Origin of the sequence: Streptomyces sp. NPDC090106, from assembly GCF_044747265.1 — a bacterium.
Classification (GTDB): domain Bacteria; phylum Actinomycetota; class Actinomycetes; order Streptomycetales; family Streptomycetaceae; genus Streptomyces.
In genome coordinates, this window is record NZ_JBIVDS010000006.1 from 230,685 (window position 1) to 346,027 (window position 115,343).

The window sequence follows — 115,343 nt, forward strand, 5'->3', positions numbered from 1 at the left end:
CCGGGCGGTACCACTGCGCGTCCAGCAGCCGGGGCAGCGGCAGCTCCTCGGTGCCCTCCCGGAGCGGGAACGCGTGCTCGTGGTAGCGCAGGACGTCCCCGTCGACCCTCAGCCGCTCCAGCTCCCCGCCCAGCGGCCCCCCGAGCACCGGCAGCAGCAGCTGCCCGCCGCCCGCCTCCCAGTCGATGTCGAACCAGCGCGCGTACGGCGACTTCGGGCCCTCCCGCAGCACCTCCCACAGGGCGCGGTTGTGCCGGGGCACCATCGCCATGTGGTTCGGCACGATGTCCACCACGAGCCCCAGCCCGTGCTCCCGCGCGGTCCGCGCCAATGCCCGCAGCCCCTCCTCCCCGCCCAGCTCGCCGCGCACACGCGCGTGGTCCACGACGTCGTAGCCGTGCGCCGAGCCCGGCACGGACTCCAGGACGGGGGACAGATGCAGATGCGAGACGCCGAGCCCGGCCAGGTACGGCACGGCCGCCGCCGCGGCGGCGAAGTCGAACTCGGGCTGGAGCTGCAACCGGTAGGTCGCCGTCGGGACGGCCGGGTCGAGTCGCGCAGGTGTCATGCAGACCTACGTACCCGCCCGGCCGGCTTTCGTGTCATCGCCCCGCCGCGAAGGCCCCGGGGGATGGCTCAGACGGGGCGTTGCAGCACCGTCATGCTCCGGTCCACCAGGGTCAGCCGGTCCCCGGCCCGCACCTTGGGCCCGCCGTCCGCCGCGACCGTGTCCGGGCGGGCGGTGTCCACGACGATCTGCCACTGGCGGCCGTGGTTGACGGGCACGACGAAGTCGAGGGTCCGGGGGGAGGCGTTGAACATCAGCAGGAACGAGTCGTCGCCGATGCGCTCGCCGCGCGAGCCCGGCTCCGAGATCGCGTTGCCGTTGAGGAACACCGACAGCGCCGACGCCTGGGCCCGGTCCCAGTCCCGCTGGGTCATCTCCTCGCCCTCGGGGGTGAACCAGGCGATGTCGGAGAGCTCGTCGTGGGTGCCCTCCACCGGGCGGCCGTGGAAGAAGCGGCGGCGCCGGAAGACCGCGTGGTCCCGGCGCAGCCACACCATCGCGCGCGTGAAGGCCGCCAGATCGCCGAAGACCTCCTCGCCGTCCTCGGGCCAGCGCACCCAGGCCACCTCGCTGTCCTGGCAGTAGGCGTTGTTGTTGCCGCGCTGGGTGCGGGCGAACTCGTCGCCGTGGCTGAGCATCGGCACGCCCTGGGACAGCATCAGCGTGGCGACGAAGTTGCGCATCTGCCGCTGCCGCAGCGACAGGACGTCCGGGTCGTCGGTGTCGCCCTCGACACCGCAGTTCCAGGACCGGTTGTGGCTCTCGCCGTCCCGGTTGTCCTCGCCGTTGGCGTGGTTGTGCTTGTCGTTGTAGGCGACCAGGTCGTGCAGGGTGAAGCCGTCGTGGCAGGTCACGAAGTTGATCGAGGCCAGCGGACGGCGGCCGTCGTCCTGGTACAGGTCGGAGGAGCCGGTCAGCCGGGACGCGAACTCGGCGAGCGCGCGCCGCTCACCGCGCCACAGGTCCCGCACCGTGTCGCGGTACTTGCCGTTCCACTCCGTCCACATCGGCGGGAAGTTGCCCACCTGGTAGCCGCCCTCGCCGACGTCCCACGGCTCCGCGATCAGCTTCACCTGGGAGACCACCGGGTCCTGCTGGACCAGGTCGAAGAACGACGACAGCCGGTCCACCTCGTGGAACTGCCGGGCGAGCGTGGCCGCGAGGTCGAAGCGGAACCCGTCGACATGCATGTCGGTGACCCAGTAGCGCAGCGAGTCCATGATCAGTTGCAGCACGTGCGGGGACCGCATCAGCAGCGAGTTCCCGGTGCCGGTGGTGTCCATGTAGTGCCGCTTGTCGTCCGTCAGCCGGTAGTACGACGGGTTGTCCAGGCCCCGGAACGACAGCGTGGGACCCAGGTGGTTGCCCTCGGCCGTGTGGTTGTAGACCACGTCCAGGATCACCTCGATGCCCGCCTCGTGCAGCGCGCGCACCGCCGACTTGAACTCCAGGACCTGCTGGCCCCGGTCGCCCCAGGACGCGTACGCGTTGTGCGGGGCGAAGAAGCCGATCGTGTTGTAGCCCCAGTAGTTGTTCAGGCCCATGTCGACCAGCCGGTGGTCGTTCACGAACTGGTGCACCGGCATCAGTTCCAGGGCCGTCACCCCCATGTCGACCAGGTGTTCGATGATCGCCGGGTGCGCGAGCGCCGCGTACGTGCCGCGCAGCTCCTCCGGCAGCCCGGGGTGACGCATGGTCAGGCCCTTGACGTGCGCCTCGTACAGGACCGTGTGGTGGTACGGGGTGCGCGGGCGGCGGTCGTCGCCCCAGTCGAAGTAGGGGTTCACCACCACCGAGGACATGGTGTGCGGGGCGGAGTCCAGGTCGTTGCGCCGTTCCGGGGCGTCGAAGTGGTAGCCGTACACCTCCTCGCCCCAGCCCACCGAGCCGCTGATGGCGCGCGCGTAAGGATCGAGGAGCAGCTTCGCCGAGTTGCAGCGCAGCCCGCGCTCGGGGGCGTACGGGCCGTGCACCCGGAAGCCGTAGCGCTGCCCCGGCATCACCCCGGGCAGATACGCGTGCCGCACGAACGCGTCGCTCTCCCGCAGCTCCACCGCTGTCTCCGAGCCGTCGTCCTGCAGCAGACACAGCTCGACTCGGTGCGCGGCCTCGGTGAAGACCGCGAAGTTGGTCCCGGCGCCGTCGTACGTGGCGCCGAGCGGATATGCCTCTCCAGGCCAGACCTGCATGGACTCGACTCTTTCAGCTCGCTGCCGCCGTCGGGGCGCCTTGGCCCCGAGTCTCCCCGAAAGTGATGGAACCTCCTACGACTTACGTCCCTCTTACCGAGCGACCTGTGGGGCAGACACATACTCCCTTTGACCAAGGGGGGTAGGGGGAAACGTGCGCGAGACAGTGCACCGCCATCTGGGCAAGGTGATGGCGGGTGCGGGCATCGCGGTGGCCGCCACCGCCGTGATGGTCGGCATCACCCTGCCGGGGACGGCAGGGGCGGACGAGAACGGGGCGGCCACGGCCGACGGCCGGGCCGTCGCCGGAGCGGGACGACAAGGCCAGGGGGAGGGACAGGGGCAGGCCGGAGCCGCCGCCCCCGGGGTCGTCGAACAGGCCCCCGCCGAGGGCGAGAAGGGCACCGGCCGGGACCCGCTCACCGACGACGAGCGGGAACGGGTCGCCGAACTCGCCCTGAACCGGCAGCTGTTCAACGCCGGTGAGAACGTCGAGGGCGACCGGGGCCCGCAGCGCCTCGACATCCAGCTCGGCGCGCCGGAGGCCGACGAACTCGACGCCGCGGACGCGCCCCGGCGCGCGGACGTGACGTACTACGACTACAAGGACGACACCCTCGTCACCCGGACCGTCAACCTCGACACCGGCAAGGTCGAGGCGACGACCACGAACCACGGGGTGCAGCCGCCGCTCAGCGAGGCCGAGGAGACCGAGGCGGCCCGGCTGCTGCTCGCCTCCCCGCTCGCCGCGGGCCTCAAGGGCGACTACCGGGACGCCACCGACCAGGCGCTCACCTCGCCCGGCCAGCTCCAGCTCAACAGCATGATCTTCAAGGCGGACCCGGGGATCAGGCCCGCCGCCCTCGCCGTCTGCGGCGAGCACCGCTGCGCGACGCTGTCGCCGAAGGTCCGCAACGGGCCGTGGATCGACACCCGGGACCTGGTCATCGACCTGAGCGCCCGCAAGGTCGTCGCGATCGACCGCGGCTGAGCTGCCACCGCCATCCATTCCGCTTCTCTCTCCTGTTAGGGAGTCACCTCTTCATGCGTGAACAGAGTGCGACCGGCGGCTTCCGGCTGCCGAGACTCAGCCCTGCCCGCAAGCGGTCGGCCGTGGTCCTCGCCGTCGCCGCGCTGGCCGCCGGCCTGACCACCGGCGCGGGCCCGGCCACCGCACAGCCGAAGGCCGCCCCTGCCGCCGCGGCACCCGACTGCAGCGCCGCCTACCGGGTCGAGCAGAAGCTCGCCTCCGGCACCACCTGGCGGATGTGCTGGCGCTTCGAGAGCAAGGCCGGGATCGTCCTGGAGGACATCTCCTACCAGCCGCCCGGCGAGACCAAGCCCATCAAGGTCCTCAACAGCGCCAAGCTCGCCCAGATCCACGTGCCCTACGACGACGGCCGCAGCGAGTACAACGACCTGACGCGCTACGACTTCGGCAACGGTCTGATGAACCTCAACGCCGGGGAATGCCCCGGCGGCACCATCAAGACCGTCAAGGTGCCCGAGCCCTCGTACTACGAGAACGGCAGCATCAAGGGCCTGTGCACCACGACCCGCGCGCGGGGCCACGCCTACCGCCTGTACAACGCCTACCAGGACAACAAGGTCTACCAGGCGCAGGGCAAGGACCTGCTCGTCTACAGCGTCAACAAGGTCGACTGGTACGAGTACATCACCGAGTGGCGCTTCCAGGACGACGGCACGATCCACATGAACGTCGGCGCGACCGGCAGCCTCTCGCCCTACGACTACGACGCCGGCGACGGCCGCAGCTGGCCGATAGGCAAGGGTGCCGCGGCCAAGGCGGACAGCCACAGCCACAACGTCTTCTGGAAGCTCGACTTCGCGCTCGACGGCTCCTCCAAGGCGAAGGTCGAGCAGTACGACTCGAAGGTCAGCGCACCGGCCGGCGCGGGCAACGGCCCGACCACCAAGACCACCCGCACCACCGTCACCAAGGAACTCGCGGGCGACAACAAGAACATGCGGTGGTGGCGCGTGGTGAGTTCGGCGGGCAAGAACAAGGACGGACACCCCCGTTCCTACGAACTGGTCCCCGGGCCCAGCAGCAAGTACGCGGGGCGCGCCTTCACCAAGCACGACGTGTACTTCACCCAGTACAGGAAGTGCGAGCAGTACGCGAGCGAGAACCAGCCCGGATGCGGTGCGGGGACGGGCAGTTCGGTCGACAAGTTCGTCAACGGACAGACCCTCACTCAGCCCGTCGTGTGGATGAACATCGGCTTCCACCACATCGCCCGGGACGAGGACCAGCAGCCCATGCCGGTGCACTGGCAGGGCTTCTCCATCGCCCCGCGCGACGTCACCGCTATGAATCCGCTCACTCCCGCCGCACTCGCCGGTCAGAACGGCAACTGGAACAGCGGTAGTTGAGAAACGACCTGTCCATCCGGCTGCACCGCCCACCGCTCCCGGAGTACCCTTCCTTGATCGTTGGGACGGGGAGTGCTCGGGGGAGCGGAAGGCGGTGCTTGGGTGGGCTCGGGAGGGCTGGAGCTGCCCCCTGGTGACGAGGGTCACGAGGGGAACTCCACAGACGTCCCGCCCGGCACGGTGTCCCTGGCCCGGCCCATGGGCGCCGGTTCCATCGGGCCGGAGCTGGACTGGGACGCCGAGGCCTGGCGTGAGGTGCGTACGCGCGCCCAGCGGGCCGGCCGGGCCTACATCTGGCTGAACCTCGTCGAACAGCGGCTGCGCGCGGTCGTGGCCGCTGTTCTGCGTCCCATCTACGAACCCGTCCACGGCGACGACTGGGTGGTCGCGGCGGCGGGACCCGCCGGACAGGAGTGGGTGCAGCGCGCGGTCGCCGTACGCGAAGTCAGCCGCCGCAAGGGCTACTTGCTCGACCCCGCCGACGACAACGTCCTCAGTTTCCTGACGTTGCCGCAGCTGCGCGAGCTGATGGTGCAGCACTGGCCCTGCTTCGAGCCGTACGTCGACGACCGCCGGGACGTCGAACTCGCCCTGGACGAGCTGGAGGTGACCCGCAATGTCGTCTCCCGCAACCGGGCCCTGTCCGAGGCCGTCCTGAACCAGGCGGAGCGGGCCGCCGCACGCCTCCTGGAGGTCCTCGGCTCCGCCGGTGACGTACCCTCCGCGCGACGGCTGCCCGTGGACGCCGTGGAGGACCTCGTCGGCGACCGGTACGCGGACGTGGTCGCCGTCCACCCCGACCGGGTGCGGCTGCTGCGCCAGTTCCCCGCGGAGGACATCTTCGGCGGCGCCCGCCGGCTCGACGCGGTCGGCATCGGCCTCAACCTCCTCGTGCAGAACTTCTCCGGCCGCCGGCTGGTCCGCCTGGCCGAGGCGGGCTGCCGGGTGCGGCTGCTGTTCCTGAACCCGGCCTCCAGCGCGGTCAAGCGGCGCGAGCGGGAACTGGGCATGAAGCGCGGCGAGTTGAGCCGCTCGGTCGAGATGAACATCCTGCACATGCGCCGCGTCCGCTCCCGGCTGCGCGACCCCGGCGCCTTCGAGATCCAGGTCTACGACGACACCCCGCGCTTCACCGCCTACCTCGTCGACGGCGACGGCACCGACGGGGTCGCCGTCGTGCAGTCGTACCTGCGTCGCTCGCGGGGCATGGAGGCGCCGGTGCTGGTGCTGCGCAACGGGACCAAAGTGGTCAAGCCGGGCGAGCTGGACGAGAGCGGGCTGTTCCCGACCTACCGCGAGGAGTTCGAGACGACCTGGGTGGATTCGCGACCGGTGTCCTGAAATCCCCCGACGGCACCGGAACGCTCCCCCGCGCCGGACCGGGCAAGCGGAACGCGGTCATCTGATTGTCAGTGGCCCATGGGAAGGTGGAGACCACTGGGGGAAAGCACCACCAAGAAGGGGGGCCGCCCATGGGCTGGCACCAGGAGCTGCTGATCGGCTTCGACCTGGAGACGACGGGGACCGACCCGCGCGAGGCGCGCATCGTCACGGGCGCCGTGATCGAGGTCAGAGCCGGCGAGGTCATGGGGCACCGCGAGTGGCTCGCCGATCCGGGCGTGGAGATCCCGGCCGACGCGGTCGCGGTCCACGGGATCAGCAACGAACGCGCGAACGCCGAGGGCCGCCCGGCCGACGAGGTCGCGGACGCCATCGCGGACGTCCTCACCGGCTACTGGAGGACGGGCGTCCCGGTCGTCGCCTACAACGCGACCTTCGACCTCACCCTCCTCACCGCCGAGCTGCGCCGCCACGGCCTGCCGTCCCTGCGCGACCGCCTCGGCGGCCAGGACCCGGCCCCGGTCGTCGACCCCTACACCATCGACCGCGCCGTCGACCGCTACCGCCGCGGCAAACGCAACCTCGAAGCCGTCTGCGGCGAGTACGGCGTCCCGCTCGACTCCGCGCACGACGCCTGTGCCGACGCCGTGGCCGCGGCCCGCCTCGCCGGCGCGATAGCCGACCGCCACCCCAAGGTCGCGGCCCTCGGCCCGGCGGCGCTGCACCGTCGCCAGATCGAGTGGTACGCCGAGTGGGCGGCGGACTTCCAGGACTTCCTGCGCCGCAAGGGCGACGCCGACGCCGTGGTGGACCCCGCGTGGCCGCTGCGGGAGCTCACGGCCGACGAAACCGTGTGACCCGGGCCGCCGCCCGGGACACGGCCCGCCTCAGAACGGGTACCAGCGCACGGTCTCGTCGCCGTCCCTGAGCGAGGCCACCCGCCGCCGGAACTCCGCCAGCGCCCCCGGGTTGCCCGGCGCGTGCTGGGCAACCCAGGCGCAGCTCGCGGTCTCCCGGGCGCCCCGCAGCACCGAGCAGCCCTCCCAGGCGCGCACGTCCCAGCCGTAGGTGTCGGTGAAGGAGTCGTACGCCCCGTCCGGCAGCCCGTAGCGGTCGTGCGACAGGGCCATCACCACCAGGTCGTGCTCGCGCAGATCGGCCGAGAAGGTCTCCAGGTCGACCAGGACCGGACCGTCGGGGCCGACATGCACATTGCGGGGCAGCGCGTCCCCGTGGATCGGACCGGGCGGCAGCTGGGGGACGAGGGCCGCCGCCGCTGCCGCGAAACCGTCCCGCCGCTCGCGCAGATACGCCGCGTCCGCCGGGTCGATCGCCTCGCCCGCGAGCCGCAGCCAGCGCTCCACCCCGCCGAGCAGCTCACGCGGCGGCAGCGTGAAGGAGGGGGAGGGCAGCGCGTGGACCACCCGTAGCAGTTCGGCCAGATCGCGGGGCTCGGCGGGCCGCACGGCGTCGGGCAGCCGGTGCCACACCGTCACCGGATGCCCCTCCACGAGCAGCGGCTCCTCCCGCGCGGCCCGTACCGCCGGGACACCCGCCTCGGCGAGCCACGCCGCGATGTCCAGCTCCCGGCGCGCCCGCTCCAGCAGCTCGGCGTCCCGGCCCACCTTCACCACCAGCCCGTCGGCGGCGAACACCGCGTTCTCGCCCAGGGCGAGCAGCCGGGCCCCGTCCACCGGCCCCGGGAGCACCCCCGCCGCGGCCAGTACGTCCCGCGCCCGTGCCTCGTCCATCGTCCGCCTCCCTGTCGCCGACCCGCGGCTCGCCCGCTTGCGTCGAGTTCGCGCCAACCCCGGCCAGTCTCGCATTCGCACAGGTCGGGGGATGTGTGCGGTGCCTTGACGACGTCCGCGCCCGTCACGACCATGACCAAGGTGTGCTGGCCTCGGAGCGTCACGAACCGTGCGGAGGAGCCGATCACGTGACATCGCTGACCGCGACGGAGCGGTCGACACGGCGCGCGGGACGACCCGCCGGAGGACGACGGCCCGGGGACCGCGGCGCCTGGTTCCTGGTGCTGCCCGCCCTGATCCCCGTCCTGGTCCTGAGCGTCGGCCCGCTGCTCTACGGCATCCTGCTGGCGTTCACCGACGCCCAGTCCGGTCGCACCCGCGCCACCCGGTGGATCGGCGGCCTCAACTTCCAGGACCTGCTCCACGACACCCTGTTCTGGGAGTCGTTCCGCATCGGCCTGGTCTGGGCGCTCGGCGTGACTGTCCCGCAGTTCCTCCTCGCGCTCGGCCTCGCCCTGCTGCTCGACGCGGACCTTCGGCTGCGCTGGCTGGCCCGCGCGCTGGCGATCATCCCGTGGGCGATGCCCGAGGTCGTCGTCGGGGTGATGTGGCGGCTCGTCTACAACCCGGACGCGGGCGTCCTCAACGAGACCCTGCGCGGCCTCGGTCTCGGCGACGGCCACGACTGGCTGAGCGGCCTGTCCACCGCCCTGCCCGCGGTGATCCTGGTCGGCGTCTGGGCCGGGATGCCGACCACCACGGTCGCCCTCCTCGCCGGGCTCCAGAACACCCCGCGCGAACTCCACGAGGCGGCGGCGGTCGACGGGGCCGGGGCCTGGCGGCGCTTCCGCACGGTCACCTGGCCCGCGCTGCGCCCGGTCGCCCTCGCCATGGTCGCGCTCAACCTGATCTGGAACGTCAACTCCTTCGCCCTGGTCTACGTCCTGACCGGCGGCGGCCCCGGCGGACGCACCCGCCTGCCGATGCTGTTCGCCTACGAGGAGGCCTTCCGCTACGGCCAGTTCGGCTACGCGGCGGCCATGGGCTGCGTGCTGGTCGCCGTGATCTCGGTCCTGCTCGCCGTGTTCCTCGCGGGCCGGCTGAGGGGAGGAGGTGACCGGGTATGAGAACCGGACCGGCCGGCCGCGCGGGACAGTACGCCGCCCTGCTCGCCTATCTCCTCTTCCTCGCCTTCCCGTTCCTGTGGCTCGTCTCCACCGCCTTCAAGTCGCCCCGGGAACTGGGCAGTCCGCATCCCTCCTGGATCCCCGAGGACCCCACCCTCGGCAACTTCCGGCAGGCCTTCGACGAACAGCCCCTGCTGCGCGCCGCCGGCAACTCCCTGCTCGCCGCGCTCGCCGCCGCCCTGATCGCCGTCCTGGTCGCGACCCCGCTGGCCTACGTCATGGCCCGGCGCCGCACCCTGCTCGCGCGGGCGGCGACCGGCTGGGTGGTGGTCAGCCAGGCATTCCCGCTGGTGCTGGTGATCATCCCGCTGTTCCTGGTGCTGAAGAACCTGCGGCTGGTGAACTCGCTGACCGGCCTGGTGCTGGTGTACGTGGTGTGGGCGCTGCCGTTCGCGCTGTGGATGCTCGTCGGCTATGTGCGGGCCGTGCCCACGGAGTTGGAGGAGGCGGCGGCCGTGGACGGCGCGGGCAGGCTGCGGACGCTGGTGTCGGTGACGGCGCCGCTGCTGGCGCCGGGGATCGTGGCGACGGCCCTGTTCGCGTTCATCACCGCGTGGAACGAGTTCTTCTTCGCGCTGGTCCTGCTGAAGACCCCGGAGAAGCAGACCCTGCCGGTCGTCCTCACCCACTTCATCGGCGCCGAGGGCGTCGCCGACCTGGGGCCGCTGGCCGCCGCCGCGTTCCTCGCGACCCTGCCCTCCCTGGTCGTCTTCGCCCTCATCCAGCGCCGCATCACCAGCGGCATGCTCGCCGGGGCGGTGAAGAGCTGATGCGCCCGACCCGCGCGAGGGCGGTCCTCGTCCTGCTGTTCCTCCTCGCCGCCTGCACCGGCCCGGGTGGCGGGAGCGACGGCGGCACGGTCACCCTCCGCTTCCAGTCCCTGGCCTGGCAGGAGCAGTCCGTCGAGGCGAACAGGGAACTCGTCGAGGAGTGGAACGCCACGCATCCGGACGTCAAGGTCGAGTACGTGCAGGGCAGTTGGGACAGCGTCCACGACCAGCTCCTGACCTCCTTCGAGGGCGGCGAGGCCCCGGACGTCATCCACGACGCCTCCGACGACCTCGCCGACTTCGCGTACGGCGGCTATCTCGCCGACCTGACCGACCTGCTGCCCCAGCGCCTCAAGGCGGACATCCCGCAGCGCAGTTGGGACACGGTGACCTTCGGCGACGGGATCTACGGCGTGCCCTTCCTCCAGGAGCCGCGCGTGCTGGTCGCCAACGCCGCGTGGCTGAAGGAGTCGCGGGTGCGGATCCCGACCCCGGACGCGCCCTGGACCTGGGACGAGTTCCGGCGCGTCACCGCGGAGTTGAGCGGCGACGGGAAGTACGGCGTGGCCTGGCCGCTGAAGGACCCCGTCTCGGCCACCCTCAACCTCTCCCTGTCGGCGGGCGGGCGGCTCTTCCACCGGGGCGCCGACGGCAAGGTCGCGGTCCGCTTCGAGGAGGGCGACGCGGTCGTGCCCCGCACCATCCACGACCAGGCGAACACCGACCGCAGCGCCTCGCCCACCACCCTCGGCAGCGGCGGCTCGGATACCCTGCCCGGGTTCTTCGGCGGCAGGTACGCGATGGTCCCGCTCGGCTTCTCCTACCGCCAGCAGATCGCACAGCAGGCGCCGAAGGGCTTCGACTGGCAGGTGCTGCCCGCCCCGGCCGGAGCCGACGGCCTCAGCCAGGGCGTCAGCCCGCAGACCCTGTCCGTCGCCGAGGACAGCCCCCACAAGAAGGAGGCGGCCCGGTTCGTCGACTTCCTGCTCCGGCCCGCGAACACGGTCCGGCTCGCCCTCGGCGACTGGATGCTCCCCACCGGCACCGAGGCCCTCGCCGACCCCGCCCTGCACACCACCGAGAACGGCTGGGCCACCGGCACCGCCCTCGCCGCCGGGCTGCGTTCGGCACCCGCCCAGTCCGTGCGCGGCTACCCCGAGTGGAAGGACAAGGTCGCCACCCCGGCCTTCCAGGAGTACTACAGCGGCGCGATCGGCCTCGACGAGCTGCGCCGGCGCCTGGAGGAGGACGGCAATCTGGTCCTCGCGCGCTATCAGCGGTGACGGATCAGCGGTGACGGGCGCGGGGGTGCCGGGAGGCCACCCCGCGCGGGAGGGGCCGGTGCCGGGAGGTCTGGTGCCGGGAAGCCCGGTGCGCGGGGGCCCGTCAATTGGTTGGACGAGACGTCTCGTCTCGCCTAGCCTCGGTGACATGACCGCACCCGCCCACATCGCCATGTTCTCCATCGCCGCCCACGGCCATGTGAATCCGAGCCTCGAAGTCATCCGCGAACTCGTCGCGCGCGGCCACCGGGTGACGTACGCGATCCCGCCCGCGTTCGCGGAGAAGGTCGCCGCGACCGGCGCCGAACCCCGGCCGTGGAACTCCACGCTGCCCGGCCCCGACGCCGACCCGGAGGCGTGGGGCAGCACCCTGCTGGACAACGTCGAGCCGTTCCTCGCCGACGCGATCCAGGCGCTGCCCCAGCTGATCGAGGCCTACGACGGCGACACACCCGACCTCGTCCTGCACGACATCACCTCCTACCCGGCGCGCGTCCTCGCCCACCGCTGGGGCGTGCCCGCGATCTCGCTGTCGCCGAACCTCGTCGCCTGGGAGGGGTACGAACAGGAGGTGGCCGAGCCGATGTGGGCGGAGCCGAAGCGGACCGAGCGGGGACAGGCGTACTACGCCCGCTTCCAGGACTGGCTCACCGAGAACGGGATCGACCTGCACCCCGACCCGTTCGCCGGACGCCCCGACCGGTCGATCGTCCTGATCCCCCGGGCGCTCCAGCCGCACGCGGACCGGGTGGACGAGCGCGTGTACCGGTTCGTCGGCGCCTGCCAGGGCGACCGGGCGGGCGAGGGGGAGTGGCGGCGCCCCGCCGGGGCCGACAAGGTCGTGCTCGTCTCGCTGGGATCGGCGTTCACCCGGCAGCCCGCCTTCTACCGGGAGTGCGTGCGGGCCTTCGGCGATCTGACCGGCTGGCATCTGGTGCTCCAGGCCGGCCGCCATGTCACCGCCGCCGACCTGGGGGACCTGCCGGCGAACGTCGAGGTCCACGACTGGGTACCGCAGTTGGCGATCCTGCGGCAGGCCGACCTGTTCGTCACCCACGCGGGCGCGGGCGGCAGCCAGGAGGGGCTCGCCACCGCCACCCCGATGATCGCCGTGCCCCAGGCCGTGGACCAGTTCGGCAACGCCGACATGCTCCAGGCGCTCGGTGTCGCCCACCGCCTCGACACCCCGGACGCCACGGCCGCGGCCCTGCGTGCCACGGCCCTCGCCCTCGTCGACGACCCCGAGGTCGCCCAGCGCCTGAAGACCGTCCAGGCGCAGATGGCCGAGGAGGGCGGCACCCGGCGCGCCGCCGACCTCGTCGAGGCGGAACTCGACCGGCGCTGAACGTCCCCGGACACGCCGAGGGCCCGTCGGTACCCCCGTGACCGACGGGCCCAGCTCGTGAGGCGGCGTGCCCCGGTCAGACGCGGACCGGCTGCTCCTCCACCTCGTGGACGATGGCCTCCGGTGCCTCGTCGTGGGTCAGGTCCGGGAGCCGGTCCAGCCACTTCGGCAGGTACCAGTTGCGCTCGCCCAGCAGGGCCATCACGGCCGGGAGCAGCACACCCCGGATGATGGTCGCGTCGACGAGCACCGCCGTGGCCAGGCCGACGCCCATCTGCTTCATGGACTGCATGGACAGGGTGCCGAAGATCGCGAAGACGGCCACCATGATGATCGCGGCGCTGGTGACGACACCGGCCGTGGTCACCACACCGTGCTGGATCGCGTCCTGCGTCGTCCGGCCCTTGAGCCGGGCCTCGCGGATCCGGGAGACCACGAACACGTGGTAGTCCATGGACAGCCCGAACAGGATCACGAAGAGGAACAGCGGCAGCCAGGAGATGATCGCGCCGACGCCCTCCGCGCCCACCAGGGACGCGCCCCAGCCGTGCTGGAAGACGGCGACGAGGATGCCGTAGGCCGCCCCCACCGACAGCAGGTTGAGCACGATCGAGGTGACCGCGATCGTCAGCGAGCGGAACGACAGCAGCATCAGCAGGAACGCGAAGACCACGACGAACGCGAAGACCGGGACGACCGCGCCGGTCAGCTGGTCGTTGAAGTCCTTGGAACCGGCGACCTGTCCGGTGATGGGCGCCTCGAGTCCCGCCACCTTCCCCAGGGTCGCCGGGCGGACCTCGTCGCGCAGCAGGTCCAGGCTGGCGCCCGCCCTGTCGAGGTCGGAGCCGCCGACGAGCGGGACGTAGACGAAGGCCACGTTCTGCGCCTCGTGCAGCTTGACGTCGACCGGGCCGCGCGAGGCGCCCGAGGAGACCGCCCGCTCCTTGAACTCCGCGAGCGCGTCCTGGACCGCCGGAGCGGTGATGTCGTCGGCGCGGACGATGACCTCGGCCGGCTCGGAGCCGCCGGGGAAGGCGTCGTTGACCCGCTCGTAGGTCGCCACGATGGGCAGCGAGTCGCCGAACTCCTGGTCCAGGGTGAAGTTCTGGGTCTTCATGCCGACCGCGGGCGCCGCGATCGCCAGCAGCACACCCGCGGCCACGACGACCGAGACGACGGGCCGCTTCAGCACCCGGCCGAGGACGGCCGTCCACAGCCGGCTCTCCCCGCCGCCGTCACGGCGGCGCCTGCGCAGGAACGGCAGGCGCCCCTTCTCGACGCGCTCGCCCAGCAGCGACAGCAGCGCGGGCAGCACCGTGACGGAACCGGCCATCGCCACGGCCACCACCATCAGGGAGGCCAGGCCCATCGCCTTGAAGTCCGCGATGCCGGTGAACAGCATGCCCGCCATCGCCACGCACACCGTGACACCGGAGACGATGATCGCCCGGCCGCTGGTCGCGGCGGCGATCCGCAGCGCGGTCTGCGCGTCCCGTCCGGCCTCGCGCTCCTCGCGCTCACGCCGCAGATAGAACAGGCAGTAGTCCACGCCGACGGCCAGACCCACCAGCAGCATCACCGAGTTGGCGACGTCGCCCATCGGCATGACATGGCTGATGATGCCCATCAGACCCATCGTCGCCATGATCGCGGTGAGCGCGAGCGCCACCGGCAGCAGCGCGGCGACGAGCGCCCCGAAGGCGATGAGCAGGATGCCGAAGGCCACGGGCACGGCCGAGTACTCGGCCTTCTCGAAGTCGTCGCCGAACGCGTCGTCGAACGTCTTCTGCATGCTGGCGCCGCCGATCTGCTCGATCCGCAGCGCCGTGTTGTCCTTCTGCACCTTCGCGACGGCGTCCAGCACCGGCCCGACCCGCTCGCCCGCGGTCTCCGCGTCGCCCTTCATGTCGAACTGCACGAGCGCGCTGCGGCCGTCCGCGGAGACGGTGTCGGTGTCGTAGGGCGAGGTGACGTCGGTGACCTCACCGGTCGCCCCGACCGCCCGCACGACCGCGTCGACCGCGGCCCGGAACCCGGCGTCCGTGGCCTTCGTGTCGCCGTCCTTCGCCTGGACGAGGACGGTCTCACCGGCCGGTTCCTCGATGCCGGCGTCCTTGATGATCGTCGCGGCGGTGTGCGTCTCGCCCTTGATGCCCTCGGACTCGTCGACATCGACCCGGCCCGCCGCCGCGCCGAGGCCCATGGCCAGGACCACGAACAGCACCCAGATGCCGACGGCCGCCCAGCGGTGCCGGGCGCTCCAGCCACCGGCCCGGGCCGCCAGGCCCCGTACCCGCGTTTCTCCGTTCCCCATGCCGGGCTTGCCCCCTCGACCGTGGTGCCGGCCCCCTGCCGCCACCGTTCGATTCGAAGGTAGGCGGCGGATAAAGCCATCTCGTCGTACTGCCCGGTGAACCGGAGGACCCCGGGTCCTCCCCTCGTACCCCTGTTCCCTCCCCACTGGGGATGAGCGGGCGAGGATCATGTCCCTTACACCTACCGGGTCGGCGTGGGTGCCGGTCCTATGGTGTGACCATGATGACGACGTATGCGGCGCTGCTGCGCGGGATCAACGTGGGCGGCGCCAAGAAGGTCCCGATGGCGGAACTGCGGACGGTCCTGGAGGACCTCGGTCTCACCGGTGTGGTCACCTACCTCCAGAGCGGCCAGGCCGTCTTCACCGCGGACCACGGCGACGAGGAGTCCCTGGCGGCCGAGCTGGCGGAGGCCGTCGAGAAGCACTTCGGGTTCACGGTCGACGTCGTCGTCCGCGACCACGCCTATCTGGCCGCCGTCGCCGACGCCTGCCCCTACCCGGCCGCCGAACTGGAGGCCAGGCAGCTCCACGTCACCTACTTCTCCGCACCCGTCGACGCGGACCGCTTCGCGGGCATCGACCAACCCGCCTTCCTCCCGGAGGAGTTCAGCCTCGGCGACCGGGCGCTCTACCTCTACGCCCCGAACGGCCTCGGCCGCTCCAAGCTCGCCGAACAGCTCGCCAAGCCGCGCGTGAACAAGGGCCTGGTCGCCACCACCCGCAACTGGAACACCGTCGTCAAGCTGGTGGAGCTGACCGCCGCGCAGTGACGTGAATGGCCCAGTGAAACGGCACCTGATTGGACCGGAGCCGTGCGCCAATCGGCGCCTAGCGTGGAGTCCGTGAACACCAAGGAACCCACGCGCGTCGATTTCTGGTTCGATCCCGCCTGCCCCTTCGCCTGGATCACCTCCCGCTGGATGCTGGAGGTCGAGCGCGAGCGCCCGATCGACCTCCGCTTCCACGCCATGAGCCTCTACCTGCACAACCTCGGCAACGACCTGCCCGACTGGTACCGCGACCTCGTCGACCGCTCGATCGGCCCGGTCCGCGTCGCCGTGGCCGCCGCCGAACGGCACGGCGACAAGGTGCTGCGCGACCTGTACACGGCCTTCGGCACCCGCATCCACGAGCGGCGCGCCGAGGACTTCGACACGGTCGTCGCCGAGTCCCTCGCCGAACTCGGACTCCCGGCCGACCTGGCCGCCGCCGCGCACGACCCGGCGTACGACGACGCCGTCCGCCGCAGCCACGAGGCCGGCGCCGAGCCCGAGTCCGGCGGCTACGTGGGCACACCCACCCTCCACGTCGACGGCACCGTCTGGTTCGGCCCCGTGCTCCGCGCGATCCCCCGCGGCCCCCGAGCCGCCCGCCTCTTCGACAGCTTCCGCGTCCTGGCCACCGACCCGGACCTCTTCGAACTCAAACGCACCCGCACGGGAGGCCTGTCCTTCGACTAGCCGATACGGGGCGGATGGAGGCGCGACGGCGATCAGCCGCTGCCGTGCCGTGTCGTGTGGCAGGGTGGGGGGCTTTCCGGGCTGGGCCGGGAGCCGAGCGGCGGGCGTGTGTGCCGGACCGGATCGCGGAGGCCGGGTGGCGTGCGCTGTGAGGGGCCGGGGCCGCGGGGTTCAGGCGCCCAGGGCCGCCAGTGCCGGGCGGCGGGCCGTCTCGTAGCGGTCGATCAGGAGGCGGGCCACCTCCGGGGCCGGGCCCAGCACCTCGGCCAGGACGTCCGCCTCGGCGGCGCCCCGCGCGATGCGGTCCGGGAGGAAGCCCGGGGCCAGGACGTACGGCGCGACCGCGACCTTCTCGCAGCCCAGGGCGCGCAGTTCCCGCACCGCGTCCTCGGTGCGGGGCAGAGCTGCGGAGGCGAACGCGGGCCGCACGGCACACCAACCGGTGCGCCACCACTCCCGCGCGATGTCCGCGATCACCGCGATCGCCTCCGGGTCCGTGGACCCCGCCGAGGCCAGTACGACCCCGGTCGAGGCCTTGTCGCCGGGCGTCAACCCGGCCTCGTACAGGCGCCGTTCCAGCGCCGACACCAGCAGCGGGGACGGGCCCAGCACCTCCGCCTGCCGCACGCGCAGCCGCGGCGGGGCGTCCCGCAGGACCGCCGGGATGTCCGCCTTGGCGTGGAACGCGCGCGTGAGAAGCAGCGGCAGGGCGACGACCTCTCGTACGCCTTCCGCCGCCAGCGACTCCAGCACGCCCCGCACGGACGGGATGTTGAAGTCGAGGAAGCCCGTCTCCACCCGGACGTCGGGGCGCAGCGCGCGCACCCGGCGGACCAGGGCCTGCACCGTCGTGGCATGCCGCGGATCACGGCTGCCGTGGGCGATGACGAGGAGAACGGGCTTCCTGTGCACGATGGTTGCTATCCCTTCACCAGCAGACCCCGGCTGCGCAGCACACGCCGCTCCAGCGGGCTGAAGATGAGCAGGTCGATCGCGATGCCGACGAACAGGATCAGCAGGATCGCCTCGAACACCATGGCCATGTCGCTGGCCGTACGGGCGTTCTCCAGCAACTGGCCGAGCCCCACCCCGAGATCGGGGAACTGCGCGATGATCTCCGCGGCCATCAGCGAGCGCCAGGAGAACGCCCAGCCCTGCTTCATGCCCGCCACGTAACCGGGCAGCGCCGCGGGCAGGGTGACGTGCCAGGTGCCCCGGATGCCGGTCGCGCCCATCGTGCGGCCCGCCCGCAGGAACAGCGGCGGGATCTGGTCGACGCCGGACACCAGACCGTTGGCGATCGAGGGGACCGCGCCCAGCAGGATCACCGCGTACATCATCGAGTTGTTCAGACCCAGCCAGATCACCGCGGGCGGCACCCACGCCACCGACGGCAGGGACTGAAGACCCGACAGGATCGGGCCGATCGCCGCGCGTACGAACTTCACGCGCGCCACCAGCAGACCCAGCGGCGTACCGATCGCCAGCGCCATCACGAAGCCGAGCAGACCGCGTGAGACGGACGTCCAGATGTAGCCGAGCAGATCGCCCCGGAGCCAGGCGTCCTGGAACGCGCTGCCCACCGCGCCCGGCGAGGGCAGCTTGGACGGGTTGTCGACGATCGGGTACAGCAGGGTCCAGACCGCCAGCAGCACCGCGATCGCGATGATCGGCGGGAGGATCTTGTTGACGAAGGTCTGCCGGAACGTCGGACGGCCGGTGTCGGTCGTCTCCAGCGCGTCGAGTCCGGCCTCCACGCTCCCGGCGTCCTGGGCCGGTGTCGTGTCAGTGCTGGCCATGGCGGCGGATCTCCCCACGCAGTACATCGGTGATCTCGAGGGACAGTTCGGCGACCGGCGCGTCCTCGATCCGGCGCGGCTGCGGGATGCCGACCTCCCACTCCCGGGCGATACGGCCCGGCCGCGACGACAGCAGGATCACCCGCTGGGCGAGCCGCACCGCCTCGCGCACGTTGTGGGTGACGAACAGGACGGACAGCCCCGTCTCCTCCCAGATCCGGGTCAGTTCGTCGTGCAGCACGTCCCGTGTGATGGCGTCGAGCGCGGAGAACGGCTCGTCCATCAGCAGCAGCTTGCTCTCCTGCGCGAGCGCGCGGGCCAGTGCCGCGCGCTGGCGCATCCCGCCCGACAGTTCGTGCACCCGCTTGCCGTGCGCGCCCTTGAGCCGCACCAGTTCGAGCAGCTCCTCGGCCTTGTCGCGCCGGTCCTGCTTGGGAACCCCCCTGAGTTTCAGGGCGAGTTCGATGTTCTTGCCCGCGGTCAGCCACGGGAAGAGGGCGTGCTCCTGGAACATCAGCGACGGACGGCCGTCCGTCGTGATGGAGCCCGCGCTCGGCTGGTCGAGGCCCGCCACCAGGTTCAGCAGCGTGGACTTGCCGCAGCCCGAGGCCCCCAGGAGGGTGACGAACTCACCCGGCGCGACATCGATGCTGATGTCGTCCAGGACGAGCTGCTGCCCCGCGGGCGTCGCGAAGGACTTCGAGACATGCTCCAGCCGTGCCGCGTGCTCGACCGACGCGGTGGCTTTGGCGAGCGTTGTGGTCGTGGCCATGGTCGTCACCTCCTGGGAACTCGTCGGGGTCTACGTCACTCGGTGCCGAGGCCGGCGGCGCTGACCGTGCTCTCGCCCGCCGCCTTGAGCACCTTGTTGAGAACCGTCAGGTCGTAGATGTCCTTCAGGTTCGGCTGCTCCAGCAGACCGGCCTTGACCGCGTGTGCCGCCTCGGTGTCGAGGGTCGCCGCCAGCGGGTCGTTGGTGAACTGGATCGACGTCCACGCCGGGTCCAGGACGTCCGCCGGGAGCTCCTTGCCCGAGTCGATGCCCAGCTGCTTGTTGGCCGCGGCCTTCGCCTCGTCGGGGTTGGCGTTGATCCACTTGTTGGCCTCGACCGAGGCCTTCAGCACCGCCTCGACGGCCTTCGGGTGCTCCTTGAGGAAGTCCTGGCGCACGATGATGTTGGTGATCACGAACTGCTTGTCCGGCCACAGCGTCGACTCGTCGAGGAGCACCTTGCCGCCCTCGGCGACCAGCTTCGACGCGGTCGGCTCCGGCACCCAGGCACCGTCGATGGAACCGGCCTTGTAGGCGTCCGGGGTGATCTTGTTGTCGGTGCGGACGACGGTGACGTCACCCTTGCCGCTCTGCGCGTCGACCTTCCAGCCCTGCTCCGCGATCCAGTTGAGCAGCGCCACGTCCTGCGTGTTGCCGAGCTGCGGGGTCGCGATCTTCTTGCCCTTGACGTCCTTCAGCGACTTGATCTTGTCCGGGTTGACGACGAGCTTCACGCCGCCGGACGCCGAACCGCCGATGATCTTCAGGTTCTTGCCGTCGGACTTGGTGTAGCCGTTGATGGCCGGGGAGGGGCCGATCCAGCCGATGTCGATCGACTTGGAGTTCAGCGCCTCGATCTCGGACGGGCCGGCGTTGAAGGTCGCGTAGGAGGCCTTCGTGGCGCCCAGCTCCTTCTGGAAGAAGCCCTTCTGGTTCGCCACGAGCGCCGTGCCGTGGGTCAGGTTCCCGAAGTAGCCGATCTTGACGGAGTCGAGCCCGTCGATCTTCTGGGCCCCGGCGGCGACCTTCGCGGAGTCGTCGTCCTTGGCGTCGGACCCGTAGCCGCAGGCGGCGAGGGTCAGGAGAGGGAGCGCGGCGATCACCGCGAGGCTGCGGCGGAAGGCGGTTGTTGCAGGCACGGGAGGTGTTCCTCTCGGAGGCCCGGCGGTCACGGTCTCTCAGGTCGTGGCCGGGAGGTCGGCAGGTTTTCGTCGCTTCCGGGACGTCGGGTGGGGGGACAGGGCGCGCAGGCGGTGCGCGTACGTCATCGCGCACATCGCGCGACTCCGCCCTGTCCGCTGCCGAGGTCACCGCTGCCGACGCGGCCGCCCTCCTTGGCGAACGTGGAGTAGACATCCATCGGGTTCATCTGTCAGAAGTCCCAACCGTCGTCTTCGGACTCGTCCTTGACGGGCTCGGGCGACGCGAACGACTCGCCGACCATGCCCGCGGTGAGCGTGGTGCCGTCGTTCGGGTCGATCAGGATGAAGGAACCGGTGCGGCGCGAGTCCGCGTAGGAGTCCACCGGCAGCGGCTCCGCGGTGCGGATCTTCACGCGGCCGATGTCGTTGGCGACGAGCTGCCCCGGGTGCGGATGCAGGGACAGGTCGTCGAGCGTGAGCCGGGACGGGATGTCCTTGACGAGCGCCTTGACCGTCCGGGTGCCGTGCTTGAGCAGCACCCGGTGGCCGACGGTGAGCGCCTGGTCGGCCACGTGGCAGACGGTCGCCTCGATGTCCTGCGTGGTGTCCGGCGCGTCCTTCGTCGGGACGAGCAGGTCACCGCGCGAGATGTCGATGTCGTCCTCCAGCAGGACCGTGACCGACTGCGTCGTCCACGCCACGTCCACCGGCTTGCCCAGCACGTCCAGGCCCGAGATCTTCGACGTACGGCCCGACGGCAGCACCGTCACCGCCTCGCCGACCCGGAACGAACCGGCGGCGATCTGGCCCGCGTAGCCCCGGTAGTCCGGGTGCTCGGCGGTCTGCGGACGGATCACGTACTGCACGGGCAGCCGCGCGTGGCAGTGGCTCAGGTCGTGGGTGACCGGAACCGTCTCCAGGTGCTCCAGGACCGTCGGGCCGCCGTACCAGTCCATGTGCGCGGACGGCTCCACGACGTTGTCGCCGGCGAGCGCCGAGATGGGGATCGCGGTGATCTCCGGGACACCCAGTTCGGTCGCGTACGCCGTGAACTCCTCGGCGATGGCGGCGAACACGGACTCCTGGTAGTCCACCAGGTCCATCTTGTTCACCGCGAGGACCACGTGCGGCACCCGCAGCAGCGCCGCGAGCGCCGCGTGGCGGCGGGTCTGCTCGACGACGCCGTTGCGCGCGTCGATGAGGATCACCGTCAGCTCGGCCGTGGAGGCACCCGTCACCATGTTGCGGGTGTACTGCACGTGACCGGGCGTGTCGGCGAGGATGAACCGCCGCCTGGCCGTGGCGAAGTAGCGGTACGCCACGTCGATGGTGATGCCCTGCTCCCGCTCGGCCCGCAGGCCGTCGGTGAGCAGCGCGAGGTCCGGGCCCTCTTGGCCGCGCGAGGCGGAGGCGCGCTCCACGGCCTCCAGCTGGTCGGTCAGGACCGACTTGGAGTCGTGCAGCAGGCGTCCGACGAGGGTGGACTTGCCGTCGTCGACCGAGCCGGCCGTCGCGAACCGCAGCAGGGTCGTCTCGGTGAGTTCCGTGATCGTGCTCATGCCTAGAAGTACCCCTCGCGCTTGCGGTCTTCCATCGCGGCCTCGGACATTTTGTCGTCGGCGCGGGTGGCGCCCCGCTCGGTCAGCCGGGACGCGGCGATCTCCGCGATGACCGCGTTCAGCGTGGTCGCGTCGGAGTCCACCGCGCCGGTGCAGGACATGTCGCCGACGGTGCGGTAGCGCACCAGGCGCTTCTGGACGGTCTCGTCGGTCTTGGGTCCGCCCCATTCGCCGGCGGTGAGCCACATGCCGGAGCGGGAGAAGACCTCGCGTTCGTGGGCGAAGTAGATGTCGGGGAGTTCGATCTTCTCGCGGGCGATGTACTGCCAGACGTCGAGTTCGGTCCAGTTGGAGAGGGGGAAGACGCGGACGTGTTCGCCGGGGGCGTGGCGGCCGTTGTAGAGGTTCCACAGTTCGGGGCGCTGGCGGCGGGGGTCCCACTGGGAGAACTCGTCGCGCAGGGAGAAGACGCGTTCCTTGGCGCGGGCCTTCTCCTCGTCGCGTCGCCCGCCGCCGAACACGGCGTCGAACTTCTCGGCCTGGATCTTCTCCGTCAGGGGGAGTGTCTGAAGCGGGTTGCGGGTCCCGTCCGGGCGTTCCTTGAGCACTCCGCGGTCGATGTAGTCCTGCACGGAGGCGACATGGAGGCGCAGTCCGTGTTCGGCGACCGTGCGGTCGCGGTACTCCAGCACCTCGGGGAAGTTGTGCCCGGTGTCGACGTGCAGCAGCGAGAAGGGGACGGCCGCCGGGGCGAACGCCTTCAGGGCGAGGTGCAGCATGACGATGGAGTCCTTGCCGCCGGAGAAGAGGATCACCGGCCGCTCGAACTCGCCCGCCACCTCGCGGAAGATGTGGACCGCCTCGGACTCCAGCGCGTCCAGATGGGACAGGGCGTACGGGGTGTCCGTGTCCTCGTGGGTGGTCACGGTCGTCATGCCAGTCCTTTCCCGGTGAGCAGGGCGTGCACCGACGCCGCGGACTCCCGCACCGTCTGGTGCTGCGACTCGATGCGCAGGTCCGGCGACTCGGGCTCCTCGTAGGGGTCGTCGACCCCGGTGAGCCCGGACAGCTCGCCCGCTGCCTGCTGGGCGTACAGGCCCTTCACATCGCGTTCGGAGCACACCTCGACCGGCGTGGCCACATGCACCTCGACGTACGAGGTCCCGTTCTCCTCATGGCGCTTGCGCACCGCGTCGCGGCTGTCCGCGTAGGGCGCGATCACCGGGACGAGCGCCTTGACCCCGTTGCGGGCGAGCAGTTCGGCGACGAAACCGATGCGCTGCACGTTGGTGTGCCGGTCCTCGCGGGAGAAGCCGAGGCCCGCGGAGATGAACTCGCGGATCTCGTCGCCGTCGAGCACCTCCACGAGGTGGCCCTCCGCGCGCAGCAGGCCGGCCAGCTCGTAGGCGATCGTGGTCTTGCCGGCACTCGGCAGACCCGTGAGCCAGACGGTGGCTCCGGTGGTCACAGGGTTCTCCTGGGGGGTCGTCTCGTGTGTCGTCGTCATGCGTGCAGCCCGCACTCGGTCTTGCTCCGCCCGGCCCAGCGTCCGGCGCGGGCGTCCTCGCCCTCCAGGACGCGGCGGGTGCAGGGCGCGCAGCCGACGGACGCGTAGCCGTCCATCAGCAACGGGTTGGTGAGGACGCCGTGTTCGGTGACGTAGGCGTCCACGTCGTCCTGGGTCCAGCGGGCGATCGGGGAGACCTTCACCTTGCGCCGCTTCTCGTCCCAGCCGACGACCGGGGTGTTCGCCCGGGTCGGGGACTCGTCGCGGCGCAGCCCGGTCGCCCAGGCCAGATAGCCGCTCAGGCCCCGCTCCAGCGGTTCGACCTTGCGCAGTCTGCAGCACAGGTCGGGGTCGCGGTCGTGCAGCTTCGGGCCGTACTCGGCGTCCTGCTCGGCGACGCTCTGCCGCGGGGTGAGGGTGATGACGTTGACGTCCATCACCGCCTCCACCGCGTCCCGGGTGCCGATCGTCTCGGGGAAGTGATAGCCGGTGTCGAGGAACACGACGTCGACGCCGGGCATCGCGCGGGAGGCGAGATGGGCGACGACCGCGTCCTCCATGGAGGAGGTCACGCAGAAGCTCTTGCCGAAGGTGTCGACGGCCCACCGGAGGATCTCCGGCGCGGACGCGTCCTCCAGGTCACGGCCCGCCTGCTCGGCGAGCGCCTTGAGATCGTCGGTCGTTCGCTCTTCCTGAAGCGCGGTCATATCTCGTCTCCCCCAGCTTCGGTGGGCTGAAGCCCCCGGGCGAGCAGCCCGAGGAACTTCAACTGGAATGCGCGGTTGCACGCCGCGCATTCCCACGCGCCGTGACCCTGCTCGGACGGACGGAGGTCCTCGTCACCGCAGTAGGGGCAGTAGAAGGGGGCGGCCCGCTCGCTCATGACAGAGCCTCCTCGGAGGCGCGGGAGGCCCAGGCGGCGAACCGCTCGCCCTCCTCGCGCTCGGCCTGGAACCGCTTCAGGACCCGCTCGACGTAGTCGGGCAGCTCCTCCGAAGTGACCTTCAGGCCACGGACCTTGCGGCCGAACCCGGCCTGAAGACCGAGGGCGCCGCCCAGGTGCACCTGGTAGCCCTCGACCTGCTCGCCGGCGTCGTTGAGGACCAACTGCCCCTTGAGGCCGATGTCCGCGACCTGGATACGGGCGCAGGCGTTCGGGCAGCCGTTGAGGTTGATGGTGAGCGGCTCGTCGAACTCCGGCAGACGGCGCTCCAGTTCGTCGATCAGGGAGCTGCCGCGCTGCTTGGTCTCGACGATCGCGAGCTTGCAGTACTCGATGCCGGTGCAGGCCATCGTGCCGCGCCGGAACGTGGAGGGGCGCGCCGTCAGGTCCAGCGCCTCCAGGGCCTCGACCAGCGAGTCGACCTGGTCCTCGGTCACGTCCAGGACGATCATCTTCTGCTCGACGGTGGTGCGCACCCGGCCCGAGCCGTGCGCCTCGGCGAGGTCGGCGATCTTGGCGAGCGTGGCGCCGTCCACCCGGCCGACGCGCGGGGCGAAGCCGACGTAGAAGTTGCCGTCCTGCTGGCGGTGCACCCCGACGTGGTCGCGCCAGCGCTGGAGCGGCTGGGCGGGGGCCGGGCCGTCGACCAGCTCGCGCTTGAGGTACTCGGTCTCCAGGATCTGGCGGAACTTCTCCGGGCCCCAGTCGGCGACGAGGAACTTCAGCCGGGCGCGGGTGCGCAGCCGGCGGTAGCCGTAGTCGCGGAAGATGCCGATCACCCCGGCCCAGACGTCCGGGACCTCCTCCAGCGGCACCCAGGCGCCCAGCCGGACGCCGATCTTGGGGTTGGTGGAGAGGCCGCCGCCGACCCACAGGTCGAAGCCGGGGCCGTGCTCGGGGTGCTCCACGCCGACGAACGCGATGTCGTTGATCTCGTGCACCACGTCGAGCAGCGGCGAGCCGGAGATCGCGGACTTGAACTTGCGCGGCAGGTTGGAGAACTCCTTGCTGCCGATGAACCGCTTGTTGATCTCGTCGATCGCCCAGGTGCCGTCGATGATCTCGTCCTCGGCGATGCCCGCGACCGGGGAGCCGATGACCACACGCGGGCAGTCGCCGCACGCCTCGGTCGTCGACAGGCCGACGGCCTCCAGCCGGTTCCAGATCTCCGGGACGTCCTCGATGCGGATCCAGTGGAGCTGGATGTTCTGCCGGTCGGTGACGTCCGCGCTGCCCCGCGCGAACTCCTGCGAGATCTCGCCGATCACCCGCAGCTGCTGGGTGGTGAGGCGTCCGCCGTCGATCCGCACCCGCAGCATGAAGTACTTGTCGTCCAGCTCCTCCGGCTCCAGGATCGCGGTCTTGCCGCCGTCGATCCCGGGCTTGCGCTGGGTGTAGAGCCCCCACCAGCGCATCCGGCCGCGCAGGTCGTTGGGGTCGATCGAGTCGAAGCCCCGCTTGGAGTAGATCGTCTCAATGCGTGTCCGCACATTGAGACCGTCGTCGTCCTTCTTGAACTGCTCGTTGCCGTTGAGGGGGGTGAAGTGACCCAGAGCCCACTGACCCTCACCGCGGTGACGGCTCACCTTGCGGCGGGGCGCGGAGGCGGCAGGATTCTGCGGGGTGGCGGCCATGGTGGTTACGTCCTTCGGGACAGGCGGGAAACAACTCTGACCTGCGCGTCACGGGCGCATGGAAAGGTGCTGCGCGGCTGTGCGCGAGCGGAGGTCTGGACGGGAAGGCGCGGCGGTGCTGTGCTCTCAGCCCACCGGACAGATGGCGCTGGACATGCGGCCGAGGTCGACGTGCCGCCGACTCACCAAGGCAATTCCAGTTCCAGACATGACGGAAGCGTGTCACGGCGTTCTGGACACAGTCCAGCTTCGTCCGTCATACGGACACTCGTGTCTCGCAGAGCGAGACGCGAGTGTCGTCGATCACATGCGGCGCGCGCGGTCTTGTCGACGCAGGTCAGGCCGGGTATGCGCCGGGCCACGGGCCGGGTGCGGCCACGTCCGGTTCCTCCTCGACCTTGGTGTCGAACAGCTGGAAGCCCCGCCGCTGGTAGTTGGCCATCGCGTGCTCACCGTCCAGGCTGCACGTATGCAACCAGACCCGCTTGGTCTCGGTCCGCTCCGGCCAGCGTTCGGCGAGGTCCCAGGCGCGCGCGGCCCCGTACGACAGCAGCCAGCCGCCGATCCGGCGGCCCCGGAAGGCCGGGACCAGTCCGAAGTAGACGATCTCCACGACCCCGTCGTCCTGCGGGTCCAGCTCCACGTATCCGGCGGGTGTCCCGCGGTCGTACGCCACCCAGCTCTCCACGCCGGGCCGCCCCAGATGCTCCAGCCAGCGGTCGTAGGACCAGCTCAGCCGGTCGGTCCAGCGGATGTCACCGCCGACGGAGGCGTAGAGGAAGCGGCTGAACTCGGGGGAGGGGACCTCGGCGCGGACGATCCGCACGTCGCCCTCGGGCGCGGCGGCCGGGAGGACGTCGGTGGGGGCGGTCTGTTCGAGGGACCAGGTGGTCACGGGAATGTTGGACATACCCCCCAGGCAACCACCCGGTCCGGCGATCTGTCGATCGGCGTCTGTCCGTCAGCCGAGCGAGCCGTCGATCGAGCGCAGCGGCAGCGCGAACAGGGTCCGCCCCGCCTGCGACCACACCTCGCCCGTCGCCTCCGAGTACGACAGGGACTCCGTGCCGGAGCTCCAGCAGCGCGTCGTCTCGTCGGTGCCGCACTCGGTGGCCTCGGCGCCCGTCGCGTTCTGCCGCCACAGGGTGCCGGGCCCGCCGTCGTCGTCGGTGGCGCGGGCCAGATACCAGTTCGCGCGGTACGACAGGACGGCGCCGACGCCCGGGGCCGCCGTCTCGTAGGCCTCGTCCACCCGTGTGTACCCGCGCGGGTCCGTGGCGAGCAGGCCGGTGCGGTCGGAGCCGGCGGCGAAGTCGTAGCGCCACAGCCGTACGGCGCGGTCGTCGTCCTCGGAGACCCAGTCGCTGGCGACCAGGCTGTCCGGGGAGGTGCTGCGGTCCAGGGAGAGGTAGTCCGGGTGCGTGGCCCCGGCGCGGTAGCTGCCGACCGCGGGCAGCACCCAGCGGTCGCCGTGCGCCGCCCAGCCGCCGTCGACCCGGCCGACCTGCGGGGCGTCGACCGTGGCGCGCTGGACGCGGTTCATGTCGTAGACGTACAGCCCGTCGCCCGCGGTCACCAGGAGCTTGTCCTGGTACCAGACCATGCCGGAGACCTCGGAGCCGAGCGCGCGGAAGTCGCGCCCGCCCTCGACCGGGACGGCGAGCAGCACCCAGGAGTAGGTGAGCCGGTCCTGGTCGGTGGCGTCGATGAAGGCGACTCGGGCCAGGCCGCGGGAGCCCTCGGTCCAGGCGGAGAGGATCACCCGGTCCTGGCCCCACAGGCCGTCGTCGTCCGCGTCGCCCGACGTGGTGACCGCGCCGGCCCGCCAGGAGCGGGTGTCGGCCTCGTCGAAGCAGTAGGCGCGGGTGGCGGCCGGTTCGACGGGAAGCGCCTCGTGGTCGGCGGGGGAGCAGTCGGCGGCGTCGCGCAGCCGGTGGTCCGCGTCGGCGAGCACGGCGCGCACGCCCTGCGGCCGGCCCATCCCGGCGGCGAGCCGGTCGAGCGTGCTCCGCGGCTCCAGCCGCTCGTGCAGGCGCAGGACGTCCGTCTCGGCGGCGGTGGCGAGCGGCTTCACCGCGCCCGGGTCCGCGGAGACGGTGGCCTGCGAGGCACTGATCATGGTCGCCGCGGCGGTCAGCGCGAGCGCGGTCCCGGCGAGGAACGCGCGCACCGCCCTGCCGCGCCTGCGTCGGCGGTGTCTGCCGCGTTGCACCATGTCGGCCCCTCTTCCAGGACTCGGCCTAGGCGGGCCAACTGCGCCTGATGATCTGTACGTTGAACGAGAAGCAGATGGGGTGGCCCTGCGTCGATGCTACGGCAGGAACGGCGTGCCGAGGGCGAAGACCCTGCAAATATGCGGAAGATGCCACGCTTGGACGGTTTCACGTCGCTGCCCGTGACCTTCCGCCGGGTCCGTTCTCAGCGCTCGCGCCCGGGTGTTCGCCGCCCGGCCAGCGCCGGTGCCGTGGAGTGCGGCAGCAGGTCACGGGGGTCGTCGGGGAAGAGGATCTCGACCTCCGCGTCCTCGCAGAAACGATACGGCCGATGGTCCAGAAGTCCCCCCAGATAGCGGCGTATCCGCGACATCTCGGCACGGACCGTGACCGTGCGGGCCGGGTCGCCGAACAGGCCCTCCGCCAGCTCCGCCGCACTGCGCCCGTCCCGTTCCAGGCCCAGCAGGCACAGCAACTCGGCATGCCGCGGACTCAGTTCGTGGCTCCAGGTGCCCGCGCCCCCGGACACGGTGAGCGACCAGCGGCGCGGCTGCGTGAGATCGAGCACGATCCGGGTGGCGCCGCGCGGCACCGGTTCGTCCGCCGCGCGCACCAGCCAGCCCCCGGCCAGCGGCTCCACCACGCACCGCCCCAGCGTGGGCAGCCATCTGCGGCCCGGCGACAGCGCCTTGGGCAGTCCCATCCGGTTCTGGTACGGCATCCCCGTCACCGCCGCCGTCCAGCCGTCCCGGTCCACCACCGCGGCCCGCCCGCCGAGCCGCGCCAGCACCGGAGCGGCGACCGCCCGCAACTGCTCCAGGGACGCCTGATGCCGCTCCCGCAGCCGGGACTCGGCGAGCCTGGCCACCGACTCGACCCAGGCGAGCGTCGCGGGGTGCATGGTCTCCAGCGGCCCGCTCACGTCCACGACACCGATCAGCCGGCCGTCCCGGGGGTCCGTGATGGGGGCCCCGGCGCAGGTCCACGAGGTCTGCGAGCGCACGAAGTGCTCGGCGGCGAACACCTGCACGGGCCGCCGGGTCACCACCGGCGTACCGATGCCGTTCGTGCCGATGACGCTCTCCCGCCAGTCGGCGCCCAGCTCGAAGCCGGTCCCGTCGGCCTTGCGCAGCACCGCCGAACTGCCCTCCCGCCACAGCACCCGGCCGTCCTCGTCGGCGACGACCATGATGTGCTGGGCGACGTCCGCGACCGCCAGCAGCCCCTCCCGCAGCACCGGCAGCACATGGCGCAGCTCGGAGGTGTCCCGGCGCCGCCGCACCTCCTCCCGGGACAGCAGCCCGGTCCTGAAGTCATGGTCCGGGTCGACGCCGCTGCGCAGCATCCGGTCCCAGGACCGCTCGATCACCGGCCGCGGCGCGACGGGCGCCCGCTGCCCGGACAGCGTCGCGGACCGGACGTCGCTCAGCACCCGGGCCGCGCGCGCCGCGTCCACGCCGGCGAGCCGGGTCACGTCCGTCTGCGAGAGCGCCACTGGTCCTCCAGGAATGAACGACTGCGGTCGCGCGGTGCCGCGTCGTTTTTCGGCCACGGGCGGGACCCGCGCTGACTGGTCGTCTCATAGTGCCCCCCGTCCCTCGCGGAGGGACGGACTCCGGCCACAGAGACCGGCAAGTTGCAACCCTCTGCAACCCTGGTGGACCGCGGACGGCTGACTGAGACTTGAGCGACGCCGTCCCGAGCGGCGTGCGGGCCTGCAACAGGCCGGATCGCGGGGGTGGTGCCGTGTCGGCGCAGCACCACCCCCGTCTCGCGTCCCCGGCCGGTTCACCCCTCGGGCCGCGCCCGGTCCACCACCGAGGCCAGATCCAGGCTCGACGGCAGTGTCCCGAAAGTGGCCCCCGCGTCGCCCCCGAGGCGTGACGCACAGAACAGGTCGGCCACCTCGGGCGGCGCGAACCGGACCAGCAAGGACCCCTGGAGCACCAGTGCGAGACGCTCCGTCAGCCGCCTGGCCCGTGCCTCCACGCCGTCCAGGTCGGCCAGCTCTGTCAGCAGCCCCTTGATCGCCCCGTCGAGACGGTGGTCGGCGCCGCGGGCCCGGCCGACCTCCTGGAGATAGGCGTTCAGGGCCTGCGGCTCCCGGCGCAGCGCCCGCAGCACGTCCAGCGCCTGGATGTTGCCCGCGCCCTCCCACACCGAGTTCAGCGGCGACTCCCGCACCAGCCGGGGCAGCCCCGACTCCTCGACGTACCCGTTGCCGCCCAGGCACTCGGCCGCCTCCACCACCAGCGGCGCACAGCGTTTGGTCACCCAGTACTTGGCGGCCGGCACCGCGATCCGCAGCAGCGCCCGCTCCTGCTCGCCACCGTCGTCCCAGGCGGCGGCGAGGCGCATCCCCAGCGTGGTCGCCGCCTCGGACTCCAGGTGCAGGTCGGCCAGGACGTTGCGCATCAGCGGCTTGTCGAGGAGCTTCCCGCCGAACGCCGCACGGTGGGCGCAGTGGTGGACGGCCTGCGCGACGGCCTGCCGCATCAGCCCCGCCGAGCCGAGGACGCAGTCCAGCCGGGTCGCCGCGACCATCTCGATGACGGTCGCCACCCCCCGCCCCTCCTCGCCCACCCGGCGCGCCCAGGTCCCCTCGAACTCCACCTCGGCGGAGGCGTTGGAGCGGTTGCCGAGCTTGTCCTTGAGCCGCTGGACGCGGAAGGTGCTCCGGGTGCCGTCCGACAGGACCCGGGGCACCAGGAAGCAGGTGAGCCCGCCGGGCGCCTGCGCGAGCACCAGGAAGCCGTCCGACATGGGCGCCGAGCAGAACCACTTGTGCCCGGTCAGCTCGTAGCTCTCCCCGTCGGGCAGCGGCCGGGCCCCGGTCGTGTTCGCCCGGACGTCGCTGCCGCCCTGCTTCTCGGTCATGCCCATCCCGAACAGGGCGCCCGCCTTGAGCTCCGCGGGCCGCAGCCCCCGGTCGTAGACCGTCGACGTCAGCCGGGGCTCCCACTCGGCGGCCAGGTCCGGGTCGGCGCGCAGCGCGGGCACCGCCGCGTGCGTCATCGACAGGGGGCAGCAGGTGCCCGCGTCGACCTGCGTCCACATCAGGAACGCCGCCGCGCGCCGCACATGCCCCGCGGGCCGCGACCAGGCCGCGGTCAGTCCCGCCGCGACGCCCTTGCCGAGCAGCCGGTGCCAGGCGGGATGGAACTCGACCTCGTCCACCCGGTGGCCGTAGCGGTCGTGGGTGCGCAGCTCGGGCGGGTTCCGGTCGGCCTGGACGCCCCACTCCTGGAGCTGCGCCGAGCCGCAGGCCCGGCCGAGCGCGCCCAGCTCGTCGCGCACCTCGCCGAGGAGAGCGGGCGTCACATGCCGCTCCACGGCCTCGGTCAGTGCGCGGTCGCCGGTGAAGACGTCGTGGCCGGTCAGGGGCGGCGGCTGATTGGTCACGGAGTGGGTCGTTCCTGCCATGCCGCGAACGTACCCGGGGTGCGGCGGGCACCACCACCGGCGAAGACGCCCGTACGGGGGAGTGCGTTGGCACGGTCGGCGCACCGGGCGCGCCGGGCGGGCCGGGTGCTGCCCAGAGTCGGAGTGTGCACCGGACCCGGCCGAAGGATCGAGGGACCCCATGAGACTGTTCCGAACCGTCGCGGCAGGCGCGGCCACCGCCATACTCGGCCTGACGGGCGCGGGCGTCGCGACGGCCGTCCCCCCGTCCGTCGAGGCCCCGCTCGGTGACGTCGCCGGGAGCGCGGAGGTCGTGCCCGCCACGGCCCGCCCCGGCCAGAGCGTGCAGATCTACACCAAGGCGTGCACCGGCCGGTCGGCCACCGCCGACTCCCTCGCCTTCGCCGCCACGGCCAAGCTCACCCCCGGGGCCAACTCGCTGACCGGGACGGCCCGCATCAAGCCGGACCTGGCGCCGGGGCCGTACGTCGTGAACATCGACTGCGAGGGCGGCGGCACCGCCGAGGCGGCCGTCGAGGTGATCCGGGCGGAGCCGACCCCGACGAAGTGCCCCGGCCCCGCCGAGTTCCGGCAGCCGTGCGGCGGCGGACATCCCTCGGGGCCGGTCCACGCGGGCGGCGGGGCGCGGGCCGCGCAGACCTTCGAGCCGGGCGGCAGCGGCGGCGTCCTCGGCATGGCGGGCGCGGGCGTCCTGGCCGCCGCCGGGCTCGCGCTGATCGTCGTGCGGCGCCGTCGCAGGGAGCCGTGAGCCCGTCCCACGGCACCGGCCGCCGCCGGCTCGGCACCGCCGTCCTCCTGGCGCTGTGCGTCGCCGGGGTGCTCAACAGCGGCCGTGCGGCCGATCGGGCGGTGCTCGGACCCGCCGCCGAGCCGGGCGTGGCGGAGGCCGGACGGGCGCTGCCCCCGGACGCCGTCGGCGCCTCGGCGGCCCGCGCCCCCTCCCGCCCGCTGACCCTGCGCATCCCGGCGCTCGGCGTCACCGCCCCGCTGCTGCGGGTCGGCCTCGACCGCCGGGGCGCCATCCAGGCACCGCCCTACGGGCAGCCGGGGGCCGCCGGGTGGTACGAGGGCTCGGTCACCCCGGGCGAGCCGGGCGCGTCGATCGTGGTCGGCCATGTGGACACCCGGACCGGCCCCGCCGTCTTCAGCGGCCTCGGCACCCTGGAGACGGGCGACCGCCTCCAGGTCGGCCGGGCCGACGGCACCACGGTGGACTTCGTCGTCCACGAGGTCCGCTTCTTCGACCGCGAGGGCTTCCCCGACGCCCGCGTGTACGGCGCCGGGCACCGCCCCGAGCTGCGCGTCATCACCTGCGGCGGACGCTACGACCGCGAGCGCCGCCGCTACGCGGGCAACATCGTCGTCTTCGCCCGGCTCGACCCGGGACGGGCGGGGGAGCGGGGCTGAAGGACTGACCCCGGGCGCGGCGGCTCGCATGACCGCCTCAAATGTCGTAAATCACACGAAGGGGCCTTCCGGGTTTCCCCGTCCGCGCCCCGCGCGGACGACGGGGAAACCCGGAAGACCCCCTTGCACACCTGGAGGCACCGGCAGGGAAGTGAGGGGACGCGACGATGACCCGTTCCGAGGGACGAGCCGACGGACCGCCCGGGACCGAGCACTTCTGGACCGAGCGGACACCGACCCTGGTCGGCAGACGGGGTGAGCTGTTCGGGGCCGGGCGGCCCGAGGCCGCGGGCGAGCGGCCGGACGACGGCGAGGAACCGCCGCGCGCGTCCGGGATGCCCGGTCCCCCGCTGCCCTGGGAGGTCCCCGAACCCCTCCCCGACCTCACCCCGCAGGACTCGGAACCGGCCAGGACCTGGTCGGTCGACGAGCACCGGGACGACGTCGTGCGGCGGCTGCACGCGCTGGAGCCGATCGAGATGCCGCTCCTGGAGGCGCACGGCTGTGTGCTCGCCGAGGACCTCGACGTGCCCGTGGCCCAGCCGCCCTGCGACGTCAGCGCCGTGGACGGCTACGCGGTGCGCGTCACCGACCTCCAGGAGTCGACGCCCGAGTTCCCCGCCGTGCTCACCGTCGCCCGGACGGGCGTGGCGCCGGGGGAGTGCGTCCGCGTCGCGGCCGGCGAGCGGCTCCCCGAGGGCGCCGAGGCGGTCGTCCCCGGCGCCTGGACGGAGGCGACCGCGGCCCGCGACGAGCTGTCCGTGCGCCACCCGGTCACCGCGGGCGGCTACGTACGGCGCCGGGGCAGCGCCCTCGCCGAGGGGGCGCCCGCGCTCCGGGCGGGCACCCCGCTCGGTCCCGCCCAGCTCGGTGTCGCGGCCACGGTCGGGCACGACCGGGTCACGGTCCGGCCCCGCCCCCGTCTGGTCGTCGTCTCCGCGGGCGACGAACTGACCGAACCCGGCCAGGAACTGCGGCCCGGCCGGGTCTACGACTCGGTGAGCGCCACCCTCACCGCCGCCGCCCGCGCCGCCGGAGCCGTCGCCCACCCGGTGCGCGGCATCCCCGCCGACGCCGAGACCCTGCGCGCCGTCGTCGCCGAACAGCTCGGCCGCGCCGACATCGTCGTGCTGTGCGCGGGCGACGCCGACCTCGGGACCGTCCTGCGCGCGGCGACGGGCGCCGCCCGGGGGCACGGCACCGTGGAGTGCCGGACCGTCGGCATGCTCCCCGGCCGCACCCACGGCTTCGGGCTGCTGGGCGCCCCGCACGAACCCGACCGGACCGCGTTCTTCGCGCTGCCCGGCCACCCCATGAGCGCCTACATCGCCTTCGAGGTCTTCGTCCGCCCGGCCGTCCGCGCCCTCCTGGGACTGCGCCCTCCCGCCCGGCCCACGCTCCTGGCCCGCTGCGCCACCGACCTGCGCTCCCCGCGCGGCAAGCGCCACTACCGGCCCGCCGTGCACACTCCCGGGGGCCCGTACGACGCGCTGGGCACCGTCGTGCCGCTCGACGCCTCGGGCGCGGTGCTGGAGGCGGGGCGGGTCAACGCGCTACTGGTCGTACCGGAGGACGTCACCCTGGTGCCGGCCGGCACGGACGTCGACGTGCTGCCCCTCGGCTGAGGCCGGCTCGGCGGAGGCGGTGTCCGGGGTCACCTCGGCCTCCGTCTCCGGGGCCAGGGGTTCCCCAACGCTCTCCGAGGGGACCGGCTCCGGGGAGTCCATCGGCTCCTCCTCGCTCCACGGCACGGCCTGCCCGGACGGTGCCGCGGACTCCTCCTCCCAGGGCTCCACGGCGTCCGGCCCCGGCTGGATCAGGTGCTCGTACCAGGCGGTGACGGTCCGGACGTACTCCCGCGAGGGGTTGTGGGCGATCAGCGCCCGCTCCAGCTCCTCGGGGTCGGTGAGGTCGCGGTCGCCCTCGCACAGGCGCCGGCCCGTGGCCAGGGCCGTCGCCGCGTCGGCCGGCCGGGACTCCACCTGTCCGACGGCGGCCAGGAGTTCCCAGCGCAGCCCGCAGACCTGGGCCTCGGCGGCGAGCGTCCGCTCCGCCTCCTCGTACACCGCCCGCGCGGCCGGGTCCACGGTGCCGGGTTCCCCCGTGGCGGAGGCGGAGGCGGACGGCGTGGGGCTCCCGGGCTCCGGGAGCCGCGGGTCGAACGGACGGGCGACCCCGGCGGAGGAGGCGGGCCCGGACGCCGACGGCAGCGGCGGCCTCAACTGCCGCGCAGTGGAGGGCTGCCCGGGCTCCGGGTGCGGCACGAGCGCCGCGACGGTGCCCGCGAACAGCGGCCCGGCGAGGATCGCGCCCATCACGACCCAGAGGGCGAGGGTGATGGTGTCCTCGTGGCTCCGTCCCCTGATCCACTCCGAGAAGCGCACAACTCACCTCATAGCTGAGAAAACTGACCTACCGTGACTTTTCCTCTCCGGTCAGTCTCGTGGCTCGGGTCAGCGGACGCGACCCCGGAGGCTCGTCAGGACGTACCAGAGCAGCAGCAGACCGATCGTCAGGGCCAGTGCCGTACCCATCGGCTGGGCCGTGAACAGACCGAGGGAGGTGCGCGGCGCGCCCGGCACCAGCAGGGTGTCCGGCAGCCCGAGGACCCGGCCCGTCGCCCGGCGGGTCAGCAGCGTGTGCAGCAGTGGCGCGAGCGCCACCGGCACCGACACCACCAGCGCCATCCCCAGCGCGGTGCTGCGCAGCACCGCCGCGCCGAGCAGTCCCGCCCACGCGCACCCGACGACCAGCCCGAACCAGCCGAGGAGCGGACGCACCGCGAGCGGGAGCGCCGACAGCGCCCGCACGTCCGGGGAGACGGCCGCCAGCGCGAGCGCGCCGACCAGCAGCGTGACGAGCGCGATCGCCGCCGCCACGACCGTGGTCACCGCGAACTTGGCGGCCAGCAGCCGAAGTCTGCGCGGCACCGCCCCCGGAGTCGGCGCGAGCGCCGGGAAACGGAACTCCTGTCCGAACGCGAGCGCCCCGAACAGCGCGGCCCCGACCGCCGCGGGCGGCAGCGGCACCCGCGGCGCCCACCCGGCCAGCACGGCCAGGGACGGCTCCGCGCCCCCGTGCACGAGCAGCGCCGCGATCAGCGCGGAGACCAGCACCGGCGTCACGACCAGCGCCACGGTGCTGCGCAGCCCGGCCAGCCGCCGCAGCTCGTAGACGAACGGCCACGACGGCCGCACCGGCTGCCGGGCCACCTGCCGGCGCGGCGGCTCCCGCTCGGCCCGCGCCAGCGTCCGCAGCTGCCCGGTCCCGTCCGGGACCCCGGCGGGCTCCGGACGCTCGGCGGCGGCTGCGGGCGTGCCGGTGTCCTCGACGTCGTCCTTCAGCTGGTGCAGCAGGATGCGGTGCCGGAACGCGGTCTCGCCGACCCGCGCGGACGTCATGTCGTACACGTGCAGACGGCTGCCGCCCTCGCGTCTGACCTCGGCGCCGTGCTCGTCGCCGAGGACCGCGGCCAGCCGGCCGGCCTGCGGGGACCTGACCGCCACGTGCGGGCGCAGCCGCGCCCGCTCGAACTCCTCGACGCGCTGGTCCGCGACGAGCCGCCCCTCGTCCAGGGTGAGGACCCGGTCCGCGCAGCGGGCCATGGCCCGGGCGTCGTCGCCGGTCACCAGGACCGTCCTGCCGCTGTCCGCGCAGGACCGCAGCAGCCCGTTCAGCCAGGTCACGTCGGCCGGCGAGAGCCCCTCGGCGGGTTCGTCCAGGACGAGGGAGTCCGGGTCGCCGAGCAGGGCCGCGGCCAGCGCGAGACGGCGGCTCATGCTGGCCGAGTACCGGCGCAGCCGCTGCTCGGCCAGCGGCCCGGTCAGCTCCACACGCTCCAGGACCTCCCCGGCCGCGCTCGCCGGCACCCCGGCCGCCGCCGCCAGCATCCTGAGATGGCTCAGCGCCGTGCGGTCCGGGTGCGGCGCGGGCCGCCCCAGCACGACGCCGACCTCGCGCGCGGGCTGCCGGTGCCGGTGCAGCGGGAACCCGCTGAACAGGGTCGTGCCCCGGCCCGGGGTCAGCTCCAGCATCAGTCTGAGCACCGTCGTCTTGCCCGCGCCCGCCACCCCCAGCAGGCCCGTGACCTCGCCGGGCCGCACGGTGAAGGTGAGGTCGTCCACGAAGGGCGGCTGATCGCCGTCCCGGACACTGGTCAGTCCGATGGCCTGGATCATCGTCTTCCTGGAGCCGGGCAACAGATGTCAAAACCTGACATTAGTCCCGGCGTACCTCCTCCTGTGGGAGGGGCACCCGGGAACACGCCGCACCGCGGACGGGGGCCCCGGGGGATGAGTACTGCCAGGAACGGCGGATACCTTTAGGTCGTGCAGCCAGCAAGTGAATCCCCCGAGCGGTCCTCCGGCCGTCTCCACCGGGCGCGTGCCCTCTACCGGAACGTCTCCAAGCGCAGGACCGCCTGGCTGCTTCTGAAGGACACCGTCAACTCCTGCATGGAGTACCGCATCCTCGGTCTCGCCGCCGAGGCCGCCTTCTTCACCCTGCTCTCCGTGCCGCCCCTGCTGCTGAGCATGATCGGCCTGCTCGGCTACGTCGACGACTGGACCGGCACCGACACCATCACCAGCCTGGAGGCCAACCTCCTCGACGCCTCGCGCACGGTCCTGTCCGACAAGGGCGTGAACGAGATCGCGCAGCCGATCCTCGACGACGTCATGAAGGGCGGCCGGCCCGACGTCATCTCCATCGGCTTCCTGTTCGCCCTGTGGTCCGGCTCGCGCGCGGTGAACGTCTTCATCGACACCATCACCGTCATGTACGGCCTCGACGGCGTCCGCGGCATCGTCAAGACCCGCCTCGTCGCGTTCCTGCTGTTCCTCGCCGCCCTGCTGATCGGCTCGGTCGCGCTGCCCCTGATGGTCGCGGGCCCGGACGCCGTCGTCCGGGTCGTGCCGTGGTCGACGACCGTCGTGCAGGTCCTGTACTGGCCCGTGGTCATCGTCCTGTCCGTCGCCTTCCTGACCACGCTCTACCACGTGTCGGTGCCCGTCCGCTCCCCGTGGATCGAGGACGTGCCCGGGGCGTTGGTGGCGCTCGGGATGTGGGTCCTGGGCAGCTTTTTGCTCCGCATCTACCTCCAGAACACCGTCGAGGGCGCCACGATCTACGGCTCGCTCGCCGCGGCCGTCGCCGTGCTGCTGTGGATCGGTGTGTCCGCGTTCGCCGTCCTGGTGGGCGCCGCCGTGAACGCCGCGATCGACCGGGTGTGGCCGGCCGCGGCGACGGCGGCGGCGCGCGCCGCCAACGAACGGGTGCGCGAGGCGCAGGTCGCCGAGTACGTGGCCCGCGCGGCGGTGCAGCGGGAGGTGGACCCGGAGGACCCCGACATGCCGTCGGAGTTCCCCGAGCGCTGGTCCCGCTTCCTGCCGCCGGAGGACGTTTCGTCCCGGCTGCGCACCCATGTGAAGAGCACGCACCCGCCGCACAAGTCGCCCGACGGCTCCTGACCCCGCGCCCGCGTCACGGTCTCAGACCTTCCAGGTCCCCGCGGCCTCCCGCACGAAGTCCCCGAAGTCCCGGGGCGCCCGCCCCAGGACCTCCCGGACCGTGTCCGTGAGACGCGCGTTCCGTCCGTCGAGCAGCCCCTCGAAGACCTCCACCAGGAACTCCGCCTCCTCCGGCGGCACCCCGAACCCCTTGAGGGCCTCCCCGTAGGCGGGCGCCGGAACCGGCGTGTACGTCAGCTCCCTGCCGGTCACGGCGGCGATCTCCGCGACCGCCTCCCGGAACGACAGCAGCCGCGGCCCCGTCACCTCCAGCGTCCGCCCCGCGTACCGGTCCCCGGCCCCGAGGACCGCCGCCACGACGTCCGCGATGTCCCGCACGTCGATGAACGGCTCCCGCACCTCCCCGGCGGGGAAGGTCAGCCCGCCCCCGTGCACCAGCTCCGCCACCAGCGGCCCCTCGCTGAAGTTCTGCGCGAACCACGCGGCCCGTACGACCGTCCAGTCCGCCCCCGACGACGTCAGCGCCTCCTCGGTGGCCAGCGCCTGCTCCTCCCCGCGCGCGGAGAGCAGCACGAGCCGCCGCACACCGAGCCCCACCGCCTCCCGGGCGAGCGCCCCGACCCCCTCGGCCGCCGCCGGGGAACCGACGTCCGACGGGTACATCAGGTACGCCGCGCCGGCGTCCCGCAGCGTCTCCGCCCAGGTCGTCGGGTCCTCCCAGTCGAAGCCATGGGCCCGGGACGCGGGCCGCACCGTGAACCCCGCCTCCCGCGCCGCCCGGCTCCCCGTACGGCCCGAGGCGCCCGTCACCACCACCGTGCTGTTCCGCGTGTTCTCCGTGTTCTCGGTCATGCCCCCAGTCAACGGCGGCCGGCCCCAGGACCCCATCGCCGAACGGCTCATTCCCATACGAGGGCGTCTACGCTGGCGCCATGGACGCTCTCGCAGGCCTCTTGGAAGGTCCCCGCGCGCGGGGCGCCTTCATGATCCGGGCGTGCTTCGAGCCGCCCTGGAGCGTGCGCGTAGAGGACCGTGCCCCGCTCAGCGTGATGCTGATGGTCCGCGGCGAGGCGTGGATCACGCCGGAACGGGGCGAGCGGGTCCGGCTCGGGGCCGGCGACCTCGCCATCGCCCGCGGACCCGACCCCTACACCTGCGCCGACGACCCCGGCACGGCCCCGCAGGCGCTGATCCTGCCCGGCGCCGAGTGCCGGTATCCCGACGGGCGCTCCCTCAACGGCTCCATGGACCTCGGGGTGCGGACCTGGGGCGACCGGCTCGACGGCTCGGCGGTCATGCTGATCGGCACCTATCTGTGGCAGGGCGAGGTCGGCGGGCGGCTGCTGGACGCGCTGCCGCCGCTGCTGACGCTCACCCAGGACGTGTGGGACTGCCCGCTCACACCCCTGCTGACGGCCGAGATCGTCCGGGACGAACCGGGCCAGGAGACCGTCCTGGACCGCCTCCTGGACCTGCTGGTCATCGCCGCGCTGCGCGCCTGGTTCTCCCGGCCCGAGGCCGAAGCGCCCGCCTGGTACCGGGCGTTGGCCGATCCCGTGGTCGGCCGGGTGCTGCGCCTGGTGCAGGACGACCCGGCCCACCCCTGGACCGTCGCCTCCCTCGCCGGAAAGGCCGGCGTCTCCCGGGCGGCGCTGGCCCGCCGGTTCACGGACCTGGTGGGGGAGCCCCCGATGACCTACCTGACGGGCTGGCGGCTCGCGCTCGCGGCGGACCGGCTGCGGGACAGCGACGCCACCCTCGAGGCCATCGCCCGGCAGGTGGGCTACGGCAGCGCGTTCGCCCTGTCCAGCGCGTTCAAGCGGGTGTACGGGGTGAGCCCGCAGGAGCACCGGGGAAGGGTGGCCTAGATGTACGCGGAACGGCCCTCCCGGCTGCCCGGAGCCGTCCTGTGGACGAGCACCCCGTCGGGGGACGGCGCCCCGGGGCGGGTGCTGCCCGACGGGTGCATGGACCTGCTCTGGCACGAGGGGCGGCTGATCGTGGCCGGGCCCGACACCCACGCGTTCCTCACCGAGGCCGCCCCGACCGGCTGGGCCGGCCTCCGCTTCTACCCCGGCACCGCACCTGCCCTCCTGGGCGTCCCCGCCCACGAACTGCGCGACCGGCGCGTGGAGCTGGCGGACCTGTGGCCCGCCGGGGAGGTGCGCCGCATCACCGCCCGCGTGAACGCCGCCGCCGACCCGGCGACCGGACTCGACGAGGTCGCGCTGCTCCGCGCCGCCGGCGCGGCGGCCCCCGAACCGGCGCTCGGGCGCCTGGTGGCGGCCCTCGACGCGGGCCGGACGGTCGCCTCCACGGCGGACGAACTGGGCCTCGGGGCACGGCAGTTGCACCGCAGGTCACTGACCGCGTTCGGGTACGGGCCCAAGACGCTGTCGCGGGTGCTGCGCCTGCAACGGGCCCTGCGCCTGGCCCGGGACGGCACGGCGTACGCGGAGACGGCCGTCACCGCCGGGTACGCCGACCAGGCCCATCTCGCCCGGGACGTCAAGGAGTTCACCGGGCTCCCGCTGCGCGAGCTGCTGCGCCAGGACCTCTAGCCCCTTGCCCTCTAGGGCCCTTGGGGTGCGAAGAGGTCCACCCCGTTGCCGTCAGGATCGTGCAGGGTCGCATACCGCTGGCCCCACGGCGCGTCCCACGGCTTGAGCTCCCCGTGGCAGCCGGCGGCCACCGCCTCCTCGTACGCCGCGTCCACGTCGGCCGGGCTCTCGCACAGCAGGGCGAGCGCGGTGCGGCTGCCCCCGGTCGGGGGACGCCAGCCGGGGTGGAAGGAGCGGACGGTGTCCTCCGTGTCCAGCATCAGCCGCAGCCCGCCCGGCAGGACGGCCTCGGCGTGCGGCTCGCGCTCCGCGCCCTCGGGGAAGGCGAAGCCGAGACGGCGGTAGAAGGCGACGGAGGCGGCCAGGTCGGAGACGACCAGGCCGATGGCGTCGAATCGTGGAGTCATACGGCCACCGTAGGACGGGCGGCGGCGGCCGGTCTTGAACGAATCGGACACACGGGCCCGGTGTGTCTACCGGAAGGTGACGAGCCCCCGCGGGGTGTCCACGGTGAACTCCAGACCCACCGGGCCCTCGGTGAGCGGGAGTTCGGTGTCCAGGGTGGCGAGCAGACGGCGGATCTCGTCCGGGTCGGGGGCCGTCGCGGACAGGGCCACCAGCGGGGTCGTGGGCAGGCCCGAGGCAGTGGGGTGCCGCGCGCCACCCCAGTCGATGAGGAACGGCACCAGCCCGGAGGGGTGCTGGGTGTCGCCGTCGGTGAGCCGCCAGGCCAGCAGCGACCCGTCCGGGGTGCGGCGGCTCATCGGGTGCACGTCGCCGGGGTCGTAGCCGCGGGACCGGGCCGTGGCCACCGCCGCGTCCAGATCGGGCGGGCTGATCGCCCAGGCCACCGTGCGCGCGACGGTCACCGCGTCCACCTCGAAGGGGCGCGGCCCGGTCGGCTCCGGCTGCTCCGGGTCGGGTCCGATGATCTCCAGGTAGCCCGAACCGCCCAGCGACACCAGGTAGTTGCGGGTCCCGAGCCCGACATGCACCCCGCCGGGGGCCGGCTCCACACCCGTACGCCGGGTGAACTCGGCGACCGTCGCCGCGAGATCCGGGGTTGCGAGGACGAGGTGGTCCAGTCGTGCAGGAATGGTGTTCATCCCGGCCGAGGCTACGCAGCACCGCCGTGCGGGGGAACACCTTTTCGCCGCTACGGCGTGTCGCGGCCGGTGGGGGTGCGCCGGCCCCGAAACTTTCGCGCCCCGGAGGGCCCGCGCACCCCGACGCGCCCGCCCCGGAACCGGATCGCCTACCGTCGGTCCATGACCCCGGTGCCCCGCCTCCTCGTCCACACCCGCACGGCCGGCTACCGGCACGACTCCATCCCGGCCGCCGTCGCCGCCGTCCGGGGGCTCGGCGGGTACGAGGTGGACGCGGGGGAGGAACCCGAGGCGCTGGAGGGGCCGTTGGAGCGGTACGCCGCCGTCGTCTTCCTCTCCACCAGCGGTGACGTCCTCACGCCCGCGGGGCGCGAACGCCTCGCCGCCTACGTCGAGTCGGGCGGTGGGTTCGTCGGGGTGCACGCCGCGGCCTGCACCGAGTACGGATGGCCCCACTACGGCGAGCTGCTGGGCGCCCGCTTCGACCGGCACCCCGCGCTCCAGCCCGGCAGGGCCGTGGTCGAGGACCGCGACCATCCCGCCACCCGCCATCTCCCGCCCGTCTGGGACTTCACCGACGAGTGGTACGACTTCCGCACCAACCCCCGCTCCACGGCACGGGTGTTGGTGACGGCCGACGAGTCGTCCTACGAGGGCGGCGGCATGGGTGCCGATCACCCCCTTGCCTGGTGCCGGGAGCAGGGGGCGGGACGCGTCTTCTACACGGCCCTGGGACACACCGCCGAGGCCTACGAGGACCCGGACTTCCTGGCCCATCTGCGGGGCGGCATCGACTGGGCGGCGGGGAGGGAGTGAAGGCCAGGGGGTGTGGCGAAAGCCCTGTGCGGTGCCCGCGGTGTTCGGTGCGGCGAGGGCGCGTGCCGGGCGCCGCGGGTGCTGTGCGGGACTTTCGCCACACCCCCTAGCGCCGCCTCGCGCCCTCCGGCTGTTCCGGGACCAGGGTGCGGGGCCGGGCGGTCGCCGGGGGCGCCGTGCTCGCGCGTTCCACCAGACGGGTGGAGAGTTCGGTCCGGGTGCCCTCGGGGCGCTTGCCGTCCATCATCCGCACCAGGAGGCGCAACGCCGTCGCCGACATCTCCGAGAGCGGCTGGCGCACGGTGGTCAGCGGCGGGGAGACCCAGCGGGACTCGGGCAGATCGTCGAAACCGACGACGCTCATGTCGTCCGGGACGCTCAACCCCCTTTCGGCGAGCGCCTCGTAGACCCCGAGCGCCATCCGGTCCGAGCAGACGAACACGGCCGTGGGCGGCTCGGGCAGGTCCAGCAGCTCCAGCATGCGGTCCCGGGCCACGGCCTCGTCGAAGCCGGCGTGCCGCTGGTACTCGGGGCGCCCGCGCACCCCGGCCGCCGCGAGGGCCGAACGGTAGCCCGCCACCCGCGCGTTGCTGCACACCTTGCGGCGGTGCCCGGCGATCACGGCGACGCGCTCATGGCCCAGCGCCAGCAGATGCTCGGTGGCGCTCACCCCGCCCTGCCAGTTCGCCGCCCCCACCGACACGACGCCCGGCGGCGGTTCGAGGACCGGGTCGATCATCACGAACGGGATGCGGTGCTGCTCCAGCCAGGAGTACTGGGACGTCGTCAGCTCGGCGAGATTGAACAGCACGCCCGACGAACCCCGGGCGATGATTTTGTCCAGCCAGCCGCGGTCGGGGCCCCCGCCCCGGGAGCGGGTCAGCGCCGCCGACACCACCACCTCCAGGCCCGCGTCGTGCGCCGCCTCCTCCACGCCGTGCAGCACGGCACCCGACCAGGACGTCTCCAGCGAGTGGACCACGAGGTCGACCAGGCCCGGCGGCTTGGACGCGTCGAAACGGGGCCTGCGGACATAGCCGAGCCGGTCCAGCGCCTCCGTGACCCGGCGCCGGGTCTCCGGGGCGACGTCCTCACGACCGTTGACGACCTTGGACGCGGTGGGCACGGACACCCCCGCCTCGCGGGCCACGACCGCGAGGGTCGGCCCGGCCGCCACGCTCGCACTCCCCGTACGGACCATCGGGAATCCACCTCTCCGGCCCGCCCGAGGGCCCTGGAAAGTTTTCGACCAGCGCGGAAACAGTAAGCGCTTCCTACCCTAGGTTCACCGCCTTGTGTCGGGAAGAGGCCGGGCCGCGCGGGTCCTCGCGGGAGGAGGCTCTCGAAACCCCGGACGCGCAGGCGGGCGGGCGCGTGACGGTAGTAGCGGTAAGTGAGAGAGGTGTAGCTGTACGTGTTCGATGTCCCTCGAACGGCCTCCAGTCACCCTCCTGCGCCGGAATAGCGCGCCGTGATGTGGTGCTCTGATGTTCACGGCGCACGAGTGCGGCAGGAGGCTGGTGGTCCCATGACGGCAGTCCAGGCAGGTCAGCCCGTGATCACGACACCGTACGGAGCCGTCCGGGGCCGGCTGGAGCACGGTGTGGCGGTCTTCCGCGGCATCCCCTACGCGGCGCCGCCCTTCGGCCCCCGCAGATTCCGGCCGCCCCAGCCGCCCGAGCCCTGGGACGGCGTCCGCGACGCCGGGTCCTTCGGTCCGACCGCGCCGAAACCGCCGTACTCCGACGCCTTCGCCCAGTACCTGTCCGACCCCGTCATCGAGGGCGACGACTGTCTCAACCTGAACGTGTGGACGCCGGAGCCCGGCCGCGGGGCGCGGCTGCCGGTGCTGGTCTGGCTGCACGGCGGCGCCCTGACCAGGGGCTCCTCCGCCGTCCCGGTCTACGACGGGCACGCCTTCGCCCGGGACGGTGTCGTCCTCGTCTCGGTGAACTACCGGCTCGGCGTCGAGGGCTACGGCCTGTTCCCGGACGCCCCCGCCAACCCCGGGCTCCGCGACCAGTTCGCCGCACTCGCCTGGGTGCACCGCTCGATCGCGGAGTTCGGCGGCGACCCCGACCGGATCACCCTCTGCGGCCAGTCCGCCGGAGCCATCAGCACCGGCGCCCTCATCGCCGCACCGCAGGCCCAGGGCCTGGTCCGGCGCGCGATCCTGCAGAGCGGCCCGCCCGAGGCCGTCGACCGGGACAAGGTCCGGCGGATGGTGCGCCGGATGGCGGCCCGGCTGCGGATCCCCGCCACCGCCGCCGCCTTCGCCGAGGTCGACCGGGACCTGCTGCTGCGCACCCAGGCCGAGGTCGGCAAGCTGAGCAGCCCCGTGCTCGGCGGCCCCGCCTTCGGGATCGTCGTCGACGGCGACCTCGTCCCGCGCGACCCGCTGCGGGCCCTCGTCGACGGCGACGCCGCCCGGGGCGTCGACCTGATGCTGGGCTGGACCCGCGACGAGTACCGGCTCTGGCTCGTCCCCGGCGGTCTGCTGGAACGCGTCGACCGCCTCGGCCCCGTCGCCCTCGCCGGAGCCATGGCCCGCTGTCATGCCGGGCACGAGGTCCCGCGCGGCTACCGCACCCTGCACCCGGAGGCCGGCACCGCCGAGATCGTCGGCCAGATGGTCACCGACCACCTGCTGCGCGTCCCCCTGCACCGGCTGGCCGAGTCCCGCCCCGGCACCTCCTACGTCTACGAGTTCGCCTGGCCCTCCGGCCGCCCCGGCCTCGGCTCCTGCCACGCCCTGGAACTGGGCTTCGTCTTCGACACCGGGCAGAGCCCCGAGTCCGCGAAGCTCGCCGGGGAGAGCGCGCCGCGCGAACTCGCCGACGCGATGCACGGGGCGTGGGTGCGGTTCGCCGCGGAGGGCGACCCCGGCTGGCAGGCGTGGGACGACTCGCACCCGGTGCGGATCTTCGGCCAGGACCGCCCGTACACCGTGGACGGCGTGGGCGCCGGACCGTGGACCGCCTACGGGCCACGGGACCCCGAGTTCGGCCTGTGGGCCCCCGGCCCCGCCACGGAGACCACCTACGGCGCCGGGGACTTCGCCACCCCCGACCTCATCCCTCGGGAATCCACACCCGCATCGCTCCCGGCCGCCGGTTCGCCCACACGTGGTACGGAACTGCGGTCAGTCGTACGGAGGTTCCGTCTGCCCGGCTCCGTCCGTCGGCACTGACCACGGTGACGCCGCCCAGCAGCCCGGGCTCGTGCCGGGCCCGGAGCGGGGCGTCCGCGGGCAGCGTCAGGTCCTCGAAGCGGACACCCGGTTCCTGGTCCTCGGCCTCCAGGCAGTGCACCAGCGGGCCCCGTTCGACGGCCACGCAGCCGCGCACCGCGTCCACGTACGGGTCCGGCCGGGTCAGGCGCGGACTCAGGTCCAGATCGACGGTGAAGACGTCCCCGGGACTCCAGTGGCGGCGCAGCCCGAGCCAGCCCGGGCCGGTCTCGGCCGGCGCGGCGCCGTCCGGGGCCGTCGCCGTGAACTCCCCGCACCAGGAGGGGAGTCGCAGGGACAGCGTCCAGTCCGCGTCCGGTGCCTCCTCGACGGTCACCGTGATCCGGCCCTCCCACGGATAGGCGGTCTCCACCCGGACCCGGCCGCCGCCCGCCTCGTACACGCCCGTCGCGAACTGGTGCAGCCGCAGCCCCTGCGCGTCGCCGCTCGCCATGTAGTGGGGGAGCGAGGCGAGCAGCCGCATCACGTTCGGCGGGCAGCAGGCGCAGCGGAACCACGGGGTGCGGCGGGCCGCCTTGTCGGCCTCGTTCGCCCCCTCGTACCCCTCGCGGACCTGGAGCGGATTGACGTACAGCCAGCTGTCGCCGTCGAGGCCGACACCGGCCAGGAAGCCGTTGTACAGGGTGCGTTCGACGAGGTCGGAGTACTTCGCCTCGCCGGTCAGCAGGGCCATCCGCCACGACCACTGGATCGACGCGATCGCCGCGCAGGTCTCCGCGTACGCCCGGTCCGGCGGGAGTTCGTACGGCTCCCCGAACGCCTCGCCCTCGTGCCGGGCGCCGACGCCGCCCGTGAGGTAGGTCTTGGTCCGCGCCATCGAGGTCCACAAGTGCTCGGCGACCGCGCGCAGTTCGCCGTCACCGGTCTCGGCGGCCAGGTCGGCGACCGCCGCCAGCAGGTACAACTGCCGCACGGCGTGCCCGGCGACCGAGCCGGCCTCGCGCACCGGCGTGTGGTCCTGCCAATAGGCCTGGCCCAGATGGGGGTTGAGGTCCCCTTCGAGGAGTCCGTGGCCGCGCCGGTCCACGAAGTACCCGGCGAGGTCCAGCCATCGGCGCTCACCGGTCTCCCGGTACAGCTCGACCAGGGCGGTCTCGATCTCGGGGTGCCCGCACACGCCGTCGATCGCCTTGCCCGGACCGAACGTGTCGTCGACGAGGGCGGCGAACTTCTCCGCCACGTCGAGGAGTTCACGGCGCCCGGTGGTGCGGTGGTGGGCCACGGCGGCCTGGATCAGATGGCCCGCGCAGTACAGCTCATGACCCCAGCCCAGGTCCTGCCAGCGCTTCTCCGGGCGGGCGACCTGGTAGTACGTCTGGAGATAGCCGTCGGGTTCCTGCGCGGAGGCGAGCAGTGCCGTCAACTCGGCCGTCCATGAGCCAAGTTCGGCGTCCTCGGGAGTCTCGGCCAGCTGCCAGGACGCCGCCTCCAGCCACTTGTGGACGTCGGAGTCCTGGAACGGGAAGTCGCCGCTGAAGGCGCCCTTGCCGTCCGCGGCGGCCCGCAGGTTCGCGAGATTCCCCGCCGCCTCCAGCCTCGGCGGCCCCTGCGGGATGCTCACCTCGGCGTTGACCCGCCGCCGCCCGGCCCAGAAGCCGCCAGTGATGCGGGCGTCTGTCGCAGGCCGCTGCGCGGTCGAGGCGTGCGCGGTGAGACGGATCGGACCGCTGGAGGACATAGGTGCGACTCCCCACTGGCAAACGCTTTCTGACCGGGTGAGCTTAGGAAATGAGCGGGGGCGGGACAAGGGTGGCGGGGTTTGGGAGGGGGCGACCCGGGGCGCTGTCGAACCCGCTTTGTGGGGGCCCGGTCGGGGGCGGGCTCGGTTGGGGCGGGGCGGGGCTGGGCGGGGCTGGGCGGGGCGGGTTCGGCTCGGTTGGGGCGGGTTCAGCTCGGTTGGGGGTTCGGCCCGGTTGGGCTCGGGCCCGGGCAGGGTCGGGCCCAGGCGGGGTCGGGCCCAGGCGGGGTCGGGCTAGGGCTCGGGAACGCTCGGTCGGGGGCGGGGGGCAGGGACTCTCGGCCAGGGGTGAGGTCGATGGCTTTGCGTCGGGGGGGAGGGTGAGGGCTTTCGGCCAGGGGTGGGGGCGGGGGCCTTCTGCCGGGGTGGGGTCAGGGACTTTGCGTCGGGGTGGAGGCCAAGGGCTTTCGGCCAGGGTCGAGGGCGGGGGTTTTCTGCCGGGGTGGGGCCGGGAACCTTGTGTCGGGGTGGAGGTCAGGGGCTTTCGGCCAGGGTCGCGGAGATGGACGTGATGGCCGTCGGGCCGACTCGGCAGCAGCCGCCGATCAGCCGGGCTCCGGCGTCGCGCCAGGCGCGGACCCGGTCCGGGGTGAAAGTGGGGTCGCCCTCCCAGGCGCGGGTCGCGGCGTTCCAGGTCTCACCGCTGTTGGGGTACACGACGACCGGCTTGCCGGTGACGCGCGCGGCGGTCGCGACGGCGTGCTCGACGTGCTCGGGCGCGCAGCAGTTCACGCCGACGGCGATGATCTCGTCCACGTCGGCGGCGAGCGCGAACGCCTCCTCCAGGGGCTGGCCCGCCCAGGTGTGCCGGCCGTCGACGGAGTACGACAGCCAGGCCGGGGTGCCCAGCCCGCGGATCGCCCGGAGCAGCGCCGCCGCCTCGTCGGCGTCCGGCACCGTCTCCATCGCCAGCACGTCCGGCTCCGCCGCGGCGAGGACTTCGAGGCGCGGCCGGTGGAAGCGCTCCAGCTCCGCGACGCTCAGGCCGTATCGCCCGCGGTACTCCGAACCGTCCGCGAGCATCGCCCCGTAGGGGCCCACGGACGCCGCCACCCACAGCGGACGGGCCACCCCCTTCGCCCGTGCGCGCCGGGCCGCCTCGCGCGCCGACTCCACGCTGCGCGCCAGGAGTCCGGCCGTCCGCGCGGGGCCGATGCCGTACCGCGCGAACCCCTCGAAGGTCGCCTGGTAGCTCGCGGTGATCGCCACGTCGGCGCCCGCCTCGAAGTAGCCCAGATGCGCCTCGACGATCGCCTCGGGCCGCTCGACGAGCAGCCGCGCCGACCACAGTTCATGGCTCAGGTCGTGCCCGGCGGAGGCGAGCTGGTTGGACATGCCGCCGTCGAGCACGACCGTCCCGGCGGCGAGCGCCGCCGCGAGGGAGGAATCGCTGGTCATGCCGTCGACGGTAGCCCTTCCGGGAGGGGACGCCCCGTCGGGACGCCCGTGGCGAGGGGTGGCCGGCGGTCCGCTCCGGCGCGCAGCACGTAACCTTGCCGGATGCCTGACACCGATGTCATGTACGCCGAGGCCCAGGACGTCCTCGGCTCCACCGGTCCCGTCCTGCCGGTACCCCTGACCCACAACCCCCGCAACGGGGTCACCGCAGGGGTCTGGACGGTCACCGCCGGGGAGCGCTCGGCCGTGCTGAAGGTGCTCACCCGCACCAAGGCGGCGACCGGACGCTGGGCCGCCTCCGACGACCCCCGCCACTGGAACTACTGGCGGCGCGAGGCCGACGTGTACGCGTCCGGGCTCGCCCAGGTCTGGGAGCCGTACGGCATCCGCGCGCCCCGGCTGCTCGCCCTGGTCGAACGGCCGGACGGCGACATCGCGCTGTGGCTGGAACGGATCGAGGGCGAGCCCGGCACGCACTGGCCGGTCGCCCGGCACGTCGAGCACGCCCACCGGCTGGGCACCGCGCACGGCAAGCCGCACGCCGTCGACGAGAGCTGGCTGTCCCACCACTTCCTGCGGCAGTACGTCGGCGGCAACACCCTCGGCCAGGAACTCCTGGACGACGACGAGGCCTGGCGGCAGCCTCTGGTGCGCGACCACTTCCCCGAGGGGCTGCGCCACGACATGGTCCGCCTCCACCACGACCGGGAGTGGTTCCTCCAGATCATGGAGTCACTGCCACGCACCCTCGGTCACCTCGACCAGTGGCCGGCCAACGTCCGTTCCGACGGGCCGGACCACGTTCTGTTCGACTGGGCGTTCACCGGCGACGGCGCCCTCGGCGAGGACCTCGGCAACTACCTCCCCGACTCCGTCTTCGACCTGTTCGTGCCGGCCGAACGGCTGCCCGGGTACGCGGCGGACGCGTACGCGGCGTATCTCGACGGGCTGCGGGAGAGCGGCTGGCAGGGCGACGAGCGGCTCGTACGGCTGGGGGTGTGCGCCTCCGCCGTGAAGTACGACTGGCTCACCGCCCTCTCCCTGGCCCGCGCGGGCGAGGAGCAACGGGACTACGGCGACGAGCGCGCCGTCTCCGCCGAACTGCGCTACCGCGAAAGAGGCTCGGCCCTCGCCTTCCTGGCCGGATGGGCCGCCGAGGCGCGTGCGCTGGCCCCGCTCCTGGGCTTCCCCGAGGCACCCAGCGGGCGGTGACTCCCGGACGACGTCCAGGAGTTGCGTCGCCGCCCCCGCTGTCACCACGTCGCCCCGAACGCGTCCGCGGGGCGGTCGGGGACCGGTACGCAGGGCCACCGGCCGAGTTGGTCTTCCCCCCCCGGTGACTCTGGCGCTGGGCGCCGCCACCGTTCCGGAGCCCGCTGAAGTTCCTTGCGCGCCGGCTGACTTGCCGAGGGCTGAGGTGGGTCCGGTGACGTGGTGAGCGTGCCGTTGCCGCCGCCGTCCCGGTGGCCGATCGGGTGGCCGTCACCGGTGTGCTCCCTGGCGGTCGCCTTCGTGGTCGTCGGGGGCTGCACCGCAGGGTCTGCCCCTGCGGTGAGGGCCCGCGCCTCCGGCCGTCCCGGTGGCCGATCCGAGGGGCGGTACCAGTGTGCTTCTCCCGGTGGTCGCCCTCCCGGTCTCCTGCTCGGTCGCCCTCGCGGTCGTCGCGTCCTGCGCTTGCGGCCGATCCGGTGGGTGGTGCCGATGTGCCTTCCCGGTCACCCTCCCGGTCGTCGCGGTGCGCGCCGCTCGGTCTGCCCTTGCGGTCAGTCGGCCTCCGTCGCCGACCGACCCAGAGGGGCGCCGCCGATGTGCGTCCTCGCGGTCGTCATCACTCGTGCCGCCGGGTCTGCTCCTGGGGTGAGATGGCCCGGGCCTGCGGCCGTCCCGGTGGCCGATCCGAGGGGCGGTACCAGTGGGCTTCTCCTGGTCGCCCTCCCGGCCTTCTGCTCGGTCGCCCTCGCGATCGTCGTGTCCTGCGCCACCGGATCCGCCCCTGCGGTGAGTCGGCCCCCGCTACCGGGCCCATTCCTCCGCCGAATCGCCCACGCCGTCCCGCCCGCTTCCCACCAACTCCACCCGAGCACCCATCGACTTCCCCAGCAACTTGACCCGCGCCCTCGTTGGTTTCTCCCGCGAACCCCCCCGCCCCCGCCCGCTTCCCCGGCAAGCAGACCCGCGCCCCCGTCCGCTTCCCCCGCCGAACCGCCCCGCGTCGGACGTCACCCACTGTGTGCCGCCTCAGGGGGACAGAAAGCGCCTTCTCCCATCCCGTCCAACCCGTTGACCTCGCGGTTACCCACCCGTACCTTGTCGGCTGTTCGCGATGACAACCGTAGTTCGTGATCTCGAACGCCATGCCGCGCACCCCCCGCTCTCAGGAGACATCCACCCCCGAGAGGCAGTCCGCATGAGCCGCGATTCCGGTCCGCCCGCCCCGCCGCCGCCCCGCCGCAGAGCGAGGCTCAGGGGGCCGACGACGCCCCCGTACGTGAACCCGCTCGTCCCGCACCGCGCCGACCCGCACATCCACCGGCACTCCGACGGCCACTATTACTTCACCGCCACCGCACCCGAGTACGACCGGATCGTCCTGCGCCGGTCCCGTACCCTCGGCGGGCTTGCCACCGCCGCCGAGTCGGTCATCTGGACCCGGCACCCCACCGGGCCCATGGGCGCGCACATCTGGGCGCCGGAGATCCACCGGATCGGCGGCAAGTGGTACGTCTACTTCGCCGCCGCGCCCGCCGAGAGCGTGTGGGACATCCGGATGTGGGTCCTGGAGAACGCCGGCCCCGACCCGTTCACGGGGACCTGGGTCGAGCGCGGCCAGATCGTGACGGCCTGGGAGACCTTCTCCCTGGACGCCACCACCTTCGCCCACCGGGGCGTCCGCTATCTCGCCTGGGCCCAGCACGAACCCGGCACGGGCGCCAACACGGCCCTGTGGCTGTCGAGGATGGCGAACCCCTGGACCCTCACGGGGCCTCAGGTCCGGCTGTCCGCACCGGAGTACGACTGGGAGCGCGTCGGCCACCAGGTCAACGAAGGACCCTCGGTCATCGCGCGCAACGGCCGTCTGTTCATGGCGTACTCGGCCAGTGCCACCGACTCCCACTACTGCCTGGGCCTGCTGACCGCCGACGCGGACGCCGACCTCATGGAGCCCGCGAACTGGTCCAAGTCGCCGGTGCCGGTCTTCACCGGCGACGACGTCACCGGGCAGTACGGCCCCGGCCACAACTGCTTCACGGTCGGCGAGGACGGACGCAGCGACGTCCTCGTCTACCACGCCCGTTCGTACCGGGAGATCACCGGCGACCCGCTGGACGACCCCAACCGGCACACCCGCGTCCAGACGCTCGGCTGGCACGCGGACGGCACCCCCGACTTCGGCACACCGGTGGCGGACACCGCCATGGACACGGAGGTCGCGTCATGAGACGTGCGTACGCGGTACTGCTCGCCCTCTGCCTGGCGCTGGCCGGCGCCCTGGCCACCGCGGGGCCCGCCCAGGCCGCCGCCCTCACCCTCCCCAACGGCGTCCAGTTCACGGACAGTTCGGGGGCCGCCCTGCACGCCCACGGCGGCGGCGTCATCAAGGTCGGCTCGTACTACTACTGGTTCGGCGAGAACCGCAACGCCGACAACACCTTCCGCTACGTCTCCGCCTACCGCTCCACCGACCTGAAGAACTGGGAGTTCAGGAACAACGTCCTGACCCAGTCCAGCGCCTCCGAACTCGGCACCGCCTACATCGAGCGCCCGAAGGTCATGTACAACGCCTCCACCGGCAAGTACGTGATGTGGATGCACAAGGAGAACGGCACCGACTACAGCGAGGCCCGCGCCGCCGTCGCCGTCTCCGACACCGTCGACGGCACCTACACCTACCAGGGCAGCTTCCGCCCGCTCGGCAGCCACATGTCCCGGGACATCACGACGTTCGTCGACACCGACGGCACCGGCTACATGGTCTCGGCCGCCAACGAGAACTACGACCTGCACATCTACAAGCTGACCGCCGACTACCTCGGCATCGACAGTCTCGTCGCCAACCCGTGGGCGGGCGGCCACCGTGAGGCCCCGGCCCTGTTCAAGCGGAACGGCGTCTACTTCATGCTGACGTCGGGCGCCACCGGCTGGAGCGCCAACCAGCAGCAGTACGCCACCGCCACCTCCCTCGCCGGTCCCTGGACCTCGATGGCCAACGTCGGCGACTCGACGGCCTACAACTCACAGACCGCGTACGTCCTTCCGGTCACCGGCACGTCCGGCACCTCCTACCTGTACCTGGGCGACCGCTGGGGCAATTCCTTCGGCGGCACCGTCAACGACTCCCGCTACGTGTGGCTCCCGCTGACCTTCCCGACCACCACGACGCTGTCCCTGTCCTGGTATCCGGAGATCACCGTCGACACCGCCACCGGCACGCTCGGCGGCACGAGCGCCACCTACAACACGCTGATCGCCCGCAACAGTTCGAAATGCGCCGACGTGCCGAACCAGTCCCTGTGGCAGGCGGTCGCGATCAGCCAGTACACCTGCAACAGCGGGACCAACCAGAAGTGGTGGTTCAAGGACCTCGGCACCGGCTACTACCAACTGGTCGGCCGCGGCAGCTCCCTGTGCCTCCAGGAGAACTCCACCGGCGTCACCCAGGAGAACTGCTCCGCCACCGCCACCACCCAGCAGTGGAGCCTGACCGCCTCCGGCAGCTACTGGCTGGTCAAGGCGCGTGCCACCGGCGAGTGCCTGGACGTGAACGGTGGATCCACCGCCAACTCCGCCGCGATCATCACCTACACCTGCAATGGCGCCACCAACCAGCAATGGACACGCGGAAGTTGACGAACGGTCAAGGCTAGTCCTCCTCGGGATGTTCACCAACTGTCCTTATTTTCTTGACAGTTGATGTTCGTCGCCCACAGAATTTCGCCCGTCCGCCGGATCTTCCCCGAGGGGGAGATCCGGCACCCGACCACCCAAGGACGGCGATGCGCCCACTCCGCTATTCCACTTCCGCCGCGCTCGCGGCAGCGATCCTCGGCATGACGGTGCTCGGCGCGAGCCCGGCGTCCGCGAACGTCAGTGAGGGCTACGTGGCAGGTGCCGGCGTGGTCACCGACGACTGGGGCGACGAGGGGACGCTGTCGCAGAACACCAACGCCAAGGCCTACGCCAACGGCCTGTGGCAGTGGGTGCTCTACGCGGAAGGGGTGGACGAGAGCAACGGCAGCGCCTACGACAAGTACGACATCGACTGCCTCTTCGGCGCCAACACGGCCTACGCGACCAAGCAGTTGCAGGACCGCTGGAACCTCGGGGTGGACGGCTCCGTGGGCACCGAGACCTTCAGCCGGGCCGACAACAACCTGACCATCAGCGGCGAGACGGTGACCTACCACGGGGCCGCGCACTCGGTGGAGTTCTTCCGCAACGCGGACAGCCACGCGTACGTCTTCCACTCCGGCTCCGCCAGCGGCTGGACGCTCGCCTCGTACTCGGCGTACGCACCCTGCGACACGCCCAACTGACGAGCGGGGCGGCGGCGGTCCCTGACAGCCGCCGCCGCCCCGCCCTTCGCGCTGGGGCCGTTCCGCTCAGGCCAGCAGGTCCAGCGCGTCGATCGCGGTTCCCGCGCTGAGGTACGAGGTCGTCCCCGAACCGCTCACCACGTTGATCTTCAGCACGTTGTACTGGCTGGTGTCCGTGAGCCAGGCACTGGCCGGAACGCTGTACGTGAACGTGTAGTTGTTGCCCCGGTAGGACCCGTTGGTCAGTGACCGGGTGCTCGGCTGCGTGGGCGGCGAGGGGATCGACGACGTCCAGGTGTCGTTGACGACGACCTGCGGACGGCCGTTGGCGTAGGCCGTCGTCACCCCGATGCGCAGGGTGTGCGCGGCGGCGGCCTGGGCGGCGGTCAGCTTGAAGTACACCAGCAGACCGCTGTTGACGTCCTTCCACAGATAGCAGGGGAAGGCCGAGGTCTCGGTGCCGCTGCCGACGACGACGTTGCCGGTCCAGGCGGCGGCGCGGACGTCCGAGGGATGGGCGTACGTCATCAGGGCGGCGTTCTTGAAACCGCCCGGTGTGCCGTCCCAGTTGTTGATCCGCCAGATGGCGCTCGCGTTGCTCGGGTCGTTGGACGAGGGGATCGCGATCGTGTTGAGCGTGGTCGTCCCGCCCGCGGTCACCGTCACCGACGTGGTGTACACGGCCAGTTCACCCTTGAAGACGGTCAGCGTGTACGTCCCCGGCAGCGCCCCGCCGATCGAGAAGTAGCCGTCCGAAGCCCGTGCCGAACCCCAGTACTGGGCAGCCGAGTTGGCGAGCCCCACCGTGTACGCGTACGCCGTGTCCCGCCCCGTGATGCCGACGCCGGCGACCCGGCCCCGGCCGCCCGCGGCCACGTAGCCGGACAGGCCGAGCGAGTCGGCCCAGGACGTGGTGAGGGTGCCCGGATACAGCGAGGAGGAGGGCGCGCCGCCGTCCGTGAGGGCGATGACGTACGGGCCCTGGAGGCCGTAGCGCTCGGACTCGGTCTGGTTCTGGCCGTAGTACAGGATCTCGTACAGACCGCCGCCGTCCGCGCTCTGGTGGCGCAGCAGCGAGCGGTAGAACGGGCCGCCGGAGGCCTTCTCGTGGTTGCTGCGCACCACCCACAGGCCGACGCTGCCGGTGGTCCAGCCGACGTAGTCGTAGTCCATCACCCGCAGCTTGGAGTAGTGCTTGGAGCGGGTCTGGCCGTCGGTCTTGGCGAAGACGTCCGAGGCCTCGATGGTGGTGGGCGCGTAGGTGTAGGAATCGGGCTCGTCGTTGAGGAACAGGCCCGCCTTGACGCGCACGATGTAGCGGGTGGCGCTGACCGAGCTGTCGGCCTTGTTGGTCCACAGGTAGATGTTGTTCTCGCCGCTGCGGGCCGCGTAGTAGTGCTTCAGCGTGCCGTAGGTGACGGAGACCAGGATCGTCGTCCCCGACTGACCGATCGTCACCGTCGAGGTGCCCAGGCCGGATTCGATGTGCGAGTTCTTGCCGTCGTAGCCCTGGTACTCGGTGCCTCGGTAGACCAGGGAGGTCAGGTCGCCGTTGGTCTTGCTGACCTTGAAGACGAGGTTGGCGCCGGTGTCCACGACGTAGTTCGAGCCGTCGTCGGTGTAGCCGAAGGCTGCCGCGGACGCGGTGGGGGCGAACGGCCCGGCGAGGGCGGCCGTGCCCGCGGCCGCGGCGGTACCGAGGACGAAGGCGCGGCGTCCGACCTTGCTGTGCGGGGCGGTTTCGGACATGGGGTGCCTCCTTCGAGACATGTGGGGGTGGTGCGGGTGTGAGTGAGGGTGACAGTTGAAACGATTTCGCGAAAGGGCTTTCACGCGCTGGAAGTTGGCAGTGTTGTGAAATCGGTCAGGACTCTAGAAAGCGCTTGCCGAGAGCGGTACGGTCGCGCCGCCATGTCGTGCCGGTTGCGGAGGAGCAGCGAATGAGACGTTTCAACCTCGCCCTGGTGTCAGCGCTCGCGCTGGGCGCCCTGAGCGCCGCCCTGACGGCCGTACCGGCGCACGCCGGGGAGCACGGGGGGTCCGGGGCCGGGAGTCCGCACGCGGGAGAGCCGCGGGTGGCCCTCGGTATCGAGAACTGCGCCGACGGCGTCTGCCACTTCGACGTCCCCGCCGGCACCTACGACGTGACGGTTCTCCTCGGCGGGGACGCCGAGTCGAGCACCACCGTCACCGGGGAGACCCGCCGCGCCCTGCTGCCCGCGACGACCGTCGCCGCCGGGCAGCGCGCCGCCCGCGCCTTCACCGTGAACGTCCGCACCCCCGAGGGCGAGCCCACCGGCGCCGAGGGCACCCCCGGACTGGACCTCGTGTTCGGCGGAACCGCCCCCGCGCTGGCCGACATCCGCGTCACGCCCGCCCGGCACGCCCGCCAGATCCTCCTCGTTGGCGACTCCACGGTGTGCGACCAGCCCGGCGACCCCTACACCGGCTGGGGCCAGCAACTGCCCCAGTACCTGCGCAAGGGCCTGTCGGTCGCCAACTATGCCGACTCCGGTGAGAGCACGGTCAGTTACCTCGCCGGCGCCCAACTCTGGGGCACCGTGCAGCCGTTGATCCGGCCCGGCGACCTCGTCCTGGTCCAGCTGGCCCACAACGACAAGACCACCGACGAGGCGACCTACCGGGCGAACCTGGAGACTCTGGTCGCCGGAATCCGCGAAAAGGGCGGTGAGCCTGTCCTCGTGACGCCGATCGTGCGACGCTGGTTCAACTCCGACGGCACCTTGAACAACACCACAGCACTCCTGGTCAACGGCCTCGGCGTCGACCACCCCGCCGTCATCCGCTCGGTCGCGGCCGACAAGGACGTCCCGCTGATCGACCTGACCGCCCTGACGAAGGCGCTGGTGGAATCCCTCGGCACCGAGGGCTCCAAGGCGCTCTACCTGTACAACGAGAAGCGGGACAACACGCACACCTCGGTGTACGGCGCGACGGTGTACGCCGGACTCGTCCGCGACGAACTCCTCGCCCGCCATCTGGTGCCGCAAGGCCTGGTGCGGGCGGGATGAGCCCCTGGGGGCGCCCCGACCGGAACCGGGGCGCCCCCAGGCCTTGACCGCCGTCCGACCCTTACCGCCGTCCGACCCTGACCGCCGTACGGCCCTGGCTGTCGTACGGTCCGACCGCGACAGACCCGGGGACCCACTCGCCCATGCACCTGCCTCCCGCCGACCGGACCCTCAGCCCTCGCACCGGATACACCCGCGCCCACTGGGAGGCCGCGGCCGACGCCCTCCTCGCCGCGACTGAGCCGTACGCCACCGACGACGGTGCCCTCTACCGCTTCCCCGGCACGCACACCAGCTGGTCGGGACCCCTCTCGGACGGCCTGGAGGGATACGCCCGCACCCTCCTGCTGGCCGCGTTCCGCCAGGACGAGACCGTGCTCCAGCGGTACGCCGAGGGTCTCGCCGCCGGTGTCTCCGGCGTCTGGCCCCGCGTCGAGGACCGCGGCCAGCCGCTCGTCGAGGCCGCCTCGATCGCCCTCGCTCTGCGCCTCACCCGGCCCCTCCTGTGGGACCGCCTGGAGGACGGAGTGCGCCAGCGCGCCGCCGCCTGGCTCGGCGACGCGCTCACCGCGGAGGCCTGGCCCTGCAACTGGGAGCTGTTCCCCGTCACGGTCGGCGGTTTCCTCCAGGAGATCGGCCACGAGCCCGCCGCGTCCGCCAAGGCCGTCGAACGCGGCCTGGAACGGATCGAGACCTGGTACGTCGGCGGCGGCTGGTACACGGACGGCGACGGGCGGAAGTTCGACTACTACAACGGCTGGGCGATGCACCTGTACCCGGTGCTGCACGCGTGGCTCGCGGCGGGCCGCCCGACGGCGGCCGGCGGCGCGCGCGGCTCCGCCGACGGCCCGCTGGACTCCGTGTACGGCGACCGCCTCGAAGCCCATCTCGCCGACTACGCACGCCTCTTCGGCGGGGACGGCGCCCCCCTGCTCCAGGGCCGGTCCCTCACCTACCGTTTCGCGACGGCCGCGCCGCTGTGGCTCGGCGCCCTCACCGGCCGCACACCGCTGCCCCCGGGGGAGACCCGGCGGCTCGCCTCCGGAGCGCTGCGGTACTTCCTCGACCGTGGTGCGGTAGGCGCCGACGGGCTGCTCACGCTCGGCTGGCACGGCCCCGACGAGGCACTCCTGCAGGGGTATTCGGGCCCGGCCTCCCCCTACTGGGCCAGCAAGGGCTTCATCGGCCTGCTCCTTCCGCCCGACCACCCCGTGTGGACCGCGCCCGAGGAACCCTCCCCGGCCGAGCGCGCCGACGCGGTCGCCCCGATCGACGCGCCCAACTGGCTGCTCCAGTCGACGGGTTCTGACGGTGTGGTGCGGCTGCACAACCACGGCAGCGAGGACGTCCGCTACGACCCCTACTACACGCGCCTCGCGTACTCGACCGTGACGGCGCCCTCGACGTCGTACGACAACAGCGTGATCGTCGGTGGCGCGGGGGGCCGTTCGGGCATCGAACCGCTCGGGGTGGGCGAGGGCTGGGCGGCCTCCCGGCACCTGGTCGGGAGCGGAAGCGGGGATGTGGGCGCGGGCGCGGGCGAGGGCGAGGCCGGGGGCGGTGTCCGGGTGACGAGCCTGGTGCTGGCCGAGGGGGCGGTCGAGGTGCGGGCGCATCTGGTCGCCGGGGCGGCCCCGGGGACGGAGGTGCGGGTCACGGGGTGGGACGCCGGGGACGGTACACGGGCCGAACTCCTGCCGCTGCTCGGGCTGTCGGCGGACGCGACCGGGGTGACGGGGGAGGGGCCCACGCTCTTCGTCGCCCTGGTCCGGCTCACCGGTGACGCGGAACCGAGGCCGCTCGGAGGGCTGGCCAGTGTGGACGTCGACGGGGAGGGCGAACTCCACGTCCGGTGGGCGTCGGGGCGGACGGTGCGGGCGCGGATCGCGGACGGGACGGGCGTCGGGGTGCGGACGGACCCGCACGTCTCCTAGGCCGTGTCCGTGAAGTCCCGTCGTCCGTCCGGAGGGTGGGCGCCAGGCGTCGCGGGGCAGGCGGGACTTCGCGGACACGACCTGGCGCTGCCCGCCCGAACCCGCCGGTGCCGCGGCGGGCAGGATGGGGATCATGGGTGGGAGAGACGAACTGGTCGCGGCGCTGGAACGGGCCGGACTGACAGTGGTGGGGGACGGGCAGACCGAGGAGGTGCCGCCTCCGGGAATCGGCTGGCGGCACGTCCTCGCGGACGGCGCGGGGGACAGGTCCGTCGCCCTGGAGCGGCCGGTCGGCGAGGCCACGGCCGGTGCGGCCTCGGCCGACGCGACCTGGCACCGGCTGGCGTCCGGGGCCGGGGTGCTCGCCGCGGACGACGTGTTCCTCGTGCACGTCGTCCACGCCGCGCCCACGGGTCTCGCACGCTGGGCGAGGGTGCGGCTCCGGCTCGGCGACCGCGGGGACCTGGCCTCCTTGCCGGCCCCCGCGCCGGAGGGGAGGGAGGAACGACCCTGGTTCCTGGCGTCGTCGCTGGACGGGGACGTGCTGATCGGCGCCCTGAGCGGGGAGCGCGCGCTGCGGTTCGTCGTCGTGGACCGGTTCCGGGAACGACGCGAGGAGGCCGCCCGGAAGGCCGCGGACGAGACGCCGTCGCAGCGGGAGGCCGCGTGGGCGTCCCTGCTCCGGGACGCGGCACCCACGGAGGAACTCCTCCGCTCGTGGGCGGACGGACTCGCGCTCAACCCGGCCACGCCCGGGGAGCTGTGGCCGCGGCTGCTGGAGAAGTCCTGGTACGCGATGTACAAGGCGCTGCCCGAGGACGTCGTCGACGTGCTGCTGGCCCACCCGGACTGGAAGGTCCGCAGTGGCGCCGCCGAGCGGCAGCCGAACGTCACCGCCCCCCAGTGGGACCGGGTGATCCGTGCCGAGCGGGACGAACGCCGGCGCCGGCTCCTCGCCATGACCGCCGCGGACCGCTGGGCCGAACTCGACCCGGGAACCTATGAGTTGCTGGCCTCCGACCCGTCTTCGCGGGTGCGTTGCGAGGTCGCCCGGATGACGGCGTTGCCCGCCGATGTCGCCGTCGCGCTCGCCGGTGACCCCGAGGACAGCGTGCGGGGACTGGCGTGCGCCTCCGCCTGGCCGCACCTCGACGCCGACGCGAGAGAGGCGCTGCTGACCGACCCGCATGACGGGGTGCGCGCCGCGGCCCTGCTGCTGCACCACCGCGACCACCCCATGCCCCGCGCGCTGTACACGTCCCTCAACGACAAGTCCCGCGTGCTGGAGACCTGTCGGCTGGAGCACGAGCTGGCCGAGGAGGTCGCCCGGCACGGCGAGTACGGCGAACGCCGCGCCCTCGCGGGCAATCCGCGTCTCGCCCCCGACATGGTCGCCCTCCTGGGCGAGGACCCCGACCCGCACATCCGCTTCACCGTCTCGATCCGCTCCGACCTCACGGAGGAGCAACGCGCCGCGATCCGGATCGACTTCGACCCCGGCACACGCCACTGCGTGCTCGACTGGGTCGTCGCCCTGCACGACGACGAGGACGCCGTACGCCGACTGGCCGCGTCCTCCCACCCCTTGGTGCGGCGGAGCGTCGCCCGTGCCCGGCGGCTGCCGCCGGACGTCGTCGAGCGCCTCGCCCGGGACGAGGACCGGGTCGTCCAGCTCTTCCTCGCCGAGTCCTGCGACGACGCGCCCGCCGAGATGCTCCTGCGGGTGTGGCGGTGGTGGACCGGCAGCCTCAGCACCCCCGACCGGCCGCGCGGCCACCCCCACTTCCCCCGCGAGGGCCTCCTGCGGTACGCCGACGACCCGGACCCGCGGATGCGGTCCCTCGCGCTCGACGACCCGGCGTCCACCCCCGAACTCGTCGAGCGCCAGAGCCGGGACGCGCACGAGGAGGTGCGGTACCGGGCCGCCCGCGACCCGCGCCTGTCGTCCTTGGCGGCGACCCGTCTCCTGGACGACCCGCATGACCACATACGGGACGCGGCGGCCCGCCACCCCCGCCTGCCCGTCCGCGTCCTGGTCGGGCTGCTGCGCGGCGGCGGCCCGGAGACCGCCGCGCGCAATCCGGGGCTCCCCGTCGAGGTCGTGCGCCGGATGGTGGACCTGATCGACCCCGTTGCCGGGCAAACCCGGTGACCGGACCCCTCAGGGGGTGAGGCGGGTGATCCGCAGCGTTTTCGTGGTCGGGGACGCGCCGGTCAGGGCGGTCGCGTACGACGGGGTCGCCGCCACGGACGCCCAGGTCAGCGTGCCGTTCTTCTGCACGGCGATGTCGCCGGTGATCCGCGTGCCCACGACATGGTCCGCACTCCGGAACGTCCCGCTCCAGTCGATGAGCCGCAGATGCGTGCCCGCGAAGACACCGGTGCAGGTGCCTGCCGAGCACTTGGCGTTCTTCACCGACTCCCAGGACAGCAGCAGCCGGTCCGTGCCGTACGGCGCGAGCCGGACGTTGACGTGGTCGGTGCCCTTGGCGGCGGACAGGCGGACCGCCTTGCCCGCGGCGGGGGTGCCGCGGTTCTTCAGGAACGCGACGGCGACCTGGTGGGTGCCGGTCTGCGGGGTGACCGTCCAGCCGCGTCCGGAGGAGTCGTCGGGGTTCTTCTTCGCGGAGGCCGCGCCCCGGGAGGCGAACGCCGTGGCGTAACGGCCGGTGGACGACTTCACCAGGTCGCCGGTGCGGCCGGCGAACGTGCCGCCGCAGTAGCCCGCCCAGCACTGCTCACGCTGGACGACCGGGGCGTCGTCGGGGGCGCCGATCGACGTCGACACGAACAGCCCCGAGCGCCAGTCGTCGAAGCAGAGGGAGGTGAAGGCTCCGGTCCTCTCCGCGTGCAGGGCGATGCCCTCGTTGTGGCTGCACCCCCAACTCCAGCCGCCGCTCACCTTCTTGCCCGCCGCGCTGACGTACTGCATCTTGTCGCCGAAGTGCCCGTCGGCGAAGCCGCCCGCGCCGTGCACCACGAAGTAGGCCCCGTACTTGGTCCCGTTCCAGACGAGTTGGCCGTCCAGCGTGGGGGAGGTGTCGTGGGTCGAGGTGCCGGTGAGCTTGGTGCGGAAGGTCTGCTTGCCGTTGGTGTAGCGGACGATCGCGGCGGCCGTCTCCTTCCACTTGTTGGTGTCGGAGACCCGGGTGAGCAGGGCGAAGCCGTTGTCGTGCGCGACCAGGCCGCCGACCTCCTTGGCGCCCTTGACGACCGTGTCCGCCCCCGAGCGACTGCCCGTCGCCGTCAGGGGCGTGACATGGACGCCGTCGGCGGCGGGCCAGGCGACCCGCAGGGTGCCGTCCGGCGCGGCGGCCGTCGCCGTCCGCGTCCATTCCCGCGCGTTGTTGTAACCCGCCGACAGGTAGGGGAACTTGGCCGGCAGGGACACGGCGGTGGTGCTGACGGTCAGGTCGGCGGCGGCGGCGGTGGTGCTCGCCCCGGCCGTCGCGTACCACGCGCCGACGAGCGCGGCGGTGGCGGTGAGCCCCGCGACGAGCGGCCTGCGGGCGGCCCGTACGCGGCGGTGGGAGGTGTGTGGTGCGGAGGTCATGCCCCCAAGTGCCCGCCGGACGCTGAATGGTTGCCGACGCGTCGCGATCATCAGGGAGATCCGGAAGGCGGGAGAGCTGGAAGGCGGGAGAGCCGGAGAGCCCGAGATCCGGAGGGCGGGAGAGCCCGAGATCCGGAGAGCGGGAGATCCGGAGGGCGGGAAGGAGGTAGGGCCGGCTGACCGGGAGGGGGCTCCCGGCCCGCAATTCGCGTTGATCTTCTCGCGGCACCTGCACAAGAATCCCCGCATGACTTCTGCCATCCGCCATGTGACCGTCGACAGCGCCGACCCCTACGCCCTCGCCGGCTTCTGGTCCCAGGTCCTCGGCCTGCCCCTGCACGAGGACGACAAGCCCGGCGACGAGGGGGCGTTGATCCCGGGCGCGAACCTGCTGTTCAACAGCGCGCCGGACGCCAAGGTCGTCAAGAACCGCGTCCATCTCGACGTCCAGCCCCAGGACCGCACCCGCGACGAGGAGGTCGAACGGCTCCTCGCGCTCGGCGCGGTCCTCGTCCAGGACCAGCGCAGGCCGGACGGCACCGGGTGGGTCACGCTCGCCGACCCGGAGGGCAACGAGTTCTGCGTGGAGCGCAGTGCGGCCGAGCGCGGTGAGTAGCAGCCGCCGCTAACGGGACGGGCGGCGCGGCGGCGGTCAGGGGCGGCTCTCGACGGAGTCCGTGCTGTTCTGCGCGAGGGCTTCGGGTTCCTCCGGTGCCGCCTCGGCCTGGGAGTGGAGGATCTCGCGGGCCTGTTCCGCCGCGCGCGTGATGCTCTCCGAGATGAAGTCGACGAAGCGGGCGATGTTCTCCAGCCGGACCGCGGCGGGCGTGCCGGAGCCGAGCACCCGCACCCCCTGGCGCGCGGCCTCCCCGAGCTGGGCGGTGGCGCGGGCGCTGGTGATCGTGGACTGGTACATGACGTCGTCGTCGACGACGTACCGCTCGCGGCGCCGTTCGTCGCGCTCCCGCCGCACCAGGCCCTGCCCCTCCAGCAGCGCGATCGACTTGGAGATGGTCGCCGGGCTGACCTGGAGCCGCTGGACGAGTTCCGCGGCGGTGAGGCTTCCGGAGTCGGTCGTGTAGAGACAGGTCATCACCCGGGCCGTCATCCTGGGCAGGCCCGAGGCCATGAGGAGCGTGGTGAACTCCTCCTCGTACGCGCGCACCGCCTCGGGGTCGCGGCCGTGCGCCGTCGACGTCGTCCCCGGGCTCCGGGGCGCGGCGGGCTTGCGGCGGTGGGCCCGGTGTTCCGTGGCGCGGTGCGCCAGATCGGCCCGGTAGCCCGTGGGGCCGCCGTTGCGCAGGACCTCGCGGGTCACGGTCGAGGTGGGGCGCTCCAGCCGGCGCGCGATCTCCGCGTAGGCGAGGCCGTCGGCCAGTCCCAGCGCGATCTGCTGACGTTCCTGCTGGGTGAGCCTGCCTCCGGGCATCACGGCCTCCTTCTCGGCGCGGGTGGGGACTGCGCCGCACTATAGCGTTCATCTTCAATCCATTGCAACGAGTGGCTGGCGAGTGCGTTGCGTTAGATTCACATTCAGTGCAACGATTTCCCTCATCTGACCAGTGTTGATGGGCATTTCGTGCAACGAATATGTTGCCTGACTGTCGAACGCAACGTAGCTTTTCCTTCATCGGAAACAGCGTGGACCGAAGCGGCCCGCGCCACGGACGAAGGAGAGCACCATGCAGAAGTTCGACACCCCCGCGGCCGTCTCCGCCGTGCTCGACATCCCGGCCGGACGCATCCAGCTCATCGCCGCCGACCGCACGGACACCATCGTCGACGTCCGTCCCGCGGACGCCGCCAAGAGCCGGGACGTGAAGGCCGCCGAGGAGGTCGAGGTCACCTACGCCGACGGCGTCCTGGACATCCGCGTCCCGGAGCCGAAGAACAGGTTCCTCGGCAACTCCGGCTCCGTGGAGGTCACCGTGCGGCTCCCGGCCGGTTCCCGGGTCGAGGCCAAGACCGGCGCCGCCGAACTGCGCGGTGTGGGGCGGCTCGGAGACGTCACCTTCGACGGCGCCTACCGTCAGATCAAGATCGACGAGGTCGGCGGCCTCCGCCTCACCGCCACCGACGGCGACGTGGAGGTCGGACGCCTCAACGGTCCCGCCGAGATCACCACCCAGCGCGGTGCCATCCGGATCGGCGAGGCCGTACAGGGCGCGGTGACCCTGCGCACCCAGCAGGGCGACATCACGATCGGCGCCGCCGCCGGCGTCTCCGCCACGCTCGACGCCGGAACCGGCTACGGCCGGGTCCACAACGCGCTCAAGAACACCGAGGGCGCCGACGCCGCCCTGACCGTCCATGCCACCACCGCCCACGGCGACATCACCGCCCGCAGCCTCTGAGCCGCACCACTCACCCAGGGGGAGATCCGTCCTCGGCTGCTTCTGGTCCACGTCGAAGTTCGGCAACGCCTCGAAGCAGCTGCACCACAAGGCCGGACGGCCGACCGGGCGGCGCGCACCGACACCACGTCGGAGCGCGCCGCCCGGCCGCGTGTGCGGTCTCCCGCGATGGTGGAGGGTGGGGGGACACTTCGGCGGGCGCCGAATCGATCCGGCCGTAGCGTGATGACATGGCCGACACGGCAGACACGCCGCCCCCGCCCCCGCCGCCGTCCCGGCTCTCGGCCGGGGCCGTGACCGGCATGGTCGAGCACCCCCTCACCCTGGACGGGACCTGGACACGCTGGGACGGCAGGCCCATCACTACGGCGCCCATCGCCACTGCGCCCATCGCCACGGCGCCCATTGCCACGGTGCTCATCACCACGGCGGACGGCCGCGCGTACACCCCGCACAAGGCGATCCGCCGGGTGGCCGACCACCTCGTCGACCACCTCGTCGACCATCCCGCCGAGCCGGAGGCCCGGTTGGCGGGCGACGACCCGCGGCCCGACCACCGGCACGCCTCCGCCGTGACGACCGAGGCCGACCTCGCGCCCTTCACCCCGGCCGACGTGGACGAGGCGCGCAGCCGTGTCACCCGGCGCGCCCGGAACGGGGCCAACGGCCTCGACGCACGCGGCGCCCGTCCGCTCGACGCCTCCTCGGACCAGTGCTGGACTCACCGCCAACTGGCTCTGCACCTCCTCGCGGAGTCGACGTACCACGCCGACGCGGTGGGGGACCCGACCCGGACGACGGGGCAGGCCGATCGGGCGGCGGCCACGTCATGACCCCCTTCGCGGCCCTCCACCACGGCGACGGGCCCCTGCTCCTGCCCAACGCCTGGGACCACGCCTCCGCGATGGCGCTCGCCGGGGCGGGGTTCGCGGCGATCGGCACGACCAGCCTCGGCGTCGCCGCCGCGGCAGGCCTGCCCGACGGGGCCTCCGCGACCCGGGACGAGACCCTGGGCCTGGCCCTCGCGCTGGGCACGCGCCCTTTCCTCCTCTCGGTGGACGCGGAAGGGGGATTCAGCGACGACCCGGACGAAGTGGCTTCATTCGCACGCCAGTTGGCGGCGGTCGGCGCCGTCGGCATCAACCTGGAGGACGGCCTGGGCCCGATCGCGACCCACGCCGCGAAGATCGCCGCGGTCAAGTCGGCGGCACCCGGTCTCTTCGTGAACGCGCGCACCGACACCCACTGGCTCGGCGACGGCACGGACACCCTCCGGCGCCTCGACGCCTACCAACAGGCGGGCGCGGACGGGGTGTTCGTCCCCGGCCTCACCGCCCCACCGGCCATCTCGGCGCTGGTCGCCACCCTCGACGTCCCCCTCAACGTCCTCTACTCGCCCGCCGGTCCCACAGTCCGCCAACTCGCCGACCTGGGCGTGAGCAGGATCAGCCTCGGTTCGTTCCTCTACCGACGGGCCCTCGGCGCCGCCGTGGAAGCGGCCACCGAGATCGCGGAGGGCCGTCCGCCCCGGGGAACCACACCCTCGTACGACGCCGTGGCCGCTTTTACCGGCTCTCCGTGACCGGCCAGTTCTCCAGCGCGATGTGCAGCGCGGCGATCGCCTGGTCCCAGGACCCGCGCACGTCACGGGGCGCACCGAAGCCGCCGCCGGCCTCCAGGGCGCAGTAGCCGTGGAAGGTGGCGCGCAACAGCCGTACGGCGTCGGTGAGATCGGGCTCCTCCAGGCCGTACGCGCGCAGCATGCCGTACGTGATGTCGGCCGTGCGGCGCATCATCGGATGGTCCGCGACGAGTTCCTGGTCGACGCGGGTCTGCGTCGCCGCGTAACGGCCCGGGTGCTCCAGGGCGTACGACCGGTAGGCGCCCGCGAACGCGGCCAGCGCGTCCTTGCCGGCCCGCCCCGCCACGGCCGCCGCGATCCGGTCGATCAGCTCGGCACCGGCCAGCAGCGCCATCCGCGTACGCAGCTCCTGAAGGTTCTTGACGTGCGAGTACAGACTCGCGTCCTTCACCCCGAACCGCCGGGCCAGCGCGGACACGGTGACCTTCTCGAACCCCACCTCGTCGGCGAGCTCGGCGGCGGCCTCGGTGAGGCGGTCGGCGGTGATTCCTGCGCGGGCCATGGGCTCTCCGAGAAGCTTCCTAGGGGTTCTAGGTTTCATCCTAGTGCGTCACGTATGTCTGGGCCGGGCGTGTGACGGCCCGTAGCCGCCGTGCCCGGGTCGTTCCTCGCTCATCCTGCGGTGGTTCACCGTTCATGTGTCGCCTCGATCCTCCACAGGCGACGTGCTGGCGTCGTGGCGAAGGCGGCGGCATCCGGGAGGCGTTCATGGGGCACGGGCATCACCACGCACACGGTCACGGGCACGGCCACGAGCACGGCCATGACCACGGACCGGTGCCCGAGCAGGCTCTCCCCGCGGCCTTCGACACCTCCGTGCCGGACGAGGAGCTGAGCCCCGAGCAGCAGTCGCGCCGCATGCTGCTGCGGCGGGCCGGGCTCCTCGGGGCGGGGCTGGCCGCCGCGAGCGTGGTGGGCCGGGCGACGCCCGCCGCGGCGAGCGGGAAAGGCCGCGCGGGCGGGTTCCTGTGGCTGGCAGGGGACCACCACATCCACACGCAGTACAGCAGCGACGGCAAGTACCGCGTCGTCGACCAGGTCCGCCAGGGCGCCCGGCACGGCATGGACTGGCTCGTCATCACCGACCACGGCAGCGTCACGCACGCCAGGATCGGCGTCGACAAGGTCAACCCGGACATCAGAGCGGCCCGCGCCGCCCACGACGACACCCTCGTCTTCCAGGGGCTGGAGTGGAACATCCCCGGCGCCGAGCACGGCACCGTGTTCGTGCACCCGGGCAGCAACGAGGTCTCCGTCCTCAAGCAGTTCGAGACCGACTACGACGGCAGCGTCAAGAACGCCTCCGACTCGACGCCCGCCAACGAGGCCCTCGCGGTCGCCGGGCTCGCCTTCCTCTCCGAGCAGGTGCGGCGCCGCAAGGTCAAGGACGCGCTGATGCTCGCCAACCACCCGGCGCGGCGCGGCGTCGACTCCCCGCACGAGATCCGCGCCTGGCGCGACGCCGGTGACAGCGCACACCAGATCGCCGTCGGCTTCGAGGGCGCCCCCGGCCACCAGGCCGCCGGCCTGCCCACGCCGCTCGGCATGGGCCGCGCCCGCGGCATCTACGACAACAGTCCCGGCGCCAACTCCTTCGCGGGCTACCCGCCGGAGAGCTACCGCACCTGGGGCGGCTTCGACTGGATGACCGCCACCGTCGGCGGCCTGTGGGACAGCCTCATCGCCGAGGGCAGGCCCTGGTGGATCACCGCCAACTCCGACTCCCACCAGGTGTACGCCGACACGGCCGCGCGCGGCGGCGGCGACTTCGAGACCGACGGCCGCTACGACGACCCCGTCTACGCCGGGAGGATCGACGTCACCCAGGGCGACTACTGGCCCGGCCAGTACAGCCGTACGCACGTCGGCGCCGAGGACTTCTCCTACGCCGCCGTCATGGACGGCATCCGCGCCGGCCGGATCTGGGTCGACCACGGGCAGTTGATCAGCGGCCTCGACGTCCGGGTCGCCGGCGGCCACCGCTGGGCCACCCTGGGCGGCGCCCTGCACGTGAAGAAGGGCACGGATGTCACCCTGACCGTCGACATCGCGCTCGCCGGCGGCCCCAACTGGGCCGGTTTCACGCCCAAGCTGGCCCGCGTGGACGTCATCCAGGGCGATGTGACCGGCGTGGTCGCCGACCGGGACACGTTCACCGCGCCCACGGCCAAGGTCGTCACGTCGTACGAGGTGAACAAGGACAGCGGCACGGTCACGCTCGCCTACCGGCTCGGCCGGGTGGACCGTCCGCTGTACGTCCGGCTGCGCGGCACCGACGGCAACCGGTCCGGTGTCGGTCCGATGGGCCCGGCGGTCGACCCGGCCGGTCCCGCCATCGACGTCGTCGGCGACGCCGACCCGTGGCGCGACCTGTGGTTCTACACCAACCCGGTGTGGGTCCTGCCCGCGTGACACCGCACACCCTCACCGTGGACGCGGGGGTCCGCGAGCTGCGCGCCGCGGACCATCTGCTCCACGCGCTCGCCGCCGAACTGGCCCTTGAGGAGGGCTGGTTCGGCTGCACGCACCTGCTGCGCGGCGACCGTCCCAGGGTCGCCGTCTCGCTCGCCCTCCCGTCGTCGTCGCTCCTTCGCACCGCCCAGGAGCGGCTGACGGCGGCGGGGGAGTACGAGGTGACGTCCGGGGTGCCCGACCGGTTCGGCCGGGCGGTGATCTACCCCGGCGTCACGTCGCTCACCGGCACGGTGACGATCGCGGAGCTGCTGCGACGCTCCGCGATCGACCGCGTCACCGTCCTCGGCGCCGTCTCCCCGCCCGACCCGCACACCCGGCTGGTGACACGCGATCACGTCCGCCCCCAGTGGCAGGACGACCACCTCGTCCTCACCACCATGCCCGCGGCCGGCGCCACCCTCGTCCCCTTCGAGGTCCCCGACCCGACACCCTGCTGCGCGAACCACTGAGAACCGCCGCCTCCCGGCCCGAAGAGCAAGTCCGGTCCCCGCCACCGAGGTTCAGCCGTTCACGCTCGTGTAGTGGTCGAGGCTCCAGCGCCACAGCAGGCGGGACGCCAGGTAGGCCAGGATTCCGAGGAGGGGGGAGGCGGCGGCCAGCCAGTAGGGGACGCCGGTGTCGTGGCCGTGGCCGGTGAGGACGGCGGCCGGGAAGTAGGCGACGAACGCGAGGGGGAGGCCGTAGGTGAGCAGGCCGCCGACGGCCCTCGGCAGGACGTTCAGCGGGTAGCTGCCGAACGTGCCGAGGAGTTCCTCCAGCCAGCGGCCCCAGTAGTCGGCGGCGGGGAAGCGGAGCGAGGCGCAGGCCACGGCGGTGAACAGGGCCGCCTCCAGCAGCATCCCGCCGAGCACCGCCGCGACGAGGTAGGTGATCCGCCCGGCGGTCCAGTCGAGGTCGCTGCGGGCCAGGGCGCCCACCATGAGCCCCGCCGCGACGGTCAGGTCGCCGATCGCGTTGGTGGGGAAGTACGACAGCTGGAGCTGGCGGTAGACCGGCATCGGCCGCACCAGGTACGTGTCGATGACCCCCTCCTGGATGTGCCGCCCCAGACCGTGCACCCGGCCCAGGAACAGCACGAACAGCCCGTGCGCCAGCATGCGGGTCGCCGGGATGAGCAGCACGTCCGAGCTGTCCCAGCCGCCCATCCCGGTGAAGCGGGTCAGCAGCACCGTCGCGAAGACGATCACCGACACCTGCCAGACCGCGCCGATCGCGATCATCAGCAGGAACTCGGAGCGGTACTCCAGCTGGGCGCGGAAGTTGAGGCGCGTGATGCGCCAGGCGATACGGACCGCGTTCAACGCCCTCATCCTCCTTGGGAGACGACACGGCGGGCGGCCCGCCGCCACAGCAGCCGGGTGAACAGGGCCAGGACGACGATCCAGCCGACCTGCACCGCCAACTGAAGCCAGGCGTCGGCCAGTTCGATACGGCCCACGTAGATCGACAGCGGGACGCTCAGCGTCGCCTGGAACGGCAGGAACGCGCTCAGCGTGATGAACCAGCCGGGGAAGAACCACAGCGGCGCGTACACCCCGGACAGCAGGTTCTGGGCGAAGACCAGGATGAGCATCGCCGCGCCGTTGCGCAGCGTCCAGAAGCACAACTGGTCGATGACGAGCATCACGTAGTACAGGACCCACTGGCCCAGCAGCAGACTCAGCGCGAACACCCCGGCGACCGCCGCCGACCCCGGCGGCTCGACCACACCGAGACAGAGGCAGACGACGTAGCCGGTCAGCGCCCACGCGAAGCCGTACAGCTGCTCCCCGAGGGCGCGCAGCGCGTAGTACCGCTGCGGCGGCAGCGGGCGCAGGTACCAGTACACGATGGTGCCGAAGTGCATGTGCTGGAGCACGGTGTCCCGGCCCGCGTACTGGTCCAACTCCCGCAGCCGGGAGGCGAGTACGGCCAGCACGGCGTAGGTGACGGCCTGGTCGCGGCTGAGTCCCGCGGTCGTGCCGGTCTGCGCGTACAGGCCGCGCCACAGCGACCACACCAGCACGACCTGCACGGTCAGCCGCAGCAGGACGGCCGTCATCCGGGGCGGGGTGTGCAGTTCGCCCAGCGGGGTCACCCTGGCCGCCCGCCAGGTGGGTGCCAACGCCATCTCAGGCCCCTTCCGCGTGGACGTAGGCGGCCCGCATCACGTCCTCCAGGTCGGCCTCGTCGAGGGCGACGTCCGTCACCTCGTACCGCTCGATGACCGCCTTCAGCGCCTGGTGCACGGTCGGCGCGTCCGGTCCGTCCGGGCCGAACACCAGCCGCGGGCCGGTCTGTTCGAGCAGCGCGATGCCCGGCAGCGGCACCAGCTCGGCGTGCGCGTCGGCGAGCGTGGCCCGCACCTGCCAGGTCGAGCCGAACTTGCGGCGGATGTCGTCCAGGGGGCCGTCCAGGACCAGCCGGCCGTGGTTGACGAGGACGACCCGCTCGGCGAGCCGCTCGACCTCCGTCATGTCGTGCGTGGTGAGCAGCACCGTACGGCCGCGCTCCTCGACCTGGTGGCGCAGGAACTCCCGCACCTGCTCCTTGACCACCACGTCCATGCCGATGGTCGGCTCGTCGAGGAAGACCACCGGCGGGTCGTGCAGCAGGGCCGCGGCCAGGTCGCTGCGCACCCGCTGGCCGAGCGAGAGATGCCGGACCCGGGTGTCCCAGAACGACGACAGGTCCAGCAGGTCGTCGAACTCCGCGAGCCGGGCCGCGTGTTCGGCGGCCGGCACCTGGTAGATGTCCCGCAGGATCGCGAACGACTCCCGCACCGGCAGGTCCCACCACAGCTGGGTGCGCTGCCCGAACACCGCGCCGATGTTGCGGGCGTTGCGCTCCCGGTCCTCGTACGGCACCACGCCCGCGACCCGCGCGTGTCCGGCCGTGGGGGTGAGGATGCCGGTGAGCATCTTGATCGTGGTCGACTTGCCGGCGCCGTTCGGGCCCAGCAGGGCGAGGAGTTCACCGGGGGCGACGTCGAAGGTGATGTCGGTGACGGCGTGTTTGGCGACCCGCTCGGGATTGACCAGGGACCGCACCGCCCCGGTGAAGCCCGGGCGGCGGACGGTGGTGTGGAAGGTCCGGGACAGACCACGGACTTCGATACTGCCTTCCAAGGGGCATCGACTCCTCAGCGCGCGCACAACGAAGTGCGGTCGTTCGGCAGGAGCGCCGAACGACCGCGGGCGTCACCTCGACACTGTCGGAATGTCGATCAATAGGTCAATCGATTAAGGGACTCGGCACTTGGACTTTTGAGTGTCCCGGTACCGGCGCACCGTCGAGTGTTCCGGTACCGGCGGGGTCAGCCCTTGATGCCCGTCTGCGCGATCCCCTGCACCAGCCACCGCTGGAGGAAGAGGAACACGAACACCAGCGGCAGGATGGAGATCGCCGTGGCCATGAAGATGAGGTGGTAGTTGACGGTCTGGTTGGTGGCGTACGACGAGAGCGCGACCTGGACCGTCCACGCGCTGGGGTCCTGGCCGATGACCAGCGGCCACAGGAACGCGTTCCAGCCCGCGATGAACGTGATCGTGGCGATCGCCGCGAAGAAGTTCAGCGAGTTGGGGACGACCACACGCCAGTACGCGCCCCAGTAGCTCAGCCCGTCCACCCGCGCCGCCTCCTCCAACTCCTTGGGGAACCCCAGGAAGTACTGCCGGAACAGGAAGCAGGTGAAACCGCTGAACAGGCCCGGGACGATCAGACCGCGGTACGTGTCCACCCAGCCGAGCGAGGAGACGAGCACGAAACTGGGCACGAACGTGACGGCCGTCGGCACCATCAGCGTGGCGAGCACCGCGTAGAAGACCTTGTTGGCGTGCCGGTAGGGGATGCGGGCGAGGCCGTACCCCGCGAGCGAGCAGATCAGCAGGATGCCGCTGGTGTGCAGGACGGCGACGACCAGGGAGTTCCACATCGAGCGGGCGAAGTCGACGGTGACGTCGTCGAAGGGCTCGGTGACGTTGCCCCACTGGATGTCGGTGGGGAACCACTTCCACTCCTCGCCCGTGATCTCCGGGTCCGTCATGAAGGCGTTGCGGACGATCAGGTAGAAGGGGACGAGGAAGAGGACTGCGGCGACGCCGGTCGCGAAGTACAGGCCGGCGTTCCCCATGACACCGCCGCGGCCGGGCTCGGCCGCCCTGCCCGGCTTGCCGGTCTCGGGTGCTGTGGTGGTCACTGGGACTCCTCCCCCCTTCCGAAGCCCATGAGCTTGCCCTGGAACAGGGTCACCAGGCAGATGAGCGCGGTCAGGACCAGCGCGCCCGCGCTGCCCGCGCCGTAGTTCTGGTTCTCGCCCAGGGCCATCTTGTAGAGCTCGACCAGCGGCGGCATGCCCCAGGTGGCCTTGCCCAGCAGGATGAAGAACTCGTCGAAGGCCTGGTAGGCGGCGATCAGCAGCAGCAGGATCACCGCGGTGGACGTGGCCCGCAGCTGGGGCAGGGTGATGTACCGGAAGGTCTGCCAGCCCGGCTTGGCGCCGTCGATGGCGGCGGCCTCGTACAGCTCCCGCGGGATGTTCTGGAGCGCCGCGAGGAACAGGATCATGTAGAAGCCGGACTGGAGCCAGAGCCGGACGCTCACGATGACCAGCCAGTACCACGGCGGGTCGGGGTTGCCGAGCCAGGCGATGTTCTCCACGCCGAACCAGCCGATGACCGTGTTGGCCAGGCCGAAGCGGACGCCGTTGAAGATGGACATCTTCCAGATGAGCGCGGCGGCGGCGTAACTCACCGCGGTCGGCAGGAAGAACACCGAGCGGACGAACGCCCGCATGAACCGCAGCCGGTTCACCAGCAGCGCCAGACCCAGCGACAGCGCCCAGGTCACCGGCACGATGAACAGGGCGAACACGGTGAACGTGACGAGGGAGTTGCGGAAGTCGGTGTCCGTGAGGATCGCGCGGTAGTTCTCCAGGCCGACGAACTCGCTGGGGGTGACGGTGAACCGGGCCTCGAAGAAGCTGAGATACAGGCTCCAGCCGATGGGCACGAAGACGAAGATCACCAGGCCGACGAGGAACGGCCCGGTGAAGAGCCAGAAGTTGAAGGCGCGACTCGCCCCGAGGCCCCGCCGCGACCGGCCCTTGGCGGGCTCGGCCGGGGCGGGGGAGGAGGCGACCCCGCGCGTGGTGGTGGTCGACATGTCGAGATCCGTCCGGTGGCCTATCCGAAGAGCTTCGTGAGCTCGGTGTCGACCTTCTTCTCGGCGGCGGCGAGCTGCGCCTTGGGATCGCCGTCCTTGCGGACCGAGTTGGCGACGACGTCGTTGACCGCGGCGATCATCGCCTGCGTCCAGCCGATGTTGTCGAAGTGGCCGAACTCGTTGAACAGCTTGACGCCGTCGGCCGGCAGACCGGTCTTGAGCTTGGTGGCGGCCTCACCGATGGAGGCGCGCGGCGGGATGTGGAAGCCGTAGGACAGGGCCCAGTCCTCCTGGTACTTCTTCTGGTCGATCCACAGCCACTTCACGTACTCCTTGGCCGCCTCGACGTTCTTGCCCTTGGCGTTGACGAACATCGACCAGCCGCCGTTGGCGACCGACTGGCGGCCCGCCGAACCGACCTTCGGGAAGGGGAAGATGCCGATGTCGTCGCCGAGCGCCTCGATCATCGCGGGCATCGCCCACATGCCGCACCACTGGATCGCGGTCAGGCCCTGGGTGAAGGCGGAGGGGTCCCACCAGTCGGTGGGGGCGTCAAGGAGCAGGTTGCCGCTGGTGAACAGGGAGCGCAGCTGGGTGAGACCGGCGGCGACGGCGTCCGTGTTGAAGGCGGGCTTGTTGTCGGCGGTGAGGGTGTCCGCGCCGGCCGACCAGATCAGCGGGTTCTGCACCGTGGTGAGGTCGTTGCCGAGGAAGGCGCCCTTGACCTTGCTGGTGGTCAGCTTGTCCGCGGCCTCGATCAGCTCCTCCAGCGTCTGCGGAACCTCGATCTTCGCCTTCTCCAGCAGCGAGGGCCGGTAGAAGAAGAACTGCGGGTCGTCGATCATGCGGACGCCGTAGATCTTCCCGTCGACCGTGTGCGAGTCGATGTCCGCCTGGTTGAAGTCGCTCTTGACGGGCTCGATGATGTCGGTCAGATCCGCCACCTGGCCGCTCTTGACGAGCTGGATCTGCGGGTGGAACTCGAAGACGTCCGGCGCGTTCTTGGTGAGCAGCGCGGCGAACAGCTTCTGCTCGAAGTTGTTGCCGGTGATCCACTGGGTGGTGATGTTCGCTTCCTTGTACGCCTTCGCGTAGCGCTTGATGGCCTGTTCGGTGCCCGCCTCGCCGTAGGCGTGGAAGTACTGGACCAGGGTGTCACCCGAACTGCCGCCGCCCCGGCCGTTGTTGCCGCCGCACGCGGCCAGCGTTCCGGCGGCGGCCATGCCCGCAGCGGCACGGAAGACGGAGCGACGGGACCAGTTGCTGTTGCTCATTGCCGACATGCTGACGTCCTTGTCTGTTGTACGGCTACGGCACGGAGCCCCTGACCGGCGGCTCGGCACGCGATGGCGCAAATGGCGTTGCGGAGCGGGACGTTAACCTTCGGCTAAGGCTTCGGCAAGGGGTTGGACGAAGTCTGTTCGAAGCGTTGCTGTCCGTTCGGGATGCCGGACGCCGACACGGTCCGGACCACGGCCGGAGAGTCTTCAACTGGCCCTGGAAGGCGCCCTGTCAGCGGGAATTGCGGGCCTTCGCGCGTCCCGGCGCGGCACGCTTCGCGGACGTTCGCTGACCGACCGACTGCAACGCCCCCTCCAGCGCGAACGTCGCCGCGCCCAGGCACACCGGATCGGTCGGGATGGGGGAGAGGACGATCTCGGTGGCCGCCGTCGGACGCGGCAGCGCGTGCCGCGCGACGGCCTCGCGCACCGCGAGGACCAGGGGTTCGCCGAGAGCGGCGGCGACCCAGCTGCTGAGCACGACCACCTCGGGGTTGAACAGGTTGACCAGGTCGGCGATCCCGGCGCCGAGATAGCGCACCGTGTCCCGGACCACCTCCGCAGCCACCGCGTCGCCGCCCTTCAGCCCCCGGGCCAGCGCGGCGATCGTCGCCGTCTGGTCCTCCGCGTGCAGCAGCGCGCTGCCGGGATGCGTCTCCCGGAGCGTCAGCATGATCCCGGACGCGCCGACGTACGCCTCCACGCACCCGTGCTTGCCGCACCGGCACTCCCGGCCGTCCAGCACGATCGTCGTGTGGCCCCACTCGCCGGCGCTGTTGCTCACCCCCCGGTGCAGGCCGCCGCCCAGCAGCAGCCCGGCGCCCACACCGGTCCCCAGGTTCACCACCACGGCGTCCCCGCGCCCGCGCGCCGCCCCGAACCACAGCTCGGCGACCGCGCTCGCGCGCAGCGGATTGTCCAAGTAGAGGGGATAGGCGAGGTGTTCGGTGAGCAGATCGAGCAACGGCACGTCGTGCCAGTCCCAGTTGGGCGCGTACTCCGACACCCCCGTGTCCCGGTCCACCTGCCCCGGCACGCTCACCCCGACGCCGAGCACCCGGGCGCCCTCGACCCCGGCCTGCGCCACCACCGAGCCGACCGCCGCGGCGACGTGCCCGACGACCTGCTCGGGCAGGCTCTCGCCGGGACGGACGTCCTCCTCCGCGCGGGCCAGCACGTTCAACGCCAGGTCGAACAGCTCGACATGGACGTACGTCTCCGCGATGTCCACCCCGATCAGCGCGCCCCCCGACGCGTTGACGGCCACCAGGCCCCGGGGACGGCCGCCCGCCGAGTCCTCGAAACCGACCTCCGTGATCATGCGCAGGTCGAGCAGTTCACCGACGAGCGTGGCCACCGTGGCCAGGCTCAGTCCGGTGGCCGCGGCCAGCTCCTGCCGGGACGTCGGGGACTCGGCGATGATCTGGCGGAGCACCTCGTAGCGGTTCGCGGTACGGATGTCGCGTGAGGTGCCGCGCTTCATCGGCCGTCCCTCCCTGGCAGGCACATGCCGGGCCGACGTCGGCACCGGCGCGGCGCAAGGCTATGGCCTGCCGGAGATGTTCGACAAGGGGTTAGGAAAGGGGCTGTACAAAGTCAGCCGCCCAGGGTCTCCCGCACGAAAGCGTTGGCGAATTTCCCCTCCGCGTCGAGCTCCGAGGCCAGCGCCCGGAAGGCGTCGAGCCGCGGATAGAGCCCCCGCAGCGCCGCCCCCGACGTGGTGAAGACCTTCCCCCAGTGCGGCCTGGCCGCGAACGCCTCCAGCGCCTCCTCCAGCCGCCGCACCACCGGCAGCACGGCCGCGGTGTCCGCGATCCAGGTGAAGTGCAGCGCCACGGTGTCCCGCCCGTACGACGGGCTCAGCCACTGCTCGTCGGCCGCGACCGTCCGCACCTCGCAGATCTGGAGCACCCCGGCGATCTCCTCCCGGATCCCGTCCACGGCGGTCAGCGCCTCGACCGCGTGCGCGCGCGGCAGCAGATACTCCGACTGGAGCTCCTCGCCGCTGCTCGGCGTGAACTCGGCCCGGAAATGGGGCAGTCGCTCGTGCCACGGCCCCGGCACCCCGAACTGCTCGGTGCAGTTGACCGCGGGCATCCCCGGCACCGGATGCTGCTTCTCGCTCGCGGGCTCCGCCCACGGGAAGTCGCCGAGCGGCTGGTCGGTGCGCCGCTTCACCCACACCTGACGGAAGCCCGGCGCCCGCCAGTCGGTGAACAGGCTCACGCTGTACGCCGCCGACATGACCGTCTCGAACGCCGCCCGGTCCAGCCCTTCCAGGGGGAGTTCGGTGAACACGCGCTGCTCGACGTCGTACGTCGGCTCCAGGTCCAGGGTGAGCGCGGTGACCGCGCCGAGCGCGCCCAGCGAGGTCACCGCCCCGCCGAACCGCTCGTCGCCCCGGCCGATCGTGACCGCCGACCCGTCCGCGACGACCAGCTCCACCTCGCGCACCGCAGAACCCAGCGGGCCGTTGCCCACCCCCGAGCCGTGCGTGCCGGTCGCGACGGAACCGGCCACCGAGATGTGCGGCAGGGACGCCATGTTGGGCAGCGCGAACCCGTGCGCGTGCACCGCGCGGGCGAGTTCCGCGTACCGGACCCCGCCGCCGACCCGCACCGTCCGGGCGGCCGTGTCGACGTCGACCGTCGAGGGGAGACCGGCGACCGAGAGCAGGACGCCGTCGGCGCCCGGCTCCGCGATCTCGTTGAAGGAGTGCCCGCTGCCCAGCACCCGCACCTTCGCGCTCCCCGCCACGAGGGCGCCGAGCGCCTCCGGCGAGTCCGGGCGCAGCACCTCCTTCGCCGCGTACGTGATGTTGCCCGCCCAGTTGGTGACCATGTCCGTCATCCTCGTCCCTTGCGCCCACTTGGTACGCGTTGACCCTCTCATCCGCCCCCGCCTAACGTAGAGAGCGGTTTCTCCCCACCCGTTCGGAGGCCGTCACCTTGCCCGAGCGTCCCCAGGCGCTGTTCGCCATGACCGCCCAGAACCTGCCCCTGCTCTTCCCGCCCCCGGTGCTCGACCTGCTGCGGGAGCACGTGGACATCGACCCCGGCCTCGTCGCCGAGGACTTCACCGACCCCGGCGTCCGGGAGGCACTGGCCCGCACCGAGATCCTCGTCACCGGCTGGGGCTGCCCACCGCTCGACGACGCCGTCCTCGACGCCGCCCCGAAACTCCGCGCGGTCCTGCACGCCGCCGGTTCGGTCAAGGGCTTCGCCACGCCCGGCCTCTGGCGGCGCGGCATCGCCGTCTCCTCGGCCGCCGACGCCAACGCCCTGCCCGTCGCCGAGTACACCCTCGGGGTGATCCTGCTCGCCGGGAAGGACGTCTTCGCCCGCCGCGAGCGGCTGCGCGCCGACCGTGCCCATCCCGGCTGGGGCGTCGTGCCCGGCATCGGCAACCACGGCCGCCGTGTCGGCGTCATCGGGGCCTCCCGGATCGGCCGCCGGGTCATCGAGCTGCTGCGCCCCTTCGACCTGCGGGTGAGCCTGACCGACCCGTACGTCGACGAGGCCGGCGCCGCCGCGCTCGGCGTCCCGCTCCTGCCGCTGGACGAGCTGCTGCGCACCTCCGAGATCGTGACGGTCCACGCCCCGGAGACCCCTGGCACCCGGCACCTGATCGGCCGCCGCGAACTGGCCCTGATGCCCGACGGCGCCGTGCTGGTCAACACCGCGCGCGGCTCCCTCGTCGACACCGACGCCCTCGTCGACGAACTGCGCTCCGGCCGCCTGACCGCCGTCCTCGACGTCACCGACCCCGAGCCGCTCCCCGCCGGCTCGCCGCTGTACGACCTGCCCGGCGCCTTCGTCACCCCGCACCTGGCGGGCTCCCAGGGCAACGAACTGCCCCGCCTCGGCCTGGCCGTCGCCGAGGAGGCGGGGCGCCTGTCACGGGGTGAGCGGCCGGCCCACCCGGTCGACGCCACGGTGTGGGAGAACGGGGCCTGAGCTCGGGGATCGGCTGGACGGGGAGGGGCGGTCCGGGCGGCACGCGCCACCGGGGCGGTCGGTGCCGGTGCCGGTGTCGATGGCGGCTGCGGTGGCGGCTGTGCCGGTGGTCGCTCCGGAGTCCGTGGCGGCGCAGGCATTCCCTTCGAGCCTCTTCCCGGGACCGGCCCCGCCCAGGAACCGGCCCCGCCCCGGGACCGGCGTCCGTGCGAGCGGAGGGGGCCTCGGCCGGGCGGCGCTGACACGATCCTCGGCGGCGCCTTCGTCCGCCGTCTCGGCGCGGTCGCCGAGGGGCGGCCCCTGGCGCTGTCCACCGTCCACGGGCGTGACGACCGGACGAAGCACGTCCACGGCCCCGCGGCGGGCCGCGAGCTTCGCCGGAGGGCGCCCGGTGTGCGTCACCGTCACGCGCGTGGCCGGGCCGGTCCTCGCCCGTGCCGTGGTCGAGCGCGCCGCGCCCGGTCGGTGGGCTCACGCCAGGAGACCCGGCCGCAAGGGGCCGGGTGCGACCGCACCGCCGCGCGGCGAGGCCTGCGTCAGGATCCGCACCGGGCGCGCCGAGAACAGGCTGTGGGCTGGTGTGCCGTCGCTCACCTTGGTGGGGGTGCCCCCGTGAACGACCCCGTACCCTCTCGGCCGAAACGCCCTTTACCGGGGCATATCGCCGACCCGAGGGGACCCGGTACGCGTGCCGGGCGGGCGGGGGCATACCGTGAGGAGTCGAACGCGTCGGTCGTGAGGAGATGACGGATGGGCAGCCGTACCGCGCTGGTCGAGGATCTGATGGAGAGGTTCCCGCATGTGCCGCGGGAAGCCGTCTTCAAGGAGGACCTGCTGCGAGGGGGCGTGGCCTTCGACCCGTCGGCGCTCAGCGACAACGAGTCCGGAGACGTCAAGCCGAAGTCGTACTTCATCTTCTCCTTCGACCACGGCACCCTCCCCGAGCTGGGCGAGGCCGCGCTCCGGCGCCCCCCGGAGGAGATCATCCTCACGGGCGGGCCGTACGACCTGCGCAGGACCGTGGTGTCGGTGCGGGTGAACCCGTCCTCGCCCTACCGGGTCGCCTCCGACGACGAGGGCGTGCTCGGCCTCTACCTCGACGGCAAGCGCATCGCCGACGTCGGGGTGCCGCCGATGCCGGAGTACTACAAGCACAAGCTCTCCAACGGGAAGTCCGTGATGGAGGTCGCCCCGACCATCCAGTGGGGCTATCTGATCTATCTGACCGTCTTCCGGGTGTGCCAGTACTTCGGCGCCAAGGAGGAGTGCCAGTACTGCGACATCAACCACAACTGGCGCCAGCACAAGGCCGCGGGGCGGCCCTACACCGGCGTCAAGGACGTGGAGGAGGTCCTGGAGGCGCTGGAGATCATCGACCGGTACGACACCGCGAAGACCTCCACCGCCTACACGCTCACCGGCGGCGCCATCACCAAGACGGTCGCCGGGCGCGACGAGGCCGACTTCTACGGCCACTACGCCAAGGCCATCGAGGAGCGCTTCCCGGGCCGCTGGATCGGCAAGGTCGTCGCCCAGGCGCTGCCCAAGGACGACGTCCAGCGCTTCAAGGACTACGGCGTGCAGATCTACCACCCCAACTACGAGGTGTGGGACGAGTACCTGTTCAAGCTGCACTGCCCGGGCAAGGAGCGGTACGTCGGCCGCGACGAGTGGCACAAGCGCATCCTGGACTCCGCCGAGATCTTCGGCGCCCGCAACGTGATCCCCAACTTCGTGGCCGGCGTGGAGATGGCCGAGCCCTTCGGGTTCAAGACGGTCGACGAGGCGATCGAGTCGACCACCGAGGGCCTGCGCTTCTTCATGTCGCACGGCATCACGCCCCGCTTCACCACCTGGTGCCCCGAGCCCACCACCCCGCTCGGCAAGGCCAATCCGCAGGGCGCGCCGCTGGAGTACCACATCCGGCTGCTCCAGGCGTATCGCCAGACGATGGAGGACTTCGGTCTCTCCTCGCCTCCCGGTTACGGCGAACCCGGCCCCGGCCGCGCCGTGTTCTCCGTGAGCTCCTTCATGGACAGCCTCCCTGCTCAGGAGCCGGTCGAGGCCCAGTAGGCGCGCGCCTCGCCCAACTGCCCCGACTACAACCGCATATCGAAGAGGGCCCGGATCGAGACATCCGGGCCTTCTTCGCGTATGTCTCCAGGAGCAACCGGCGCAACACGCGCAACAGCGGCGACGCGGCGTGGGCGCCGTCGAACGCGCGGTAACCGAATTTGAATAGCCAGCTTGTCAGTTGTGCGGGAACCGTGAAAAGCTCGTGCATCGCCGCGAGGACCCCCACAACTCTGTTGCCAATAAGGTGAGTTGACCTCGCATCCGGATGCAGGAGACCGATGCCCGACCTGCCGACCCCCCAGGACGCCACCGAGGCGGCGCTGTTCTCCGAGTGCTGGGACGCCGTCCTCTCGTACGCCGACCTGTGCACGGCCGGATCCAGTGCGGCCACACAGCTGGCCACCGAAGCCTTCGCCCTCGGCATGCGCGAGGCCCGCACCGACACGGGCCCGGCCCGCACCCTCGGCCGCCGCACGCTCCGGCTGCCCGTGATCCCCCTCCTGCTGACCGCCGTTCGCGCCACGGCGGCCTCCTGGGAGGAGGGCGGCCAGGGGCACGAACTCGACCCCGACCTCCGCCTGTGGCTCAACTCCGAGAAGGCCGCACGCTACACCGGGCCGCCGCTCAAGCGCCCGCTCGCGCTGCGCGGACTGCGGGACATGCAGGAGGCCGACGCCGACCTGCTGTGGCTCGCCGAGGTGGAGTCGCTGCCGCTGTCCGTGGTGGCCCGCCGCCTCGGCCTCGACCCGGCCACCGTGTCCGAGGAACTCGCCCAGGTACGCGGCCTGTTCCGGGACCGCTCCCACCGCAACCACCTCGACACCCCGATGGACGCGCACTGCCGCAGCTACGCCCGGCTGCTCGACGCGCTCACCCGCTCCTCCACCTCCGCCGGAACCCCGGACGACCTGTCCCGGCACCTGTCGACCTGTGTGCAGTGCGCCGAGGCCGCCGCGTGTCTGCGGCTGCCCGGCGGCGGCCTGCCCGCCGCGCTCGCCGGCGGCGTGATCGGCTGGGGCGGCCTCGCCTACCTCGAACGCCGGCGCCGGGCCGCGGAGGTACGCCTGGGCGCCGGACGCCCCGACCCGGCCGACGCGGGGCCCGCCGACCCGGGCGCGCAGAAGGCCCGGCTGGTGCGCAGCGCGCTGCTCGTCACCGCCGTCCTGGTCTCCGTGCTCGCCCTCGGCGTGTCGATGATGCCGATGGGTGACGACATGGACGACGGCGCCGCCGCCCCCGTCGACTCCTCCGCCGACCGGCAGCCCGTCGCCGCCGACCCCGGCCTGCCGGACGCCACGACCCGCCCCGTGAGCACGCCCCCGCCCACCCCGTCCGCGAGCGGCACCCGCAGCGAGGCCGAGGACGGCACCCAGGGCAGGAACAACCCCGACCCCGAACCCCAGGGCACCACGTCCTCCGCGCCGCGCGACGACGGCTCGTCCGGCACCGGCGAACACGCCGCGTGCACCTACGAGTACACCCTCGTCAACCAGTGGCCCGACGGCTTCCAGGCCACCGTCTCCGTCACCACCGAGCAGGCGCTGAGCAGTTGGCAGGTCGCCTGGACCTTCGAGGACGGCCAGAAGGTCACGCAGATGTGGGACGCGAGCTTCGGCCAGAGCGGCGGTCGCGTCACGGCGACGGCCGCCCAGTACAACAAGTCCGTCGCCGCGGACTCCACCGTCACCTTCGGCTTCCTCGCCTCCTGGCAGGGCGCCAACTCCCCGGCCGGGGACCTGACCCTGAACGGCGACGCCTGCACCAAGTCCTGACCGGGACCGTTCGTCGATTCCCGAGTCGTCGATTCCCCGGTCGTTAATTCCGTTGACGGACCCGAGGGGGCTCCGGCTACGGTGTGGTTGTTCTCGCCGAGCGAGCCGTGAAGAGGAGGTGTTGACCGATGGCTGTCACTGCGCTGAGCGCTGCCCGCATCCAGATCATCAGGTCCATCTCCTCCGTGGCCGCCGGCTGACACCCATCTCCTGAGCCGGGGCCGCCCTTCGAAGGGTCACCCTTGACTTCCGGTTCCGCCTCCACCGTTTCCACCACCACTCACTCCGCGCTCGCTCCCTACGGCTGGGACGAGGCGTGGGCGGCCGAGTTCGCCCCCTACGCGGCCGAAGGACTCCTGCCCGGACGTGTGCTCCGGGTCGACCGCGGACAGTGCGACGTCCTCACCGCCGAGGGCGTCCTGCGCGCCGACACCGCGTTCGTCACCCCGCACGACCCGATGCGCGTCGTGTGCACGGGCGACTGGGCCGTCGTCGAACCCGGCGGCAACCCGCGCTACGTCCGCACGTACCTCCCGCGCCGTACCGCGTTCGTGCGCTCCACCTCCTCCAAGCGGTCCGAGGGCCAGATCCTCGCCGCCAACGTCGACCACGCCATCGTCGCCGTGTCGCTGGCCGTCGAACTCGACCTCGGCCGCGTCGAGCGGTTCCTCGCCCTCGCCTGGGAGAGCGGGGCCCAGCCCGTGGTCGTCCTCACCAAGGCCGACCTCGTGCCCGACCCGGTCACCCTCGCGCACCTCGTCGAGGACGTGGAGACGACCGCGCCCGGCGTGCCCGTCCTCACCGTCAGCGCCCTCGACGGCGACGGGCTCGACGTCCTCACCGCGACCGTCGCCGACGGCACGGCCGTCCTGCTCGGACAGTCCGGCGCCGGGAAGTCCACCCTCGCGAACGCGCTCGTCGGTGAGGACGTCATGGACGTCAAGGCCGCGCGGGACGTCGACGGGAAGGGCCGGCACACGACCACCACCCGCAACCTGCTCGCCCTGCCCGGCGGTGGGGTCCTCATCGACACCCCCGGCCTGCGCGGGGTCGGCCTGTTCGACGCCGAGAGCGGGGTCGGGCAGGTGTTCGCCGAGATCGAGGACCTGGCGCGGGACTGCCGCTTCCAGGACTGCGCGCACTCCGGTGAACCGGGGTGCGCGGTGCTCGCCGCCATCGACGACGGGGCGCTGCCGCAGCGGCGGCTCGACAGCTACCGGAAGCTGATCCGGGAGAACCAGCGGATCGTCGCCAAGACGGACGCGCGGGTCCGCGCCGAGATCCGGAAGGACTGGAAGCGGCGCGGGGCGGAGGGGAAGGCGGCGATGGAGGCGAAGCGGGGTCGTTGGACGTGACGCGTCGGCGCCGCCAGGGTCGTTGGACGTGACGCCTCAGGGGGTGCCTCGGGGTGTGGCGGGGCGGGTGCGGGTGGTTCGTGGCCGGTCGCGCAGTTCCCCGCGCCCCTGAAAGCAGGACGGTGCCCGCGCCCGGCGGCACAGGGCACCGTCCGAGCCCCGAAACCCCCTGACCGCACCGCACCGCACCGCGACGGAAAGCCCCCTGCGCGCACCCGCAGCGAGCGACAGCCCCTGCCCGTGCCCAAAGGCGACGGGCAGGGGCTGTCTGTGCCCGCAGCGAATGGCAGGCCCTGCCCGTGCCCGAGGTCAACGGTGGCCTCCGCCTGTGCCCGAAGCGCATGGCAGCCCCTGCCCGTGCCCGAAGCCGACGGCAGGCCCGTCCGCCGAAGGTGGATGCGCATGGTCCGTGTCTGAGGCTGAACGGCATCCCGGTCCATCGGAAGGTGCGGGCACCCCGCCTCCGCCCGATGGCACTGGTACCTCTGCCCTCGTCCCCGCCCAATGGCACTGGTACCTCTGCCCTCGTCCCCGCCCGAAGGCGACGGCAATGGCTGCCCGTGCCGAAGCCAACGGCGGCCACCGCCCGTGCCTGAAGGCGATGGCAGCCCCGTCTGCTCGCCTCCGCCCGACGGCGGGCACCTCCGCCCTCGCCCCCACCAGAAGGCAGTGCCACCTGGCCCTTGCCCCATGGCGGCGGCGCCCCCGTCGGTCCACCTCCGCCTGAAGGCAACGGCACCCCCGAAGACGTCGGCACCTCGTCCGCAGCCCATGGCACCGGCACCGGCACCGGCCCCCCCGGCCCCGCCCGAAGCCCACGTCACTGCCCCCGCCCCCGCCTCCCCGTCCACAAACACGCGCCGCACCCCCGCCATCGCCGAAGGCACCCCCACCGTCGTGTCCGATTCCCGCCAGCCCGGCGAGGGCGTCATCGCCCACACTGGATCCCGTGATGGACGAGGACAGCAGGTACGAGGCGGTGCGGAGCCGGGACGGGCGGTTCGACGGGGAGTTCTTCTTCGCGGTGCGGACCACCGGCATCTACTGTCGGCCCAGTTGCCCGGCGATCACGCCGAAGCGGCGCAACGTGCGGTTCTTCGCGACGGCCGCCGCCGCGCAGGGCTCGGGGTTCCGGGCCTGCCGGCGGTGCCGGCCGGACGCCGTGCCGGGGTCGGCCGAGTGGAACGTGCGGGCCGACGTGGTGGGCCGGGCGATGCGCCTGATCGGGGACGGGATCGTCGACCGTGAGGGCGTCGCCGGGCTCGCCGGCCGGCTCGGGTACAGCGCCCGGCAGGTGCAGCGGCAGCTCACCGCCGAACTCGGCGCCGGGCCCGTCGCGCTCGCCCGCGCGCAGCGCTCGCACACCGCGCGCGTGCTGCTCCAGACCACCGGCCTGCCGGTGACGCACATCGCGTTCGCGTCCGGATTCGCCAGCGTGCGCCAGTTCAACGACACGATCCGCACCGTGTACGCGGCGACCCCCACCGAACTGCGGGCCGCCGCCCCCGGCACCCGGCCCACGGCCACCCCCACCGCGGGGGTCCCGCTGCGGCTCGCGTTCCGCGGACCCTACGCGTCCGGCGCCGTCTTCGACCTGCTCGCCGCCGAGGCCGTGCCCGGTGTCGAGGAGGTCACCGGACCCGGCGGTCGCCGCACCTACCGGCGCACCCTGCGGCTGCCGTACGGCACCGGCATCGCCGCCGTCGGCGAACGGGCCCGCGGCCGGCTCGACGCCCGGCTGCACCTCACCGACCTGCGGGACCTGACCACCGCCGTGGGACGGCTGCGCCGCCTGTTCGACCTGGACGCCGACCCGTACGCCGTCGACGAACGGCTCGGCGCCGACCCCCGCCTCGCGCCCCTCGTCGCCGCCCGCCCCGGACTGCGCTCGCCCGGCACCACCGACCCCGAGGAGTTCGCCGTACGGGCGCTCGTCGGACCGGCCGGGGCCGAGCGGCTCGTGGCGCGGTACGGCAAGGCCCTCGACGCGCCCTGCGGCACCCTCACCCACCTGTTCCCGGAACCGGCGGCACTGGCCGGGACCGGCGGACCCCTGGGCGCCCTCGCCACCGCCCTCGCCGACGGCGCCGTACGGCTGGACCCGGGCGCCGACCGCGACGAGGCGCAGGTCGCGCTGCTCACCCTGCCCGGCCTGGACGCCCGCACCGCCGCCGCCGTGCGCACCCGCGCCCTCGGCGACCCGGACGTGGCGCCGCCCGGCGAGGACACGCCCGACAGCTGGCGCCCCTGGCGCTCCTACGCCCTGCTCCACCTGCGCACCGCAGGACAACACCTGCGCGCCCCAGCACAACACCTGCGCACCGCAGGACGACGGAAGGACCCCCGATGACCACCCTGTACAGCCGCGTCGACAGCCCCGTCGGACCCCTCCTGCTCACCGCCGACCCGGCCACCGGAGCCCTGACCTCCCTGTCCGTGCCGGGGCAGAGGAACGGCCGGAGCGTACAGCCCGGCTGGCGGGCCGACCCCGGGCCCTTCCGGGAGGCGCGACAGCAGCTCGACGCCTACTTCGCCGGGGAGCTCAAGGAGTTCCGGCTGGAGCTGCGCACCGAGGGCACCGCCTTCCGGGAGCAGGTGTGGAACGCCCTCGACACCGTTCCCTACGGGGCGACCACGACGTACGGGGAGATCGCCGCCCGGATCGGCGCATCGCGCGCCGCCGTACGGGCCGTCGGCGGGGCGATCGGGGCCAATCCGCTGCTGATCGTCCGGCCGTGCCATCGGGTGATCGGCGCCGACGGCTCCCTGACCGGGTACGCGGGCGGCCTGGAACGCAAGACGGCCCTGCTCACCCTGGAGGGCGTCGACCTCCAGGGCCCCTGACCGGCACCGCTACCCCCACAGCACCGCCCCCAGCCACGCCCCCGTGATCAGGAGACAGGTGAACAGCTCCGCCAGCACGCTGGAGCCGCCCTCCCGCATCACCGTCCGCAGCGCCGCCCGCGCCTTCGCGTGGCTCCCGAGCCGGCGGCGCTCGTACAGGTAGACGCCGCCCAGGAAGCCGGGGACCGCGCCGAGGACGGGAACCAGGAAGAAGCCGAGGAACGCGCCGGTGCCCGCGTACACCGCCATCCGGGGGGTCGCGCCGCTCGCGCGCAGCCGGCGGGGCGGCAGGCACCAGCGCACCACCTGGGACAGGAACAGCACGACGGTGGCCCCCACCAGTACGCCCCACGCGAGGGGCCGGGGGTCCTTCAGCGCCCACCACAGGACGGCCGCCCACACGAGCCACGACCCCGGCACCCCGGGCACCAGCACTCCGACGAGGCCCAGCACAAGGACCAGGCCGACCAGCACGAGGTCCCACACTCCCATCTGTCCAGAGTGCAGGAGCCCGCGAGAACCCGCAGGTCACCATCGTTCCCGCAGGTCACGTCAGCGCCGGTCGCGCGGGGCGGCCGTCACCCGCGGGCCACCCAGCTCCGTTCGTAGGCGTGCCAGCCGAGCTGGAGCCGGGTCGTCACCCCGGCCAGCTCCATCAGCCGCTTCACCCGGCGCTGCACGGTCCGCAGTCCCAGGTCGAGCTGTTTGGCCACGCTCGCGTCGGTCATCCCCGCCAGCAGCAGGGACAGGACCTCCAGGTCGGTGCCGTCGGGGCCGTCCCGTTCCTCCTCCCGCACCCCCGAGGCGCCGAGGCGCAGCGGCAGCGCGTCCCGCCACACCGACTCGAACAGCCCCGAGAGCAGCTCCAACAGTCCGCTCGCGTGCACGACCAGCGCGGCCGGTTCGGCGGCCGGGGAGGTCAGCGGCACCAGCGCCTGCGACCGGTCGGCGACGACCAGCTTGGTCGGCACCCGGTCCACGACCCGCACCTCCTCGTCGCGGCCGAGCGCGGCGGACAGCTCGGTGATGCCGTGCGGCAGGTCCAGGACGGACCGCTCCACGACCACCCGGTAGCGCACCCCGCGCCCGGCGGCCTGCTCCTCGGCGTCGTTGTCCATGCCGGAGACCACGGTCGGGTTACCGCTGACCAGCGCGCACACCTCGTCGCTCGCGCCGAGCTGCAACTGGAGGAACCGCTGGGCGACGGCCCCCGCCCCGCTCACCACCTCGACCAGGTCGTGCACCGCCGGTTCGGCCGCCGCCGACCGGTACTCCTCGGCGAGCAGCGCCGCCGCCAGCTCCGCCCGGTCCAGCTCGTGCCGCTGCTGGGCGAGCAGCGCGCCCAGGGCGACAGCGGGCGGCGCGGCGACCCAGCGGCCGGGACGCGCCGAGGACTGGGCGGCCAGACCGTGCCGCTCCAGGAGCCTGAGGGCGCGCTCGGTGTCGTGCTCGCCCAGCGCCAGCCGCCGCGCGAGATCGGGCACCTCCGCCGCGCCCACGGACACCAGCGCCCGGTACGCCGCCTCGTGCCCGTCGTCCAGTCCCAGCGCACCCAGCATCGACCGCCGCCCTCCCCGAACCCCACCCAAGCGAACCGAACGCGACCCGACCCGGGTGAACGAAGCCGAACCCGTCCGCCCCGACCCGACGGGACACGGCCGCACCCGTGCGACCCGCCCCGACCGTCCCGTGGCGGGAACCGGCCACGGCGCATACCCGCCGCGCACATCATCCCCGCACCACCCGCCCCTCTGCCATCGTGGCGCCACCGCAGCATCAACCACCGTCCGTACAGCCCGTCTTGGGCCGATTCGGCCTGGGCTCCCGAGCCCGCGGGCACACGGCGACACGGCAGAGGAGCGATCTTGGCGAGAGCGAGAGCGAGAGCGAGAGCGAGAGCGATACGCCGTACGGCCCTTGGGGCGGCGACCGCCGCCGTCCTGGCCGTCACGACAGCGGCGCCCACGCAGGCGGCCGGGGAACCGGGACCGCTGACCGGCAGCCGGGCCTCCTCCGGCGCCGGGTCCGTCGTCACCCTCGTCACCGGGGACCGGGTCCTCGTCACGGAGGACGGGGCCACCGCCCTGCCCGGCGCCGACGGCACGACCCCCTTCACCCAGACCCGCCAGGTCGGCGACGACCTGTACGTCTATCCCGAGCGCGCGACCCGGGCGCTGGCCGCCGGGCGGGTGGACGAGGAACTCTTCAACGTCACGGGCCTGGTCCGGCAGGGCTACGACGACGCGCACACCGACGCGCTGCCGGTGATCGCGACCTACGACCGCGCGGTCACCGCCCGCAGCGTCCCGAGGACCCCGCGCGGCGCGGAACGCGACCTCGTCCTCGCCTCCGTCGACGGGGTCGCCCTGGACGCCGACAAGGCGCGGGCCGGGGACTTCTGGGCCGACGTCAGCGAGGGGGCCGGGCTGAAGAAGCTGTGGCTGGACTCCAAGGTGGAGGCCACCCTCGACCGTTCGACGCGGCAGGTGCGCGCCCCGGAGGCCTGGGCCGCCGGATACGACGGCACGGGCACCAAGGTCGCCGTCCTGGACACCGGCGTCGACGCCGACCACCCCGACCTCAAGGGCCGGATCACCGCCGCGGAGAACTTCACCGACTCCGAGGACACCACCGACCACCAGGGCCACGGCACCCACACCACCTCCACCGTCGGCGGCACCGGCGCCGCGAGCGACGGCCGGAACAAGGGCGTCGCCCCCGGCACGGACCTGCTCAACGGCAAGGTCCTGAACGACTACGGCTCCGGCGAGACCTCCTGGATCATCGCCGGTATGCAGTGGGCCGTCGACCAGGGCGCCGACGTCGTCTCCATGAGCCTCGGCAACCCGTCGCGCACCGACTGCTCGGACCCGATGGCCCAGGCCACCGAGGAACTCGCCCGCGCCCACCAGGACACCCTGTTCGTCATCGCCGCCGGCAACACCGGGCCCGCCGTCAACACGGTCTCCTCGCCGGGCTGCGCCCCGAGCGTCCTGACCGTCGGCGCCGTCGACCGCGACGACTCCACGGCCTCCTTCTCCAGCCGCGGCCCCGTGTACGGCTCGCACACCCTCAAGCCCGAGATCACCGCCCCCGGCGTCGAGATCTCCGCCGCCAGTGCGGGCGGCCGGGGCGTCTACGCCTACCGGTCCATGAGCGGTACGTCGATGGCGACCCCGCATGTCGCCGGCGCCGCCGCGATCGTGAAGCAGCGCCACCCCGACTGGAGCGCCGCCGAGATCAAGGCCGCCCTCGTGTCGTCGGCCGAGACGGACATCCCCGGTGACGTCCGCGAGACCGGCGGCGGGCGCCTCGACGTGAAGGCCGCGATCGACCAGAGCGTGCTCGGGGCCGCCGCCGTCCAGGCGGGTGCCTTCACCTGGCCGCAGGACCGCAGCGACCGGACGACCGTCTCCGTGCCCTACACCAACACCACCGGCAGGGCGGTGCAGTTGAGGCTGTCGGTCACCGGGGTCACCGGCAACGACGGCTCCGCCGTCCGCTCCCCGGTCGCCCGCCTCGGCACCGGCACGGTCACCGTCCCGGCCGGCCGCACCGTCCAGGTCCCGCTGCGGATCGACCCGACGGCGAGCCTCCGGCGCGCCCAGTACGGCGACATCACGGGCCGCGTCCTCGCCCGGGCGAACGGCGTCACCGTCTCCACGCCCTTCGCGCTGTACGTCCAGCCGGAGACGGTCACCCTGCGCGTCAAGCTCATCGACCGGCACGGCGACCCCGCCACCGGCGCCTCCTCCCTGGACGTCATCGGCACCGACGACGCGAGCGGCGAGCGCCGCTTCAACGACGGCGCCGTCGACCAGACGTACACGGTCCGCCCCGGCAGCTACTTCCTCTCCAGCTTCGTCACCACCCCGGAGACCGAGGGCACCCTCTACGACTCCCTCGCCTACCTGGCCCGTCCGCAACTGGAGATCCGGGGCGACACGACCGTCGTCCTCGACGCCCGCAAGGCCCACCGGCTGAGCGTGCGGACGGACCGGCCGACCGAACTGCGCGGCGCCACGCTCGGTTTCGCCCGCTCGTGGGACGACATCTGGCTGCACGCCGGCACCGCCGCGGGCGGCCGGTCCCTGGAGGGCTACTACGCCTCCGTGACGGGCGGCGCCACCGACGGCACCTTCGAGTTCGACAGCTTCTGGAGCGCCGCGGCCCCGCAGATCACCGAACTCGCCGTCGAGGGAGGCCGAAAGCTCCACCCGGTCACCGCGTCCACCAGCTCAGTCAACCTCGACGGCACCGGCCGGGCCGCGCTCTTCGACGCCAAGTCCGGTACGGCGGAGGAGCTTTCCGGCGCCGAGGGGCGGATCGCCCTCGTGAAGCTGCCCGACGACGGCTCCGCGGGCGCGGTCGCCACCCGTGCCGCGGCGGCCGGTGCCGTCGCCGTCCTCGGCTACCGCGAGGCCCCCGGACGCTGGTACCCCACGGCCGGGTTCATCGGCGGCGCCCTGCCGGTCCTCGGCATCCCCACCGAGGAGGCGAGGGCCCTGCTCGCCGCCGGTGACGTCACCCTGCGCTGGACGGCCACCGCGAAGAGCCCGTACGTCTACCGCCTCGCCTTCCCGGAGACGGGCACGGTCGGCGGTGAACGCGCCTACCGCGTCCGCGACCGGGACCTGGCGGCGACGACGGCCACGTACAACTCCATGGCGGGCACCGCCACCGACCACATCGACACCCGGACGGTGACCCGCCCGAGCGGTCTGTCCGCGTACTTCGGCGGCATCGAGACGGTGCCCGCGCCCTTCACCCGCACCGAGTACCTGACCCCGGGCACGACCGGCTGGGGCCAGTACGTCTCCAGCAGCTTCCCGTTCGGGGAGGCCATGGCCGCCCCCGTACGCACCTACACGAAGGGGGAGAAGAACACCGAGGAGTGGTACGGCGGTGTCGTCGGCCCGACCACCCCGCTCGACGACAACGGCGAGGAAACGCTCGCCGCCGAACGCCAGGGCGACCTCATCGGCGTCGCACCCGGCTTCTGGGGCGACAGCGAACACCAGGGAATCCAGGGCAGCTTCGGCGACATCGGCAACATGGTCCTGAAGCGGGACGGCGAGACGATCGGCGAAAGCCCCTACCCGTTCGGGGTGTTCACCGTCCCGGCCGAGGAGTCGCGCTACGAACTCACCCTGAACACGGCCAAGTTCGGCATCCCGGCCCGGGTCTGGAAGCGGTCGACGCAGACGAGCACCACCTGGTCCTTCCGCTCGGCGCTCGACGAGGACGCCTACTCGCAGGGCATCCCGCTGCTCTTCCCGCACTACTCCCTTCCCGAGGACGGCCTCAAGACCCTCCCGGCCAGGGACGGCCAGCGGATCGCGCTCACGGTCACCGGCCACGCCGGCCACCGGCCGGGGGAGCTGACCTCGGCGCGGCTCGCCTACTCCTACGACGAGGGCGCCACCTGGACCGAGGCGCGCACCGAGCGGCACGGCGGACGGTGGGAGGCGGTCGTCGACCACAGCGGAGCGACAGGGAAGCAGGTCACACTCAGGTCCGAGCTGACCGACGCCCATGGTGACGCGGTCACCCAGATCGTGACGCGGGCCTACGACGTGCGCTAGCGCGCCGCGGAGCGTGGCTCCGGGTCACCCCGGGTCGCCGGGCGGTTCTCCCGTGGGGGGTGGGACCGCCCGGCGATCCGTTCCGCAGGTCCGGCTGATTTTCCGGATGCCCCGTTTCCATCCGGCCGCAGCGGTGGACAATTAGGGACATGAGTCAGCAGGGGGGAAGGCCCACCGGTCACGACGACGACTGGTGGGGACAGCTGTACGACGAGACGACGCAGGACGTGGGTCCCACGTCCGCGCCGGACTCCCTGGACGACCGGTTCGCCTCGGCGGCCGGGACGGTGGGCGACGGCACGCGGCCCGGCGACGCGAAGGTTCCCGCGCCGCGCGAGGGCGCGCCGCCGAGAGAGGCGACGGTGCCGGTGCGGGTGAGCGAGGCCCGTCCGCCCGCCCACTCACCGGGGCAGTCCGAGACACCCCCCGCCGAGAAGCCGCAGGCCGCGAGCCCGCAGACCGCGAGCCCGCCCGCCGGGGCGCCGGCCGTCGTGCGCACCGCGACCCGCCTTGACCTGCCCACCGTCCCCGCGTCCCCTTCCGGCCACGTGGGCTCGGGACCGCCCACCTACGACGCCGAACCCACCGCCCTGCCGCCCGCCGACCCCGACGAACTGGACGACCTGGTCGCCGACACCGTTTTGGACGGCGCCCGGTACGGCTCCTGCACCCTCAGGGCCGTCTCCGCCCGCGGTGACTCCGCCCGGTTCCGCGGCGAACCCCGCCGCGACTCCCTGCTCACCGCCCGCTTCGGCACCGGCGACCACGCGCTGGTGCTGGTGGCGATGGCGACCGGCGCACGCGCCACCCCGGGCGCGCACCGCGCCGCCGCAGAGGCCTGCCACTGGATCGGCCGGGCCGTGGGCCGCAGCCACGCGCGGCTCGCCGAGGACATCAGGGCCGCCCGCCGCGGCGACCTGAAGTCGGGCCTGCACCGCCTCACCGACCGCAGCCTGGGCAAGCTCCGGGCCACCGCCGACGAGCAGGGCATCGACCCGGACGAGTACTCCGCCTCCCTGCGCTGTCTGCTGCTCCCGGCCGACCCGGACTGCCGTACCCGGGTGTTCTTCGGGGTGGGCCCGGGCGGTCTGTTCCGGCTGCGGGACGGCGAGTGGCAGGACATCGAGCCCCGGGTCACGGACGCCACCGGTGACGCGGTCGTCGGGTTCGGCTCGCTGCCCGCCGAGACCCCCGAGGGCGACCGGCTCACCATGGACCTCGGCATCCCCACCCCGCCGAGCCCTTACGAGCCCGCCCCGGAGCCGCCCCGGGAGCCGTTCCGGTTCCGGGCCTCGGTAGCCCGTCCGGGTGACACGCTCCTGATGTGCAGCGGGGGCCTCGCCGAACCGCTGCGCGGGGAGCCGGAGCTGTGCGCGTACCTCACGGGCCGCTGGGCCGGCCCCGCCGCGCCGGGCCTGGCCGCGTTCCTCGCGGACACCCTGGTGCGGGTCAAGGGGTACGCCGACGACCGGACGGCCGCCGCCGTGTGGGAGGCGTGAGCGCGGCGAGTGTGGATTGATGGATCCATGGCCAAGCAGAACGTCGCGGAACAGTTCGTGGACATCCTCGTCCGGGCCGGCGTCGAACGCCTGTACGGAGTCGTCGGTGACAGTCTCAACCCGGTCGTCGACGCCGTGCGCCGCAACCCGCGCATCGACTGGGTGCACGTCCGGCACGAGGAGACCGCCGCCTTCGCCGCGGGCGCCGAAGCGCAGATCACCGGGAAACTGACGGCCTGCGCCGGCTCCTGCGGCCCCGGCAACCTGCATCTGATCAACGGCCTGTACGACGCCCACCGCTCCATGGCACCCGTGCTCGCGCTCGCCTCGCAGATCCCCTCCAGCGAGATCGGCCTGGGCTACTTCCAGGAGACCCACCCCGACCAGCTGTTCCGCGAGTGCAGCCACTACAGCGAGCTGGTCTCCAACCCGCAGCAGATGCCGCGGCTGCTCCGGACCGCCATCCAGCACGCCGTGGGCCGCGGCGGCGTCAGCGTCGTCTCCCTGCCCGGCGACATCGCCGACCAGCCCGCCCCCGACGACCCCGCCGAGACCGCCCTCGTCACCTCCCGGCCCACCGTCCGCCCCGGTGACACCGAGATCGACCAGCTCGCCGCGATGATCGACAACGCCGAGAAGGTCACCCTGTTCTGCGGCAGCGGCACGGCCGGCGCCCACGCCGAGGTCATGGAACTCGCCGAGCGCATCAAGTCCCCGATCGGCCACGCCCTGCGCGGCAAGGAGTGGATCCAGTACGACAACCCCTTCGATGTCGGCATGAGCGGCCTCCTCGGGTACGGCGCCGCCTACGAGGCCACCCACGAGTGCGATCTGCTGATCCTGCTCGGCACCGACTTCCCGTACAACGCGTTCCTGCCCGACGACGTCCGGATCGTCCAGGTCGACGTACGCCCCGAACACCTCGGCCGGCGCTCCAGGCTGGACCTCGCCGTGTGGGGCGACGTGAAGGAGACCCTGCGCTGTCTGACGCCCCGGGTGCGGGAGAAGACCGGCCGCCGCTTCCTGGACAAGATGCTGAAGAAGCACGCGGACGCGCTGGAGGGCGTGGTCAAGGCCTACACCCGCAAGGTCGAGAAGCACGTCCCGATCCACCCCGAGTACGTGGCCTCGGTCTTGGACGAACTCGCCGACGACGACGCCGTGTTCACCGTCGACACGGGCATGTGCAACGTCTGGGCCGCTCGTTACCTCTCGCCCAACGGCCGCCGCCGGGTCATCGGCTCCTTCTCCCACGGCTCCATGGCCAACGCCCTGCCGATGGCGATCGGCGCCCAGTTCACCGACCGGCGACGCCAGGTCGTGTCGATGTCAGGGGACGGCGGATTCACCATGCTGATGGGCGACTTCCTGACGCTCGTCCAGTACGACCTGCCCGTCAAGGTCGTCCTGTTCAACAATTCCTCCCTCGGCATGGTCGAGCTGGAGATGCTCGTCGCGGGCCTGCCTTCCTACGGCACCACCAACAAGAACCCCGACTTCGCCGCCGTCGCCCGCGCCTGCGGTGCCCACGGCGTACGCGTCGAGAAGCCCAAGGACCTCGCCGGGGCCCTCAAGTCCGCCTTCAAGCACAAGGGGCCCGCCCTCGTCGACGTCGTCACCGACCCCAACGCCCTGTCCATCCCGCCGAAGATCAGCGCCGACATGGTCACCGGCTTCGCCCTGTCCGCCTCGAAGATCGTCCTCGACGGCGGTGTGGGCCGCATGCTCCAGATGGCCCGCTCCAACCTCAGGAACGTGCCCCGTCCCTAGGGTCCCGGTGCCCTAGTCGCTGAACGGGCCCCACGTCCGCTGGGTGTAGTCGTACGAGTAGCGCGGCAGCCCTTCGATGGCGCTCGTGCGGAACGGCCTGCCGTGGTCGTCGATCCGGACCGTGCCCTCGCGGCCCTGCGAGGACCAGTCCAGCTCCAGGTACCAGTCGCAGCCGCAGGTCGCGGTGCGCGCCGTGACCAGCAGCACCTCGGGGTCGCTGGAGGAGACGCTGTACGGCAGCCGGATCGCCGGGATCGGGTTCTCGCCGTCGTGACCGGCCTCCGAGCGGGCCACCGGACGGTCCGCGTCCAGGTTCACCGAGAAGAACCGGGGCGTGAGCGCACCGCCGCAGCCCATCTCCATGGTGTACGAACTGCCCCGCACGGGAGCCGCCCGCTGCGCCACCCGGACCCGGAGCGCCTCCAGGACCACGGCCGTGGAGCTGCGTCCCTGCACCGAGATCCGCACGTTGGTGTCCCGGCCGTGCACCGCGCCCTGCGCCGTCGCCCAGGTCTCGGCGTCCTGCGCGGCGGGCGGCGGCGGGACCTGCGCGGGCGGGCGGCCGATGACGTAGTCGTGCGCGCAACCGGCGTTCCACACATGCGAGTCGACCGTCCACGTCAGCGGCACGGCCGCGTCCGGCGCGGCACCGCCGGTGGGGCTGCCGGGCCCCGCGGAGGAGGCGGGACCGCGGCTGCCGGGCGAGGCCGACGGGGTGCGGCCCGGGGTGGGGGAGGTGCTGCCGGCGGATTTCCCCGGCGACGGGGACGCGCCGGACGCCGTCGGCGGGGCCGGGGTGCGGGCCGGATCGGTGGCGCGCACGCTCCCGGCGGACCGGGGCGAGCCGGAGCGGTCCGAGGACAGCGCGGACAGACCGCCCAGCGACACGGTCAACGCGCAGGCGACGGCCGCGAGGACGAGGACACGCCGACGGCGGTACCAGGGCCGGGCGGCGGGAGCCGGCGCGGCCGGTTCCGTGACCGGAGCGGCGGCCGGTTCGGTCACGGGTTCGGTCACGGGTTCCGTGACGGGTTCGGTGACCGGTTCGGGCGGGCGCGGGCGGTGCCGGGCCTCGACCGCGAGCAGCCACAGCCGGTGCAGTGCGAGCCGCTCCTCGGCCGTCGCTCCGCACAGCGCGGCGAACCGCTCCACGGGAGCGAAGTCGAGGGGGACCGTCTCACCGGCGCAGTAGCGGTGCAGCGTCGAGGTGTTCATGTGCAGCCGGCGGGCGAGCTGACCGTAGCTGCGGTCCGTCCGTGCCTTCAGCCCGGAGAGCGTCGCCGCGAACGCGGCGACGTCGTCCAGCGGCACATCCTGTTCCGACACCCTCGCCCCGCCCCTCCGCCGGCCATCCCAGGCACTCACGTACCTGCACGTCACAGGGGCTGGGATGGTTCCACCGCCGCGCACAGGGCGTCGGTCGTTGCGCCGGCCGCCTGTGACCGCTGATGCTGAAGGTGTCGCACCGAGCGGGCCGGACCGACCAGCCACCCCCGGGCGACACGCTCTTTCCCGCACTCACTCGTACACGGGGGACACCCATGCCCAAGCGCATCCGAGCCGGCGCGCTCCTCGCCGTCGCCGCCACCGGTCTCGCCCTCGGCGCGACGCTCGCCGCACCCGCGGAGGCCGCGCCGAAGCCCGCGCCGAAATTCCTCTCCGCCGCCGAACTGCCGCCGCATCCCTCCTCGCCCTGGACGGCCGGAAAGGTCACCGACGGGGTCCCGGACGAGCTCCGGCTCTGCCTGTCCGAGGCGCTGCCCGGATACGACTCCCGGTACCGCGCCTTCCGCACCGAACTCGACACCAGCGCCCGCCAGCTGACGATCGTCGTCGACGACACCGCCAAGGCGAAGGCGCTCCAGGACCGGCTGAACCGGGAGATCAGGACCTGCGGTGACCGCCTGGAGCGGTCCGACCCCGAACTGGAGGCCGAGTACCGCGGATACGGCACCCTGCCGGTCGAGGAGGGCGCGCGCGTCCACGGCCTGCACACCTCCGCCTCCTGGGGCGCCTCCGACATCCGCCTCCTCTCGGTCGGCCGGGACGGCACCGCCGTGACCGTCGTCGAGTGGGCGCAGCTGGGCGGGTTCGCGGACGCGCCGGTGAAGGCGTTCAAGAAGACGACGGTCACCGCCGTCGCCAAGCTCCACTGACAGGGCCCGAACAGCCCGTGAACACCACCTGAAGAAGCCGGGCCGCCCTCTCGCCACGGGGGTCGGGAGGGCGGCCCCGGCTGCACAACTGCGGTACCGGGGTGGCGAATTCAGGCCAGATTCCGGAGCCGGACCGACCCGGTCCGGCGCTTCCGCGCGTCCAGTCGCCCCGCCGGTGCGTGCCCATGCCGGATACGCCGGTGGAGGCAGCACGGGCTGGACGCCGGGGGCGACGAGAGCCGGTCCGGGCGTCCCGGACGGATACGGGCGCGGGACAGGGCGGACCGCCCGCGCGGCAGCCGCCCGTCCGCCCGGTCCGGCCTCCGCCCCTCGCCCCCAGAACCGCTCACCGACGCCGGGCGCCGAGGGCGCCGTACGGCGATCTCCGTGCCCGGGGGCAGGTCCCGTCACGGTGCGTCCCCGCGCGGGGCGGGGGCGCGGTCGCGCGGGCGGGGACCGGAGGCCGGAGCCGACCAGGGCGTTCCACGGGCCCGGGCCACCGCCAAACCAACGGCATATGCCAGGGGACTCCACCGGTGGCACACGCCCTGCCGGTCCGCTCGTCCACTCCGCCCGGCCCGCGACGGAGTCCGGCCCTCCGGCAGGGCGACTTGACGTGGGCTTGACCGAGCCGGACACGCACCGTGATGTCCGCCGCTCGGGGGCCCGGGCGGTGGCCGAACACCTGGTCGTCGATGATTCGACATGACTGGCGGGTGTGCCACGGGGCATGGATCCCGTGAACGTGTTCGAGGCAGGAGGGGAACCGACATCGGCACGCAGGCGGGGGTCATGAAAAGGCACGCACGAGGAGGCGGTCCCACGGCTTCAGGGGCCTTCTCGGCAAGGACGGTTCAGGACAGGGCCATGGGCGGGGAACCCGCCGAGCCGGCCCAGCTCATGCGCAGACTCGTACGGGCGGACCTGCGCGCGGTCCCCGAGGTCCGGCGCGCGCTGCGCGAGCTGTTACGGCAGTGGGGGCGGCCCGGACGATCGGAGATAGCGGAACTGCTGACCAGTGAGCTCGTCACCAACGCGCTCATCCACACCGACCACGACGCGGTCGTCACGGCCACCGTCGACCCCCGCGGACTGCGGGTCGAGGTACGGGACTTCGTGGCCCGCCGACCCCGGCTGCGCGTACCGAACGCCGACGACGGTACGCACGGCCGCGGTCTGATCCTGGTGCAGTCCCTCGCCGACGCGTGGGGCGTCCGGACGCACGGGGTGGGCAAGGCCGTCTGGTTCGAACTGGACGCGGGCGCCGCCTGACGGACAACGCGAAAGGGGGGTACGGCCGGTGAGCCGTACCCCCCTTTTTCGTGACGCCCCAGGGTGTTAACCGAACTGCTGCTCAAGGTCCTTGAGCTTGCGCTCCAGGGAGTCGAGCCGCGGCAGTGCCATCGTGTCGTCCTCGGCGGTGAGGTCGACGGTGATCGGTTCAGTGCTTTGGCGTACGGGCTGAAGCGACGGCCGTGAGCGTACGGGCAGTTGCTCCGGCGCCGATATGGCAGGCTCCGCGGTGACTCGGTCCGAGCCGCCCCGCTCCAGGGCCTGGGTCTCCGCCGGACGGCCGTTGCCCCGGCCGATGAACCCGCGGTGACCCCTGCTGATCGCCTTCAGCTGGGCGCGCTCCAGGCGGTCCGCCTCGCGGCGGCGCAGCCGGTTGGCCTCCTTCTGCCGCTTGTCCTCACGCACCTCGTCGACCGCCTCGTCCAGGCTGCGGACACCCTCGAGGAGCATGAGCGACCAGGCCCTGTACGTCTCGCGGGGCGCGCGCAGCCAGCGGACCACGCGGATCTGCGGCAGCGGGCGGGGCACCAGACCCTGCTCGCGCAGCGCCGCTCGGCGGGTCTGCTTCAGCGCGCGGTCGAACAGGACGGCCGCGGACAGGGACATGCCGGAGAAGAACTGGGGCGCGCCGTCGTGGCCGAAGCCGCGGGGCGCGTGCACCCAGTTGAACCAGGCCGCGGCACCCGCGAACGTCCACACGAGTATCCGGGAGCCGAGCGCGGCGTCACCGTGGCTCGCCTCGCGCACCGCGAGCACCGAGCAGAACATGGCCGCGCCGTCGAGGCCGAACGGGACCAGGTACTCCCAGCCGCCGGACAGGTTCAGGTTCTGCTGGCCGAAGCCCACCAGTCCGTGGAAGGAGAGGGCGGCGGCCACCGCCGCGCAGCAGAACAGCAGAACATAGGACGCGGTGCCGTATATGGCCTCCTTGCGCCTGCGGCGCTCCTCGCTGCGCTCCCACGAGTCGTCCGCGCTCGCGTCCTTCCCCGAGGCACGCTTGCCACGTGCGAGTACCGCAACCGCCGCCAGCAGGCCCAGGAGCAAGACGGCGCCCGGAAGCAGCCAGTTCAGCGATATGTCGGTCAGTCTCATCTGGGGTCCCTTGCATTGGGATAGGGCGTAACGCCCGCCATAGTGGCCCAATTCCACCGGCCCTCAGGGGGTTTCGGGGCAAGAGGCCGCCAAGGAGGTGCAAGGGATTGCCCAGGGCGGCGTTCTGCTCGAACTGCCGCGTGAGGGGCGGGAGTTGAGTTCGAATAAGACTACCCGTACGGGTGGTTCCACGGAAAGTTCCTGCGACAGGTGAGGAATTTGTGAAGCACCTGTAACCGAGGGGCGGTCCTGTTCGAGGATGATCTTACGGGACGCGCGGCGGTGCCCCGACCGGAGGGGGCGTCAACTGGCGGCTTCCGCGAGCAGCTTGACGACCCGGTCGGCGTCGCAGGTGCGCGGGCAGGTGGCGCAGGCGTCCTGCGGGTCCAGGGTGTAGTACATGCAGCAGCTCGCCCGGTCCCGGGTCGACAGCGGCGTCCCGTCCGGTCCGTGGATCTCCCGGAAGGCCGCCGTGCCCACGTACGGCTGGGTCGACCCCGGCAGCAGCAGCTCCAGCTCGCGCCGCGCCCGGCGGTGCTCGGTCTCGCCGAGGATCTCGCCGACGTACCAGAGGCCCTCGACGATCTCGTCGGTCACCATGCCCCACAGGGCGCGCCCCCGGCGTCGCATCCGGGGCCCGAACGCGCCGAGCACCGGTTCCATGTGCTCGGCGACCGCCTCCCGCACCTCGGCCCGCAGCGCCTCCTCGTCGGGCACGACCCGGGCCTCGGGCAGCGTGGCCGCGGGGTCGTCCGGGAGGCAGGCGAAGGAACCGGTCCGTACCGCGAAGGCCATGGGGCCCGCGGTCCGGTCGTAGGAGACGTGGGTCACGGGGAAGCGCGGCACCCGGCGGGTGAGGAACCAGGGCACGGTGATCAGGAGGCAGGCGGGCCAGGCGTACCGGTGCAGTCCGAAGCTGGCTATGACGTCCGGGCGGCCGGGGCGTCCGTGGTCCTGCCGCACCTGTGTGTCGTCCCACTCCAGAAACGCGTCGAGTCCGGTGCCGCCCTCCGCCAGCGCGGCGGCGCCGACCCAGCCCGCGCCGCTCGGGGCGGCCTCCGCGGGGCCCAGCTCCCGTACGGTCATCTCCGGGAAGGCCTTGGTCAGACGGTCGTACGACGCCGTGAGTGCCGACGCGGGCACGGTCATGTGAGGACCACCGATCAAGACGGTCGAGCGCCTGCGAGGTGCGCCGGTTCGAGAGGTAAGCCTAACCTTACCCAAGATCATCGGGGTTTACCCCTCCGTCATGGGGACATCCCATTACCCCCGTATCGGCTTCTGGCCCTATGGTGCTTGACGGGCGAGTAACAACCCGCCGTAATGACCCCAAGTACCGACACGTCCGGAGGAGGCCGCCTTGACGCAGGGCGCACAAGGCTCCGCCAGGACGAACCCGGCCGCCGCGTCGGCGTTCGTACCGCCCCAGCCGCGGGCCGCGGAGGCGTCGGCCAGGGGTGAGCACACGCACGGTGAGCATCCGGTGCCCCGGGTCGTCGCCCCCACCGTGCCCCGCCAGCGGCCCGTCGTGCAGCGCGCCTCGGTGCGCGGGCAGATCCTCGACGCGCTGCGCACCGCACTCGTCTCCGGCGAACTGACCCCCGGCGAGGTCTACTCGGCGCCCGCGCTCGGTGACCGGTTCGGGGTCTCCGCGACGCCGGTCCGCGAGGCCATGCAGCAGCTCGCCCTGGAGGGGGCCGTCGAGGTCGTGCCCAACCGCGGCTTCCGGGTCGTGCAGCGGGGGGCCCGCGAGCTGGCGGAGCTGGCCGAGGTGCGCGCGCTCGTCGAGGTGCCGGTGATGCTGCGGCTCGCCCGAGGCGTGCCGCCCGAGCGGTGGGCCGAGCTGAGGCCGCTCGCGGAGGCCACCGTGCGTGCCGCGTCCTCCGGGTGCCGGGCGACCTACGCCGAGTCCGACCGGGCGTTCCACCGGGCCGTCCTCGCCCTCGCCGGCAACGAGCAGCTGCTCCAGATCGCCGGGGACCTCCACCGCCGCGCCCAGTGGCCCCTGGTCGGCGGGCCCACCGTCCGCAACCGTGCCGAGCTCGTCGCCGACGCGGCCGAACACACCGCGCTCCTCGACGCGTTGATCGCGGGCGACCTGGAGATGGTCCACACCCTGGTGACCGAACACTTCACGGCGACCCCCTGACCTTTTCCCCGCCCCCGCCGCCCTTTCCCGTCCCGACCCTGGGGGCTGCGCCCCCAGACCCCCGCATCGGCCCTGCGGGCCTCGTCCTCAAACGCCGGACGGGCTGAAAGAAGCACCCACGGTCGGGAAACTCAGGCAGCGCCCCCTTGTACGGGAACGGGAACGGGAAGGGGCGGCGAGGGTGAGAGACGTCAGGCCGAGGCGGCCGGGGGGATCGGGGTGAGGTGCTGGGCGAGCCAGGTCGGGACTCCGCCCAGGAGGCGGAAGAGACGGCCGGCCTCCTCGCGCAGGCGGGACGCCTCCGGCTCCGCCTCGGTGTCCGCGAGCGACACGAGCGCCGGCGCGGTCCCGACCAGGTACCCCAACTCCTCCCGGATCCGGAGCGATTCGGCGAAGCCGTGCCGGGCCTCGGCCAACTCGCCCTCCCGCAGCGCCAGTCCGGCGAGATGCCGCCAGGTGAAGGACAGCAGAAGCGGATCGGCGTGCGCCACGGCCCCCGCGTGGGCCCGCCGGTACGCCGCCCGGGCGGCCTGCGGCGACCCGGTGAGGTTCTCCGCGAGCAGCCCCCGCCGGAAGTCCAGCAGCGCCCGCGCCGCCACCCCCGGAGGGACCAGCGCGGCGGCCCGCCCGAGCGCGGCCCGCGCCTCGTCGGCCCGGTCCCGCACTCCGTGCAGCGTGGCGGCGTAGGCGAGTTGCCCGCGTTCACAAGCGGCGGCGCCCCGCTCCTCGTCGCTGTGCGCGAGCGCCTCGGCGACCCGCAGCGCGTCCTCGGCGTCCTGCCAGCCCTGCTCGGTGTACAGGCACCGTTCGACCAGCAGCGCCGCCCGCTGCAACGAGCCCGGGGCGTCCACCGGGCGGAGCAGCGCCGCCGCGTCGGCCCAGCAGGCACGTGAACGCAGCCGCCATACCGCGGTCTGGAGTGGATCGTCGGCGTTCGTTCCGTTACCAGACATGGCGGTATACGCCACCTCGCCCTCCCCGAGCACACCATTGAGCTGTTGAGTGGTGGCCGCATCTCAGCACGGATCGGCGGGCGGGGCCAAGGGGGTGGGTGAAGGATTTCACAAAGTCGTGGGATCTTCGGCGGCCCGGCGGCGGGGCCGGAACTCAGCTCATTCTCAGTGCCAGGAAGAAATCCAGCTTGTCCTCCAGGCGCGAGAGGTCACGGCTCGTCAACTGCTCGATCCGCCCGACGCGGTAGCGCAGCGTGTTGACGTGCAGGTGGAGACGGGTCGCGCAACGGGTCCAGGAGCCGTCGCAGTCGAGGAAGGCCTCCAGGGTGGGGATCAGCTCGGCGCGGTGGCGCCGGTCGTAGTCGCGCAGGGGGTCCAGGAGCCGGGCCGTGAAGGCCCTGCGGACGTCGTCCGGCACGAACGGCAGCAGCAGGACGTGCGAGGCGAGCTCCTGGTGGCCGGCCGCGCACACGCGCCCCGGGCGGGCCGCCGCGACCCGGCGGGCGTGCCGCGCCTCCTCCAGCGCCCCGCGCAGCCCCTCCGCGGAGTGCACGGCCGCGCTGACGCCGAGGGTGACCCGGCCGTCGCCGTCGAGACCGGCGGCGAGGGGATCACGTACCGCCTCCAGCAGGACGTCGGCGTGCAGGCCCGCCTCGGAGCCGTCGTGCTCGGTGGAGACCGCGGGCAGCGGCACGAGCGCGACGGCCTCGTCGTCGGCCTGGGCGACGGCGATGCGGTCGGAGGGCTCGGGGCCGGTGGCGAGGGGGTCGACGAGGATCTCCTCCAGGAGCGACTGGGCGACCGCGCCGCCCTCGACGTCACCGCCCTCCCACTCGACCCGGGCCACCACCACCTGCCAGTGCGGCGCCGCCCCGAGACCGGGCAGCAGCACGGGGGCGGCGACCCTGAGCCGGGCGGCGATCTCGGCGGGCGCGGCGCCCGTCTGCACCAGCTCCAGGACCTCCTGGGCGAGCCGCCGCCGTACCGTACGGGCCGCGTCCCTGCGGTCGCGTTCGACGGCGATGAGCTGGGTGACGCCCTGGAGGAGGTCCAGGCGCTCCTCCGGCCAGTCCCCGGCGTCCGCCTCGACGGCCAGCAGCCAGTCGGAGAGCACCGTCTCGCGCACGTCCCGGGAGGCCTGCGGGGACCGGCCGCTGCTGCGGACCGGGAAGAGGGAGTACGTCGTCGGGCCGAGCGGCAGCCGGTGCGGGCCGCGCCGGCCCGTGCGGGCGGCGGAGAGATGCTCCGCCGCGAGTTTCGCGCACAGATCGGCGGGGAGCGCCGGGCCGGAGGTCTTGGAGCCCGCGATCAGCCGCCCGGTGGGGGAGAGCACCCACGCCCTGAGGTCCAGGTCGGTGCCGAGCAGGTCCAGGACGACGTCCGGGCCGCCGCCCGCCGGGCCCGAGGTCATCATCCGGCGGTGCCGGTCCACCACGGCCGCCAGGTCCCCGGCGCGCTCACCGCTGACCTGCCGTACGACGTGCTCGGTGATCGTCGCGAACGCCACCGACTCGTGCACCGCGAACAGCGGCAGCCGGTTGCGGGCGCAGGCGAGCACCAGGTCGTCCGGGACGGCCCCCAGCTCGGCCTCGCCGGCGGCCAGCGCGGCCACCCCGGCCTGCGCCAGGATGCGGACGAACGGCTCCGAGTCCTCCGGGCCGTGCCGCCACGCCAGCCCCGTGAGCACCAGCTCCCCGCCGGAGAGGTAGCGGCTCGGGTCCCGCAGGTCGGTCGTCATCACACCCCGCACGGTGCGGTCCAGCTCGTCCTCGCCGCCCAGCAGCCTCAGGCCCAGCGCGTCCGTGTCCAGCAGTGCGCGCAGCCGCATTCTCGTCGCCGCCGATCTTTGTCTAGAAACCTACGATGGACCGTGGGCCCCCTGTGCGGAGAGCGCCCCTCGGGAGGGCCCGGAAACGGCCACGCGCCGCCTCTCGGGCTGTGTCCCAGGTCACGCCCGGTGTGTCGCGCGTTTCCAGGGGAAAACAGGGAGGTTACCGAGGACCTCCGTTCATACGAATCTACAAGATGCCCGCCCCGACCAGCCAACTCCTTCAGAGTTTCGGTGACTGACCCGGGTGGAGCACGGCGCTGTGTACTTGCCCCGTTCCGTGTGAACAGGACATGAACGAGCCGGTCCCACCGCACCCGATCTGGCTCGTTCCGTACGACCCAAGAGACGAAGAAGAGAGCCGGTCATGGACTTCCTTCGCCCCGCCAGCTGGGAGGAGGCGCTCGCCGCGAAGGCAGCGCATCCCACCGCTGTGCCCATCGCGGGTGGCACCGATGTGATGGTCGAGATCAACTTCGACCACCGGCGGCCCGAGCACCTGCTCGACCTCAACCGCATCGGCGACCTGTACGAGTGGGAGGTGGGCCAGGACAGCGTGCGGCTCGGAGCCTCCGTCCCGTACACGCGGATCATGGAGAACCTGCGTGCCGAGCTGCCGGGCCTCGCCCTCGCCTCGCACACGGTCGCCTCCCCGCAGATCCGCAACCGCGGCGGCGTCGGCGGCAACCTCGGCACCGCCTCCCCGGCCGGGGACGCGCACCCCGCCCTCCTCGCCGCGGGCGCCGAGGTCGAGGTCGCCTCCGCCGAGCGCGGCACCCGGCTCATCCCGATCGACGCGTTCTACACCGGCGTGAAGCGCAACGCGCTCCAGCCCGACGAACTGATCCGCGCGGTCCACGTGAAGAAGGCCGACGGACCGCAGCAGTACTCCAAGGTCGGCACCCGCAACGCCATGGTCATCGCCGTGTGCGCCTTCGGTCTCGCCCTCCACCCCGAGACCCGCACCGTGCGCACCGGCATCGGCTCGGCCGCGCCCACCCCGGTGCGCGCCAAGGCCGCCGAGGAGTTCCTGGACGCCGCGCTGGAAGAGGGCGGCTTCTGGGACAACGGCAAGATCGTCACGCCGTCGGTCGCCAAGCGGTTCGCGGACCTGTGCGCCGCCGCCTGCAACCCGATCGACGACGTCCGGGGCACGGCGAGCTACCGCCGCCACGCGGTCGCCGTCATGGCCCGCCGCACCCTGACCTGGACCTGGGAGTCGTACCGCGGCAGCGCCGCCCGCACGGAGGGAGTCGCCTGATGCGCGTCCACTTCACTGTCAACGGCCGTCCGCAGGAGGCCGACGACGTCTGGGAGGGCGAGTCCCTCCTCTACGTCCTGCGCGAGCGCATGGGCCTGCCCGGCTCCAAGAACGCCTGCGAACAGGGCGAGTGCGGCTCCTGCACCGTCCGCCTCGACGGCGTTCCGGTCTGCTCCTGCCTGGTCGCCGCCGGACAGGCCGAGGGCCGAGAGATCGTCACCGTCGAAGGGCTCGCCGACTTCGCCCAGCAGCGCTCCTGCGGCACCGGGTGCGGCACCTCGCTGGACGAAGCCCGGCAGTGGGCCGCCAAGGGCCAGGACTCGCAGACCGGTGAGGGCACCGAACTCGCCCCGATCCAGCAGGCGTTCATCGACGCGGGCGCCGTCCAGTGCGGCTTCTGCACCCCCGGTCTGCTGGTCGCCGCCGACGAGATGCTCGAACGCAACCCCAACCCGACCGACGCGGACATCCGCGAGGCCCTGTCGGGCAACCTGTGCCGCTGCACGGGCTACGAGAAGATCATGGACGCGGTCCGCCTCGCGGCCGCCCGGCAGGGAGAGGCGGTCTGAGCCGATGCCCACCAACGGCGCTCCCACCCAGATCACCCAGGGTTCGCAGACCAAGGGCGGCATCGGCGAGTCCACGCTCCGCCCCGACGGCACCCTCAAGGTCACCGGCGAGTTCGCGTACTCCTCCGACATGTGGCACGAGGACATGCTCTGGGGCCAGATCCTGCGCTCCACCGTCGCGCACGCCGAGATCGTCTCCATCGACATCTCCGAGGCCCTCGCCCTGCCCGGCGTGTACGCCGTCCTGACCTACGACGACCTGCCGGCCGCGATGAAGAACTACGGCCTGGAGATCCAGGACACCCCGGTCCTCGCGCACGGCAAGGTCCGCCACCACGGCGAGCCCGTCGCCCTCGTCGCCGCCGACCACCCCGAGACCGCGCGCCGCGCCGCCGCGAAGATCCACGTCGAGTACCGCGAACTGCCCGTCATCACCGACGAGGCCTCCGCGACCGCGCCCGGCGCGATCCTCGTCCACGAGGGCCGCGACGACCACCACATCGGCCACGTCCCGCACCCCAACATCGTGCACCGTCAGCCGATCGTGCGCGGCGACGTGGAGGCGGCCCGCCGGCGCGCGGACGTCATCGTCGAGGGCGAGTACACCTTCGGCATGCAGGACCAGGCCTTCCTCGGCCCCGAGTCCGGCCTCGCCGTGCCGGAGGAGGACGGCGGCGTCCACCTCTACATCGCCACCCAGTGGCTGCACAGCGACCTGCGCCAGATCGCCCCCGTCCTCGGCCTGCCCGAGGACAAGGTCCGCATGACGCTGTCCGGTGTCGGCGGCGCGTTCGGCGGTCGCGAGGACCTCTCGATGCAGATCCACGCCTGCCTCCTCGCGCTGCGCACCGGCAAACCCGTCAAGATCGTCTACAACCGTTTCGAGTCCTTCTTCGGCCACGTCCACCGTCATCCGGCGAAGCTCCACTACGAGCACGGGGCCACCCGCGACGGCAAGCTGACCCACCTCAAGTGCCGGATCGTCCTGGACGGCGGCGCCTACGCGTCGGCCTCCCCGGCGGTCGTCGGCAACGCCTCCTCGCTGAGCGTGGGCCCCTATGTCGTCGAGGACGTCGACATCGAGGCCATCGCCCTCTACACCAACAACCCGCCCTGCGGCGCGATGCGCGGCTTCGGCGCGGTCCAGGCGTGCTTCGCCTACGAGGCCCAGATGGACAAGCTGGCGGCCGAACTGGGCATGGACCCGGTCGAGTTCCGGCAGCTCAACGCCATGGAGCAGGGCACCCTCCTGCCGACCGGGCAGCCCGTCGACTCGCCCGCCCCGGTCGCCGAGCTCCTGCGCCGCGTCAAGGCGATGCCGATGCCGCCGGAGCGCCAGTGGGAGTCCAGCGAGGGCGCCGACGTGCGCCAGCTGCCCGGCGGTCTGTCCAACACCACCCACGGCGAGGGCGTCGTCCGCGGGGTCGGCTACGCGGTCGGCATCAAGAACGTCGGCTTCTCCGAGGGCTTCGACGACTACTCGACCGCCAAGGTCCGCATGGAGGTCGTCGGCGGCGAGGCCGTCGCCACCGTCCACACGGCGATGGCGGAGGTCGGCCAGGGCGGCGTCACCGTCCACGCGCAGATCGCCCGCACCGAACTCGGTGTCGCCCAGGTGACGATCCATCCGGCCGACACCCAGGTGGGCAGCGCCGGTTCGACCTCGGCCTCCCGGCAGACCTACGTCACCGGCGGCGCCGTCAAGAACTCCTGCGAGCTGGTGCGGGAGAAGGTCCTGGAGATCGGCCGGCGCCGGTTCGGCTCCTACCATCCCGCCTGGGCCACCGCCGAACTCCTCCTGGAGGGCGGCAAGGTCGTCACCGACGGCGGCGAGGTCCTCGCCGACCTCGTGGACGTCCTGGAGGACGAGACGGTCGAGGTGGAGGCCGAGTGGCGGCACCGCCCCACCGAGCCCTTCGACCTGCGCACCGGACAGGGCTTCGGCCATGTCCAGTACTCCTTCGCCGCGCACCGCGCCGTCGTCGAGGTCGACACCGAGCTCGGCCTGGTCAAGGTCGTCGAACTGGCCTGCGCCCAGGACGTCGGCAAGGCGCTCAACCCGCTCTCCGTGATCGGCCAGATCCAGGGCGGCACGACCCAGGGCCTGGGCGTCGCGGTGATGGAGGAGATCATCGTCGACCCGAAGACGGCGAAGGTCAGGAACCCCTCCTTCACCGACTACCTGATCCCCACGATCCTCGACACGCCGACCATCCCGGTCGACGTGCTCGAACTCGCCGACGACCACGCCCCCTACGGGCTCCGCGGCATCGGCGAGGCCCCCACCCTGTCGTCCACCCCGGCCGTCCTCGCGGCGATCCGGGCGGCGACCGGGCTGGAGCTCGACCGCACGCCGGTCCGGCCGGAACACCTCACCGGAACGGCCTGACCCCACCGGGGTCGAGCAACCGAAAGCCCCGGGGGGACGGTGTGCACAGCACCTGTGCCGTCTCCCCCCGGGTCTCCTGTCCGTCTCGGGCCGTCCCCCGGGTCGCACCTCCCCAAATCCCGTGAACTCGCCGCAGGCGACGCGCGGGTGCCCCTGTGAACCTTGGGAGTAGGCCCACATGACCCAGCAGTCCCTTGAGCCGAGGAGCGTCGCCGAGGACGCGGGCGAAGGAACCCGTGTCCCCGCCGGACGGTCCTGGCTCGACCGGTACTTCCACATATCCCGGCGAGGATCGAGCGTCGCGCGCGAGGTGCGCGGCGGCGTCACCACCTTCATGGCGATGGCGTACATCCTCCTGCTCAACCCCCTGATCCTGTCCGGCAAGGACGCGGCAGGGGACACGCTCGGCCAGAAGGCGCTGATCACCGCGACCGCCTTCGCCGCCGCTCTCAGCACGCTGCTGATGGGCTTCGTCGGCAAGGTGCCGCTCGCCCTGGCCGCCGGGCTCTCCGTCTCCGGCGTGCTGTCCTCGCAGGTCGCCCCGCAGATGACCTGGCCGCAGGCGATGGGCATGTGCGTGATGTACGGCGTGGTCATCATGCTGCTGGTCGTCACCGGCCTCCGCGAGATGATCATGAACGCGATCCCGCTGGCCCTCAAGCACGCCATCACCATGGGCATCGGCCTCTTCGTCGCCCTGATCGGCTTCTACAAGGCCGGCTTCGTCCACCAGGGCGAGGGCACCCCGGTGACCCTCGGCCCGGCCGGTGAACTCGCGGGCTGGCCCGTCCTGTTGTTCGCGGTGACCCTGCTGGCCGTCTTCATGCTCCAGGCCCGCGGAGTGCCCGGCGCGATCCTGATCGGCATCGTCGGCGGCACGGTCCTCGCCGTCGTCCTCAACGCCCTCGGTGTCGTCGACCCGAAGCAGTGGGCGAGCGGCGCCCCCGAACTCCACGGCAGCGCCGTCTCGATGCCCGACTTCTCGCTCTTCGGCGACGTCGAGTTCGGCGGCTGGGGCGAGGTCGGCGCGATGACCGTCGGCATGATCGTCTTCACGCTGGTCCTCGCCGGGTTCTTCGACGCGATGGCGACGATCATCGGCGTCGGCACGGAGGCGAAGCTGGCGGACGACCAGGGCCGGATGCCCGGCCTGTCCAAGGCGCTGTTCATCGACGGCGCGGGCGGCGCGATCGGCGGCGTCTCCGGCGCCTCGGGCCAGACCGTGTTCGTCGAGTCCGCGACCGGCGTCGGCGAGGGCGCCCGCACCGGCCTGTCCTCGGTGATCACCGGCCTGTTCTTCGCCGCCTGCCTCTTCTTCACCCCGCTCACCGCGATCGTGCCGGGCGAGGTCGCCGCGGCGGCCCTGGTCGTCATCGGCGCGATGATGATGATGAACGCGCGCCATGTGGACTGGGCGGACCGGGCGACCGCGATCCCCGTCTTCCTGACCGTCGTCGTCATGCCGTTCACGTACTCGATCACGGCGGGTGTCGCCGCGGGCGTCATCTCGTACGTGGCCATCAAGACCGCACAGGGCAAGGCGCGGGAGATCGGCGCGTTCATGTGGGCGCTCACGGTGATCTTCTTCGTCTACTTCGCCCTCCATCCCATCGAGAGCTGGATGGGCGTGCACTAGCCGCCCCCCGCCTCGCCCGTACGCCGTCCGTGAGGAGACCGAGAGATGCTGGACATCGCCGAGGAGCTGGACCGGTGGGTCGAGCAGGGGCGTGACTTCGCCGTGGCCACCGTGGTGGCCGTGGGCGGCAGCGCTCCTCGTCAGCCCGGCGCCGCGCTCGCGGTGGACGCCGGGGGAACGGCGATCGGCTCGGTCTCCGGCGGGTGCGTGGAGGGCGCGGTGTACGAGCTGTGCCGGCAGGCCCTCGCCGACGGCGAGAGCGTGCTGGAGCGGTTCGGCTACAGCGACGACGACGCGTTCGCGGTCGGTCTGACGTGCGGCGGGATCATCGACATCCTGGTCACGCCCGTGCGGGCCGGCGACCCGGTGCGGGAGGTGGTCGCCGCCGGGCTGGCCGCCGCGCGCGCCGGTGCGGCGGCGGCGCTGGCCCGGATCGTGTCGGGCCCGGCCGAGCTGGTGGGCCGGGCGGTGCTGGTCCGGCCGGACGGCTCCCACGACGGAGGGTTCGGGGCCCACCCCGAGCTGGACCGTACGGTGGTGGCGGAGGCGGGCGCGTTCCTGGACGCGGGGCGGACCGGCACGCTGGAGATCGGTGAGCAGGGCTCCCGGTGCGGAGCACCGCTCACGGTCCTGGTGGAGTCCTCGGTCCCGGCGCCCCGGATGATCGTCTTCGGGGCGATCGACTTCGCCTCCGCGCTGGTCCGGGTCGGCAGGTTCCTCGGCTACCGGGTGACCGTCTGCGACGCCCGCCCCGTGTTCGCCACCGCGGCCCGCTTCCCGGAGGCCGACGAGATCGTCGTCGACTGGCCGCACCGCTATCTGGAGCGGACGGAGGTCGACGGCCGGACGGTGCTGTGCGTGCTCACCCACGACGCCAAGTTCGACGTGCCGCTGCTGCGGCTCGCGCTGCGGCTGCCGGTCGCCTACGTCGGCGCGATGGGCTCCCGCCGCACCCACCTGGACCGCAACGCACGCCTGCGCGAAGTCGGCGTCACCGAGATCGAGCTGGCCCGGCTGCGGTCCCCGATCGGCCTCGACCTCGGCGCCCGCACCCCGGAGGAGACGGCCCTGTCGATCGCAGCGGAGATCGTCGCCGACCGGCGCGGCGGCACCGGGGTCTCGCTGACCGGGGCGCACACCCCGATCCACCACGACGTGACGTCGCTGGACGCGCGGACACGACGGATCGGCTCGGTCGCCTAGGGGGTGCGGCCCCTAGGGCGGCGACGGCGTCGGCGCCGGCTGGTCGGGCCACGCGAAGGCGTACGCCGGGTCGCCGCCCCTCAGCAGCCGTGTGTGGCGCAGGAGTTCACGGACGATGCCCGCGTTGCCCATGGCCCATCCGGTCTCCGGTTCGAGGGCGCCCGGGTCCGCGCGGTGCTCGACGTTCGACCAGCGGGCGCCGTCCGCGTCGCGCACGGCACGCCCGGCCAGGTCGGCGACGAGGACACCGGCGAACGCGGGGGACTCGCCCCGCTCGGCGATCCGGTCGCCCGCCAGGGCCAGCACGCCCGCGGTGCCGCAGCAGCGGCCGTTGTTGTCCCAGAACCCCGGCCGCAGCCGCCGCGGCAGGCCCGAGTGCGTGACGGTGTGCCAGCAGCGGTCGGCCAGCGCCGTCCAGCCCGGGTCGCCGTGCAGGTCGCGCAGCAGCCGGAAGAGCTGCGCGTCACCCGCGGGGCCGTGACACCAGCCGTAGTTGTGGCGGGCGGTCAGGTCGGAACGGTGGGGCGGGTCGGAGTGCGGGACGAGGAACCCCTCGGGCCCGGCCTCGTCGCGCGCCACGACGCCCGCGGCACCGGCCAGGGCGAGATCGACCAGGTCCGCGCGGCCGGCCGCGTGCCCGACCGCCGCCAGGCCGTACACGATGCCGAGCGTGCCGTGCGACATGTGGTGCATCCGCCCGCTCACCCCGGGCCGGAACGCCCACTGGATCCCGGCCGCGGTCGGCTCGGCGGTCCGCGCGTACGGCTCCACCGCCCGGACGGCGAGGTCGTCCGCCCCGGCCAGCAGCGCGCCGAGGCCGATCCCCGCGTTGCCGCCCATCAGCTCGAACAGTTCGCCCCACCGCGTTCCGTCGAAGCGGGCGCGCACCAGGTCCAGGGCCCGGTCGGCGGCGGTGCCCGCGGCGCTGTCGCCGAGGCCGTCGTGGACGGCGCGCAGGACGAGGGCCATTCCGGTGCGGCCGAAGTAGAGGGAGTCGTCCTCCCAGGTCCCGACGGAATCGGCCAGCAGGCGGGCCGCGCGCACGGCCGCGTCGCCGTAGGAGTCGTCACCGAAGTGCCGCCACGCCTCCAGGAGCACCGGGACCACCCCGGCGGTGCCGTTGTAGAGCATCGGATCGACCTCGGCGTCCGAGGGCCTCACCGGCCAGCCGAGCCCGCCGTCCCCGGTGTCCCGGGCGACCGACAGCAGCCACCGCAGCCCGTCCGCGGCCAGCGCCTCGATCCCGTCCGGCCCCGGGGCCGGCGCCCCGGTCACGCCCGTCCGCCCGCGTCGGCCGGGGCGGTGGGGTCGGTCGGGGCGCGCCCGCTCACGGCGTCCTCAGCAGCCGGTTCACCGCGCGGCCGAACACCTGGCGTGAAGTCCCCCGCACCACCGGGTCGACCGCCGACGGCAGGAAGCGGAAGCCCAGTTCCTCGCGCCACACCACACGGCTGCGTCCGCCCGGCCCCGGGGCGACCGTGATCTCGGCCCAGCCGGTCACCACCCGGCCCCGCTTCTCCAGGCGGCAGAGGCCGGGGGCGGTGTCGGTGGGCGGCTGCCACACGGTGATCTCCATGCGGTCGTCGAAGCCGGTCCGGCCCGCGCCGGTACGGGCCACGAACACCGTGCCCACGTCCGTCGGGCCCGGGGTCAGCACCGTGACACGG

General features: G+C 72.7%; 96 protein-coding genes (2 of these 96 cut by a window edge). 48 read left to right on the forward strand and 48 right to left on the reverse strand.

Going from position 1 to position 115,343, the window contains the following annotated elements; translation table 11 throughout:
* Both treY and glgX read right to left on the reverse strand, forming a co-directional pair.
* On the reverse strand, positions 1–568 hold the 5' end (the start) of the coding sequence (treY, locus tag ACIPSE_RS21175) for a malto-oligosyltrehalose synthase (RefSeq protein WP_401664627.1). Its footprint begins 1,784 nt before the window's first position; only the first 568 of its 2,352 coding nucleotides appear in the window; the start codon lies at positions 566–568; the stop codon falls past the left edge of the window.
* 68 nt (positions 569–636) lie between these two features.
* On the reverse strand, positions 637–2,757 hold the full coding sequence (gene glgX / locus ACIPSE_RS21180) for a glycogen debranching protein GlgX (protein ID WP_401664628.1): 2,121 nt from the start codon (positions 2,755–2,757) through the stop codon (positions 637–639).
* Between the two features lie 154 nt (positions 2,758–2,911).
* Between glgX and ACIPSE_RS21185 the strand changes: the two genes are divergently transcribed.
* The 4 genes from ACIPSE_RS21185 (at position 2,912) to ACIPSE_RS21200 (ending at position 7,352) form a co-directional block, all read left to right on the forward strand.
* Entirely contained in the window at positions 2,912–3,748 is an 837-nt protein-coding gene (locus tag ACIPSE_RS21185) for a Tat pathway signal sequence domain protein (RefSeq protein WP_401664629.1), read from the forward strand.
* 53 nt (positions 3,749–3,801) lie between these two features.
* A complete protein-coding gene (locus ACIPSE_RS21190; protein WP_401664630.1) occupies positions 3,802–5,154 on the forward strand; it encodes a copper amine oxidase in 1,353 nt (450 codons plus the stop codon).
* 102 nt (positions 5,155–5,256) lie between these two features.
* Positions 5,257–6,495 (forward strand): SAV2148 family HEPN domain-containing protein, encoded by a 1,239-nt coding sequence (locus ACIPSE_RS21195; RefSeq protein ID WP_401664631.1) that lies wholly within the window; start codon positions 5,257–5,259, stop codon positions 6,493–6,495.
* A 131-nt stretch (positions 6,496–6,626) separates the two neighbouring features.
* Positions 6,627–7,352, forward strand: coding sequence for a 3'-5' exonuclease (locus ACIPSE_RS21200; protein WP_401664632.1), 726 nt, complete (start codon positions 6,627–6,629; stop codon positions 7,350–7,352).
* 30 nt (positions 7,353–7,382) lie between these two features.
* On the opposite strand, the gene ACIPSE_RS21205 is transcribed toward ACIPSE_RS21200, so the two are convergent.
* A complete protein-coding gene (locus ACIPSE_RS21205; RefSeq protein WP_401664633.1) occupies positions 7,383–8,246 on the reverse strand; it encodes a phosphotransferase enzyme family protein in 864 nt (287 codons plus the stop codon).
* Between the two features lie 188 nt (positions 8,247–8,434).
* Between ACIPSE_RS21205 and ACIPSE_RS21210 the strand changes: the two genes are divergently transcribed.
* The 4 genes from ACIPSE_RS21210 to mgt all read left to right on the forward strand — a co-directional run bounded on the left by ACIPSE_RS21210 (position 8,435) and on the right by mgt (position 12,831).
* Positions 8,435–9,373 carry a carbohydrate ABC transporter permease gene (locus ACIPSE_RS21210; RefSeq protein WP_401664634.1) on the forward strand — a complete coding sequence of 313 codons (939 nt, stop codon included), beginning with the start codon at positions 8,435–8,437 and terminating at the stop codon, positions 9,371–9,373.
* On the forward strand, positions 9,370–10,203 hold the full coding sequence (locus ACIPSE_RS21215; RefSeq protein ID WP_401664635.1) for a carbohydrate ABC transporter permease: 834 nt from the start codon (positions 9,370–9,372) through the stop codon (positions 10,201–10,203). Before ACIPSE_RS21210 ends, ACIPSE_RS21215 begins: the two co-directional genes overlap by 4 nt.
* The gene (locus ACIPSE_RS21220; RefSeq protein WP_401664636.1) at positions 10,203–11,486 is read left to right on the forward strand and encodes an ABC transporter substrate-binding protein; all 1,284 of its coding nucleotides are present in this window, start codon (positions 10,203–10,205) and stop codon (positions 11,484–11,486) included. The genes ACIPSE_RS21215 and ACIPSE_RS21220 overlap by 1 nt, the downstream gene beginning before the upstream one ends.
* Before the next feature lie 148 nt (positions 11,487–11,634).
* Positions 11,635–12,831: a macrolide-inactivating glycosyltransferase gene (mgt, locus tag ACIPSE_RS21225; RefSeq protein ID WP_401664637.1), complete on the forward strand. Its 1,197-nt coding sequence runs from the start codon at positions 11,635–11,637 to the stop codon at positions 12,829–12,831.
* 76 nt (positions 12,832–12,907) lie between these two features.
* Here the strand turns inward: mgt and ACIPSE_RS21230 are convergent, their stop codons facing one another.
* On the reverse strand, positions 12,908–15,145 hold the full coding sequence (locus ACIPSE_RS21230) for an MMPL family transporter (protein ID WP_401664638.1): 2,238 nt from the start codon (positions 15,143–15,145) through the stop codon (positions 12,908–12,910).
* Between the two features lie 221 nt (positions 15,146–15,366).
* Here ACIPSE_RS21230 and ACIPSE_RS21235 point away from each other — a divergent pair, with 221 nt between their 5' ends.
* Positions 15,367–15,918 (forward strand): DUF1697 domain-containing protein, encoded by a 552-nt coding sequence (locus ACIPSE_RS21235; RefSeq protein ID WP_401664639.1) that lies wholly within the window; start codon positions 15,367–15,369, stop codon positions 15,916–15,918.
* Between the two features lie 72 nt (positions 15,919–15,990).
* Positions 15,991–16,608 carry a DsbA family protein gene (locus ACIPSE_RS21240; RefSeq protein ID WP_401664640.1) on the forward strand — a complete coding sequence of 206 codons (618 nt, stop codon included), beginning with the start codon at positions 15,991–15,993 and terminating at the stop codon, positions 16,606–16,608.
* Between the two features lie 171 nt (positions 16,609–16,779).
* Here ACIPSE_RS21240 and ACIPSE_RS21245 read toward each other — a convergent pair whose 3' ends face one another.
* The 15 genes from ACIPSE_RS21245 to ACIPSE_RS21315 all read right to left on the reverse strand — a co-directional run bounded on the left by ACIPSE_RS21245 (position 16,780) and on the right by ACIPSE_RS21315 (position 31,600).
* Positions 16,780–17,520 carry a sirohydrochlorin chelatase gene (locus ACIPSE_RS21245; protein ID WP_401664641.1) on the reverse strand — a complete coding sequence of 247 codons (741 nt, stop codon included), beginning with the start codon at positions 17,518–17,520 and terminating at the stop codon, positions 16,780–16,782.
* A gap of 8 nt (positions 17,521–17,528) precedes the next feature.
* A complete protein-coding gene (locus ACIPSE_RS21250; RefSeq protein ID WP_401664642.1) occupies positions 17,529–18,407 on the reverse strand; it encodes an ABC transporter permease in 879 nt (292 codons plus the stop codon).
* Positions 18,394–19,179, reverse strand: a complete 786-nt coding sequence (locus tag ACIPSE_RS21255) for an ABC transporter ATP-binding protein (RefSeq protein WP_401664643.1) — start codon at positions 19,177–19,179, stop codon at positions 18,394–18,396. The genes ACIPSE_RS21250 and ACIPSE_RS21255 overlap by 14 nt, the downstream gene beginning before the upstream one ends.
* Before the next feature lie 35 nt (positions 19,180–19,214).
* Positions 19,215–20,318, reverse strand: coding sequence for an aliphatic sulfonate ABC transporter substrate-binding protein (locus ACIPSE_RS21260; protein ID WP_401664644.1), 1,104 nt, complete (start codon positions 20,316–20,318; stop codon positions 19,215–19,217).
* A gap of 233 nt (positions 20,319–20,551) precedes the next feature.
* Positions 20,552–21,880, reverse strand: coding sequence for a sulfate adenylyltransferase subunit 1 (locus ACIPSE_RS21265; protein WP_401664645.1), 1,329 nt, complete (start codon positions 21,878–21,880; stop codon positions 20,552–20,554).
* A gap of 2 nt (positions 21,881–21,882) precedes the next feature.
* Positions 21,883–22,815: a sulfate adenylyltransferase subunit CysD gene (cysD, locus tag ACIPSE_RS21270; protein WP_401664646.1), complete on the reverse strand. Its 933-nt coding sequence runs from the start codon at positions 22,813–22,815 to the stop codon at positions 21,883–21,885.
* Complete coding sequence (gene cysC / locus ACIPSE_RS21275; RefSeq protein ID WP_401664647.1) at positions 22,812–23,348, reverse strand: adenylyl-sulfate kinase; 537 nt, start codon at positions 23,346–23,348, stop codon at positions 22,812–22,814. Before cysC ends, cysD begins: the two co-directional genes overlap by 4 nt.
* A gap of 35 nt (positions 23,349–23,383) precedes the next feature.
* Positions 23,384–24,094: a phosphoadenylyl-sulfate reductase gene (locus ACIPSE_RS21280; protein WP_401664648.1), complete on the reverse strand. Its 711-nt coding sequence runs from the start codon at positions 24,092–24,094 to the stop codon at positions 23,384–23,386.
* Complete coding sequence (locus tag ACIPSE_RS21285) at positions 24,091–24,270, reverse strand: hypothetical protein (protein WP_315885857.1); 180 nt, start codon at positions 24,268–24,270, stop codon at positions 24,091–24,093. Before ACIPSE_RS21285 ends, ACIPSE_RS21280 begins: the two co-directional genes overlap by 4 nt.
* The gene (locus tag ACIPSE_RS21290; protein ID WP_401664649.1) at positions 24,267–25,964 is read right to left on the reverse strand and encodes a nitrite/sulfite reductase; all 1,698 of its coding nucleotides are present in this window, start codon (positions 25,962–25,964) and stop codon (positions 24,267–24,269) included. Before ACIPSE_RS21290 ends, ACIPSE_RS21285 begins: the two co-directional genes overlap by 4 nt.
* Positions 25,965–26,090: 126 nt before the next feature.
* Positions 26,091–26,174, reverse strand: a complete 84-nt coding sequence (locus ACIPSE_RS21295; protein WP_350969053.1) for a putative leader peptide — start codon at positions 26,172–26,174, stop codon at positions 26,091–26,093.
* A gap of 127 nt (positions 26,175–26,301) precedes the next feature.
* Positions 26,302–26,874, reverse strand: a complete 573-nt coding sequence (locus ACIPSE_RS21300) for a GNAT family N-acetyltransferase (protein ID WP_401664650.1) — start codon at positions 26,872–26,874, stop codon at positions 26,302–26,304.
* Between the two features lie 51 nt (positions 26,875–26,925).
* On the reverse strand, positions 26,926–28,179 hold the full coding sequence (locus ACIPSE_RS21305) for a hypothetical protein (RefSeq protein WP_401664651.1): 1,254 nt from the start codon (positions 28,177–28,179) through the stop codon (positions 26,926–26,928).
* A 203-nt stretch (positions 28,180–28,382) separates the two neighbouring features.
* On the reverse strand, positions 28,383–29,672 hold the full coding sequence (locus ACIPSE_RS21310; protein ID WP_401664652.1) for a GAF domain-containing protein: 1,290 nt from the start codon (positions 29,670–29,672) through the stop codon (positions 28,383–28,385).
* A 293-nt stretch (positions 29,673–29,965) separates the two neighbouring features.
* Positions 29,966–31,600, reverse strand: a complete 1,635-nt coding sequence (locus ACIPSE_RS21315; RefSeq protein WP_401664653.1) for an acyl-CoA dehydrogenase family protein — start codon at positions 31,598–31,600, stop codon at positions 29,966–29,968.
* 160 nt (positions 31,601–31,760) lie between these two features.
* Between ACIPSE_RS21315 and ACIPSE_RS21320 the strand changes: the two genes are divergently transcribed.
* The 3 genes from ACIPSE_RS21320 to glp all read left to right on the forward strand — a co-directional run bounded on the left by ACIPSE_RS21320 (position 31,761) and on the right by glp (position 34,632).
* Positions 31,761–32,348 carry a hypothetical protein gene (locus tag ACIPSE_RS21320; RefSeq protein WP_401664654.1) on the forward strand — a complete coding sequence of 196 codons (588 nt, stop codon included), beginning with the start codon at positions 31,761–31,763 and terminating at the stop codon, positions 32,346–32,348.
* On the forward strand, positions 32,345–33,007 hold the full coding sequence (locus ACIPSE_RS21325) for a class F sortase (RefSeq protein WP_401664655.1): 663 nt from the start codon (positions 32,345–32,347) through the stop codon (positions 33,005–33,007). The genes ACIPSE_RS21320 and ACIPSE_RS21325 overlap by 4 nt, the downstream gene beginning before the upstream one ends.
* A gap of 167 nt (positions 33,008–33,174) precedes the next feature.
* Positions 33,175–34,632 (forward strand): gephyrin-like molybdotransferase Glp, encoded by a 1,458-nt coding sequence (gene glp, locus ACIPSE_RS21330; RefSeq protein ID WP_401664656.1) that lies wholly within the window; start codon positions 33,175–33,177, stop codon positions 34,630–34,632.
* On the opposite strand, the gene ACIPSE_RS21335 is transcribed toward glp, so the two are convergent.
* Positions 34,561–35,391, reverse strand: coding sequence for a hypothetical protein (locus ACIPSE_RS21335; protein ID WP_401664657.1), 831 nt, complete (start codon positions 35,389–35,391; stop codon positions 34,561–34,563). The two genes, glp and ACIPSE_RS21335, sit on opposite strands and share 72 nt — an antisense overlap.
* Before the next feature lie 69 nt (positions 35,392–35,460).
* Complete coding sequence (locus ACIPSE_RS21340; protein WP_401664658.1) at positions 35,461–37,185, reverse strand: ATP-binding cassette domain-containing protein; 1,725 nt, start codon at positions 37,183–37,185, stop codon at positions 35,461–35,463.
* A gap of 150 nt (positions 37,186–37,335) precedes the next feature.
* On the opposite strand from ACIPSE_RS21340, the gene ACIPSE_RS21345 reads away from it, so the two are divergent.
* Positions 37,336–38,475, forward strand: coding sequence for a YihY/virulence factor BrkB family protein (locus ACIPSE_RS21345; RefSeq protein WP_401664659.1), 1,140 nt, complete (start codon positions 37,336–37,338; stop codon positions 38,473–38,475).
* Positions 38,476–38,496: 21 nt separating this feature from the next.
* Here the strand turns inward: ACIPSE_RS21345 and ACIPSE_RS21350 are convergent, their stop codons facing one another.
* Entirely contained in the window at positions 38,497–39,327 is an 831-nt protein-coding gene (locus ACIPSE_RS21350; RefSeq protein ID WP_401664660.1) for an NmrA family transcriptional regulator, read from the reverse strand.
* 80 nt (positions 39,328–39,407) lie between these two features.
* Between ACIPSE_RS21350 and ACIPSE_RS21355 the strand changes: the two genes are divergently transcribed.
* Together ACIPSE_RS21355 and ACIPSE_RS21360 are read left to right on the forward strand one after the other, a co-directional pair.
* Positions 39,408–40,343 carry an AraC family transcriptional regulator gene (locus ACIPSE_RS21355; protein WP_401664661.1) on the forward strand — a complete coding sequence of 312 codons (936 nt, stop codon included), beginning with the start codon at positions 39,408–39,410 and terminating at the stop codon, positions 40,341–40,343.
* Positions 40,344–41,036, forward strand: coding sequence for a DUF6597 domain-containing transcriptional factor (locus tag ACIPSE_RS21360; protein WP_401664662.1), 693 nt, complete (start codon positions 40,344–40,346; stop codon positions 41,034–41,036).
* Positions 41,037–41,047: 11 nt separating this feature from the next.
* Here ACIPSE_RS21360 and ACIPSE_RS21365 read toward each other — a convergent pair whose 3' ends face one another.
* Positions 41,048–41,443: a VOC family protein gene (locus tag ACIPSE_RS21365; protein WP_401664663.1), complete on the reverse strand. Its 396-nt coding sequence runs from the start codon at positions 41,441–41,443 to the stop codon at positions 41,048–41,050.
* A 66-nt stretch (positions 41,444–41,509) separates the two neighbouring features.
* Positions 41,510–42,142, reverse strand: coding sequence for a VOC family protein (locus ACIPSE_RS21370; RefSeq protein ID WP_401664664.1), 633 nt, complete (start codon positions 42,140–42,142; stop codon positions 41,510–41,512).
* Between the two features lie 162 nt (positions 42,143–42,304).
* Between ACIPSE_RS21370 and ACIPSE_RS21375 the strand changes: the two genes are divergently transcribed.
* Positions 42,305–42,958, forward strand: coding sequence for a ThuA domain-containing protein (locus tag ACIPSE_RS21375; protein WP_401664665.1), 654 nt, complete (start codon positions 42,305–42,307; stop codon positions 42,956–42,958).
* 106 nt (positions 42,959–43,064) lie between these two features.
* On the opposite strand, the gene ACIPSE_RS21380 is transcribed toward ACIPSE_RS21375, so the two are convergent.
* Positions 43,065–44,159 (reverse strand): LacI family DNA-binding transcriptional regulator, encoded by a 1,095-nt coding sequence (locus ACIPSE_RS21380; RefSeq protein ID WP_401664666.1) that lies wholly within the window; start codon positions 44,157–44,159, stop codon positions 43,065–43,067.
* A 327-nt stretch (positions 44,160–44,486) separates the two neighbouring features.
* On the opposite strand from ACIPSE_RS21380, the gene ACIPSE_RS21385 reads away from it, so the two are divergent.
* On the forward strand, positions 44,487–46,148 hold the full coding sequence (locus ACIPSE_RS21385) for a carboxylesterase/lipase family protein (protein ID WP_401664667.1): 1,662 nt from the start codon (positions 44,487–44,489) through the stop codon (positions 46,146–46,148).
* On the opposite strand, the gene ACIPSE_RS21390 is transcribed toward ACIPSE_RS21385, so the two are convergent.
* Both ACIPSE_RS21390 and mmuM read right to left on the reverse strand, forming a co-directional pair.
* Positions 46,030–47,886: a glycoside hydrolase family 127 protein gene (locus tag ACIPSE_RS21390; RefSeq protein ID WP_401664668.1), complete on the reverse strand. Its 1,857-nt coding sequence runs from the start codon at positions 47,884–47,886 to the stop codon at positions 46,030–46,032. The genes ACIPSE_RS21385 and ACIPSE_RS21390 overlap by 119 nt on opposite strands.
* Positions 47,887–48,420: 534 nt before the next feature.
* Complete coding sequence (mmuM, locus tag ACIPSE_RS21395; RefSeq protein ID WP_401664669.1) at positions 48,421–49,344, reverse strand: homocysteine S-methyltransferase; 924 nt, start codon at positions 49,342–49,344, stop codon at positions 48,421–48,423.
* Between the two features lie 102 nt (positions 49,345–49,446).
* Between mmuM and ACIPSE_RS21400 the strand changes: the two genes are divergently transcribed.
* From ACIPSE_RS21400 to ACIPSE_RS21415, 4 genes are all read left to right on the forward strand, one after another.
* Entirely contained in the window at positions 49,447–50,556 is a 1,110-nt protein-coding gene (locus ACIPSE_RS21400; protein ID WP_401664670.1) for an aminoglycoside phosphotransferase, read from the forward strand.
* A gap of 1,195 nt (positions 50,557–51,751) precedes the next feature.
* Positions 51,752–52,783: a family 43 glycosylhydrolase gene (locus ACIPSE_RS21405; RefSeq protein ID WP_401664671.1), complete on the forward strand. Its 1,032-nt coding sequence runs from the start codon at positions 51,752–51,754 to the stop codon at positions 52,781–52,783.
* Positions 52,780–54,192, forward strand: a complete 1,413-nt coding sequence (locus ACIPSE_RS21410) for an RICIN domain-containing protein (protein ID WP_401664672.1) — start codon at positions 52,780–52,782, stop codon at positions 54,190–54,192. The genes ACIPSE_RS21405 and ACIPSE_RS21410 overlap by 4 nt, the downstream gene beginning before the upstream one ends.
* A gap of 146 nt (positions 54,193–54,338) precedes the next feature.
* A complete protein-coding gene (locus tag ACIPSE_RS21415) occupies positions 54,339–54,878 on the forward strand; it encodes a peptidoglycan-binding protein (protein WP_401664673.1) in 540 nt (179 codons plus the stop codon).
* Between the two features lie 66 nt (positions 54,879–54,944).
* Here ACIPSE_RS21415 and ACIPSE_RS21420 read toward each other — a convergent pair whose 3' ends face one another.
* Positions 54,945–56,627, reverse strand: coding sequence for a rhamnogalacturonan lyase B N-terminal domain-containing protein (locus ACIPSE_RS21420; RefSeq protein ID WP_401664674.1), 1,683 nt, complete (start codon positions 56,625–56,627; stop codon positions 54,945–54,947).
* Positions 56,628–56,818: 191 nt separating this feature from the next.
* Here ACIPSE_RS21420 and ACIPSE_RS21425 point away from each other — a divergent pair, with 191 nt between their 5' ends.
* From ACIPSE_RS21425 to ACIPSE_RS21435, 3 genes are all read left to right on the forward strand, one after another.
* A complete protein-coding gene (locus ACIPSE_RS21425) occupies positions 56,819–57,910 on the forward strand; it encodes a rhamnogalacturonan acetylesterase (protein WP_401664675.1) in 1,092 nt (363 codons plus the stop codon).
* Positions 57,911–58,053: 143 nt separating this feature from the next.
* On the forward strand, positions 58,054–59,844 hold the full coding sequence (locus ACIPSE_RS21430; RefSeq protein ID WP_401664676.1) for a DUF2264 domain-containing protein: 1,791 nt from the start codon (positions 58,054–58,056) through the stop codon (positions 59,842–59,844).
* Positions 59,845–59,977: 133 nt separating this feature from the next.
* Positions 59,978–61,996, forward strand: coding sequence for a PE-PGRS family protein (locus ACIPSE_RS21435; protein ID WP_401664677.1), 2,019 nt, complete (start codon positions 59,978–59,980; stop codon positions 61,994–61,996).
* A 9-nt stretch (positions 61,997–62,005) separates the two neighbouring features.
* On the opposite strand, the gene ACIPSE_RS21440 is transcribed toward ACIPSE_RS21435, so the two are convergent.
* Entirely contained in the window at positions 62,006–63,397 is a 1,392-nt protein-coding gene (locus ACIPSE_RS21440) for a hypothetical protein (protein ID WP_401664678.1), read from the reverse strand.
* A gap of 247 nt (positions 63,398–63,644) precedes the next feature.
* Between ACIPSE_RS21440 and ACIPSE_RS21445 the strand changes: the two genes are divergently transcribed.
* A complete protein-coding gene (locus ACIPSE_RS21445) occupies positions 63,645–64,013 on the forward strand; it encodes a VOC family protein (protein ID WP_401664679.1) in 369 nt (122 codons plus the stop codon).
* Between the two features lie 36 nt (positions 64,014–64,049).
* Here the strand turns inward: ACIPSE_RS21445 and ACIPSE_RS21450 are convergent, their stop codons facing one another.
* Positions 64,050–64,826 (reverse strand): helix-turn-helix domain-containing protein, encoded by a 777-nt coding sequence (locus ACIPSE_RS21450; RefSeq protein WP_401664680.1) that lies wholly within the window; start codon positions 64,824–64,826, stop codon positions 64,050–64,052.
* Positions 64,827–65,079: 253 nt separating this feature from the next.
* Here ACIPSE_RS21450 and ACIPSE_RS21455 point away from each other — a divergent pair, with 253 nt between their 5' ends.
* From ACIPSE_RS21455 to ACIPSE_RS21465, 3 genes are all read left to right on the forward strand, one after another.
* Entirely contained in the window at positions 65,080–65,751 is a 672-nt protein-coding gene (locus ACIPSE_RS21455; RefSeq protein WP_401664681.1) for a DUF4097 family beta strand repeat-containing protein, read from the forward strand.
* A gap of 230 nt (positions 65,752–65,981) precedes the next feature.
* A complete protein-coding gene (locus ACIPSE_RS21460; RefSeq protein WP_401664682.1) occupies positions 65,982–66,584 on the forward strand; it encodes a hypothetical protein in 603 nt (200 codons plus the stop codon).
* A complete protein-coding gene (locus ACIPSE_RS21465) occupies positions 66,581–67,333 on the forward strand; it encodes an isocitrate lyase/phosphoenolpyruvate mutase family protein (protein WP_401664683.1) in 753 nt (250 codons plus the stop codon). The genes ACIPSE_RS21460 and ACIPSE_RS21465 overlap by 4 nt, the downstream gene beginning before the upstream one ends.
* Here ACIPSE_RS21465 and ACIPSE_RS21470 read toward each other — a convergent pair.
* Positions 67,317–67,895 carry a TetR/AcrR family transcriptional regulator gene (locus ACIPSE_RS21470; protein ID WP_401664684.1) on the reverse strand — a complete coding sequence of 193 codons (579 nt, stop codon included), beginning with the start codon at positions 67,893–67,895 and terminating at the stop codon, positions 67,317–67,319. The genes ACIPSE_RS21465 and ACIPSE_RS21470 overlap by 17 nt on opposite strands.
* A 206-nt stretch (positions 67,896–68,101) precedes the next feature.
* On the opposite strand from ACIPSE_RS21470, the gene ACIPSE_RS21475 reads away from it, so the two are divergent.
* Together ACIPSE_RS21475 and ACIPSE_RS21480 are read left to right on the forward strand one after the other, a co-directional pair.
* Positions 68,102–69,805 (forward strand): PHP domain-containing protein, encoded by a 1,704-nt coding sequence (locus tag ACIPSE_RS21475; protein ID WP_401664685.1) that lies wholly within the window; start codon positions 68,102–68,104, stop codon positions 69,803–69,805.
* A complete protein-coding gene (locus ACIPSE_RS21480; protein WP_401664686.1) occupies positions 69,802–70,317 on the forward strand; it encodes a hypothetical protein in 516 nt (171 codons plus the stop codon). Before ACIPSE_RS21475 ends, ACIPSE_RS21480 begins: the two co-directional genes overlap by 4 nt.
* A gap of 51 nt (positions 70,318–70,368) precedes the next feature.
* Here the strand turns inward: ACIPSE_RS21480 and ACIPSE_RS21485 are convergent, their stop codons facing one another.
* The 8 genes from ACIPSE_RS21485 to ACIPSE_RS21520 all read right to left on the reverse strand — a co-directional run bounded on the left by ACIPSE_RS21485 (position 70,369) and on the right by ACIPSE_RS21520 (position 79,140).
* Positions 70,369–71,169: an ABC transporter permease gene (locus ACIPSE_RS21485; RefSeq protein WP_401664687.1), complete on the reverse strand. Its 801-nt coding sequence runs from the start codon at positions 71,167–71,169 to the stop codon at positions 70,369–70,371.
* 5 nt (positions 71,170–71,174) lie between these two features.
* Positions 71,175–71,978: an ABC-2 family transporter protein gene (locus ACIPSE_RS21490; RefSeq protein WP_401664688.1), complete on the reverse strand. Its 804-nt coding sequence runs from the start codon at positions 71,976–71,978 to the stop codon at positions 71,175–71,177.
* A 1-nt stretch (position 71,979) separates the two neighbouring features.
* Complete coding sequence (locus tag ACIPSE_RS21495) at positions 71,980–72,975, reverse strand: ATP-binding cassette domain-containing protein (protein ID WP_401664689.1); 996 nt, start codon at positions 72,973–72,975, stop codon at positions 71,980–71,982.
* 188 nt (positions 72,976–73,163) lie between these two features.
* A complete protein-coding gene (locus tag ACIPSE_RS21500; RefSeq protein ID WP_401664690.1) occupies positions 73,164–74,045 on the reverse strand; it encodes a carbohydrate ABC transporter permease in 882 nt (293 codons plus the stop codon).
* A complete protein-coding gene (locus tag ACIPSE_RS21505) occupies positions 74,042–75,010 on the reverse strand; it encodes a carbohydrate ABC transporter permease (protein WP_401664691.1) in 969 nt (322 codons plus the stop codon). Before ACIPSE_RS21505 ends, ACIPSE_RS21500 begins: the two co-directional genes overlap by 4 nt.
* 20 nt (positions 75,011–75,030) lie before the next feature.
* Positions 75,031–76,293, reverse strand: coding sequence for an ABC transporter substrate-binding protein (locus tag ACIPSE_RS21510; protein WP_401664692.1), 1,263 nt, complete (start codon positions 76,291–76,293; stop codon positions 75,031–75,033).
* A 229-nt stretch (positions 76,294–76,522) separates the two neighbouring features.
* Positions 76,523–77,773, reverse strand: a complete 1,251-nt coding sequence (locus ACIPSE_RS21515; RefSeq protein WP_401664693.1) for an ROK family transcriptional regulator — start codon at positions 77,771–77,773, stop codon at positions 76,523–76,525.
* Positions 77,774–77,886: 113 nt separating this feature from the next.
* Positions 77,887–79,140: an FAD-binding protein gene (locus tag ACIPSE_RS21520; protein WP_401664694.1), complete on the reverse strand. Its 1,254-nt coding sequence runs from the start codon at positions 79,138–79,140 to the stop codon at positions 77,887–77,889.
* A gap of 98 nt (positions 79,141–79,238) precedes the next feature.
* Here ACIPSE_RS21520 and ACIPSE_RS21525 point away from each other — a divergent pair, with 98 nt between their 5' ends.
* The 6 genes from ACIPSE_RS21525 to ACIPSE_RS21550 all read left to right on the forward strand — a co-directional run bounded on the left by ACIPSE_RS21525 (position 79,239) and on the right by ACIPSE_RS21550 (position 88,293).
* Positions 79,239–80,246: a hydroxyacid dehydrogenase gene (locus ACIPSE_RS21525; RefSeq protein ID WP_401664695.1), complete on the forward strand. Its 1,008-nt coding sequence runs from the start codon at positions 79,239–79,241 to the stop codon at positions 80,244–80,246.
* Positions 80,247–80,996: 750 nt separating this feature from the next.
* Positions 80,997–82,319 carry a radical SAM protein gene (locus tag ACIPSE_RS21530; protein WP_401664696.1) on the forward strand — a complete coding sequence of 441 codons (1,323 nt, stop codon included), beginning with the start codon at positions 80,997–80,999 and terminating at the stop codon, positions 82,317–82,319.
* A 281-nt stretch (positions 82,320–82,600) separates the two neighbouring features.
* Positions 82,601–84,094 carry a cellulose binding domain-containing protein gene (locus tag ACIPSE_RS21535; protein WP_401664697.1) on the forward strand — a complete coding sequence of 498 codons (1,494 nt, stop codon included), beginning with the start codon at positions 82,601–82,603 and terminating at the stop codon, positions 84,092–84,094.
* A 242-nt stretch (positions 84,095–84,336) separates the two neighbouring features.
* Positions 84,337–85,449 (forward strand): ribosome small subunit-dependent GTPase A, encoded by a 1,113-nt coding sequence (gene rsgA / locus ACIPSE_RS21540; protein WP_401664698.1) that lies wholly within the window; start codon positions 84,337–84,339, stop codon positions 85,447–85,449.
* 952 nt (positions 85,450–86,401) lie between these two features.
* Entirely contained in the window at positions 86,402–87,799 is a 1,398-nt protein-coding gene (locus ACIPSE_RS21545) for a DNA-3-methyladenine glycosylase 2 family protein (protein WP_401665037.1), read from the forward strand.
* Entirely contained in the window at positions 87,796–88,293 is a 498-nt protein-coding gene (locus ACIPSE_RS21550; protein ID WP_401664699.1) for a methylated-DNA--[protein]-cysteine S-methyltransferase, read from the forward strand. Before ACIPSE_RS21545 ends, ACIPSE_RS21550 begins: the two co-directional genes overlap by 4 nt.
* 9 nt (positions 88,294–88,302) lie before the next feature.
* Here ACIPSE_RS21550 and ACIPSE_RS21555 read toward each other — a convergent pair whose 3' ends face one another.
* Both ACIPSE_RS21555 and ACIPSE_RS21560 read right to left on the reverse strand, forming a co-directional pair.
* Positions 88,303–88,785, reverse strand: coding sequence for a DUF456 domain-containing protein (locus ACIPSE_RS21555; RefSeq protein ID WP_401664700.1), 483 nt, complete (start codon positions 88,783–88,785; stop codon positions 88,303–88,305).
* Positions 88,786–88,871: 86 nt separating this feature from the next.
* Positions 88,872–89,852: a helix-turn-helix transcriptional regulator gene (locus tag ACIPSE_RS21560; RefSeq protein WP_401664701.1), complete on the reverse strand. Its 981-nt coding sequence runs from the start codon at positions 89,850–89,852 to the stop codon at positions 88,872–88,874.
* Between the two features lie 306 nt (positions 89,853–90,158).
* On the opposite strand from ACIPSE_RS21560, the gene ACIPSE_RS21565 reads away from it, so the two are divergent.
* The 3 genes from ACIPSE_RS21565 (at position 90,159) to ACIPSE_RS21575 (ending at position 97,147) form a co-directional block, all read left to right on the forward strand.
* Entirely contained in the window at positions 90,159–93,878 is a 3,720-nt protein-coding gene (locus tag ACIPSE_RS21565; RefSeq protein ID WP_401664702.1) for a S8 family peptidase, read from the forward strand.
* 149 nt (positions 93,879–94,027) lie between these two features.
* Entirely contained in the window at positions 94,028–95,377 is a 1,350-nt protein-coding gene (locus ACIPSE_RS21570) for a protein phosphatase 2C domain-containing protein (RefSeq protein WP_401664703.1), read from the forward strand.
* A 27-nt stretch (positions 95,378–95,404) separates the two neighbouring features.
* Complete coding sequence (locus tag ACIPSE_RS21575; RefSeq protein ID WP_401664704.1) at positions 95,405–97,147, forward strand: pyruvate dehydrogenase; 1,743 nt, start codon at positions 95,405–95,407, stop codon at positions 97,145–97,147.
* Between the two features lie 12 nt (positions 97,148–97,159).
* Here the strand turns inward: ACIPSE_RS21575 and ACIPSE_RS21580 are convergent, their stop codons facing one another.
* Complete coding sequence (locus tag ACIPSE_RS21580) at positions 97,160–98,473, reverse strand: helix-turn-helix domain-containing protein (RefSeq protein ID WP_401664705.1); 1,314 nt, start codon at positions 98,471–98,473, stop codon at positions 97,160–97,162.
* A 215-nt stretch (positions 98,474–98,688) separates the two neighbouring features.
* Between ACIPSE_RS21580 and ACIPSE_RS21585 the strand changes: the two genes are divergently transcribed.
* A complete protein-coding gene (locus ACIPSE_RS21585) occupies positions 98,689–99,303 on the forward strand; it encodes a hypothetical protein (protein WP_401664706.1) in 615 nt (204 codons plus the stop codon).
* Positions 99,304–100,170: 867 nt separating this feature from the next.
* Positions 100,171–100,575, forward strand: coding sequence for an ATP-binding protein (locus ACIPSE_RS21590; protein ID WP_401664707.1), 405 nt, complete (start codon positions 100,171–100,173; stop codon positions 100,573–100,575).
* A 66-nt stretch (positions 100,576–100,641) separates the two neighbouring features.
* Here ACIPSE_RS21590 and ACIPSE_RS21595 read toward each other — a convergent pair whose 3' ends face one another.
* Positions 100,642–101,688, reverse strand: coding sequence for a DUF2637 domain-containing protein (locus ACIPSE_RS21595; RefSeq protein ID WP_401664708.1), 1,047 nt, complete (start codon positions 101,686–101,688; stop codon positions 100,642–100,644).
* A 303-nt stretch (positions 101,689–101,991) separates the two neighbouring features.
* Entirely contained in the window at positions 101,992–102,837 is an 846-nt protein-coding gene (locus tag ACIPSE_RS21600; RefSeq protein WP_401664709.1) for a (2Fe-2S)-binding protein, read from the reverse strand.
* A gap of 211 nt (positions 102,838–103,048) precedes the next feature.
* On the opposite strand from ACIPSE_RS21600, the gene ACIPSE_RS21605 reads away from it, so the two are divergent.
* On the forward strand, positions 103,049–103,837 hold the full coding sequence (locus tag ACIPSE_RS21605; protein WP_401664710.1) for a GntR family transcriptional regulator: 789 nt from the start codon (positions 103,049–103,051) through the stop codon (positions 103,835–103,837).
* A 191-nt stretch (positions 103,838–104,028) separates the two neighbouring features.
* Here the strand turns inward: ACIPSE_RS21605 and ACIPSE_RS21610 are convergent, their stop codons facing one another.
* Together ACIPSE_RS21610 and ACIPSE_RS21615 are read right to left on the reverse strand one after the other, a co-directional pair.
* The gene (locus ACIPSE_RS21610) at positions 104,029–104,790 is read right to left on the reverse strand and encodes a hypothetical protein (RefSeq protein WP_401664711.1); all 762 of its coding nucleotides are present in this window, start codon (positions 104,788–104,790) and stop codon (positions 104,029–104,031) included.
* 154 nt (positions 104,791–104,944) lie between these two features.
* Positions 104,945–106,618 carry a PucR family transcriptional regulator gene (locus ACIPSE_RS21615; protein ID WP_401664712.1) on the reverse strand — a complete coding sequence of 558 codons (1,674 nt, stop codon included), beginning with the start codon at positions 106,616–106,618 and terminating at the stop codon, positions 104,945–104,947.
* A 367-nt stretch (positions 106,619–106,985) separates the two neighbouring features.
* Between ACIPSE_RS21615 and ACIPSE_RS21620 the strand changes: the two genes are divergently transcribed.
* From ACIPSE_RS21620 to ACIPSE_RS21640, 5 genes are all read left to right on the forward strand, one after another.
* Positions 106,986–107,879, forward strand: a complete 894-nt coding sequence (locus ACIPSE_RS21620; protein ID WP_401664713.1) for an FAD binding domain-containing protein — start codon at positions 106,986–106,988, stop codon at positions 107,877–107,879.
* The gene (locus tag ACIPSE_RS21625) at positions 107,879–108,448 is read left to right on the forward strand and encodes a (2Fe-2S)-binding protein (protein WP_401664714.1); all 570 of its coding nucleotides are present in this window, start codon (positions 107,879–107,881) and stop codon (positions 108,446–108,448) included. The genes ACIPSE_RS21620 and ACIPSE_RS21625 overlap by 1 nt, the downstream gene beginning before the upstream one ends.
* A 4-nt stretch (positions 108,449–108,452) precedes the next feature.
* Complete coding sequence (locus ACIPSE_RS21630; protein WP_401664715.1) at positions 108,453–110,837, forward strand: xanthine dehydrogenase family protein molybdopterin-binding subunit; 2,385 nt, start codon at positions 108,453–108,455, stop codon at positions 110,835–110,837.
* Positions 110,838–111,015: 178 nt separating this feature from the next.
* Entirely contained in the window at positions 111,016–112,473 is a 1,458-nt protein-coding gene (locus tag ACIPSE_RS21635) for an NCS2 family permease (RefSeq protein ID WP_401664716.1), read from the forward strand.
* A gap of 45 nt (positions 112,474–112,518) precedes the next feature.
* Positions 112,519–113,676 (forward strand): XdhC family protein, encoded by a 1,158-nt coding sequence (locus tag ACIPSE_RS21640; RefSeq protein ID WP_401664717.1) that lies wholly within the window; start codon positions 112,519–112,521, stop codon positions 113,674–113,676.
* Positions 113,677–113,688: 12 nt separating this feature from the next.
* Here the strand turns inward: ACIPSE_RS21640 and ACIPSE_RS21645 are convergent, their stop codons facing one another.
* The gene (locus tag ACIPSE_RS21645; protein WP_401664718.1) at positions 113,689–114,951 is read right to left on the reverse strand and encodes a lanthionine synthetase LanC family protein; all 1,263 of its coding nucleotides are present in this window, start codon (positions 114,949–114,951) and stop codon (positions 113,689–113,691) included.
* A gap of 52 nt (positions 114,952–115,003) precedes the next feature.
* Positions 115,004–115,343 carry the 3' portion of an SRPBCC family protein gene (locus tag ACIPSE_RS21650; RefSeq protein WP_401664720.1) on the reverse strand. 101 nt of this gene lie beyond the right edge of the window, so only the last 340 of its 441 coding nucleotides appear in the window; its start codon lies beyond the right edge, outside the window; it ends in the stop codon at positions 115,004–115,006.

Coding starts and splice junctions, on each gene's coding strand:
- ACIPSE_RS21415 (WP_401664673.1), top strand. CDS start 54,339: ATGCGCCCACTCCGCTATTCCACTTCCGCCGCGCTCGCGGCAGCGATC.
- ACIPSE_RS21200 (WP_401664632.1), top strand. CDS start 6,627: ATGGGCTGGCACCAGGAGCTGCTGATCGGCTTCGACCTGGAGACGACG.
- ACIPSE_RS21575 (WP_401664704.1), top strand. CDS start 95,405: ATGGCCAAGCAGAACGTCGCGGAACAGTTCGTGGACATCCTCGTCCGG.
- mgt (WP_401664637.1), top strand. CDS start 11,635: ATGACCGCACCCGCCCACATCGCCATGTTCTCCATCGCCGCCCACGGC.
- ACIPSE_RS21465 (WP_401664683.1), top strand. CDS start 66,581: ATGACCCCCTTCGCGGCCCTCCACCACGGCGACGGGCCCCTGCTCCTG.
- ACIPSE_RS21515 (WP_401664693.1), bottom strand. CDS start 77,773: ATGAAGCGCGGCACCTCACGCGACATCCGTACCGCGAACCGCTACGAG.
- ACIPSE_RS21285 (WP_315885857.1), bottom strand. CDS start 24,270: ATGAGCGAGCGGGCCGCCCCCTTCTACTGCCCCTACTGCGGTGACGAG.
- ACIPSE_RS21410 (WP_401664672.1), top strand. CDS start 52,780: ATGAGACGTGCGTACGCGGTACTGCTCGCCCTCTGCCTGGCGCTGGCC.
- ACIPSE_RS21560 (WP_401664701.1), bottom strand. CDS start 89,852: ATGCTGGGTGCGCTGGGACTGGACGACGGGCACGAGGCGGCGTACCGG.
- ACIPSE_RS21355 (WP_401664661.1), top strand. CDS start 39,408: ATGGACGCTCTCGCAGGCCTCTTGGAAGGTCCCCGCGCGCGGGGCGCC.
- ACIPSE_RS21630 (WP_401664715.1), top strand. CDS start 108,453: ATGCCCACCAACGGCGCTCCCACCCAGATCACCCAGGGTTCGCAGACC.
- ACIPSE_RS21190 (WP_401664630.1), top strand. CDS start 3,802: ATGCGTGAACAGAGTGCGACCGGCGGCTTCCGGCTGCCGAGACTCAGC.
- ACIPSE_RS21530 (WP_401664696.1), top strand. CDS start 80,997: ATGGGCAGCCGTACCGCGCTGGTCGAGGATCTGATGGAGAGGTTCCCG.
- ACIPSE_RS21385 (WP_401664667.1), top strand. CDS start 44,487: ATGACGGCAGTCCAGGCAGGTCAGCCCGTGATCACGACACCGTACGGA.
- ACIPSE_RS21595 (WP_401664708.1), bottom strand. CDS start 101,688: ATGAGACTGACCGACATATCGCTGAACTGGCTGCTTCCGGGCGCCGTC.
- ACIPSE_RS21625 (WP_401664714.1), top strand. CDS start 107,879: ATGCGCGTCCACTTCACTGTCAACGGCCGTCCGCAGGAGGCCGACGAC.
- ACIPSE_RS21250 (WP_401664642.1), bottom strand. CDS start 18,407: ATGGCCAGCACTGACACGACACCGGCCCAGGACGCCGGGAGCGTGGAG.
- mmuM (WP_401664669.1), bottom strand. CDS start 49,344: ATGACCAGCGATTCCTCCCTCGCGGCGGCGCTCGCCGCCGGGACGGTC.
- glp (WP_401664656.1), top strand. CDS start 33,175: ATGACCCGTTCCGAGGGACGAGCCGACGGACCGCCCGGGACCGAGCAC.
- ACIPSE_RS21455 (WP_401664681.1), top strand. CDS start 65,080: ATGCAGAAGTTCGACACCCCCGCGGCCGTCTCCGCCGTGCTCGACATC.
- ACIPSE_RS21300 (WP_401664650.1), bottom strand. CDS start 26,874: ATGTCCAACATTCCCGTGACCACCTGGTCCCTCGAACAGACCGCCCCC.
- ACIPSE_RS21430 (WP_401664676.1), top strand. CDS start 58,054: ATGCACCTGCCTCCCGCCGACCGGACCCTCAGCCCTCGCACCGGATAC.
- ACIPSE_RS21600 (WP_401664709.1), bottom strand. CDS start 102,837: ATGACCGTGCCCGCGTCGGCACTCACGGCGTCGTACGACCGTCTGACC.
- ACIPSE_RS21205 (WP_401664633.1), bottom strand. CDS start 8,246: ATGGACGAGGCACGGGCGCGGGACGTACTGGCCGCGGCGGGGGTGCTC.
- ACIPSE_RS21235 (WP_401664639.1), top strand. CDS start 15,367: ATGATGACGACGTATGCGGCGCTGCTGCGCGGGATCAACGTGGGCGGC.
- ACIPSE_RS21585 (WP_401664706.1), top strand. CDS start 98,689: ATGCCCAAGCGCATCCGAGCCGGCGCGCTCCTCGCCGTCGCCGCCACC.
- ACIPSE_RS21475 (WP_401664685.1), top strand. CDS start 68,102: ATGGGGCACGGGCATCACCACGCACACGGTCACGGGCACGGCCACGAG.
- ACIPSE_RS21635 (WP_401664716.1), top strand. CDS start 111,016: ATGACCCAGCAGTCCCTTGAGCCGAGGAGCGTCGCCGAGGACGCGGGC.
- ACIPSE_RS21535 (WP_401664697.1), top strand. CDS start 82,601: ATGCCCGACCTGCCGACCCCCCAGGACGCCACCGAGGCGGCGCTGTTC.
- ACIPSE_RS21550 (WP_401664699.1), top strand. CDS start 87,796: ATGACCACCCTGTACAGCCGCGTCGACAGCCCCGTCGGACCCCTCCTG.
- ACIPSE_RS21425 (WP_401664675.1), top strand. CDS start 56,819: ATGAGACGTTTCAACCTCGCCCTGGTGTCAGCGCTCGCGCTGGGCGCC.
- ACIPSE_RS21450 (WP_401664680.1), bottom strand. CDS start 64,826: ATGCCCGGAGGCAGGCTCACCCAGCAGGAACGTCAGCAGATCGCGCTG.
- ACIPSE_RS21460 (WP_401664682.1), top strand. CDS start 65,982: ATGGCCGACACGGCAGACACGCCGCCCCCGCCCCCGCCGCCGTCCCGG.
- ACIPSE_RS21390 (WP_401664668.1), bottom strand. CDS start 47,886: ATGTCCTCCAGCGGTCCGATCCGTCTCACCGCGCACGCCTCGACCGCG.
- ACIPSE_RS21375 (WP_401664665.1), top strand. CDS start 42,305: ATGACCCCGGTGCCCCGCCTCCTCGTCCACACCCGCACGGCCGGCTAC.
- ACIPSE_RS21320 (WP_401664654.1), top strand. CDS start 31,761: ATGAGACTGTTCCGAACCGTCGCGGCAGGCGCGGCCACCGCCATACTC.
- ACIPSE_RS21555 (WP_401664700.1), bottom strand. CDS start 88,785: ATGGGAGTGTGGGACCTCGTGCTGGTCGGCCTGGTCCTTGTGCTGGGC.
- ACIPSE_RS21470 (WP_401664684.1), bottom strand. CDS start 67,895: ATGGCCCGCGCAGGAATCACCGCCGACCGCCTCACCGAGGCCGCCGCC.
- glgX (WP_401664628.1), bottom strand. CDS start 2,757: ATGCAGGTCTGGCCTGGAGAGGCATATCCGCTCGGCGCCACGTACGAC.
- ACIPSE_RS21545 (WP_401665037.1), top strand. CDS start 86,402: ATGGACGAGGACAGCAGGTACGAGGCGGTGCGGAGCCGGGACGGGCGG.
- ACIPSE_RS21280 (WP_401664648.1), bottom strand. CDS start 24,094: ATGACCGCGCTTCAGGAAGAGCGAACGACCGACGATCTCAAGGCGCTC.
- ACIPSE_RS21420 (WP_401664674.1), bottom strand. CDS start 56,627: ATGTCCGAAACCGCCCCGCACAGCAAGGTCGGACGCCGCGCCTTCGTC.
- ACIPSE_RS21610 (WP_401664711.1), bottom strand. CDS start 104,790: ATGTCTGGTAACGGAACGAACGCCGACGATCCACTCCAGACCGCGGTA.
- ACIPSE_RS21295 (WP_350969053.1), bottom strand. CDS start 26,174: ATGTCTGGAACTGGAATTGCCTTGGTGAGTCGGCGGCACGTCGACCTC.
- ACIPSE_RS21380 (WP_401664666.1), bottom strand. CDS start 44,159: ATGGTCCGTACGGGGAGTGCGAGCGTGGCGGCCGGGCCGACCCTCGCG.
- ACIPSE_RS21570 (WP_401664703.1), top strand. CDS start 94,028: ATGAGTCAGCAGGGGGGAAGGCCCACCGGTCACGACGACGACTGGTGG.
- ACIPSE_RS21510 (WP_401664692.1), bottom strand. CDS start 76,293: ATGTCGGCAATGAGCAACAGCAACTGGTCCCGTCGCTCCGTCTTCCGT.
- ACIPSE_RS21215 (WP_401664635.1), top strand. CDS start 9,370: ATGAGAACCGGACCGGCCGGCCGCGCGGGACAGTACGCCGCCCTGCTC.
- cysD (WP_401664646.1), bottom strand. CDS start 22,815: ATGACGACCGTGACCACCCACGAGGACACGGACACCCCGTACGCCCTG.
- ACIPSE_RS21490 (WP_401664688.1), bottom strand. CDS start 71,978: ATGGCGTTGGCACCCACCTGGCGGGCGGCCAGGGTGACCCCGCTGGGC.
- ACIPSE_RS21315 (WP_401664653.1), bottom strand. CDS start 31,600: ATGGCAGGAACGACCCACTCCGTGACCAATCAGCCGCCGCCCCTGACC.
- ACIPSE_RS21520 (WP_401664694.1), bottom strand. CDS start 79,140: ATGACGGACATGGTCACCAACTGGGCGGGCAACATCACGTACGCGGCG.
- ACIPSE_RS21290 (WP_401664649.1), bottom strand. CDS start 25,964: ATGGCCGCCACCCCGCAGAATCCTGCCGCCTCCGCGCCCCGCCGCAAG.
- ACIPSE_RS21365 (WP_401664663.1), bottom strand. CDS start 41,443: ATGACTCCACGATTCGACGCCATCGGCCTGGTCGTCTCCGACCTGGCC.
- ACIPSE_RS21265 (WP_401664645.1), bottom strand. CDS start 21,880: ATGAGCACGATCACGGAACTCACCGAGACGACCCTGCTGCGGTTCGCG.
- ACIPSE_RS21405 (WP_401664671.1), top strand. CDS start 51,752: ATGAGCCGCGATTCCGGTCCGCCCGCCCCGCCGCCGCCCCGCCGCAGA.
- ACIPSE_RS21350 (WP_401664660.1), bottom strand. CDS start 39,327: ATGACCGAGAACACGGAGAACACGCGGAACAGCACGGTGGTGGTGACG.
- ACIPSE_RS21255 (WP_401664643.1), bottom strand. CDS start 19,179: ATGGCCACGACCACAACGCTCGCCAAAGCCACCGCGTCGGTCGAGCAC.
- ACIPSE_RS21640 (WP_401664717.1), top strand. CDS start 112,519: ATGCTGGACATCGCCGAGGAGCTGGACCGGTGGGTCGAGCAGGGGCGT.
- ACIPSE_RS21400 (WP_401664670.1), top strand. CDS start 49,447: ATGCCTGACACCGATGTCATGTACGCCGAGGCCCAGGACGTCCTCGGC.
- ACIPSE_RS21615 (WP_401664712.1), bottom strand. CDS start 106,618: ATGCGGCTGCGCGCACTGCTGGACACGGACGCGCTGGGCCTGAGGCTG.
- ACIPSE_RS21590 (WP_401664707.1), top strand. CDS start 100,171: ATGGGCGGGGAACCCGCCGAGCCGGCCCAGCTCATGCGCAGACTCGTA.
- ACIPSE_RS21230 (WP_401664638.1), bottom strand. CDS start 15,145: ATGGGGAACGGAGAAACGCGGGTACGGGGCCTGGCGGCCCGGGCCGGT.
- ACIPSE_RS21435 (WP_401664677.1), top strand. CDS start 59,978: ATGGGTGGGAGAGACGAACTGGTCGCGGCGCTGGAACGGGCCGGACTG.
- ACIPSE_RS21360 (WP_401664662.1), top strand. CDS start 40,344: ATGTACGCGGAACGGCCCTCCCGGCTGCCCGGAGCCGTCCTGTGGACG.
- ACIPSE_RS21305 (WP_401664651.1), bottom strand. CDS start 28,179: ATGGTGCAACGCGGCAGACACCGCCGACGCAGGCGCGGCAGGGCGGTG.
- ACIPSE_RS21620 (WP_401664713.1), top strand. CDS start 106,986: ATGGACTTCCTTCGCCCCGCCAGCTGGGAGGAGGCGCTCGCCGCGAAG.
- ACIPSE_RS21220 (WP_401664636.1), top strand. CDS start 10,203: ATGCGCCCGACCCGCGCGAGGGCGGTCCTCGTCCTGCTGTTCCTCCTC.
- ACIPSE_RS21340 (WP_401664658.1), bottom strand. CDS start 37,185: ATGATCCAGGCCATCGGACTGACCAGTGTCCGGGACGGCGATCAGCCG.
- ACIPSE_RS21370 (WP_401664664.1), bottom strand. CDS start 42,142: ATGAACACCATTCCTGCACGACTGGACCACCTCGTCCTCGCAACCCCG.
- ACIPSE_RS21505 (WP_401664691.1), bottom strand. CDS start 75,010: ATGTCGACCACCACCACGCGCGGGGTCGCCTCCTCCCCCGCCCCGGCC.
- ACIPSE_RS21440 (WP_401664678.1), bottom strand. CDS start 63,397: ATGACCTCCGCACCACACACCTCCCACCGCCGCGTACGGGCCGCCCGC.
- ACIPSE_RS21445 (WP_401664679.1), top strand. CDS start 63,645: ATGACTTCTGCCATCCGCCATGTGACCGTCGACAGCGCCGACCCCTAC.